We start from the raw sequence: 115,343 nt of genomic DNA on the forward strand, positions 1-115,343 counted from the left end.
AGTCAGCAGAGGAAATCAAATCGCAGTAACCGTTGACCTACAACCAGGAGAAGAAAAAATATTTACCTTACGCGAAGCAAATAACAAGGAGGCGCTTACGACCAAAAGTGCCCGTCTCAAAGGAAATGATGGCGTCTATGATATGGACGATCTTCTAAAGCTTGATCATGATCAAGAATCAGGGTTAAAAATGACTGAGAATGGTATAGAATCTCCATATGTAAAGATTAGCTGGCAAGCGGGTAAGGGAATCATTTCTTGGGTCGATAAGCAGACAGGAAATGATTTGCTTAGAGAAGATCGAGAACACGCCGCTTTCACCCCTGTATATGAGATTACTCCTGCTGATGGAGAAGAGCATATGGCTGAAGTTCGACGGAAAATGGGAAGGAATCGGAAGGGAATGAACGTTCAAAGAATAAGTGGGACGCTAAAAGGTGTAAAAGAGCTTTCGTGTGGACATGTGTATGGTGTTGTGGAGCTTTTGTATGAAACAGCTGGAATGGGCTATTACTCATTACTTTTAAAAGTCTATCACGATCAACCCAGAGTCGATGTATCGGTCCGGATGCATAAAGAGAGTGTATGGGATCCTGAAAATGTATATATATCTTTGCCGTTCTGTACCGGAGGTGAGCAGTCAAATGAGCTTTGGCTAGATAAGGCAGGTACATTCATTCGACCAGGTATAGATCAATTACCAGGAACGGGAATTGATTATTATTGTATTCAGGAAGGACTGGCTTATATATCGGATGAAAGTGGGTTGTTAATTGCGACGCCAGATACACCTTTAGTGCAGTTAGGACCTTTAGAATATGGGCAGAGACTTGTGCATGGACAACAAACAGGTAAAGAGCCAAATCACTTATATTCATGGGCGTTAACAAATTATTGGGAGACAAATTTCAAAGCCACACTTGGAGGGTTTTATGAGTTTCGCTATATTGTAAATTGGGGTCATCAAATTGATTCTGCTGATAAAGCCATTCAACTTTGTCAAAGCTTAAACGTAGGAACAACAGCATTTAGGATCAATCCCCACGGATAGCAGCATGAATTTCTATTTAAGGCCATATTTTATGATTGTTTTTAAATAATCTATAGAAGAATATAATAAAAACAGCAGGGGACCTGCTGTTTTTATGGTACTTTAATGTAGTATCAATGAGCTTCGACCAGTGAAGATAGAGGTATCCTCTGTTTAGCTAGACTTTTGCATAAGCTTTAATGGTTCCGATTGTTTTTTCTTTGGATTGTTCATAGGGGCGAGTGGTATAGTGTTTAACATGTTCGGGAATGACCTTCACCTTCTGACACTTTTTCTATTCGATTAATAAGATTGGTTGTTACCCAATTGGGAACAAAGTGAGGGACAACCCGGAAAGGTGGTTGATCATTTGTTTTAATCTTATATCTCGAAACGAGGTATATTGAACCTCATTCCTGAATCGAAACAGAAAAATGTAAGCGATTTATATCAAGCGGCTCTGAATGGGGACAAACAGGCACGGAAAGTTTTTACTACTTTTGGTCGGTTATTGGGGGAAGCTCTTCAAGCTTTTATTTGTTCATTTGAACCTGAAGTGATTGTGTTCGGAGGCCAAATTTCGAAAAGCTTCGATGAATTTAAGCTGACCTTTAGACAGGCGATAGACAATGAGGATGTCAAAATAGACATTTCAAATCAAGCTCTTAAGAGTACGTTTATTGGCGCCTATAGCTTAGTAAAGTAGAAGCAAAGCAGCTTCACAGCGACTAAATACAATCATTTTAATGGCATTTTGAGTTTATCCTAGGAGGTCTTCCTTTGAAAACAAAAATGAAAATCTATGTCATTCATCATTTCGCACACGGATATTGGTTATACGGAGAGACAGGAAAAGATTGAAAGATATCATGTCGATTTTATTCATCAAGCAATTGCCATTCTTAATCAAATCCACAAGGGAAATAAACCAGAGTGGAGCGGCTTCCGTTGGACATGTGAAAATATGTGGCAAGTTGAAAACTTTATAAAACAAGCCGATGAAGCGGCTATCAATGATTTTAAAAAGTATATTAAGACGGGTGAAATCGACATTTCTGGTAGCTATCTGAATATGACAGAGTTGATCGATTCGAGAGTGCTCTCAGAAAAAACCAAACAGGGTGTTGCACTTTGCAAGACCTTGGGTAAGGATATTGACAGTGCGATGACGGCAGATATTAATGGTTATGCTTGGGGCTATTCTGATGCGCTAGTCAATAATGGCATCACACATTTGTTTTCGTGTATCCATCCTCATCATGGTATGTTTCCTTTGAATAAAAAACAGACTCCTTTTTTCTGGGAAACGCCGAGCGGCCATAAAGTCTTAGTTTGGGTCGGGGACCATTATCATTTAGGCAATGAACTGATCATTTCGCCTAATGGGGGCACGACCTATACGATTCGCGATGAACTCGCAGGTCAAGTCCATACTCAGCAATTGGACGTCTCTGAAAAAAGAATCTATCGCTATGTCGAGAATTTAATAGAAGAAGGCTATTCGCTCAACTATTTACCGATTATGGTCTCGGGTGTGATCACAGATAATAGTCCCCCAAGTGGTCGGATTATGGAGTTCATTCAAAAATGGAATGAGAAGCATGGCGATGAAATTGAGCTCGAAATGAGTTCGCTCCATGATTTCTTTAAAGTCTTGCGAACAGATGAGGAAAACATTCCAACTTATAGCGGGGATTGGAATGACTGGTGGGCCGACGGTGTGGGCTCAACACCGGCTATCGTGAAGCATTTTAGAGAGGCACAGCGGAAATACCAACTCAGCCACAAATTGGATCCAAATGGTGCATTAGGAAAGAAAGAGTGGGTGGATCAGGCAAGGGACCATCTTATGATGTATGCGGAACACACTTGGGGGTATTCCTCTTCGGTGTCCGAGCCCTGGGCAACACTTGTCAATGATCTTGAGTTAAGAAAAGCAGGATATGCGATCAAGGCGCATGAAGCGATTTCCCGAAATCTTGATGAAGTTTTGAGCCAAAAGGGGGAAGTCTCTATTTCTCCAGAGAGAGAAAAGCGTTTTAAAGTCGTTAATCCTCATGAGACCAAGGTGAAGGACAGCGCTCTTATTTATTTAGAATACTGGGACTATGTCGATGGAGAGTATTATTCTGGAGATCATTTCGATGACTTTATTGAGGTGATAGATGAAGAGACTGGGGCCATTCTTCCCTCACAATCTACACCTATCGCGCGTGCTCGGGAAATTGAAGTGTTAGTCGAATTGAATCCACATGAGGAAAAAGTGATCAGAGTCCGCAGGAAAAATGATCACAGCTCTTTTACAGTTAAAAACTATGCCTATGTTGGAGCTGAAGGCGTCGAGGACATCATCGTTGTGAATGATCAGAGCCCTATCAAAACGAAGGATCATTATGTTGAGACCCCTTATTACAAAATAGAATTTGATGAACAGGTTGGCATAAAAACAATCCTGGATAAAACCGATGGAAAAGCCATTGTCAAAACCCATGGAGCTTATAGCCCGTTCCAGGGGATCTATGAAAGAACTGCGATTAAAACGACACCCAATGAGGAAAGAAGAAGAATGGGGAGAAATAGAAAGAGCCTATCCACTGAGCGATTCACAGCGCAATTAACGGATGTTCAAGTGAAGCGTCAAGGCCAAGTTTATTCTGTTGTCGAACTGAGTTACCAATTAGAAGGAACGAAAGCCTATATTGTTGAATTAAAGGTTTACCATGCGCTCCCTAAAATTTCCGTAGCGATAAAACTGCATAAGGAAAGCTATTGGGAACCCGAAAATCTCTATGTCGCCCTGCCTTTTACAACGGGAGAGGAAGAAACGTTATTTGTAGAAAAAACGGGCTGCATCATTCGCCCTGGTATCGATCAATTGCCTTACACGAACAAAGAATTTTATCTCCTGCAAAACGGCTTAGCCTATGTGAGTGAAAATAAAGGGATGGCCATTGCCTTAAAAGATACACCCCTTATTACCATGGGCGATCTCAAACATCACTTAATAGAACTATGCCCAGAAAATGATGTTGAACATAACCGGGCCCCCGTGTATTCATGGGTGATGAATAACTTCTGGGAAACCAATTTTAAAGTCGATCTCTCCGGCTTCTATCAATTTGAATACACGTTGTACACCTCAGCGGATCTAAATCATAAAGAAAAAGCCATTCAGCAGTGCCAACAGTTAAACGAAGGCCTCATCGCTTTTGGGACATAGGGACAGGAACCTTGTCCCAGTGGCTACTCCCTTAGCGGAGTGGGAATATAAATAAGCATCCACTCTTATGGTGAATGCTTATTTATAGTTGAGCTTTAAAGTCTTTTTATACTGAGGGGGTCTGGCCTGGGTCTGTTGAGTTGCTGCCTTCCCTTTTCTCTAATTTCCGTATACCAAATCCTCGTGTGAGAGGGGAAAGGAATGCATAGAGTGCTGAGAAGACGAATCCGCCTAAGTTGAAAATCGCCCAAGGGAGAAAGGTGAAATTGTCTACACCTAGGGTAGTCGCGATAAAAACGCCAGAGACGGTCCAAGGCATCAGCACTTCAGTAATCGTAACAGAGTCTTCCATGCTACGAGAGAGATTCACAGGATGTAAGCCTTTTGCTTTGTAAATATCCCCATAGATGTCTTTGATTAAGAAGAAGGTGACAAGAGCATTAGAGGTACAGCAAATGGTAGCGAATCCAGTCACCAGTGTGGCAAAGACAATACTTCCTGTTGATCTGAGATATTTAATGATGTGTTGCAAGACGGCCTTCAGCGAACCAGATACTTCTAAAGCAGATGCAAAGAAAAAGGCATAGAAGATAAAGGCTGTTGAATTATACATAGAGTAAAGACCGCCGCGATTAAGTAGGGAAGCGACATCGTCAGTAATAATACTCGGGTCTAAAGACGGGATTGTCTCTTTTAAAATATCGACATTAAACCCTTCGACTGTTGCGGTGAATAAGTTGCTCAATGAGACATGCTGAAAACATAAGGCAAGAATCATCGCGGCTAGAGACGATATAAAGAGCACGATCAAAGGTGACTTTTTCATGATTGAGCCAACAAGGACGATGACCGGTGGAATCAGTAGAAGAATATTCAGATTGAAAAGCTGATCCATGGTCGAAAGCATATCTTACACATGTTTTAGGTTCGTCGTATTCGTGTTAATGCCAAGTCCAACTGAGTAAAACACAATCATGGCGACGATTGATGATGGAATGGCGGTAAACAGCATGTGTTTTATATGCTCATAGATATTGGCTTCGGCAGCTAAAGAGCTCATATTCGTTGTATCCGAAAGAGGGGAGAGTTTATCGCCAAAATAGGATCCGGAAACGACAGCACCAGCTGTAATAGCTAAGGAAAGATCCATCGTTTGGGCAATGCCTATCAACGCAACACCGACAGTCCCTGCTGCCCCCCCAAGAAGTCCCTGTACAAGTTGAAACAATGGCTGTAACGATAAAGGCCATAAGGTAGAGATAGTTAGGGTCAATAATTTTGAGCCCATAATAGATAAAATAGGGGATGGTTCCTGAAATAATCCAGCTTCCTATAAGCAGGCCAATGCTTAAAAGGATCAGTATTGCTGGTAGGGCTTTTTTAATCTTAGAGCCCATCACAGTAATAATGGTATCCCATTTGTTTCCATTAATAATGGCGAAAAGGCTAAAGATGACACCAGAGAAAACGAGCATGATTTCTGCTGGATATTTAAGTATCCCAATCCCTACAATGAAGATGGCAACTGAAATGATGATAGGGATAAGAGCCAAACCGAGAGAGGGAAGTCTTACTTCTTGATTATGATTCATAATAAGTCATCATCCTTTCAATCTTTTATCGAAGCAATAACATAAAGCTTAGGCTTTTATTTTTCTAAAAGCTTGGTCAAGATCGGCAATCTGTGCTTCTGCCCCTTCAAGCCCGATAGATAGGCGAATGAGCCCTAAAGGAATCCCTTGTTCTTTTAATTGGGCCTCGTTGTCATTTTTAATGGGGCTATTCACGAGACTTTCAAATCCTCCCCAACTGACCCCGATTTTGAATAAACGGAGGGCATCAATAAACTTGGAAACCCCTTCAAAATGTGCCTGCCTCAACTCGAAACTGAGTAATCCAGAGTAGCCGAGCATTTGTGAGTTTACGATAGTTTGCATTTCACCAGATTCCACATACGGGTGATGAATGGCTGTGACATCCTCCTGTTGTTTGAGATACTCGATCACTTTAGACACATTTGCTTGGTGTTGTGCCATTCTTACCGGTAGTGTGCGCAGACCTCGTAGAATAAGATAGGCATCAAAAGGGCCTAGCACTGATCCGTTGAGCTGATGACCATATTCAAAAATGGTATCGATTAATTCGTGACTCCCAATTACCGCTCCTCCAACAACATCACTGTGACCGCCGAGATATTTTGTCAGAGAGTGAATGGAGAGATCGATGCCAAGCTCTATCGGTTTCTGGTAAAGAGGGGTAGCCCAAGTGTTATCAATAGCAGTTATAATGCCTCGACTTTTGGCTAATGTTGCTAATGCCTTTAAGTCCACAAATTTCATCAACATCGTCCCAGGGCTTTCAACATAGATGATTTTTGTATTGTCTTTAATGGCGCTTTCAACGTTCTTCATGTTGTGATCGACCACATCATGTTCAATATTGAATTTTTCTAGGTGTTTTAATAGCTGGGATGTCGGTCCATAGATATTGTTCACAAATAAAACGTGGTCACCACTCTGCAAAAGAGAGAGGAAGACAGCACTAATGGCGCCCATGCCAGAGCCAAAGCATTTGCATTGCTCACCTCTTTCCAATTGAGCTAATTTTTTTTCTAAAAGGTGGACTGTTGGATTAACCCCCCGTGAGTACACATATTTCTCTCTTTCTTGTTTTTGTGACTCGGTGAAGCTCTCAAACGACTTGAATGTAAATAAACTGGTTTGGAAAATGGGAGGTGATACCGCTCCGTGATATTGAGAGGCTCCTAAAGCTAAATCGGTACATATCTTTTCATCAGTCAGTGTCATAGGTGTGCGAATCTCCTTTGTCAAATGTAAAAACTATCTAAGATGACAGTAAATTATGATGTTGTCTATAGGTTAGCATACTTTCAGCCTGTATGAAAGCATAAATTATTCAGAAAAGTAAAGACTGAGTGACTATGTTATAATTTCTTTAGAATAAAAGAATGACGGATAATTATTTAAGTGACGTAGAGGTGTTGAGATGAAAGTACTCAAAAAGCAGCGTTTATCAGAACGCGTAGCTGGAGAAATAAAAAATTATATTAAGCAAAAGGATCTTAAAAAAGGCGATCGACTGCCACCGGCGGATACCCTAATAACAATGCTCGGTATAGGACGTTCATCGTTAAGAGAGGCCTTGCAGTTATTAGAAACACAGGGGTTTATCGAAGTTTTGAACGGAAAAGGGATCTTTGTAAAGGAGGTCAAACCGTTTTCGATACAAACCACGTTGGATATTGAGAATGAGAAGGAATTTCTGCTTGAAGCTCTAGACGTCAGAATGGCGATAGAAGGAAAGGCTGTCGATTTGGCCGTAGAGAAAGCCACTCAGAAGGATATTGATGAAATGGATTTTCATCTCCAAGAATATAGAAAGTATATTCAATCCGGTGAAAGAAGAAAGGCGAATAAGGCGGATGCTCAGTTCCATCATGCACTGTATAGGGCCGCAAAAAATGCCCTTTTACTAAGCATTATTGATTCTGTATCCGATACTTTTAACGAGTTTTTTAATGAACCTTTTGGTGTCCATGATATTTTCGACAAAAGCTTTCCTTATCATCAGACGCTTTTAACCGCTATAAAAAATAAAGATTTGAAAAGCGCACGCGAAGCCTTTACTAACCTCATGGCATCCGTGAAGACATCGATTATGGAGGTATAAGTGGGACATGGGGTCAGGTTCCTTGTCCCAGTAATGTGACAAGAGAAAAGGTGAAGTACTCAATATAAGGCTACCTCATTTGGAAATCAACCATATGGGGTAGCTTTTTTAAAAGATCAGATCATTTCTGGCCAGCAGAACGGTGTGGCTCACCGCTCCTATTAGTGTTGACGATGCCTTTTGGTAAAAAATATTTTAATGTCCAGCTAGATGGGGACCGGGCATGTGATTGGGACTCTCTTTTTTAAATGGTCTTCTTTTGGTTTGAAGGTTACAAGTGTGAGATAAACTTTATGCGTTGATAGGGAATGTACATTCCATATCTGTGCGCATCTATGATAAAATGAAGAAGCAACTAATATTGTTAGGGTGGTTGGTTGTCGCTCTTCTTTCAGATCTTTTTAGATCGGAAAGGAGGTGATAATCATGGACCTATTTCTTGAATGTCTAAGGGAAGTTTTGAAGGGGATAGTGCGTGAATTAAGTGCATATATCTTTCGGAAAAGCATTCTAGACAACAAGAAAACCACCCTACTCCGTCAAAAAGTAAAGGGTGGTTTTCAGCAAAAGACAAAATAATATTTGACAACCGCCACCCTGACGGTAGAGGTTGCATAGAGAAGTGTTCGCGCACTTCTCTTTTAATTATATGTCCATTATACAAAATATTATTCGAAATTTCTATAGGTAGCTGTACTTTGTAAATTGTGGGTGGATTCATATGAAAGTTAAATGTTTTAACACTGAATGGGTCATTATTTTTGTAAGCGCTCCAACACTGGCTCATTTTGTTATACACTATAAAGTAAAGAACGAAAGCAATGGAGTGGGATGAATATGATGCCGAAGGAGTTTCAAATATCACATAAAGGTCAACCACGAGCTGAAGAGGGATATCTTGTGATGGATTGGATGCTAGAACCGGAGAAACTTACGATTGATACTCCAATCCATTTGGCGGTCGAGAAGATGTTGCGTGCTCGGCACCCGAACCGAGATATTATTGTCACGGACCATGACGGCCAATATCTAGGGCTATTATCCCCTATTACGCTCATAAAATGGCTTCAATTGGGAGGCAAGCTCGAGGAACGCCTTTCACCTGATATTTTAATAGAAGGAAAGGTTTTAAATCTTTATGACGCGATTACGGAGATCCCACTTGGGGATGTTGAGGTTTTTCCTGTTGTTGATAACAGTGGGAAGGTCCAAGGCAGGCTCTCAAGCAATGCTCTGCTTCTGGCTTACCAACAGCTTTTAGATGAGAAAAATGCTGTTGCAGATGCTTGGGATATTGTTTTGGAGACGGCCTATGAAGGCATTGTGATGGTCAATAGCCAAGGGAAAATCATTAGAATTAATGAGGCGTATAAGAATTTTCTTGGTGTAAAGGAAGAGGACGTTTTATATAAACCCGTTGAAACGATTATTGATAACACTCGTCTTCATATCACAGTCAAGACAGGGACACCAGAGAGAGGAAAACTGCAAGTTATTCAAGGTCAAAACATGGTGGTCCATCGTCTGCCCATCTGGAGGAATAATAAAATCGTAGGGGCTATCGGGATGTTGATATTTGAAGGGGTCTCAGATATTTACCGGATCTTGGAGCAGGTGAACGAGGCGAAAAGAGTTCCTCATTCGCTTCAAGAGGGAAGTGTGCATCCCACTTTGGATCAGCCGAAGGTGACCTTCGAGGCGATTAAATCAAAAAGCCATGAATTAGCTTATTGTAAAAGTCTTGCAAGACGTTCCGCACGAACATCAGCGACTGTTCTAATTACTGGAGAAAGTGGAACCGGTAAGGAAATGTTTGCTCAAGCCATCCACCATTTGAGTCAGCAAAATAAGGGGGCGTTTGTTGCTGTGAACTGTGCGGCCATTCCTGAAGGCTTGCTTGAGTCAGAACTCTTTGGTTATGAGGAAGGGGCTTTTACTGGAGCCAAAAAAGGGGGGAGAAAGGGACGATTTGAACAAGCGGGTGGTGGCACGATCTTTTTAGATGAAATCGGAGATATGCCTCTCTTTATGCAGGCAAAAATATTAAGGGTGCTTCAGGAAAAAGAGATTCAGCCTGTAGGCAGTGAGCAGACTCGTACCTTTTCGGGGCGGGTGATTGCTGCAACCCATGTGGATTTAGAGGAGAAAGTGAAAAAAGGTGAGTTCAGAGAGGATCTCTATTATCGGTTGAATGTTATCCATTTGCAGATCCCGCCGTTAAGAGAGAGGAAGCAGGATATTCCTGTTCTCTTATCCCATTTTATCCAACACTTTTGTAGCTTGTACCATCTGCCTTATAAAACCTTTTCGAATACGGCCATTGAAGTTTTGATGAACTACGATTGGCCAGGGAATATTCGTGAGGTGATGAATCTTGTTGAGAGCTTGGTGACATTGGTGGATAGTGAAGACATCCAACAAACAGATTTACCTCCTAAAGTGATGAAAAAGGCCTTCTTTCATGAAGGGGACGTTCAAATGCCGATTGAAAAGCAGCAAGAGCAAGTAGCATTAGCGTCTTTGCCCTATCCGTTGAAGAAAAATCAATTGGCCCACGAGTGGCAAGAAATTCAAAATGTGATTCAGGCCTGTAACGGAAATAAAAGCGAGGCTGCGCGCCGCTTAGGGATTCACCGAACCACTCTTTATCAAAAAATAAACCGGATTAAAAAGGTCATCAAAAATATGTAGATTAAACACTACACTAAAACACTACACCTGTAGATAAGGTGTGGTGTTTTTTATATATTCTATCTAGAGTGATTATTGGATTTGTAAGTGTTTTCATTGTTGGCATGAAACTTGCATAATTATTAAGTGAAAACGTTCAGAAGGAGGATATACATCATGGTTGCATTTTCTGTAAGGATGCCAAGACATGTCCTTTATGGTCAACAGTCTTTTGATCAATTGGGTAAAGAAGCGGCAACATGTGGGTCTCAAGCCCTTATTATTAGTGATCGGATAATGGATGATTTGGGTTATGTTAAAGAAGGAACTGCTCTTTTAGAACAAGAAGGGTTATCGACCCACGTCTATCTCGGGATTGAGTCGGAGCCAACAGATCGCTATGTTGAAGAGGCCCTTGCTTTAGTGGAAGAACATCACATTGATGTTGTGATCGCTATTGGTGGTGGTAGTTGTATTGATACCGCTAAGGCTGTTGCTGTTTTAGCCACAAATGGTGGTGAAATTAGTGAGTATATGGGGAATAAGAGGGTCGCTAAAGGGGAGCCACTACCTTTAATTGCCATTCCAACCACGGCGGGAACGGGATCAGAGGCAACGGACGTTACCGTGATCACGAATACGTCCAATAATGTCAAGATGATGATTAAACAACCGGCCTTTTTGCCACGCGTGTCCATTGTCGATCCTAAGCTCTCTTCAACCTCGCCGAAAAGCATTACAGCAGCAACAGGTGTCGATGCTCTAACACATGCCATTGAGGCCTTTATCTCAAGACGCGCGCAACCTTTTACCGATAGTCTTGCATTAGAAGCCATTCAACTGATTGTCCCCGCACTTCGTCAGGCCTATAACAATGGGGAGGACTTAGAGGCTAGGGAAGATATGGCATATGCGGCCATGCTTGCAGGGGCTGCTTTTTCCAATGCTTCTGTTTGCTTGGTTCATGGCATGTCTCGTCCGATTGGTGCTGTTTTCCATGTTCCCCATGGAATATCCAACGCGATGCTATTACCCGCGATTCTCGAATATAGTAAAGCTTCTTGTGAAAAACGATTGGCGAAAATTAGTAGACTACTCTATCCCCAACAAAAGGAAAAAAGTGAGGCAGAAGCCATGGATTATCTCGTTTCGGAAATAAAACAGCTGTGCTCTGATTTAAATATTCCTAATTTAAAGGGTTGGGGTATAGAAGAGGCTCAATTTGAAAGCGTTCTCGATAAGATGGCCGATGATGCCTTGGAAAGCGGCAGTCCACAAAATAACCCACGGGTCCCAGACCACGAGGAAATCAAGGCACTTTATAGAACGTGTTTTAATTATCAATTCGTTAATAAGCATCCCGTAAATTAGCCAATGGAGGGTTAAAAATATGCTTAGTATGATTGGACTGATTCTTTCACTCGTTTTATTAATCTTTTTAACAATGAAAGGCATTAATATCATTATCTCAGCAGTCATTTGTTCCATTGTTGTTGCCGTGTTTAGTGGGATTAACTTAGCGGACGCTATGACAAAGGACTATATGGATGGCTTCACAGGTTATTTTGCTTCATGGTTTTTAATCTTTATGCTAGGAGCAATTTTGGCAAGGTGATGCAAGATACGGGGGCTGCCGATTCCATTGCGGAATTTGTCAGTCGAAAAATGGGGCCAAAACGCGTGGTTTTTGCCGTCGTTGCTGCATGTGCGATTATGACCTATGGCGGTGTCAGCCTCTTTGTTGTTGGTTTCTCGGTCTATCCCATTGCTGTCTCTCTTTTTAAGAAGGCCAATTTGCCCCATCGATTTATTCCAGCAGCCCTGGTCTTTGGGTCCATCTCTTTTACCATGACAGCCCCAGGGTCACCTGAAATACAGAATTTAATTCCAACAGATTACTTTCATACAACACCGACAGCAGGAGGATGGATTGGGTTTACAATGGCCTTACTGATTATGGTCTTAGGTGGGCTTTGGTTAGGAAGAATGGTCAATAAAGCCGTTCAAGAGGGAGAGACGTTTAGTCTCCCAGAGAACGCGGAAAAGAAGGAGCAGGGAGCACAAACTGAAGTTTCGGCAGCAGCCGAGACAGGAGAAAGAAGCCTTCCTTTTTGGTTGACCTCCATCCTGCCTCTTGTTGCAGTCATAGTCTTTTTAAATGTTCTATCTAAATTTTGGAGCTCGACAAGTGCAGCCCTGGTCTCTTTAACTATCGGGATTCTGTTAACCTGGTTATTAAACTATAAGTTTGTTAAACAAATATGGGAGTCTCTTGCTTCTGGTACTCAAAATGCCTTGGTTGCTGCAGCTAATACTTGTGCTGTTGTTGGGTTTGGAAGTGTCGCAGCAAAGGCGCCAGCTTTTCAATCCATTGTTAATTCATTTCAACACATGCCCGGATACTTAGGTTTGGCTGTTGGGGTCACTCTCATTTGTGCCATTACCGGTTCGGCTTCAGGTGGATTAGGCATTGCCCTCCCGATTCTTGCGCCCATCTATATGGCCAAGGGCTTGGATCCTGGGGCCATGCACCGTATTGCAGCCTTAGGTTCTGGTGGACTCGACTCCATGCCTCACAATGGCTATGTCGTCACCACCATCCGAACGATTTGTGGAGAAACCCATAAGCGCTCGTATAAACCCATCTTTATGCTCAGCGTCATATTACCCACAGCCGTCATGCTGTTAGCCGTTATCCTTTACTCACTCTTTTACTAGGGACAGGTTTCTTGTCCCACTCATTATTAAAATCACATTTGGAGGGAATTATCATGACAACAAAAACTGTACAAAGACTGAAGAACTATATCAACGGAGAATGGGTGGCTATTACAGGTACCGAAACAGAAATTGTTCCTAATCCTGCGACAGGAGAACCGATGGCAGAGGTCCCCCTTTCCTCTCGAGAAGATGTCGATCGGGCTGTTCAAGCTGCCACAACGGCCTTCGAATCATGGTCTAATGTGGCTGTGCCCAAACGTGCGCGTGTGCTCTTTAAATATCATCAACTCTTAATGGCGCACTATGAGGAGCTTGCTGAATTAATCACAAAGGAAAATGGGAAATCTATTGGAGAAGCACGCGGAGAGGTGCAACGTGGGATTGAGTGTGTTGAATTTGCAGCCGGTGCACCGACACTAATGATGGGGGATTCCCTACCGAGCATCGCAACTGATGTGGAATCGAGTATGTTTCGTTACCCCATTGGCGTTGTCGGCGGCATTACACCTTTTAATTTCCCGATGATGGTACCTTGTTGGATGTTCCCACTTGCTATTGCCTGCGGTAATACTTTTGTCTTAAAGCCATCAGAAAGAACGCCGTTACTTGCTCAAAGACTTGTCGAGTTGTTAACGGAAGCCGGACTACCAAAAGGTGTCATCAATATCGTTCATGGGGCTCATGATGCGGTGAATGGCTTGCTTGAGCATGAGAATATTAAGGCGATCTCTTTTGTGGGCTCGCAGCCTGTGGCCGAATACGTGTATAAAACAGCGGCTGCTCATGGCAAGCGTGTTCAAGCGTTAGCAGGTGCGAAAAATCATTCCATCGTTTTGGCCGATGCCGACATGGATAAAGCGATCCAAGGAATTATTGGCGCAGCCTTTGGAAGTGCAGGAGAACGCTGTATGGCTTGCTCAGTCGTTGCCGTAGAAGACGCTATTGCAGATGTTTTTGTTGAAAAACTTGTTGCAGCAGCAGATGAAATTAAAATGGGGAACGGTCTTGAAGAAGATGTCTTTCTTGGGCCACTCATTCGTGACAGTCATAAGAAGCGCGTGCTTGATTACATCGAAAAGGGGATCAGTGAACAAGCCACACTCATCCGTGACGGGCGAGAGGATGCTGAAAAGACAGACAAAGGCTACTTCCTTGGAGCCACTATCTTCGACCATGTAACAAAAGACATGACGATTTGGCAGGATGAAATTTTTGCGCCAGTACTCAGCATCGTTCGTGTGAAGGATTTAGATGAAGCGATCACATTAACGAATCAATCGAAATTTGCTAACGGCGGGGTCATTTATACACAAAGCGGAAAAGCCGCACGTGAATTTCGTGATAAGATTGATGCCGGCATGCTCGGTGTCAATGTCAACGTCCCAGCACCAGTCGCTTTCTTTCCTTTCTCTGGCTGGAAGAGCTCCTTCTACGGAGATCTGCACGTCAACGGCAAAGACGGCGTCCAATTCTACACTCGGAAAAAGGTTGTCACCACGCGTTGGTAGTGGGACAGAGGGTCAGGTTTACTGTCCCCGGCTAATAAACATCAACGAGAACAAGAAAACGAGCACCTCCAAGTGGGTGCTCGTTTTTTGAATCCTGGTTCTGGGCCATTATTGGAACAATTGATAAAAGGAGCCTGAGAAACAAGTGTCCGTATTTTTCGGAAAAACAGTTTAAAATAGGAAAACCGCCCTAATGATTCATTTTTCAATTTGCATGAATTTTTTCGATAGTCATTCCTTAAAACTGACTAATGCAAAGCATGAAGTTATTATATAATTAAGAAGAGGAGAGGCAATTCGATTAAGAAAGAGTTGCGGCTCTTCTAACTTCCCTATACAGAAAATGTATTATAAGTTTCACTGGCTACAAGTACAGGTAGAAGAAAAAAATAGAGTTCATTCAAAAGAGGTTGTGAAGGCACATGAAAAGTGGAGTGACAGCCAAAGATGTGGCAAAGATAGCGGGTGTTTCCCAATCTACCGTTTCGAGGGTGTTCACACAAGGCACTCTAGTTTCAGAGAAAACAAGAGAAAAAGTATTAGCAGCAGCGGAGGAATTGGGATATGGCCCGAACGAGTTCGCGCGAAGCCTTATTACAAATAAAACAAAAATCATTGGACTCGTGATGAAGGGGGTCAAAAACCCGTTCTATCCCCAAGTATTAAAGGCGTTTGCGACAGCCTTTAAAAAAGTAGGGTACAGTATTCTATTTGTTCATACAAATAATGATGAACTCCAAAAGGAGGATGTTGAAACCCTTCTTAATTATCGGGTGGCAGGGGTGATCATTACAGATGCGACACTTTCTTTAAAGGTGACGGAACGTTTTAGAAACAATGAGATTCCACTCGTCTTTTTTAACCGTAAGGTGGATATCACCGATTTCTTTACCGTATCGACCAACAATTTAGAAGCCGGTCGCCAGATTGCAGAATTTTTAACCCGAAAAGGCTGTGAAAATATGATATATATATCCGGAGACAGTAATACTTCGACAAGTAGGGATCGCGAGAGAGGCTTTTCAGAGGTCTTAAATAAGTATCACATCCCTTATAGCAAGTATACTTCAGATTACTCCTTTGAAGGCGGTTATCAAACAGCAAAGCTCATTATTTCAGAAAATAAGATTCCCTCTGCATTTTTTGTTGCCAACGATATTATGGCTTTAGGCGTCTTGGGCGCTCTTCGTGAGCATTCGATTGCGATACCTACGGATACTAAAATTGTTGGATTTGATAATATTGAAATGGCAGCATGGCCAACCCATAATTTAACGACTTGGGAACAACCGATTTCGCAAATGGTGGGAGAAACCGTAAAATATATCATGGACGAAATTGAAGCGTATACTGGAGTGTCAGGGAATAAAGAGTTAAGAGGGAGACTAATTGAAAGACAGACGACTTAAATGTCAATGCTTGACTTAACAAGGTGTGCCTTTGTTTAAGTGCACCTCTAACCTCTCAATAAAATTTAGATGTTATCAGAATACTAGGGACATTTTTATTGCATACGTATTCATAATATGATAGGATGTAAGCGTGTTCAGAAAACGGTGTGATAAGTCAATGCCTTTGTGCATACGTATTCATTATGAGGAGGAATTTATAATGAAAGTCATAAAGCCTGGAAAATCAAAAGAAGATGTCTCAAAAAAAGATTTTGAAGTATCACAGATAGTAGCTGATGCGATAAAAGACATTGAAACCCGTGGGGATACAGCCGTCCGCGAGTTCTCTGAGAAATTTGATAAGTGGTCACCGAAATCCTTTCGTTTATCTGAGGATGAAATACAAGAAATCATTGCTCAAGTTCCAAAAGATGTCGTTGAGGATATTAAATTTGCCCAAAAAAATATTCGTGAATTTGCTGAAGCCCAGCTCGCTTCACTTAATAATATTGAAGTTGAAAATATTCCGGGCGTCATTTTAGGTCATAAAAATATTCCTGTGAATAGTGTGGGATGTTATATCCCCGGTGGACGTTATCCAATGGTCGCATCGGCACATATGAGTGTGTTGACCGCGAAGGTTGCAGGAGTGAAACGTGTGATTGCTTGTACGCCACCTATTAATGGTGAAATCCCCCATGCAACCATTGCTGCGATGTCCTTTGCAGGGGCAGATGAAATTTATCTTCTCGGGGGCATTCAAGCGATGGCATCGATGGCGATAGGTACGGAAACCATCCAGCCCGTCGATATGATTGTCGGACCAGGGAATGCTTTTGTCGCGGAAGCAAAGCGGCAGTTATACGGTCGTGTAGGGATTGACCTCTTTGCAGGCCCAACCGAGACATTGGTTATTGCTGATGAGACGGCTGACGCAGAAATGATTGCTACGGATTTATTAGGACAAGGGGAGCATGGCCCTACATCACCTTGTGCATTAATAACGACTTCAGAAAAACTCGCTTATGAAACCCTTAAAGAGATTGATAGACAGCTTACTATCTTGCCAACGGCGGATGTTGCGAGTGTGTCATGGAGGGATTACGGTCAAGTCATATTAGTGGATAACCTTGAAGAAGCGGTTATTGAAGGTGACAGACTTGCCTTTGAGCACGTGGAAATATTGACCGAAAACCCTGATTATTTCTTAGAAAACATGACTAATTACGGCTGCCTGTTCCTTGGACCAGAAACAAATGTGGCTTACGGAGATAAGGTTATCGGTACGAACCACACACTTCCAACAAAAGGGGCAGCGCGTTACACTGGCGGACTTTGGGTTGGTAAGTTCATTAAGACAGTCACATATCAAAAAATAAAGACACCTGAAGCAAGTACCTATATTGGCGAATATGCCGCTCGTCTTTGCCAACTAGAGAATTTTGCAGGTCATGCAGAACAGGCCTTACTTCGTGTCCGTCGTTATGGGAAAAATAAATAGCATAATAGAGCATTGAGTAAATGATATTGTAGTCAGGGGTGTTTCACTTGGCTACAATATCCTTTTGAGTTTCGATTGCACATGTCCCATTCTTGATTTATAGCTCTCTCTTTCTTCATTCACGTAGCGATAATTGTAAACGCATTCAAAAATTGACAGCTCAATAGTTAAAAAAGTTTCTGTATTCATCAATAAAAGGAAGTGATGGAATGGTCTTAGGGTTTATTGGTTTACTAGGGGGGCTCGCCTTACTCATTTATTTAACAATGAGAGGCATGAACCTCTTTATTGTTGCACCACTTTCAGCTTTGTTTGTCGGTGTTTTAAGTGGCTTACCTTTATTTCCCCAACTTGCGGAGAAGGGAGATCCAGACTTTTTAACGAACTATATGTCTGGGTTTTCTGGTTTTATTAGTTCATGGTATTTAATGTTTTTAACAGGCGCTATCTTTGGGAAGGTGATGGAGGATAGTGGTGCTGCAGATAGTATTTCAAAATGGATTGTGACAAAGCTGGGCATGAAACGGGCTGCTTTAGCGATCGTTATTGCCTGTGCTGTATTAACATACGGTGGGGTCAGCTTGTTTGTCGTCGCATTTTCAGTCTATCCCATGGCTATCAGCTTGTTTAAAGAAGCAAATTTGCCGAGACGTTTTATTCCAGCAGCCCTTGGCTTTGGTTCCACGACATTTACAATGACTTCAGCGGGCTCACCAGAGATTCAAAACTGGATTCCCATAAAATACTTAGGGACGAATGCCTATGCAGGCTGGGAAGTGAGTTTAATTGTTGCCGTCTTTATGATGGTTTTCGGCTACTGGTGGTTAATGAGAGCGATCAAAAAGGCTGTGGGTAAAGGGGAACGATTTATAGAAAGAGAATCTGATCAGCAAAAGGTTCGCGAGCGTTTGCCGAACCCGCTTTTAAGCCTCATTCCGTTAGTGGTTGTCTTAGTCATTTCCTTTATCTTTCATAATTCCTTAGAAGAGTCCGCTTTAATTATTGCCTTAACAAGTGGGATTGTCGCGACTTACTTGATTAATCGTAAATATTTCTTAAATTTAGGCAAGGCCATTTCAGATGGAACCGTTGGAGCAATCATCGCTATTGCGAATACTTCAGCCGTTGTAGGCTTTGGGGGTGTTGTACAAGCAACACCGGCGTTTCACAAGGCAGTAGAAGTGATGACAAGTATCCCTGGAAGTCCACTTATTGGAGGGGCATTGGCCGTTGCCATCATCGCCGGTTTAACAGGCTCCTCCTCAGGTGGGCAATCCATTGCTTTACCGCTCCTTGCGCCACATTATTTACATTTAGGTGTCGATCCGAACGCCCTACATCGTACAGTATCCATTGCTTCTGGCTCTATTGATTCTTTACCTCAGGGAGGCTATGTTGTGACGACGATTCGCTCTATAGCTGGAGAAACGCATAAGGACGCCTACCCGATGTTTGGGGCCTTAACGGTTGTTGTCCCGGCTGTAGGTGTCGTTCTCGCCGTTATCCTTTTCTCACTGGGTCTATAGCAAGCCAAAACCCTAGCAAATGATCTTCAATTGTTGGGGTTTTGAACCTATTTTGGAGAGGTGGACAATATGGAAAATTTGGCAGTGATTGGCTGTGGGACAATGGGGCACTCCATTGGCCTAGCGGCGGCTTGGGCGGGGATGAATGTTAAAGTGTATGGTGTTGATGCCCAAGATATTAACCATGCGACTCATGGGTTAGATAATAAATTGAGAGTCATGGTTGCTAATGCATTATTTGATGAAGAAGAGGCAGAGGATATTCGCAGACGGATAACGTTTTTAACGTCTCTTGATGAGAGTGTTGAAGAAGCCACTTTTATTATTGAAGCTATCCCAGAAGCGTTAGAAATGAAACATGATTTATACCACACGCTTGAGCAGCGAGTAAGTGAGAATGTTGTGATTGCCAGTAATACATCGGGATTTACACCTACAGCACTGGCAGAAGATGCGGTCCATCCAGAGCGAATGATTGTCACTCATTTTTGGAATCCGGGGCATTTAATCCCGCTTGTTGAAGTGGTAAAAGGTGCTCAAACAGCTCAATCAACTGTTGACCGTGCGATGGCTTTAATGACCGCCATGAAAAAACACCCTATTTTAATTCACAAGGAAATCCCAGGCTTTATCGGCAATCGCCTGCAGTATGCATTGTTCCGTGAAGCGCAATTTCTTCTCGATGAGGGGGTAGCCTCGAAGGAAGATATTGATGCGGCGGTCACTTATAGTATTGGCCGGCGGTTACCGGTGACAGGTCCCTTAATGACAGCGGATATGGGCGGGCTGGATGTGTTTTCTGCCATCTCTGATTATTTGTTTAAGGATTTAAGCACGATGAAAAAGTCTGGAAAGATGTTATCCAAGTTCGTTGATGCCGGTCATTTTGGACAAAAATGTGGCAAAGGGTTTTATGTGTGGGATGACGCTTTTTCTGATGAAAAGAATACTGAGCGTGAGCAGATGCTCATTCAGTTTTTGAAGCGTGACGAAAAAATGAGAGATAGGAATAAGAACAATGACTAATTATTTTTCAGATCTTCAAAATAAAACGGTTATCGTCACAGGTGGTAGTAAGGGGATTGGAAAGCACATTGCCTGTTCATTTGCGCAGCTTGGTGCACATGTGGTGATTATTGGGAGAAGTGAGGAGGCCTTAGAGCGAACACTTTCTGAGCTAAAGGTCTTCCAAGGGCATCACAAGGCGATACAGATGGATGTGAATGACATTGCAACCATGAGAAAAAAAGTGGATGACATTGTAGACGAATATGGTCTTGTTGATGTACTAGTGAATAATGCCGGTGTGAATATTCCTCGACCCGCACTCGAAATAACAGAAGAGGACTGGGATAAAGTCCTTGATACAAATTTAAAATCATCTTTTTTCTTAAGCCAAGCTGTAGCCAAATATATGATCAAACAAAAAGCTGGTCGAATCATTAATATTGCATCTCAAATGGCCTTTGTTGGGTATGTTAAGAGAGCGGCCTACTGCTCGAGTAAAGGTGGAATGGTTCAACTGACAAAAGCATTAGCAGTCGAATGGGCACCCTATCATATTAACGTGAACGCAGTGGCTCCGACATTTGTTGAAACAGAGATGACCGCCGAGATGTTTAAAGATGAAGCCTTTCAAAAAGATGTAAAGAGTCGTATCCTTTTGGGAGACCTGCCGAAACCAAAGGATATCTCTGGTGCTGTATTATATTTAGCTTCAAACTTATCTGATTTTGTGACGGGCGAGACCCTTAAAGTAGATGGAGGATGGACTGCGATTTAGAAGGAAACTCAAGGTCCGTTGACAGCTCTCTGTCCCATCAGGGAATAATGCACATATAATCGAAAATAGATATACCAGCTTGAGGCGTCCCGGTTGAAATTACAACTTTATTGAAAGACATGTTAGAAAACAAGGAAACCACCACCCTGGGTTGTTGTAAGAAAAAAGGTGGCTTTCATCATCAAAAATAGTTTTTATGACAACCCACGGTGAGGTTACAAAGAGAGAGGTGTTTGCGCACTTCTCTCTTTTATTGTGCTCACTTCCAGTTTGAAATCGGCTTTTAAGTTAAAAAAGAAACAAAGATGAAAGAGATAATAGCCAGAACCCCATGTCTTTTATAGACAACAATCCTCATAAAGAGTGTCTTCCATATAAAAAACCACTTCTAAAGAAGTGGTTAGCACCCGAGAATATACGTTCGGTTTAAGGGACAATTTAATAAAAGTTGCTATAATTGCTTTTCATATTATTAGTATAAATGATTCTTAATTATAAGTCTATATCTTTTATTTAAAATGCTCTATAGTTTTTATACGGCTTGAAAACTTGTGGGCCAAATTGGTTGCGAAATGAGGAGTAGCATGAAAATACATTTATGGGATCACAATTTGAAAGTACGACTTTTGGGAGAGGGTTTGTTTAATTTATTATTTTGGATGTATTTTCCCTTTATCACTGTCTATTTCAGTGAGACGTTAGGTCAAAGTATGGCAGGTCTGCTAATGACCGTTCCTCCAATCTTTAGCTTGATTGGAAGCCTGCTGGGAGGTGCATTAACGGATCGGTTAGGGCGTCGACCTGTAATGCTAATAGGGGCCTCATTCCAGACCCTTATGTTTGTCTTATTTGCTTTATCATCATCTGCTTGGATTGATTATATAGCATTTATCGGCATTGGACTGGGGAAGGCCATCTATAGTCCAGCCAGTAATGCCATGGTGGCGGATCTTGTTCCGGAGCAAAATCGTCGGCAAGTCTTTGCCACCTTTACGACGGCCAATAATATTGGCGCGGTGTTAGGTCCAGCACTAGGCGCTGTTTTCTTTTTTCATTATAGGCAAGCACTACTATGGACCTGTGCCGTGATCCTGTTCCTTTATTTTGTAGCGATTTATTTTATTGTTCAGGAAACACTTCCACCTTCATCACAGCGCTTGAAGGACCGCTCCCTCATAACACGGGTATTTAAAGAACAATGGAAGGGATATGGTCTTATATTTCGTGACAAAGTGTTCCTTGTGTATATCTTAGCAGGGATTTTTGCTTTAATTCCTATCATGCAATTGGACTTATATTTGCCCGTATATGTGACGTCACATGTTCCTACACAGGCCTTATTCACTTGGCACGATGTTTCCTTTGTGCTTTCCAGCAAAGAAATATATGGATGGTTAGTAGGTTTTAATGGTCTATTGTTTGTTCTCTTTATCCTTCCTGTGACCCATTGGTTCCAACATTGGAAAGAGCGAAATGTATTCATCCTGTCAGCCCTATTATCCGGATTAGGGACATTTTTCGTTGGTCTAAACAACAATATATGGTTTTTATTTTTGGTTACAATCGTCTTTACCTTTGGTGAAATGGTGCGCTCTCCAGTTTCTCAAAGCTTTATAAGTAACTATGCTCCTGAACACGCTAGAGGCCAATACATGGGGGTTGATAGCATGCAATATACGATAGGGAAATTCTTGGCTCCATTGACTGTTTTCCTGTCCACCTGGGTTCCCCCTATGGGTATATTCAGTCTCATTTTGATCATGGCCGTCATCAGCATCGCATTGTACATGTGTTTATTTAAGCTTTATGTAAAGCAGCCAGGAGTTTAAGGGGAGATCAAAATCTGTGTTTAAACTGCCTTTTAATGATATTTAGATAATGGATAGAAAACAAAGTTTACTAGAGGATATGTAACCCCTCTGAAAATTGATATAAATATTAACCAAATGCACCACTATTCATAAGATGTTTGTTAAGTCTACAGTTGGTTTTCTATGAGTAGAAAGCTAATTTTTGGACTGGGGAATTGAGTCTTCACTAGAAATGAAAGAAAAAAGCTTAATTTGTAGGAGGGATCACGATTAAGTTTTTGCTGAATATTCGCAAAGGTGTTGACAGGGAATTCATTACCGCAGAGAATAGGATTATGGTCTTATTTTGGAAATTTTATTATATTCCTTATAACGTTTAATTTGTTTATTTTGTAAAAGGGTATTTTCATGAGGCGGGCATGAACTATAGTGCACAGATACGTGAAAGTGATCAACGAATGTAAACGATGAACTCCTCGACATTAAAGGATGAGAAAGATAGTCTGAGATTCCATCGATTCGGGAATAACAACAAAAACAAAATTGAATATATCGGTGTGAAAGAATTTATTGATATTGTGGGGCCGTGCCTTTTAAGTGCGAATGTAAAGTGAACATGTTTTGCTAGGGGGATTCGCACTAAATTCTCATTCATTTTATAACATATATTCCTATTTTTGTTATTCTTTTCTTTGGATAACACAGGGAATGGCCGATTTTCTAAAGAAAAATCCCATTTTTTATGAGATGTTAGCCGAAAATCGCTGTCGCACTCTTCATGAGTGCGTGGATTGAAATCTGTTTAAAGAAGTCAATGTGATGCCAGCTACAGGTCGCACTCTTCATGAGTGCGTGGATTGAAATGACAATTTACCTGGATTATTATCCATGCGACGACCGGTCGCACTCTTCATGAGTGCGTGGATTGAAATTCCCAGCACCTTGGACCATAACCGCGTTCAACGCGTCGCACTCTTCATGAGTGCGTGGATTGAAATCATCACAGATACACTAAAACGAGAATGCCCTTGATTGTCGCACTCTTCATGAGTGCGTGGATTGAAATTCCGGGATATTGATCTTTGGCCCGCTTTGAGTTGATCAAAACAAATAATTTATTGTTCAATTTGGAACGATCCTACTATTCTCGATAATTTTAAATTGAATGCGTTTACAAAAAGAGGTATAATAGTTTTATAGGATTTTACTTTTATAAAGTGATTTTCTATAAACAAGTACATAAGTAAAAACCTGTCCCAATAAAATATAGACAGGCTTTTGAACTTACCAATATAATAATAAATTTTTCAATCCGCGCCTTTAATAAAAGCGACAACTAACAAGCTAATTATAACATGAGTTTTTGGTTTTTTTAATTTTATAATTTTTACTTCATTTAATATTAAATTTGAATTGAGACTTATATTTTGAAAAAGATTGTAAAGATCAAGGAGCGTGAGGAAATCAAGAGGGAATGTCTTGAAATAAACTATAGTGGTCATCAAAAGCTCTCTATCCGACAAACACGGGTCAGTAGCTTATATGTATCAGAGTCAACGTTTTTGAAAGGTGAGAAGCCATAAATAAAATAATCTTTTATTTATGGTTACTATGCTTTCTCAACTCTTTCTAGTCTATTCCCTCTAGCAACTTAGAGCGATGTTTTATAATTTATGTAAAAATTTAATCGAAATATAAAAAAATTTGTATAATTATGTTACTATGGTAATAGGTATTTTTACATATTAATGGAGATGAGGATGATTATGGGTTCTGTGGCTCACATTCGACAATCGGATGGGAAGGTTCAAACTGTAGAGGAGCATTTAATAAGTGTTCAAAAATTAGCTTCTAGATATGGCCGGACAATTGGTGTTGAGCGTCTTGCAGGACTAGCAGGGGTATTACACGATGTTGGAAAATACAGCAATGAATTTAGAAATTATCTATTAGATGCTGTTAGTCATCCAGAACGTCCACCTAAGCGAGGAACCGTTGATCATTCAACAGCAGGGGGGAAAATGCTTTATGAAGGTTTTCACTCCAAGAATAACAGTGTCCCTGAAAAAATTATTTCAGAAATCGTTGGTAATGCGATTATTTCACATCATATGGGTCTTCAAGACTTTTTATCTCCTGAACTAGAATCTGATTACTTAAATAGGGTAAGTGAAAAACCAATTGATGATTTTCAAAATGTTGTAGAAGCCTTCTATCATCATATTTTGAGTCAGGAAGACTTTCAAGACTATGTCAAACAATGTGAAATCGAGTTAACCCACTTTTTTAAACAGAACATTGACAAACAAAATGGCCAAAAGCTTTTCCTCACACTTCTAACCAAATATATCTTTAGCTGCTTGATTGATGCAGATCGGACAGATACAAGATGCTTTGAAGAGAAGACATCACCGACTATAGATTCCCAGAATGATAACCTATTCGAAGCCTATTACAATAAATTGACTAACCATTTATCAGACTTGAATGCCAATCCTCATACACAAACCACCATAAACCAGTTAAGAGCAAAGATGTCTCAGGAATGTGATGCATTTGCTGAAAAACCCTCTGGTATTTATACTTTATCAATCCCTACTGGTGGTGGAAAAACGTTAGCTAGCCTTAGGTATGCGCTCAAGCATGCTGTAACTCACCAAAAAGAAAGAATCATCTATGTTGTTCCTTATACGACGATCATTGAGCAAAATGCTGAGGAGGTCAAACGTATACTGGAAGACCGTGACCATATTCTTGAGCATCATTCCAATGTTGTTGAGACGGAAAGTGACACATTAAACGATGTGAAAGATAAATCCTTAAAACTTGCAAAAGATAACTGGGATGCCCCTGTTATTTTTACAACTATGGTGCAATTTTTAAACGCTTTCTATTCGAAAGGGACAAGGAATGTTAGAAGGTTACATCATCTTGCTAATGCCGTTATTATTTTTGATGAAGTACAGTCAGTACCCATAAAATGTGTCTCCTTATTCAACGAGGCCTTGAACTTTTTAAAAGGTGCTGGGGGCTCAAGTATTCTTTTGTGTACAGCAACGCAACCCGCTTTGGACTTTGTACAACATAGTATTGAAAAGATTGATGGAGAGATTGTGCAGGATTTGGAACAGGTAACAGGGGCCTTCAAAAGAGTTGATATTATTGACAAAACGACGAATGAAGGCTGGGATACGGAGGCGTTATCTGACTTTGTTTTTGATCAACTCCAAGACGTATCTAGCGTTTTGGTGATATTAAATACCAAGACAGTGGTGAGAAGGTTATTTAGCCACATCAAAGAGACTGACCCCAATCTAAGAGTCTATCACTTAAGTACGTCGATGTGTGCGGCACATCGAAAGGACATTTTAGCCAAGGTAAATGAGGCGATTAATCATAAAGAAAAGGTCGTTTGTCTGAGTACGCAGTTGATTGAGGCGGGGGTCGACATTAGCTTTGAATGTGTCATTCGTTCCTTAGCTGGACTCGATTCAATTGCCCAAGCAGCCGGGCGCTGCAACCGTCATGGTGAGTTCGGGCATCGGAATGTTTATATCATTAATCATAAAGAAGAAAATTTGAAGCATTTACAAGAGATTGCTACTGGAGCTAGGATTACGAAGCAACTGCTTATTGATCGCCATCATGATCAAGGGATCAAAGATCTTCTATCCTCAGAGGCATTAACGCTTTATTTTCAATCCTATTATGAAGCGCTTAAAGAAGATCTTGATTATTTCATTCCAACAGTTCAGAAAAATATGTTTGAGCTGCTAAAGGGAAATGTAGGATATAGGGATGCTTATTGGAATAAGACCAAGAAGTCATTTAATTTGTTGCTTGATATGAGTATCAAAACGGCAGCCAATCATTTTAAAGTTATAGATAATCAAACGACCTCACTTCTTGTTCCTTATAAGGAGGGTCATGAGATCATTGCAGAATTTAATGGCGAGGTAACGATTGAGGATATGACAGCGCTACTAAAAAAGGCCCAGCACTACACGGTAAATGTCTATCAGCACGAAATTGACAGATTAAGTCAACAGGGAGATATCCAATCTTTACTCGAAGGCAAGCTCTTTTGTTTGCGTGAAAATGCTTACGATCTCAATTATGGTGTCAATATAGATGGAAATGGACTGATGGAGGAGCATTTTATATAAAAAGACGAGGGGGAAGAGGATGCGTAATTCAATAGAATTTGAAGTATATGGGAAATATGCTTTATTTACTGATCCGGTCACAAAATTAGGTGGAGAAAAACTATCTTACCAGGTACCGACATACCAGGCGCTGAAAGGCATTGTGGAATCCATATACTGGAAACCTACTATAGTATGGGTGATTGATAGGGTGAGAGTGATCAACGCTATCCGTATGGAGGCAAAAGGCATACGCCCTATCGAATACAAGGGAGGAAATACGCTGGCCAATTACACCTATTTAAAGGATGTGAGGTATCAAGTGCTTGCTCATTTTGAATTTAATGAGCATCGGGAGGATCTAGCCTTCGATCGTAACGAACATAAGCATCACAACATCGCTAAGCGCAGTGTGAAGGCCGGTGGAAGGAGAGATATTTACTTAGGAACGAGAGAGTGCCAGGGCTATGTGGAGCCATGTGAATTCGGCAGTGGGGAAGGGTTTTATGACAATTATGGAGGAACCATTCATTTCGGAACGATGGTTCATGGTATCAATTACCCTGATGAAACAGGAAAGGGCATGATGGAAGCACGGTTATGGGAATACGAGATGAAAGATGGCTATATCGACTTTATCCGCCCAGAAGACTGTGATAAGGTCCGTCCCTTGAGTGCGATGAAACCTAAACTCTTTTCAAAAGAAACGATTGAATCAGTTGATGCATTGTATCATGACTACTTTGGTGAGAGGGGGCATTAGATGAGCTGGTTATTAAGTCTTTATGAGACCTATGAGAAGAATAGTGATCAAATAGGCGCCATCCACAAAAGAAGAGAGGACGAAGCATACACGCTACTTCCCGTTTCACACTCTACCCAAAATGCACAGATTGAAGTGACTGTCGATCTTGAAGGGAATTTTTATGATGCAGTAGTGGTAGAGAAGAAAAATGCAACGACAGTTATTCCTTGCACTGAAGCTTCCTTTAGTAGAACAAGTAAAGCTGTCCCGCACCCTCTCCATGATAAATTGATGTATGTTGCCGGAGATTTTGAACACTATGGTGGGGTGGTAAAAAAGGGCTCGCCATTCAATGACTACATTGAGCAATTAAGAGAATGGTGCGACTCGTCACATGCTCATCCAAAGGTTATTGCCATCTATCATTATTTGAAAAAAGGAACTTTAATCAAAGATTTGGTAAACAAAGCGATTCTTCGTGTAGATGAAAAGCATCAGCTAATCAAAAAGTGGACAAAAAAGGAGGAAGAAAAATATGGTGATAAGCCTGATATTTTTAAGGTTATGAGTGAAACGCAGGACAAAGTGTTTGTGCGTTTTGACGTCCACGAGGTAGGTAAGGTGAATACAAGCGTTTGGAATGATACCTCCATATACGATGCCTTTGTTGCCTACTATAAAGGGAAATTGCAAGAGGATGACATGTGTTACATCACAGGGAAGATGGATGCTAAAACCGATCGGCATGCCTCCAAGATACGTCATGCCGCAGATATGGCGAAGTTGATTTCAGCAAATGATACGGACGGTTTTACGTTTAAAGGGCGCTTTATAAACGCTAATGATGTTGCCAATGTGAGCTTTGATGTTTCACAAAAAGCGCATAATGCATTGAAGTGGTTGATATTAAAACAAGGAAAAGTCGTTGATGGACGTGTGTTTTTAGTCTGGGGAAATGAGTCAACGGAAGTCCCTTCTCCGCAAGATGACTTGCATGATTGGCTTGTAGGTATCGGGTCCTTAGATGAAAGACAGCAGCAAGAAGCCGGTGATCGCACACATGAAGTGTTTGCTCGGGCCTTCAACAAAGCGATAGCAGGTTATAAAAGCAATTTATCCTATGAGTCAAAAGTGATGCTGCTAATTTTAGATGCAGCTACGCCAGGCCGACTTTCTGTGATGTATTACCGCAGCATGAACATCGAAGATTACTTCACCCGGATCGATAATTGGGCCAAGACTTGTAGCTGGCTGCATGCTTATAAGAGGGATGAGCAGAAACAAATCATTCGCTTTTATGGACCGCCTGCTCCAAGGGATATTGCACTGGCTGCTTATGGATCACATGCGAGTGACAAAGTGATTAAAGGACTGATGGAACGCATGTTAGCTTGCATTGTTGACGGGCAAAAAATTCCATTGGACGTCATTCGCAGTGCGCTGGCCAGAGCTTCTAACCCGGTTTCTATGGATGAGTGGGAATGGACCAAGACATTAAGTATCACTTGTGCTTTATTAAAAAAGCATTATGAAAAGGAGGAATATGACGTGGCATTAGATGTGAATTGTAAGGAGAGGGACTATTTGTTTGGGCGCTTGTTAGCCATTGCAGATGTTTTGGAAAAGCGGGCGTTGTATTCAGCTGATGAGAAGCGGGCAACGAATGCCATTCGCTATATGAACGCATTTTCGAGGCATCCTGCACGAACTTGGCAAGTAATTCAAGCAAATCTACAACCCTATCAGGCCAGATTAGGTGATCAAGTCTTTTCTTTCAACCGTTTGATTGATGAGGTGGCGAGTGATATCAATTTAAACGATTTTAATGATAAACCCTTGAGTGGTTTATATTTACTCGGGTTCTATAGTCAGCGCCATGAATTATTTAAAAGTAAAAAGCAAAAAGAAAAAGAGCAATTAGAGAATACTAATTTATAGGAGTGGATAGAGATGACGATTTTAGATCATAAAATTGATTTTGCGGTTATTTTTTCTGTGAGAAATGCGAATCCAAACGGGGATCCTTTGAATGGAAATCGGCCAAGGCAGAATTATGAAGGATATGGCGAGGTTTCTGACGTTTGCTTAAAACGGAAAATGCGCAATCGATTACAGGACGCAGGTGAGCCAATTTTTGTTCAATCAGATGAGAGGAAAAATGATGCCTTTAAAAGTTTAAAAGAACGTGCCGATGCAGAGGAAGATTTAAAGAAGGCCATGAAGGATAAAAATAGTGATTTATTTGCTGAACTTGCTTGTAAGAAATGGCTGGATGTAAGGAGCTTTGGTCAAGTCTTTGCCTTTAAAGGTGATGTATTATCTGTGGGTGTACGGGGGCCGGTATCTGTTCATCCTGCTGTCAGTCTTAGTCCCATCGATATCTCTAGTATTCAGATCACTAAAAGCGTCAATTCAACGACATCTGACCGCAAGGGCTCCGATACGATGGGAATGAAGCATCGCGTGGATTTTGGCAACTATGTTTTTTATGGCAGTATTAACACACAACTTGCTGAAAAAACGGGCTTTACTCATGAGGATGCAGAAAAATTTAAACAGGCACTCATCACCTTATTCGAGAACGATGCTTCCTCTGCACGTCCCGATGGGAGCATGGAGGTACAGAAGGTATATTGGTGGGAGCACAATTCAAAGTTAGGGCAGTATTCATCTGCAAAAGTCCACCGCTCTTTGAAAGTGGAAGAGGATAATGAAAAAAACGTAAAGATCACTTTAGAGGAATTAAACGGGCTGGCGGTACAAGTCTATGATGGACAGTAATGAAGACGACTATCTCATGCTTTCTGGCATCCAGCATTTCCAGTTTTGCAAGCGGCAATGGGCGTTGATTCATATTGAACAGCAATGGGCCGAAAATGTTAGGACTGTCGAGGGCCAACATCTTCATCGCAAAGCAGATCAACCGTTTATAAAAGAAAAACGAAGAAATAAGCTCATAGTCCGTGCCTTGCCAATAAAGTCAAAAGAGCTCGGGGCAACAGGGATCTGTGATGTGGTTGAATTTATTGAAGATGACGATGGGGTATCGGTTCTGAACTCCGATCAGTTATATATTCCGATCCCTGTGGAATATAAAAGAGGCAAGCCTAAAAAAGATCGTTCGGATACATTGCAATTAACGGCCCAAGCCATGTGCCTTGAGGAAATGCTTCTCTGCAGTGTTCCAACAGGGTACATTTTTTATAATGAAATCAAGCACCGTGAGGAAATCCCAATTACTGAGGAGAACAAGGAAAAGGTAAGAACGGTTTTTAAGGAAATGCATCATTATTTCAACAATCGTCACACGCCGAAGGTTAAGACAGGAGCCTTTTGTCGTAATTGCTCATTACAAGACATTTGCTTACCAGAGCTTATGCACAAACAATCTGTGGCGAGCTATATTGAAAGGATATTAGGGGAATGAGAAAGTTATTAAATAGCTTATTTATTACAAGCCCGGATGTTTATTTAACATTGAATGGTGAGAATATTGTCGTGAAAAAGGAAGAGGAGCGCATTGGTAGGGTGCCGCTTCATAATCTAGAGGCCATTTATACTTTTGGCTATAGCGGAGCGAGCCCTGCTTTAATGGGGGCGTGTGCGGAGAAAAATATTGCTCTCGTCTTTTTGACAAAGCATGGCAGATTTATAGCGCGAGTAATTGGGGAGAGTAGAGGCAATGTTGTCTTACGTAAAGCACAATATCGCGTGTCGGATAGTGAGGCGGCAAGTACAGCAATTGCCAAGCACTTTATCATTGGAAAAATCTATAATAATAAATGGATCTTAGAGCGCGCAACTCGTGACTACCCTTTAAGGATTGATACAAATCAATTTAAGGAAGTTTCAAACAAGTTATCAGACATTCTTACAGGGATTAAAAAAGTGACTGATTTAGAAGGGCTAAGAGGGTATGAAGGACAAGCAGCGATCCTTTACAATAAAGTTTTCGATCAGATGATCCTTCAACAAAAGGATGCGTTCTTTTTTAAAGGAAGAAATCGCAGGCCACCGCTGGATAATGTCAATACCATGCTTTCCTTTGCCTACACGTTGCTGGCCAGTGATGCCACTGCTGCTTTAGAAGCAATCGGCTTGGACGCTTTCGTCGGTTTTTTACATCGAGATCGCCCTGGCCGAGCTTCTTTGGCGTTGGACGTAATGGAAGAACTACGAGGAGTCTACGCCGACCGCTTTGTTCTATCACTGATTAATAAAAAGGTCGTTCATAAGGATGACTTTCTGACAAAAGAAAATGGCGCAGTCATCATGACAGATGAAGCACGCAAAAAGTTTTTAAAAGCATGGCAGGAAAGAAAACAAGATAAGATTAAGCACCCTTTTTTAGGCGAGCGTATTTCTTGGGGGTTGGTCCCTCATGCCCAAGCCATGCTATTAGCCAGATATCTAAGAGGTGATTTAGATGGGTATCCACCATTCTTATGGAAGTAGAGTGATTAGATGCTAGTTGTGATCACATATGATGTGAGTACCGTTGATGGCGCTGGCAAAAAGAGACTGCGAAGAGTATCAAAGCTTTGTCAAAACTATGGACAACGTGTTCAGAATTCTGTATTCGAATGTGTAGTAGATTCTACCCAACTCAAGCAGCTTAAGTATGAGTTGTTGGAAGTCATCAATAGTGAAAAAGATAGCTTGCGATTTTATCGATTAGGTGATAATTATAAAACCAAGGTAGAACATATCGGTGTAAAAGATTCCTTCGACGTAGAAGGGCCTTTATTTATCTAGTTAAGGTGCGAATGTGAAGCGCACATCAATTACTAAGGAGATTCGCACCAAAAAAGACGGTAATAATATACTTTTATTTGGAAGAATGGAATTAAACAGGTTTATTTAATGGTCTATTATGTTATAAATGTAAAAATATAGGGCAAATATTACCTGTTTCCGCTGTCGCACTCTTCGTGAGTGCGTGGATTGAAATTCCTTTTTTTGCTTAAAAAACTCGCTAAAATGATCGTCGCACTCTTCGTGAGTGCGTGGATTGAAATCTCACATTCCGGAATGGAATGGAAAAAGTATATTGTCGCACTCTTCGTGAGTGCGTGGATTGAAATTCTAGCATTCCGTTTATTGCGCCATGATCTATATGGTCGCACTCTTCGTGAGTGCGTGGATTGAAATCTCTGAGGAAAAGGCTGGAGCGAAATCAGCATCAGTCGCACTCTTCGTGAGTGCGTGGATTGAAATGTTTCAATATTGCCGCTCGCGATGTGGCGAACTAGTCGCACTCTTCGTGAGTGCGTGGATTGAAATCTTTATCTCTTGCGAGAATCATATAATTCCCGTCCGTCGCACTCTTCGTGAGTGCGTGGATTGAAATTTCAAGCAACGCAACCGTTACGGATAACGGAACTGTCGCACTCTTCGTGAGTGCGTGGATTGAAATATAACACTAGGATTTAGTTCGACTCTTCTAGACGTCGCACTCTTCGTGAGTGCGTGGATTGAAATCTCGATTACTACGGTCGGCGACATGTTTTGGTAAGTCGCACTCTTCGTGAGTGCGTGGATTGAAATGTTTTAAACTCGAATAGTAGCTGTGTTCCATCGGTGTCGCACTCTTCGTGAGTGCGTGGATTGAAATGGGGTGGGGAAGACACATCTTGAAATTGCTGCAGGTGTCGCACTCTTCGTGAGTGCGCGGATTGGAAACACGGGCAGCAAATCTGAAACTAAGCTTAAAGAAAAAAACTTCCTGTAGCGAAAACAGAAAGTTTTTGATGTCTTTCCATTACTTATCAAGCAGGTTATAGAGAAACTCCCATTTCTCAGTATCAAGCAAGTCCTTTTGAGAAATCTCGAGTCCGCCGCCTAGGAAGACCTTTTGATCTTGGATGGCGATGACCATAGCCTCAAAGGAAGAGGTAGGATCAACCTTCTTGTATACGTCACCTATGGTGGGCAAGAAGCCACTATTCACTCCGTTTTCTTCTAACTGAAGGGCATCGTCATTGATGTCACCTTCGCTTATTTCTTTATAATCAATGGGATGGCTATTTTCATCTCTACCTGGGACCATTAATAAATATTCGCTATGTTTTATGCCGTTAGATCGATTGGTAATAACCCCTTTGTTTTCTACTGTTTCAACGACTTCGATGGAGTTTAATGTATAATTATCTAGATAATCCGGACTTGGATTGGTAATTAAAATATAATCGCCTTCCTCAGCTTTTTTATCTTTACTGAGGGTATAGACTTTGTGATTAAATATAAAGCTATCCTGCGGTTGGATTTTGTATCTTTCTACGTTGACCGCTTTTGTTAGATGTTGTGTTAAATCTCTCATCCTAATGAGATGGACAGATTGTTTAAACATTGGCTTTACACCATAGACTTTGTGTAGTTCATTATTATAGTAAACAAATTGTCCTTTTCTGACCTGATATAACTTCAAAGGTCATGCCCCCTAAAAAAGTATTGATTTTCATGCAAAGAATAAAAGAACTTAAAAAGATACACGAACTATGCTAATGATTATTTCTTAAGATACCCTAAAATGAATAAATCATTAGAGTGATTTTGGCCAGATTTATTTTCAAGTTCGTCTTCTTATTAAAATATACAAAAGAGCAACAAATCCTTCAATCTCTAATCATACAATAAAATGGTAAGAGAAAGGGGGATGAAAATGGCGATTACAACATCTGTTTTCAACATGAAGGGTGGTGTTGGCAAAACCACTCTAACAGTTCAGTTAGCCTGGTACATGATGAGCGAAAAAGGCAAACGGGTATTAGTCGTGGATTTAGACCCTCAGGCCAATGCCAGTCATTATTTAATGGGAGCGAAAAAGTATAAAGATTATATTGAGCAACGGCGTCCGACCATGAAGGATTTGTTTGAGGAATATACTTCTTTATCCAGATTCCAGCTTCGAGATGAATTTATCTATGGCGTACGCACTGAACAAGATGCCAAGCTTGATTTAATCCCTTCTTCATTAAAACTTTCGAAAATCTTGAAGAATCCTCGGGGGAAGGAGCATGCCTTAAATAATTTTTTAGCGATGGTGAAAGACAATTATGATGTCATTTTTATCGATTGTCCACCGACAGAATCCATGTTCACTACGGCTTCTTATCGTGCGAGTCAATAGCTTTTAGTCCCTGTGAAACCTGAATTTTTATCTACCATTGGATTGCCATTGATTGTGGAATCAACAAACGAATTTCGCCGTGATTATAACCGTTCAGATTTGAAGGTGGCGGGAATTGTTTTTAACATTGTGACGAATAGTCGCGAGGCGATGGCATCTAAGCGTGAGATTAAGGCATTGGCTCGTCAATATGAATGGCCGTGGTTTGAAGAAGAAATTAGTTTTAGTGATTCTTATACAAGAAGTGTGCGTGAAATCAGTTCTATAATGGATACGCGTTATGCAAGAGCCAGTACGACAGATGAATTCCGGGCCTTTGCCGAAGCCTTTTCCAGGACGATAAGCTTATGAAGAGCAAACAATTAATGCTAGAACTGATGCTGTTAAATGAAAAATATTCAACAGAAGATATAAGAGCAGTCAGACACCTTCTCGAAGAAAAGCATACAGATGTTCTCAATTGTTTGCAAGCGTTACATAAACTAAGTCAAGGTGAACAGTCGGAATCAAGGGCAAAGCCTAAACAAGAGAAGAAACGGCCAACAAATTTAAAAAGCAGGCTAACAGAGTTAAAGAAAGAGAATACCTCGAAATATAACTGGATTAAACATACACAAGAATTGTTGGAAGATACACAAAACGTTAAACTCGAAGCCATTCGCAACTATGCTCGTGAGTTAAATCTTCCTTTAACAAAGGGAACGAAGCGTCCAGCGCTTATCCGCCAAATTATTATTGCTCTCATCGAAAGACCTACTGATAAAATGATCCCCTTTAAAGCAAATCCTAAACAAGTTCAAACGAATTCACTTGAAATCCTCTCACAAGCCATCATATCTAATGCTAAGACAAAGAACTCATAATGGGACTGAACTTTTGTTATTAAAGTATCACTTTTGACATATATCTTATTAGCAGATCCCAATTCCTCAAGGAAAGGGTGAAATAAATCAAGTAAAGGATCAGAGGATGATGTCAATCAATGTTGAACTGAATGACTGTAGTAGCGAGTTTTTACCCATTTTTCATTAAAGGGGGGCGTGGCATGCAGTGGTATTTGACAGTGTGGAAAAAATACGCCGTCTTTGAAGGACGATCTCGACGTCAAGAGTATTGGATGTTTGTGCTCATTAACCTTATTATAGGCATTATTTTTGGTATTATTGAATACTTCATTTCAGGATTTGTCGTTATTCAGTATCTTTATGAATTGGCGATCCTAATTCCTGGTCTTGCAGTGACCGCAAGACGTTTGCACGATACTAACCGTAGTGGATGGTGGCAGCTCATCGGACTAATTCCTTTAGTCGGATGGATTATCCTTCTCGTATTCTTGTGTCAGGATAGCGACGTGGATTCGAACCGATTTGGTTCAAATCCCAAATAAAGAAATCATGCTAAGACGGGTGATGAGACTTCTCTCGCACTCAGGACATGTTGGGTCCTGAGTGCCTTTTTAAGCAAGTTATTTTTTAAATTTATTAAAATATTATAAAATATTGAAAGGGCTTTCGTAAGACGGTTCATGATCTTGTATTTAAAAAGTTGGAGGAATAAAAATGGACGAGAGAATAGCCAGCCTGCCAGAAGTATTGGAGACGTTGGATGGTGAAAAAGTCACAAGTGCCGAGCAGTGGCAACAAAAACGGCGACCTGAAATTTTTAAGTGCTTTCGAGAGCATGTATTTGGAAGAGAACCCTGTCCGGATAGGTTAAGTTTTCACATGATATCTGAGGAGCAGCTTAAAGAAACAATAAAAAGCAAGAAAGTACGCTTGACGTATGTAGGACCAGGTGGAGAGGGGACGTTCAATGTTCACCTTTTAATCCCTTGTCAGTCGCGTCAACCTGTCCCTGCTTTTCTACTTATTAATCATCAGACGCCTGAATCCCCACTAAGCACCTCTTTTTGGCCAACAGATGAAATCGTCTCCCGAGGTTATGCAGCTATTGTTATTCATGTTCAAGAGATTGATCCGGATTTTGACGATGGCTTCAAGAATGGTGTCCATGCGCTCTTTGATGCTCCTGGGGAACCCCGTCCAAAAAATGCTTGGGGAACGCTTGCAGCATGGGCTTGGGGTGCGAGTCGGGTCATGGATTACTTGGAGACAGACCCTGATATCGATCAGCATCGTGTGGCGGTGGTCGGCCATTCAAGAGGTGGAAAAACAGCGCTATGGGCAGGTGCGGTAGATCAAAGGTTTAAAATGGTCGTCAGTAATAATTCAGGATGTACTGGGGCTGCTCTTTCTAGAGGAAAAAAGGGAGAAACCATTAAGGCCATAAATACTCGATTTCCGCATTGGTTCGCCGAAAATTATAAGGCTTTTAATGACAAGGAATACGACATGCCCTTTGATCAGCATATGCTCCTGTCTTTGATTGCCCCACGACTTTTATATGTGACGAGTGCGACTGAGGATGACTGGAGTGATCCTGAATCTGAATTTCTGTCCCTTTTATTGACCAGCCCCGTCTACCAACTTTTTGGACTCAAGGGATTAGGTGAGTCTCCCTATCCTTCTCCAGAAGAACCTATCATAGGCGAACATGTAGGCTACCATTTAAGAACAGGACAACATGATTTAGTCGAATACGATTGGAAATGTTTCCTGGATTTCGCCGATCGGTTTTTGTGAGGAGTAATAAAAAATGAGCAGTAGGACGACGGATAAAGATGGTTGGGATGACTCAGGATCAGATCAATACGTTGAGGAGTTTTTGTATCATTTAGAGGCAGATCCTTATGAACTCACAAACTTAATTCATGATCGATCCTATCAAAAGATTAAAGAAGATCTGCAGGAACGTTTGTTAAAGAGAATGGTGGAGGTTGGGGAAGCTAGGCCAACAATTATACAAGCTACTCGCGAGAGGTAAACACTTTTAAAATGTTTATTATTAAAGGGAGCCTGTCTGTTATATCCTGCATAAGGAGAGATTCTTTTGATGCTTTAATCGTGATATCCTTTAGAAGGCAACTACGGGTTCCCTTTCGTTTTCAACTGTCAAAATCAATAGAGTCGAAAAAAGAAACTAGTCTAGCAAGATTAGTTTCTTTTTCCTGGATTTCTAACGATTATCTATCTTTTCAGGATAGAGATCGTGGTTAAGCATACGATGTTCGGCCATTTTTTCATACTTTGTTCCGGGTTTTCCATAGTTGCAATAAGGGTCAATGGAAATCCCTCCTCGGGGTGTGAACTTTCCCCAAACTTCAATGTACCGGGGCTCCATGAGATGAATGAGATCGTTCATGATGATGTTTATACTGTCTTCATGGAAGTCACCGTGATTACGGAAACTAAATAAGTATAACTTCAGTGACTTGCTTTCCACCATTTTAAGATCAGGGATATAGCTAATATAAACCGTTCCAAAATCAGGTTGTCCTGTTTTCGGGCAGAGTGTAGTAAATTCTGGACAATTAAATTTTACGAAATAATCTCTGTTAGGGTGCTTATTGTCAAAGGTCTCAAGAACCTCGGGGGTGTAATCAAAAGCATAAGTCGTTTTTTCGCTCCCTAATAAACTGAGATCTTTAAGATCTGCATCATTTCTTCCTACCATATACATCCTCCTCAATATGATCAACAGTATAAAAAAAGCCATACCTCTAAGAGATATGGCTTTAACGTCATATATCCTTAGTTTTTTATAGAGGGTTTGGCTAAGAACCTCTATCATATATGAACAAGTAGCATTTATTTTAGCAGATTATCAGGAGACTGTCACGGGCTGGGACATAGGGACAGGTTTACTGTCCCGGAAATAAAAAGGTTGAAGAATAAAACTTCTCTGGAACCGAAGTCCCCCTTGCTCTCTTAAGTAAGTGGCATGACACGCTGTTGAAAATCACTTTGTTAAAATAACATTGCCGCATTGCCTTAGCAGCTTTAAAATAAAATAAAGCCCTTACATTTACTGATGTTTAAAAGGAGAGAGGTCAAATGGAGAGTCACATGATCCAAAGGTTAGAACCCCCAAAAGGGAAGGTTCGGGTGGTACTAGATACGGACACTTACAATGAAGTCGATGATCAATTTGCTGTTGTGTATGCTTTATTGTCCCAAGAAAAAATGAAAGTTGAGGCCATTTATGCGGCACCGTTTTTTAACGATAGATCTAAAAGTCCTGCTGATAGAATGGAAAAAAGTTTTAATGAAATAAATAAAATTCTTGGTCTTATGCCTATTTCGTACGACCATTTTGTATACAAAGGGTCGAGGGATTATTTGAAAGACTTAAATGAGCCTTATCATAGTGATGCAGCATTGGATTTGGTGAAGAGAGCCATGGCGTCGTCTGAAGATGATCCGCTCTATGTGGTTGCTATTGGTGCTATTACAAATGTCGTTTCTGCTCTATTAATTGAACCTGAGATCATGAATAAAATCGTTGTTGTGTGGCTTGGAGGTCATGCTTTATACTGGCCCGATACTAAGGAGTTTAATTTGTATCAAGATATCGTAGCGTCAAAATATATTTTTGATTGCAGTGTCCCTCTTATGACCATTCCTTGTATGGGTGTTTGTTCTCATTTACTGACCACTTTACCTGAACTTGAAGCGCATATTAAGGGAACGGGTGATATAGGGGATTATTTATTAGAGACCTTTAAAGGCTATCAGGCAGATCATTTCGCTTATTCAAAAGTCATTTGGGACATTTCAACGATCGCTTATTTAGTCAATCCTAATTGGGTAGAGACAAACATTGTGCATCGCCCGATTCTCACAGATCAATTAACATGGAGCTTTGACTTATCAAGACCGTCCATGCGGGTAGCAACCTGGTTAAATTGCGATGCTATTTATAAAGATCTTTTTAGGAAAATTCGCGGGGAAAAAGAGTGAAATGACACAAACCTCGTTCATTAAAACCCGCAAAAAGCAGTTGTTCCTTTAGAATAGAATACCGCAAGTTATAATGTCTAAATGTTTAAATTTGTCTGATTCCTAACGGTTCAGCTATAATTAGGCTTATGAAAAGACTAAAACGGTTGTTTATATTTTTGATTCCTTTAATTTTACTGCTTCTCTTTTGTCTTTTTGAGGCGGGACGCTATCTCGCGGTGTCGGAAAGGCCGCGGAATGCGGATGTCATCATTGTCTTAGGGGGTGGAGATGGTGAGCGGGCGCTAGAAGCGAGCAAGCTGTATAAAAAGGGATATGCCCCTTACGTCATGTTGTCTAATGGTGGGCTTCGCAATCACCCTTCGACGGTCGAAGCTGAAAAAGAAATGGGTTGGCTTAAAGAGGATGGTGTGCCAGAATCGGCGATTATACCTGAGCTTCAAGCGCAAAGTACTTACGGGAATGCTGTCTATTCCAAAAGGATGATGAAAAAACATCATTTCAAGTCAGCTATTGTTGTCTCCTCTTCCTTTCATATGAGACGCTCGCATTATATCTTTGAGAAAGTCTACGCAGGATCGGGGATTAAGCTAATATACCACGCCGCGCCTACCTCTTATTACAATCCTGACTGGTGGTGGACCACAAAACTCGGGTGGCAATTTACGATCAATGAATATATTAAACTCGTCGGGTATGTTGTCATTTACGGACTCGTTTAAAAATGAGGATACTTTTTCCTGGAACTATAAAGCTTGACAGCCAGTGGAGGTAAGCTATGCGGTAACGATGTTTAAGTCCCTCCCAGCGCGAAGGAAACGATAGTAAAAAAGTAGGTACACTTAAGGAGGCCAAGATGATGTATGGTTCTTCAGATGAGGATGTTGAACGCCTATATCAAAAAATAATTCAAGCATGGAATCACCGAGATGCTCAAGGAATGGCAAAACTCTTTACAGAGGATGGGGTGCAAATTGGCTTTGATGGGAGTATGCTTACGGGTCAAAAAGAAATTTTAGACCACCTCAATCCTATCTTTGAAAATCATCCTACAGCTCCTTTCATAGTGAAGGTGAAGGATATAAAAATGCTCGGGACTGATGTGGCGATTTTACGCGCTATTGCAGGGATGATTCCGCCTGGAAAGACAGAGATAGAGCCAACGGTCAACGCTCATCAAACGATGGTGGCTGTAAAGAAGGAGATAGGGTGGCGCATTCAACTGTTTCAAAATACACCAGCACAGTTTCATGGCAGACCAGAGTTAGTTGAGCAGATGACTAAAGAGCTAAGACAATCTCATTTAGGTACTTGAAAGGGCAGTGACAAAGCAACTGGATTTTTCTATTTGTGCTCCTTTAATGGGTCTTAGTCTTGCTTTTGAACGTCCTTTTTCAAATGCTCTCCTTCAATCTTCCTAAGAAGTATCGTAATATTGAGTGTAACAAAGGTAAAAGGGGTCCTTAAAATGGATACACAACAGACATGGAACTTATATGAAAAACTCATGAAAGATTACGATACCTCATTAGATGCTGATGGGGTTAGTGGGAAAAGACTCGCGCAGAGACTTTCCGCTTTATCGGAAATCGGCTTAACGGATGAACATGGGTCCTATCGGATCGGCTTCTCTCAGGAAGAGAAGCAAGCGAAACAATTAGTAAAACAATGGATGAATGAAGCAGGATTAGAAGTTTCAGAGGATGGTGCAGGCAATGTTTTTGGGCGCCTATCCGGAAGGAATCCACACAGGCCGGCTATTCTTTCGGGTTCTCACGTAGACAGTGTCCCTAATGGTGGACATTTTGATGGACCATTGGGTGTACTAGCCGCTCTCGAGGTAGTTGAGGCCTGGAAAGCCACAGGCTTTGTGCCAGAGTCACCTTATGAAGTCGTGATTTTTACTGATGAAGAAGGTTCGCGTTTTAATGGTGGGCTCACTGGGAGTCGGGCAATGACCGGTGAAATCGATAGGGAGGCTCAGCAGCAACTGGTTGATATCCATGGCGATCCTTTTGAAAAAGTGATTGAAAAGGTGGGACTCTCTGTTAATACGTTTGCAGCCTCCCAAAGAGAGATGTCCGATATAAAGGGCTATGTTGAGATCCATATTGAACAAGGAAAACGATTAGAAAAAGCAGGAGTTCCTGTGGGGATCGTCACGGGGATAGCCGGACCCTCTTGGTTAGAAATGACTTTCACTGGAGATGCTGGTCACGCAGGAAATACGCCAATGGATGATCGGAGAGACGCACTTCTTGCAGCCAGTCAATTTGTGGTAGCTGTTAATGCATTGCCTCAACAAGTCAGTTCAACGGCGGTGGCGACCGTTGGAAAGTTAGATGTCCATCCCAACGGAACAAATGTCATCGCTGGTCAAGTGACATTAACGGTAGATATTCGTGATATCGATGAAACACAACGAGATAGATTGATTGAGCTTATTATTCAATCAGCAACATCTATTTGTGAAGCACATCAGATTGACCTTGAATGGAAGGAAACACAGCACGTTAAACCTGTTCCTATAAAAGAGAGTATGCAAGAAAAATTAAGTTCGGCAATTCAAGCGAAGGGCATTGCTCCTGTCTATTTAACCAGTGGAGCGGCGCATGATGCCATGATTATGGGTCATCACGTCCCTGTGGCCATGATTTTTGTTCAAAGTAAAGATGGGGTCAGTCATAACCCTGCGGAATGGTCGTCGTTAAATGATTGTGTTCAATCTGCTCATGTATTGAAACAGTTTGTGGAAACGTATTAAGGAACGTTCTATAAGTATCATATTTCAGTAAATACTTCGTAAGGAAGGGTGAGGAATATGAAAGGCTTATTTTCAGCATTATTAGTCCCGTTCGATGAAAAAGGTCAGGTGTTAGAGAAGGGGTTGCGTGAACTCGTACGATACAATATTGAGGTCCAAAAGATTGATGGATTGTATGTTAACGGGAGCTCAGGTGAAAATTTCATGATGTCTAAAGAGCAAAAAAAGCAGGTCTTTAAGATCGTCAGTGAGGAAGTAAATGGTGAGGTGCCGCTCATTGCCCAAGTTGGGTCAATCAATATTGATGAAGCTATTGAACTAGGAAAATACGCTACAGAGTTAGGTTATGATAGTTTGTCAGCTGTCACACCTTTTTACTATAAATTTAGTTTCCAAGAGATTAAAGCTTATTATGAAAGTATTCTAAAGGAAACAGGCAATACGATGCTTATCTATGCAATCCCGTCACTCACAGGTGTGGCTATGTCTATGGAACAATTTGACGCTCTTTTCCAGAATGAAAAGATTATCGGGGTGAAATTCACAGATAGCAATTTCTTTTTATTAGAGCGCCTTCGTCGTCGTTTTCCTCATAAACTAATTTATTCGGGATTTGATGAAATGCTCATTTATGGTGTGGTTTCGGGTGTAGATGGCGCTATTGGCAGTACATATAATATCAATGGTCAGCGTGCCAAGCAGATTTTCGACTTATGTCATAAGGGGCAGTTAAAAGAGGCTTATGCCATTCAACACACGTGCAACGATCTTATTGAAAGGGTCTTAGACTTAGGGATCTTTGCAACGTTGAAGGAAATATTAAAGGTAAAAGGGGTCGAAGCAGGAACTGTTAAGAGTCCGATGCAAGCTCTTGATGAGAGCAAAAGATCCGAGATTGAGGCATTAGTGAGAACCTTTGATTTATAAAGGAATCAGATGAAAGGAGCCTTTCTTTATGACGGCGTGGCTCACCTCGCTTTCCTCATGCCCCAATCGGGGTCCCCGAAAAGTGTTCTTTACTTATTGGGGTGATATTGATGTGGGTAGGGTCAGCGTTCGACGCACAGGATGTGCTAGCTTCGACGTTGTCACGTTGACTGAGTGGCTGATGCTGCTTGCCTTTACCCAGCTGATGCCCGTTTTTCAGATTCTAAAGAAAAACGGTCACCAAGGCGCCTTTCTGATGCCCGTTTTTCAGATACTTAAGAAAAACGGTCACCAAGGCGCCTTTCTGATGCCCGTTTTTCAGATTCTTGAGAAAAACGGTCGCCAAGACACCTTTCTGATGCCCGTTTTTCAGATTCTAAAGAAAAACGGTCACCAAGGTGCCTTTCTGAAGCCCGTTTTTCAGATTCTTGAGAAAAACGGTCACCAAGACACCTCGCTGATGCCCGTTTTTAGTAGTGTCAGCGTATAATTTAATGCAAAATCTTATAAAAGCAACTTTAGCCTTCGTCATTAAGGCTTGGCGAGTGACAACTTTAGTGTGTGCAAAAGCACGAACATCAGGGCGTGCTTAGCGAAGCGCTCGAGGAGTATAAGTATGGTTTTTCTAAAAGGCGAACATTGCATTAAAAAGAGCCACACTTCAAAAAGGGCGAGGCGGCTCTTTCTTTTTCAATAGGACAACGCCTATCCTTTGGTACCTGATATCACGATACCTCTAATGAAATATTTCTGTGCAAAAAAGAATAAGATGAGTGGAGGCAGGATCGCGATAATAGATGCAGCCATGAGTAAGTTCCATGGGGTTTGTGCAAACGCTGCTGTAAAGTTGGCAAGTCCTAGAGCTAAAGGATATTTTTCAGGTGAACTTAAATAAATGAGCGGACCGATAAGATCGTTCCAGCGATACATAAACTCCATAATTGCGGCCGTAGCCAGCCCTGGCATAGATAGTGGCAAAAGGATTCGGAAAAAGATCGTAAAGTAGCCTCCGCCATCAATCTTAACGGCCTCATCCAGTTCCTTCGGTATCCCCATATAAAACTGCCGCAAAAGGAAAATCGTAAAGGCACTGCCACCGATTGTCGGGATGATAAGGGGCCAATAAGAATCTACTAATCCTAGCTTATTAAAAATGAGGTATTGCGGGATCATGGTAACCTGCGGTGGTAACATCATGGTGCTCAATACAATCCCAAAAAGTACGGTACGTCCTCGGGCACGCAAACGGGCGAAACCGAAGGCTGCAAAGGCAGAAAAGAAGGTGGTTGAAACGACGGTGACTATCGTGTACCAAATACTATTCCAAGTAAAACGACCAAAATTTACCTCCTTAAAAACATCCACAAAATTGTGCCATTGGAAGGACGGAATCCATTTTGGTGGGAAAGCTTGAGATTCTGGCAAGGTCTTGAGTGACGTGGACAACATCCAAATAACGGGAAGCAGGAAAAACGCTAACCCTAAAATGAGTAAAACATAGACAATAATTTTTCTGAACAGGCTATATTCACCATGTACATAATTTTTTTTAGTTTGTGTCGTCATGAACGGCCCTCCTGACGTTTCTTTTAACATCGTAAGCACTTTTAACAACTGAAAATAAGCATGATTAAATGACTTTATTTATTATCATACTCGTAATAAACTAACCGACGTGAGATCCATAGCGATAGCATTGTTAAAGCAAAAATGATGATAAAGAGAACCCAAGCTAGAGCTGAGGCATATCCCATACGATATTGTGAAAAAGCAGTGTCGAAGAGATAGTAAACATAGAAGTAGGAGTGCCAATCAGGACCCCCTTGTGTAATGACATACGCTTGAGTGAACACCTGGAAGGAGCTAATGATCGCGATAATGGTATTAAATAGAATGACAGGTGAGATCAGTGGAACGGTAATGTGAATAAATTTTGCCCATCCACGGGCGCCGTCCAACGAGGCGGCTTCATATAATTCTTTTGGTAATTGTTGCAGGCTGGCTAAGAAAATAACCATCGTTCCGCCGATAGCTGTTAATTGCATTAAAGCCATTGAGGGAATGACCCAATGCGTACTGTTGAACCAATTGGGACCGTCTATGCCAAAGACTTGTTTTAATAGTGAGTTGACGACACCAAAATCAGGATTTAACAGCCATGACCACAGAAAAGCAACTGAGACACCGGCAATGATGCTCGGGGCATAAAAGGCCGTGCGGAAGAAGGCCTGACCCTTGACTTTCTGATTGAGTAATATGGCTAATAAAAGTCCTAAAATAATCGTAAAGGGAACAGCAAGTAAGGCGTAATAGGCAGTGGCAGCCAATGATTTCATCACAAGAAAATCAGTGAATAAATTAATATAGTTACCAAGACCTACCCAAACCGGAGAAGACACGATATTATAATCGGTAAAACTTAAAAACAAAGAAGCTACGATGGGACCGCCAGTAAAACAGATCAGTCCGATCAACCAAGGGAGAATAAAAATCCAGAAGGCCCGTTCTTCTTGTCTTGCCTTAGGGCTTCTCTTGCTTTTCTTCTTTGTTGGAAGTGCTTTTTTAGTGTCAACTGAATGTTCAAGACTCAATGTCATCACCCCTAGAACCTAAAATTATTTTTTATTTCTTTACAGTGGTCCACGATTCAAGAAGTCTTTTTGTTTCATACATGGCATCGTCAAAGGATTTATTTCCTCCATAGTAGGCATTGATCGGTTGATTGATATACTGAATCAATGTTGCCCAATCTTTGACCATATGATTGGCGGCTTCTATTCCATTGTTGATAGCGCCTTCGTGTACTTCCTTCAATTTATCCGCGGGCATCCCTAATTTTTTGGATTCAAAATCAAGCCAGTAATCCATAAGGTTCTGATTGGCAGGAGGGCCTTGGGTTGTCTTGATATAGCTTTTTAAACCTTCTGTACTGTAAATGAACTTCATGAATTTCCAAGCTTCATTCGGGTGTTTAGAATCCTTCGAGATACTCATAATATCGATATACATGCGATCTTGGCGATTCGGAACGTAGGGCAGAGCGGCAACGCCCCATTTGAAGTCTTCAATATTTTGATAGCCCCATAATCCCCAGCCACCGTTAATAGTCATGGCGACTTTTCCAGAAACAAAGGGATCTCCAATTTGTGAAATCGCTGATAGTTGTGATGTGGAGGGTGATACTTTATATTTGAAAATTAAATCATGGTGGGCTTTAACAGCTTTGTGAACGACAGGGTCATCGACATTAGGTTGAAGTAAAACGCCTTTATTATAACTTTCATCAGAAATAAAACTACTTCCAAACATTTCGGCATCAACAGAAGGATCGTTGTTATCGAGGAGACCATAGATATTTTTTGAGGGGTCGGTTAATTTTTTCGCGTAGGACACCATTTTATCCCATGTCCAAGACTTATCATTCCAGTCGGTAGGGGGATCCGGTAACCCTGCTTTTTGAAATAGATCTTTATTGTAAAATAATAGACTGCCAAGAGTATTTAAAGGTAGCGCTTTCAATTCACCGTTTACTTTCCATAAATTAAGAGCCTTTGGTAGAACCCCATCAATGACATCTGGATCTTTCTTGACGTAGTCTGAAAGGTCAACGAGTTGATCAGCATAAGACATAAAGCCCCCATTGGCCCAGTTTGGTGCCACGATATCAGGTAGATTTTTCCCTGCAATCATGGTTCGCATTTTTTGGTCAATTTGGTTCTGAGGGACATCCACCAGCTTGATATCAATATTGGGATTCTGTTTTTCAAACTCTTTGATCATTTGATTTTCCCAGACTCTTTCATGTGGATCTGCACGAACCAACCAGCTTAGTTCCACTTTATCATTGCCATTAGAGGACAGGCTGCATCCACTAAGGGAAACGACTAGGGCAAAACTGATGATACTTACCAAGAAACCTTTACGAAGTCTGTGACTCATTCATTATCCTCCTCCCATTTTAGAAAACGCTTACATATGTTGGGTAGTTAACTTAAGGCAGCCAATTATTTCGCCTTAATAACTTATAGAAATTTTAACAAGAACTGTTGAAAATGTCACGGGGAAAATAGAGGGGGTCTTTAGTCCTGGTTAATGGTGCCTGTATATTTTGTGTTTGTCATAAAAAAGTCTCGTGAATAAGGCTTGTTCAGATATAAAAGGTGTCATTGCAGAAGGAGCTCGTTAAATAATAAGTTCCCTTGGGCTATAATACTTCAATAGTATAATTTTACAAAAGGGGGATAAATTAAGTTCAATTAAAATCACCGGGTGGTGTTACCTTGAGTCATCAGCAGGAATTATTATTAGATCAAATACGGAAGCTCAATCACCAGATAGCAGATTTGAATGCGCATTACTGGAAACTCTACAATAATGTAGATACGTGGCAATTTTGGCTCAACGCTGTTTTTCTTATTGTTCCATTAATTGTTTTACTTATTTATATAGACCGGAAAAGGGTCTTTCAAATTCTCTTTTTTGGTTACACCATTCATGTCCTAATGAATGATTTAGACATTGTATCTGTGCTCAAAGGATTAGTTTATCATCCCTATTCGCTGATTCCCATTCCACAAGTGCATTTGGCGATAGATACGTCATTTATTCCGGTGTTCTTTATGCTCGTTTATCAGTATAGCTTGAATCATAAGAAAAACGTGTACGTATTAGGCATCCTCGCAAGTGCTTGTACAGGCTTCCTATTAGGCTTCTTTACAGAAAAAACGAATCTTCTCCAAATGTACCAATGGATGCATCTTTGGGTTCTTTTCTTGGTCAATATTTTAGAGTTTTTCATCGCACATTGGCTCACTCATTTCTTTCTGCTTTTTTATCGAAGGGGGAATAGGACCACTACAATGAGTTAGCTGGTTGAACTTAATTAAAATTGAAGGACATCAAGTGAACCCGTAAATAAACGAGGGCTAAATGAGTTTTACGGGTTCGTAGGTATGGGGAAGTGTTCAGTTTCAAGCATTAGCACATAAAGATTATTTATTACCTTGCTTCTTGATAATATCTAATGTCATTTGTTTTGCATCTAATATATGCTTCTCAACTTCCTCCTTAGCTTTCGGATTTTTCATTATGATGGCATCAATGATGATCTTATGCTTTTCAAAAAACTCAATAGCGTAGTTTTTTGAGTACTCTGTAGTTGTATTAACTGATAAAAAGGAATGAATGGTAGAGGATAAATTGTCCCAGGCCTGCATGATTGGACGATTGCCTGCTGCTATAAAAAGGCCTCTATGAAATTGGATGTCGATATCATAAAGATCTTGTAGGTTTAAATGGTTCAAATCATTCGCCACTCTATCTAAGGCACTTACTAATTGACTATAACTCACCATTTTTTTGCTTAATAAAATCTCTGTAGCTTTTAATTCCAAATATAAACGTAAGTCATACATGTCAGAAGCTATTTCTTCATTAAATCCAACGACCACTGTAGCACCATTATCAAGGGATTCTATAATGCCTTCCTGTTCCAACACTTTAAAGACATCCCTAATTCTCCCTCGGCTTACTTGATAATCTTTTGCCAAAGTGTTCTCAATTAATCTTGTTCCTGGAGAATATTTGCCAAGAATGATATCAATCCTTAATTTATTCAATACATCAGTTGTAGCTTTCGACCTTTCGAATTTGGCCTTTAGTGGTTTATTCATAAAAACATCACCTTATTAACGAGTGTAATTGTGATAAAAAGTACCTGTTTACATCTTTTGGATATACAACTTGTTTTATAATAAGTATAAGTTCAAAAAGGTTTATTTTAATTGCCTTAACCCATCAGCTGCACTTTGTTTTATCATTCCCAGTTCACTGCTCCAACTAAAAAATTTCATTCCGATCTCTTTCGATTGGCTTAATAGTTTTTTATTTGAGCTAATGACTCCTGACCATTTATTATACTTAATCGCTGTTTGACTTACTAGTTGAATAGCATCCTTGATGTGTTGATTGTCATAATCACCAGGGATACCTAAATCTACAGAAAGGTCATTTGGTCCGACAATAATTCCGTCTATAAATGGATGGCTAGCAAGCTCGTTAATATGATTTAGTCCTTCCCTTGTTTCAATTTGGATGAGTAGGCTTATAGTCTTGTTGGCCATTTCCATATATTCTGGCAAGTGAATCCTTTTATAATTTGTATGTGATCGCAATGTGGATACGCCTCTCTTTCCAATTGGAGGATACATTGAATAATCAACAATCAATTTCAACTCATCTAAGCTACTCACCATAGGAATTAAAAGGGCATCCGCACCCATATCTAAAAATTTTAAAATACATTCTCTATCTATTTTAGGGATTCTAACAATCACTACTAAATTTAATAGTTTTGAAACCGTAATTAGACTAGCTACTTCATTATAGTTAAAATAACCGTGTTCACAGTCAATAATATAAAAGTCAAAGCCAACTTCTTTAAAGATCCTTGGGATATTCACATTATTGACTTCCGATAACATTGTTCCATAAACGGATGATGAATCCTTCAAATTTTTTAATATACTCATCACTATTCCTCCTCGTTTAAAAGCTTTTAGATCTTTTCAATCGCGATCAAGCAATCATCCATTCAAGTGACAAAAGTGCATGAATAATCAAATTGGGTACAAATAAATGAATAAATTAGCTAAAAGATGATGTCACTTTTTATACCATTGATTTTTTAGTTCTTATTAACTCAAGAAGACCAGCGAAGACTTCATGACTGGTCGTGCTTATTTCAAATTTTAAACCGATAAAATCTGAAATGATTTTGGAAAGATAACCGTTCTTTTTAGCGACTCCTCCTGAAAAGATTATTTTATCTATTTGCTTAGACTGATTGACTAATTTATCGTAACTGTGCTTATATTTTTCTCCAAAGTCATCATAGGTGGCTGCTAATAAATTTTCTAATACAAGATTATCTTTTGTAATCCGGCTGATACTTCCAGACCCTACATTCTTCACATTGAAAAAATCCGTATCCACTTTTAAGGAGCCTGTCTTTGAAAGCTTCTTGTTTAATAGCTTTTCCCAGATAAAATCGTTTGTGACCTTTTTACCAAACAATTCAGAGCCAATATTCCTTAAAAAGTTGATTATTACATCTAAATTTCTGCCACTAGGCATTCCTGAAATTGTGTTTAAATATCTGTTGCCAAAATAAGGACGTAATTCTCCAGCGTTTCTTGTAAATTTTTCGGTGATGATAGAAATCTGCCCAGCAGTACCTATATTAATATTTAAATGATTGTCTTGAACTTTACTTCCGAATATAGAAGCTTGTTGATCACCGATATCAGGATATATTGGAATCTGATAATCCTTATAATTATAGTAGCCGCAGATATCAATGTTACTCACAATGGTGGGCATATGTAGGTTTTTGCATTTAATCTTTTCTAATAAGTCTTTCTTCCAAATCCTCCTTGTAATATCCGCCAATCCAGTCGCGGCTGCATTTGTTAAATGACAGACATTATGACCTGTTAAATTAAAAATAATTGCTGAACCTAAAGTGCAAAAATGATCACTGTCTCTGATTTCGAACCCTTCTTCAATCATTGTGTATAAGTTACTTAGAGCCAAAGAGGGCTTTAAATCAATGCCTGTGTTAGATAATTCTTCTTTTGTTATAAAAGTCGACAAGTGATCTAAATAGGATATGTCTTTGGCAGCCATTTTCCTTAAACAACGTTCATCTTGCCAAGAAATATAGTTGGTTACGGGTTTACCTGTTTCATCTGTAATTGCGAAACCGTGCATTTGGGTTGAAAAAATTATCCCATTGATGTTGCCTTGATAATCATATAAGCACTTATCAATAATGCTATTTACAGACTTGAGAATTTCTTTTAAGTCAACCTCATAATTTCCATTTTCTGTGGAAATGTTATCGGTGGATTTTATTTGGCTAACTTTACTTATTTTCCCTTCTTCTAAATCCATAACGGCCCATTTAATAAAGGTACTTCCAATATCTATACCCAGTATTTCCAATGAAAATATAGCCTCCTTTGAATCAAAATGTAAATGAAATAGGCATTCCCCCTTGTTAGAAGAGTAAAAGGGGATTGGTAACAATCACTTACAGAATACTATAGTTTTTCAGAATAATATTGTCAACAATTCATTTGAGATGTTAACAATTTGTTGCGCGGGTTTTCTAGTCTGAGAGTTAATCGCTATTTATCTATTTAAAATGCTAGTGGAGTTTAGAGGTTTCAAGGTGGATACGACTTTTTTGCAGGTTTACGAATGGCCATAGGGGAGTATGGATGGGCAATCAAGTTTTATGACCAAAAATCCCCTGTTCGTGCGTCTACTCGTATGGCTTCGTAGTATGTTTCCTCGGAACAAAATAGAGGTGTATTTGTGAAGTCACGCTGGCCCCGTCCCTGAAGGACTCTCGTTTAGGTATCCGTGAGTCAGCGGTGCTGAGGAACACACTCTGAATAAGAGTTCCGAATCTCGCGTCTTCCGCTCCACCCACTTGCTACTTACTGACAGTACATCTTGGTGTAAAAAACCTTTTCATTGCTTTAATAAGGACCGGACTCTTGCCCGGTTTTTCTCATACAGCTACGGCCTATGGTATAGTAAGAAGAGATTAAAAATAAGGAGAGACATGAATGCCTGCAAAAATTCGTTTGCTAGCCTTGGATATGGATGGCACAACACTTAATGCTTCTAATGAAGTTAGCCAGGAAAATCGGAAATGGATTCAGAAGGCGGTGGATGCGGGAATCTTAGTAATGTTTGCAACGGGACGTCCGCAACGAGAAATCCTTTCCTTTAAAAAGGAATTGGGTTTGGATTCTCCGATGGTTTTACTTAATGGCAGTGAGGTTTGGAATGCGTCCGGAGAGTGTATTGAGCGTCATTTTTTAAATCAGGAAGATCTCCAACAATTACATCAGTTCGCAGTGAAATATGAGACTTGGTTTTGGGGATACACGTCAGATGGGCCTGTGAATAAAGAAAACTGGCAAGAGAAGTATCTTTCATCAAAATGGATGAAGTTTGGCTTTCATTCTGACAATCTTAATATAATCAAAGACATTAGAGAACTTCTTAAAGGATGGGCACTTGAAGTAACAAGTTCGGGATCGCATAACATTGAAGTGAATCCTAAGGGCGTGACAAAAGCAAGTGGCGTTCGCAGAATTGGTGAATTGGTCGGCATCGAAATGAGTGAAGTGATGGCGATAGGGGACAGTTTAAATGATTACCCCTTATTCGTTGAGGCTGGTCTCAGTATTGCCATGGGGAATGGCCGTGAAGATTTAAAACAGATTGCCGATGGGGTAACAGACACCAATGTGAATGATGGGGTGGCGAAAGCGATACAAAACTATTTGTTTTAACGTGTTGACTGAGCGTTTTTAGGCGCTCAGTCTTTATATAGGGCGCGCACCACAAAAAAGATAGGAATATATATTCTTGTTTCAGCTAGTCAAGGCATACAATTCGTGTTAAACTTTCAATAGGCTCAATAGTGGCAATAAATAAGTTGTATTCATCACTCATCCTCGACATTGATTGGCTCGTCTACACTCTTACTCTCGCTTTCCTCAGTACATACTATTCTTTTAAACTCTAGGTGGTTTTGGATATGAAATTAATTCTAGCGGAGAAACCGTCTGTCTCAAAAAACATTGCAGATGCGCTTAAGATAAAGAATAAACAAGAAGGTTATTATGAAGGAAATGGTTATATTGTGACATGGGCCTATGGCCATTTATTACAACTCTACGATGCTAAGGATTATGATACACGGCTATCCACGTGGAAGATGGACAACTTCCCGTTTATTCCTACGACGTTTAAATACAAGGTTAAAAGTGATCCTAGGCATCGTGAGAAACCTGATCGCAACGCTCAAAAACAATTAAAACTTATTCACCAATTGATGAGGAGAAGTGATGTTGAAGCGATCATCTCAGCCTGTGATTTTGATCGGGAAGGGCAAGTGATTGGCGATAGTATTATTTATCAGCAGAACACCCATAAGCAAGTTTTTCGACTGCTCTTAAATGAATGGACACCTGACGAAGTGCAGCGAGGGTTACAGAATATTAGGCCCAATACAGCATTGAGGCCTCTCCAAGATGCAGGGGTGAGTCGGCAATGGGCAGATTGGCTGATCGGTATTAACCTCACATCAGTAGCGACATTAAAATATCAAAAGGGTAAAGGCAAAGCCTTGAACATTGGTAGAGTGCTTTTACCAACATTGAAGATTATTTATGACCGAGATAAGGAAATTGAACAGTTTGTTCCTGAAAACTATTATAAACTTCAAGCCGATTTCCAAACAAAGGATGATCACGTTTATCATGCCACTTACATGGAAGGAAAAGAGGATAAATTTAAACAGAAGGCGACGCTAGAAGCGATTCAGGAGGCTTTAAAAGAGAAGTCAGCCGTAGTCAGCGATAAGCAAGTACAGCGGAAGAAAGAATACCCACCACTTCTTTTTAATTTGTCTAACCTGCAAGGGCACATCACGAATAAGTATAAGGGCTGGACCTCGGATAAGGTTCTAAAAGTCGCTCAACGCCTCTATGAAAAAAAGTTTATTACTTATCCTCGTACCGCAAGCATGGCTTTAGAAGAAAGTCTCGTTGGGAAAGCCGCTAAGGTCTTGGAGCGCGTCGTACAGGATCTTTCCTACAAGGACGAGATCAAGTTTGCAAAAATTAAACGAGTGTTTAATAATGCTCAAGTTGAGAGCCATAGTGCGATTACCCCAACCTACGTTTTACCTAAAAAACTATCGGCTGAGGAAACCATTGTCTATGAGGCTATTAAAAATCGCTTCATTATGCAATTCATGCCTATTGCTGAATATGAGGAGACAAGGCTTGCAACTAAAATGCTAGAGGCGAATTTGAAGGGGGCTTTTGTTTCCAAAGGTAAAGTACAGCTCGTTGAGGGTTGGAAAAAAGTCGAGAAAGTGCAATCGAAAGACGTTCTTTTGCCCTTGGTTGACATTCAAGACCCTGTGACCTTAATGAAGCATGACATTAAAACTGAAGTCACTAAGCCCCCTCAACACCATACGGAGAAAACCTTATTAAAGGTCATGGAGACGTGCGGCAAGAAAAAAGGGCGCGAAAATGATCATAGCGATGAAAATGACGGCGAATTCATGGCGATCCTATCGGGTTTCAGCATTGGGACACCGGCAACGCGGGCAGAAACGATTAAAAAGTTAAAAGATGTCGGTTATATCTCAGCCGAAAACAAATCCTTGATCTGTACAGCCTTGGGGAGAGATTTGGTGGAGACCTTTCCGATTAAGGATCTTTTTGACTTAGAGTTTACAGGACGCTTGGAGAAGGCTTTATTTGATATTGAGAAAGAGGCCTTCAGTAAAGAGGATTTTCTACAGTTTATCTATCAATTTACAAAAACATCCGTGGACAAGATTAAGGATGAAAAAGAGACGGTCATTCTCGAAGTCAAAAGACAAAAAAGAACCAATGAAGTCATGGGGAAGTGCCCCTTGTGCGGTCATGCCGTTATCGAAGGACAAAAAGGGTTTGGTTGTAGTAATTGGAAAAATGGATGCAAGTTCGTTATTTGGAAAAATGATAAGTACTTAGCAGCGATGAAGAAGAAGCCCACGAAAACGATGGTCAAAGCACTATTGAAAAATGGTCAAGCGACCGTGAAAGGACTAACGAGTAAAAAGGGGAATACATTTACAGCTAAACTCAAGTATGAAAAAAATGCTGATAATGACTATTTCAGCTGGAAAATGCTGTTTGATAAATAGAATTTGGCATCAAACCACTGTGTTTGTGGTCAAACAAGAAAGAGGTTGGGAAGGAAGTATTTCACTCATAGAAAAATCCAAACATTCTATTTGAATGGACGGATTTTTCTTTATTCTTAGCACGAGGCGATACGCTCCGTCAAAAGACTTCGCTTTCCACGGGCACGGCCTCAGCTAACTTTGGAGTAGATCTTTTAGTGCTCCAAAGTGGATCTTCGGACGTGTGCTGTTCCCGCTGGAGTCTCCGCATTTTGACTACGCTCTCCGTTTCCTACTGAATCTTTGAACTTGCATTGTTCGGTATTTGTATTCATTATTTTGTTTTGTCCCAGCCTCTTTTCCATAAAAGTTGAGTAGAACAAAAGAAGGGGTTACTTGAAGTGCTTCATGACCTCTTGCAACTCTTCCTCGTTAAGAACGATTTGCGAATTATTGTTTTGGAGGATGTCATCATATAATGATTCGGATTGCCCTTCTAATTGATAATACTTCACGTCCTGATCAGGATTGACGTCTTTTAACGCTAGTCCTAAGCTGACTATGTCTGTTTTGGACATATTAGAAGCGATTAAGAAATCAGAAATAGTGGAAGCAAGTTTAGGTAATTTTGTGAGATGGCTAGGTTGTACAGCTGATTTCGCAATACCGATTAAGACTTTTTCTTGCAGTAGTTGGCGATCAAAATCCACGCGTTTTAAAGAATAGCGTTCATGGACCAATTCAGTTGTCATTTCGCCATCTAGAGTTTGCGTTCCTTTTTTGATCACCTTATCTTTATTTTCCTTATACCAGGGATGTGTGAGCTCCACATCAAAAGGCACATCTACGTCAATGGTTCCAAGCGCGTCGACCATAGATTGGAGTCCTTCATAATTGGTTTCAACGTAATAATTAATAGGGACACCTGTTAATTGGCTTACGGCATTAACAGCAGCTTCGATCCCAATCTTTGCCCCGCTTGTTGCTTGTTTAATATATTGGACACTGGTGAGTTTTGTATAGCCGTATCCATCTAAATGAACACGTGTATCTCTAGGGATGCTTACGGTATTATACTGATGGTTATTGAGATCGATATGAACGAGAATCATTGAATCAGAATGACCCAAATTCTTTCCTTTTCTTTCATCTGAACCAATGAGTAAGATATTCAGGACATTCTCCTTAAGTTTTGGAATATCTTTTAGTTGATCGGTACTGTTTTCCTCTGTAGATGAAGTCCTTGTGGATTGACTGGTAGTGGGGGCACTGATGGTTGGAGCATTTTTAAAATGATTTTTAGGCTGTAATTTCTGAAATTCGTAAAAGCCAAAACCGAAGAGAACGATGAGTACAACAAGTGAACTCATTAATATCGCCTTCCAACGCCTTTTGAATAAATGTCTCATATATCCTCCGCTAACCCCTATTGTGTATATTGGTTTAATATTCTAATTTTACTATCAATAATTTTATTATATTACAAAAATAGACTTTATTCTACAAGAATGGAAGAGCTGGGCGTGAAGAGTATTAAATGGTAAAAAGGAAAATGGCAGTAAGGGTATTGAGACATCAACTTACTGCCCATTTGATTTTTCTAAGGCCATTTTCTAAAGAGATTGCTGATTAACTTAAGTAAATAAACTTTAATAGTTATTCCTGTATAACATAATATTGTGAGACTAGAAACAAATAATAAATGCCCTTTAGGAAGAGGTGGGGATTTTTTTATGTACACTTATTAATCCCAGAGTCGAAAATGTTTTTGCCTCTGATCATCTTCCTGTTATTGCCGAAGTTGACGTATGAATATATAATGTGTGAAAGGGCTTTCTTAAAAATGAAATTGAGGAGGATTTTATGAAAATCAAAGGTGTTGCTCACCGCGGATATCCTGTGAAATATCCAGAGAACACGCTATCTTCTTATCAAGCGGCTGTAGATTTGGGATTTGAAATCTTGGAGTTGGATGCTCATCTCACTAAGGATGGTGTCCCTGTGCTCATGCATGATCCTAAACTTGATCGCACCACGAATGGGACGGGGCAAATTAAAGATTATACCTTAAAAGAGCTCAAGCAATTACAAGTGGGAGAATACGAGACGATACCCACCCTAGAAGAGGCTCTTCAAGCAATGAAGGGGAAAATTAAGGTAAATGTTGAAATCAAACAAAAAGGGAATCTTTATCCGGGAATAGAGTCAATTGTCCTAGAAACCATTAAAAAAGCGGACATGATGGATCAGGTTTACGCGAGCAGTTTTGATCATTATGCGATGATGAGGTTACGCAAGCTCTCTCCAGATATTGATATTAGTTTAATATTAAGTGGAGCAACTCCTCCGAGCTTACCATTAATGAAAGAAATCCGGGCAAAATACATAGCTTTTGGCGTCGGCTATATTACGGATGAGGTCGTTGAAGATTGTGAAAGACATGAGGTCACACCGGTTGCTTGGACGGTCAATTCAGAGGCACAGATACGGAGCATGTTGCAATATCCATCAGTCCTTTGTACGACAGATCAATGTGAAAGATTTAAGGCGATTTATGAGGAAGTTAGAGGATAGCTTGGGTTAATGTGCTTCTGACCACGCCTCTTTGTCATCTTTTACTCTTTATAATGGCTTCGATTTCACTTTGATGCCTTAGACTATACGCCTACTAGAACTGTGGATTATTCCGGGGTTTTTAGTGGGTGTTTTTTTTCTTTAAAGTGGGAGAGGAGGTAGGGGGAGGGGAGTGTCAATTCCTTATGAGTTATAAAGTGAATTAAAACTGAATACCTTGACAAGTGCGGTGAGTTAATAATACCATTAATTATCAAAAAAATAGCAGTAATCAGAAATAAAGGGGAAGAAAGGGAGTGTTTGTATGGCACAACAGTCAGCTATAGAGAAGCTTGGTTACAAACAGGAATTGAAACGAAGTCTCTCTTTTTGGGATCTCTTAATCTATGGATTAATCTTCATGGTTCCTATTGCCCCGTTTGGGATTTATGGTGATGTGGTCACTACCTCAAAAGGGATGGTGGCATTAGCTTATCTCATTGGAATGGTCGGAATGATCTTCACAGCACTCAGTTATGCGAGGATGTCAGAGGCTTTTCCTATTGCGGGATCTGTATATGCTTACGCGGGTAAAGGCATCAATCAATATGTTGGTTTTGTAGCGGGGTGGTCCATTTTACTCGATTATATCTTAGTTCCTGCTCTGTTATATGTGGTCAGTGCCCAAGCCCTTACAGGTATGGTGCCAGGAGTGCCAAGTTGGGTATGGCTTGTGGTCTTTATAGTCATTAATACAATCATTAATTACTTTGGTATTGAATTTACGGCGAAGGCTAATATTGTTATCTTGATTTTTGAATTAATTGTTCTCGCCCTGTTCATCGTTATCGGTATTGTAGCAATAGCCAAAGGTGTTAACGGAGCAGAGTTTTCCTTTAAGCCTTTATATGATCCAGACTATTTTAGCATGCATCTTGTCATGAGTGCTGTCTCTATTGCGGTATTGAGTTTTCTTGGATTTGACGCGATTTCGACATTGTCCGAGGAAACAAAGGGAGGCGTTAAATCGATTGGGCGTGCGACGATTGCTTCTCTCCTTATTGTTGGTGTCCTATTTATGGTGCAAACATGGATTGCAGCACTAGTCTTCCCGGATTTTAATAGTTTTGATGATATTGGGACAGCATTCTATCAGGTGGCGGATATTGCCGGGGGAGGATGGTTAGGGAATCTCACCGCGATAGCTATAGCCATTGCTTGGGGAATTGCAGATGCTTTAGTGGCACAAGCCGCCATTTCCCGTGTCCTTTACAGTATGGCGAGAGACCGCAAACTACCGAGGTTCCTAGCAAAGGTTCACCCCAAATATAAAACGCCATATATCAGTACGGTCATTGTAGCGATTATTTCACTGATTGTCGGGATTGCTTTTATCTCGAATGTCGATGTTTTATCTTCCTTTGTTAATTTTGGGGCGTTAACAGCCTTTCTGTTTTTACATGTGAGTGTGTTTATCCACTATATTATTAAAAACAAGAGTAGAGATTACTGGAATCACTTTGTTTTGCCACTCATTGGCTTTGTGATCATTGGTTATGTGTGGATCAGTTTAGCCACTCAAGCGAAAATCCTTGGTCTAAGCTGGTTGGCTATCGGCATTATTATTGCGATCATTTTTGCGGTCCAAAAGAAAGACACTTCATTGGATTTACATTAAAGCTTAAGGAGCGATGAGTAATGACTATTCATAAACACCAGCATATACACCATACGATTCATGATATGAAATCCCACATGCATTATGGCTGGGATCGTGATCGAAAGCCTATCTTAGAGATTGATCCTGGTCAGTCGGTGGGCTTTGAGATTTTGGAGTGCTCAGGTGGTCAGCTTACAAGAAACGCAAAGGCAGAGGCTTTAACCCAGTTAGACTTTGAAACGCTTAACCCTGTGTCGGGACCGATATATGTAAAAGGAGCTGAACTGGGAGATACGCTAGAAGTTGAAATCTTAGACTTTAATTCCTTAGAATGGGGCTGGACTGGGGTTATCCCAGGGTTTGGTCTATTAGCGGAGGACTTTAAAGAGCCTCTGTTGAAAACCTATGACTTGAGCCATCGTCATAAAACAGAGTTCTTACCCGGAATAGAATTATTTATTAAGCCATTTCCAGGGACAATTGGTGTTGCGCTTCCGGAACCTGGTCACTTTAGTGTGGTCCCTCCTCGCAAAAATGGTGGGAATCTTGATATTCGTCATTTGACGGCCGGAACAAAACTGTATTTGCCAGTATGGGTGGAGGGGGCTCTCTTTTCTGTTGGTGACACACATGCTGCTCAAGGGGATGGTGAGGTGTGTGGCACTGCTATTGAGGCTTCTATGGAAATCAATGTCCGCTTTAAGCTTCATAAAGGGAAGAGGATTGCTGAACCCCGTTATGAAATTCCAGGGCCACCGACTCCTGAAGCAGATAGTCGAGGCTATTATGTTACAACAGGGCATGGTGAAGACCTTTTTAAGGCCTCGCAGAACGCCATTCGCTATATGATCGAACATCTCGTTGACACCTATGGTCTCACCCCGGGTGATGCCTACATGTTATGTAGTGTTGCGGTGGATCTAAGAATTAACGAAATTGTAGATGCCCCGAATTGGCTTGTTTCAGCTTTTTTACCGAATGCCATATTTAAATGATTCAACATGGCGAGAGTGATGCTAAATAGCTACATTGAAACATGAAACAGATTGAGGATTGCGGAATAATTTAATTTGTGTTAAAATTTATTCAACTTAAACGAACGGAGGCTTTGACTGATGGCAGATTTCTTGAAATTTCGATTGGAACCTTTGACTCACTAATTGAATAGTGCTCAAAGACTCTGCGTGTGTGGAGTAATCGGGATTGGTCTGCCTTTTTAAGAAAAAGCCTATAGTAAGGGATAGATAGGGCCTGGTGGTATATGGAAGCTTTAGTGGAACGCCATCCTTGTCTTGTTTTACCTCGTTATAGTTATAAATGGACTTAAAAAAGAGGAGCGAATCTGCCCTCTTTTTTGTATGCAGAAAATAAGGGATCAAACGTGAACTCAGGTTTTTTCTTGGACCCTTCCGTTACTCTCCGCAGATATCAGGCGATAAAACGGAGGGATAAATGTATGGAATCAAAACAAAGATCGATTATCGTTGGAGTGAAGCGTCAACAACAAAATGATTTTGATTATCTAATGAAAGAATTAAAACAGCTCTCGATCGCGTGTGATATGGAGGTTGTAGGAGAATTAACACAGTCACTGCAGCGGGTGAATACCTTTCATTATATTGGAAAGGGGAAACTGAAGGAATTAAAGCTCTTACTTGAGGAAACGGGCTCAAGTTTAGCGATCTTTAATGATGAATTGTCAGCTTCACAGATCCGTAATCTTGAGTCGGAGTTGAATTGTACTGTTTATGATCGGACGATGCTTATTCTCGATATCTTTGCGAGGCGCGCCAAGACCCGTGAGGCTAAACTTCAGGTTGAGGTGGCTCAGCTTCAATATCAGCTTCCGCGCTTAATTGGCAAGCGAGAGTCCTTAGGGCGGCAAGGTGGGGGAGCAGGTCTTAAAAACAGAGGATCGGGTGAAACCAAATTAGAGCTCGATCGCCGGAAAATTGAAGGAAGGATTGCAGCCTTGAATAAGGAATTGGAGCGTCTTGTTTCAGAGCGGCACACCCAGCGGAGTCAGCGACAAAAGAACCAAGTGCCTGTTGTGTCATTAGTAGGGTATACTAATGCGGGTAAATCTACTATCATGAATGCGATGGTTGACCGCTTCAACCGGGGCAAGAATAAGCAAGTCTTTGAGAAAGATATGCTGTTTGCGACATTAGAAACAGCGGTGAGACAGATACATTTACCTGATAACAAGACGTTCCTTTTATCGGATACGGTAGGCTTTGTTAGTGGCTTACCTCATGAGCTTGTTAAGGCGTTCCGTTCCACTTTTGAAGAGGTTATTGAAGCCGATGTGCTTATCCATGTCGTTGATTATTCTAATCCAAAATTCGAACAGCATATTGAAGTGACACAAGCGACATTAAACGCTATGGGGGCTACCGACATCCCGGTAGTATATGCCTACAATAAAGCGGATTTAAAGGCCATTGATATTCCAAAAGTTGATGGCAAGAGTGTGTTTCTCTCAGCGAAGCAGAACATCGGCATTGACGCGTTAATTGAAGAGATTCGCGCCTACCTCTTTAAAGATTTTGTGCAGTGTGAAATGCTAGTGCCCTTTGATCAAGGTCAATTAGTTTCCTATTTTAATGAAACGGCCAATGTTCTTTCAACACGTTATGAACAAGAAGGGACGATCCTTAGGCTGGAATGTCATCAACAAGATTTTGATAAGTATCAGGAGTTTGTCATTTGATATCTCGAGTTAACCCCCTCAGGAATTGCGAGACTTTTAATTTCAGATCGAGAATTCAATGCATCCATGATGCTTAATTATTCAAAGAGTTCCTATTTTTGTAGGAGCTCTTTTTATTTTTGCTTGGAGAGTAACGGTGGACCTCATTAAAGGGTCTACTAATAGGAGAAAAGACTCTTGAATTCCAAATGAATTCGAGAGTCTTTTTTTCTTCTCCTACTTTTGGCTTAGGGATATAGAAAGAGGATGAATCACTAAATAAATATAATTCGTCAAGTTTTACCTATAATTTGTTCCTTTTTCCGCAAAGGTCTTATGATTAAAATAGAGATGTAGAAAGAACTTGAAGCAAAAAAGAAACCGCTTTCCGATGAAGGGGGGGATAGGAAATGCGAGTTTTGAGAGATTTTTGGAAGAATAAGGCCTTTCTATTGATGGTATTGCCGGGAGCATTGTGGCTCATTCTATTCTTTTATGTCCCTGTAACCGGAAATATTGTGGCCTTTAAGAATTTCAAATATTCCGATGGCGGATTCTTTAAAAGTTTGATGGATAGCCCATGGGTAGGATTTGATAATTTCAAATTCTTATTTACCTCTAACAATGCTTATTTGATTACAAGAAACACAGTGCTTTACAATTTTGCATTCATTGTTTTGGGGACTATCTTTGCTGTCTTTATTGCGATTGTTCTGAGTGAAATACGTTCGAGGAAAATGAAAAAAATCTACCAGACCTCGATGTTATTCCCTTACTTTTTATCATGGGTTATTATAAGCTATTTTGTTTACGCTTTTTTAAGCCCGGACAAAGGATTGCTGAATAGCATCATTGGAGCCTTCGGTGGGGAAAATGTGAATTGGTATAACGAACCAAAGTATTGGCCGTTTATCCTTATTTTCTTAGGAATATGGAAGGGTGTCGGCTATAACAGTATCATTTACTTTGCAAGTATTTTGGGTATCAATTCGACATATTATGAGGCGGCAATGGTGGATGGAGCCTCAAAATGGCAACAGATTAAAAATGTGACCATTCCGCAACTGGTTCCACTTATTTCAATTCTATCGATCTTAGCTGTCGGCAACATCTTCAGGGCGGATTTCGGTTTGTTTTATCAGATCCCAAGAAATTCGGGGGCTTTATACGAAGTCACCAGCGTTCTAGATACTTATATTTATAATGGATTAACGAGTACAGGAGATATTGGAATGACAGCTGCTGCAGGTCTCTATCAATCGGTAGTCGGATGTATTTTAGTTGTCGGTGTCAATTTATTCATGCGAAAGTTTGATGAGGAATCAGCGCTATTCTAATGAAGGGGGGAGAAAAGCAAATGAGTAAAAAGAAAATCAGCCAGGTACGTGTGCAATCTTTTGGTAAAAAGTCAGATATTATTTTCAACATTTTAGTTGCCTTGCTTGCCTTTTCATGTATCTTCCCATTCATTTTTGTCATTATCATCTCCTTTACAAGTGAGCAATCACTTTTAGTACATGGTTATGCATTGTTTCCAAAGGAATGGAGTTTAAAAGGGTATACTTATTTAGCAGATTTAAAGGGTCAAATCTTGCAATCCCTTTTTATCACAGTATTTGTGACTGTCATTGGGACATTAATTAATGTGACGTTTACATCGACGTATGCTTATGCCATTGCAAGACCGAATTTTAAATACAGACGGTTTTTTACGATCTTTGCGTTGATCACGATGCTGTTTAGTCCTGGAATGGTTCCAAGTTATATCGTCATGACTACATTACTTCATTTGAAAGATACGGTATGGGCACTGATCCTTCCGATGGCATTAAGTCCTTTCAACATTATTGTGATGCGGACGTTTTTTAAACGGACAGTCCCTGAATCGATCATTGAGTCGGCACGTATAGATGGGGCTAGTGAGTTTAGGACGTTTACAAAAATTGTTTTGCCACTTGCGGTTCCTGGGATTGCAACGATCAGCTTGTTTGCTGCACTGGGGTATTGGAATGATTGGTTTAATGCGTTGCTCTATATCCAGAGTGATAATCTCGTTCCCTTGCAGTTCCTGTTGATGAAGATTCAAAGTAATATAGATTATATGACTCAAAATGCAAGTTTAAGTGCTAATTTATCTGGAGGAATGGCTTCGATTCCGAAAGAAGCAACGAGAATGGCTATGGTTGTTATTTCCACATTGCCGATAGCTTGTAGTTATCCGTTCTTCCAAAGGTATTTTGTAAGCGGATTGACTATTGGTGGTGTAAAAGAATAATTTTTCTTTGTATAAAAGGAGGCGTTTCAACATGAGACGTTTGAAGAAATTAACGATTGGTCTTGTTGGGATTTTAGTATTAAGTCTCTTGATGGCAGGGTGTGGCAGTCTATCAGGAAATGCAAGTAAAAATACCGATTCAAAAAAAGGCGTTACTACTTTACTCATGTACCAAATTGGCGATAAGCCAGAAAACTATGATCAATTGATGGATGCTGCCAACAAGATTGTAGAGAAAAAAATTGGGGCACGCATTAATTTGCAGTACATTGGCTGGGGCGATTATGATAAGAAGATGTCTGTTATCGTTTCCTCAGGAGAGAACTATGATATTGCCTACGCAAATAACTATGTTGCCAATGCACAAAAAGGGGCTTATGCAGATTTAACAGATCTCGCACCAAAATATGCTAAAGAAGCTTATGATATGTTAGATCCTGCTTATATCGAAGGAAACAAAATCAAAGGTAAGTTATATGCTTTCCCTGTAAATGGAAACGTATACGCTCAACAAATGCTCACATTCAATAAACAATATCTTGATAAATACCATTTAGACATTTCAAACGTTAATTCTTATGCTGATCTTGAGCCACTATTGAAGGTCATTAAAAAGAATGAAAAAACAGTGATGCCTATTGCGGCGGGTCAAGGCTTCCATGTAGAATCTGATATGGATTACCCACTCAGCAATGGCATGCCATTTGCTGTTGATCTCAAGGGTGATCATACAAAGATCATCAATCAATATGACAATGAAAGAATGAAGCAAGATTTAAGAACGATGCACAAGTACTACCAAGAAGGTTATATTGCTAAGGATGCAGCAACAAGCAACACAGATTATCCACTTGATGGAAACACTTGGTTTGTACGTCAGGAAACACAAGGACCTTATGACTACGGTGATACACTTCTCACCACCACTGCTGGACAACCTTTAGTGTCACGTCCGTTAACAGATGCTTACAAGACTACAGGGCAAGCGCAAATGGCTAACTTTGTCGTATCAAGTAACTCAAAACATAAGGAAAAGGCAGTCGAATTTTTAGGATTGTTAAACTCTGATCCAGATTTATTGAACGGTCTAATCTATGGTGAAGAAGGTAAAGCTTGGAAGAAAGTCGGGGATAATAAGGTCAAGCTTCTCGATGGCTATAAAGCCAATAACCATATGGCTGCTTGGAACACTGGAAACAACAAGATTGTCTATGTCCAAGATTCGATTACCGATCAACAAATCAAGGAAAGAGACGAAAATATTAAAAATGCTAAGCAATCCCCAATCCTAGGGTTTAACTTTAATACGGATTCTGTTAAGACAGAGATCACTAATATTTCTAATGTGATGAGCCAATATTTAGACGGACTTAACACAGGGACATTAGATCCAGATAAAGCTATCCCAGAGATGGATGCGAAACTTAAAAAAGCCGGGTACGATAAAGTTTTAAAAGAAATGCAAAAACAATTCGATGAATTCCGGGCTTCAAAAGAATAGAGAAAAGGGAAAGGTGCGTTAGCTTAGGCTGACGTGCCTTTTGTCCAAAAAAAAAAGAAAAAAGACCGACGAGGAAAATAGGTCTTTCTTAGATAGGGCTTTGGTGGAAGTGATCTTTTTTTAGTCAGTCAATAAAGTTTTCGAAGCAATAAACGGATTGGTAGAAAAACGCGTCTTCATTAATGAGGACTTGGTGTAAGCCACGTTTTTCTTAATTGCATTATAATGAGGTGGGATCATCATGCTAGGAAAGTTTTTAGAGGGATTGTTTCATAGGGTCTATACGTTATTAAAGCTCAATTTATATTTTTGGCTGTTAACTTTAATGGGGGCTTTTGTTTTGGGGATAGGACCTGCCTTTTTAACCGTGGCGCAATTGTTCATTCGTTATAAATGGGAGTATAAAGAAATAAACTGGAAGACTGTGATGACGACTTATAAGGAAAGTATGAAAAGAGGGAACCTCTTTTTTTATTGTTCGAGTCTCATTATGTTGATATTTGTGTTAAATTTATATTACTCTATTCAACTGAAACATATGGTGTTTTTAATGATAGACTTCTTGCTCATTTTCGCGATGGTAATTACGTTCGTGACTTATATCTATGCGCTATTTATTGAGTCTAAATACGAAACATCTATTAAAAATATATGGCAGCTTTCCTTTATGATGTTTTTCATGGATTTCTGGACATTGGTTAAATTCTGTATCGTGGTCTGTGGGATTGGGTGGTTAACCTATCATAGCCCTGCTCTTATATTATTTGGGAGTTTTTCTTTGCTGATTGCACTCTTACATTTTTTCTCAAAGAAAGTGTTTGAAAAACTAGAACAAAGGCTTGAATTCGTAGCATAAGGATGAGGTAAATTGGGCAGTAAATATTTTATTAATTCGTTGATCAAGGTGTATTCAATGATTCTTATTATCGCTGTGACGGTTTTTGCGATATTAATAAGTTATTTCACCTATCAAGAAAATCAACGCACTTCTTTAGAAACTGTCCGGTTATCTGCCAATAGGATGGAGAATATTCTAGTGGAACATGAGAAGACACTAGATCAGGCAGTGACAAATTTAACCTCTAGCCAGACCATTATTAATAATCTTTATCAATATTTTGACCTGGATATAGCGGATTATTTGCAAAAAAGTTTAAGCGCTCAAAAGGAAAATGAGCCTTTTATTTATTTACCGAAACTTATAACTGAAATGTATTATATGGACAGTGATATTGATTCCATTGGAGTGGCATTGGATAACTATAAACAAGTTTATTATTCTGATCGGAAAAATAAGGCGGGAAAGAAGTTTAAACAATATCCACGTGAAGACAATAAAGTGATTTTCACGAAGCCGTTGATCGATTCGAATTCATTAAGACAAATTGGAACACTGTCGATGACCTTTAATAACAAAGAGTTACAAAAAGTGGTTGATAACTATGGTGACCATTCTTCACTGCAAGTGTTTGTGATTTCTAGTACGAAAAAGCAGATTTATCATGATCAGAAGGCATCAGATAAAGCCACTTTACAAAGGCAGATTCAAGATGATCTTATTGAGGATTCACACCTTAATCTGTCACAGTTAAAGAAAGACTATTATGTAAAAAGTGTCCAAACAAAAAATGATTTTCAGATCCTTTCGCTCATAAGCAAGCGTGATGTCTTAGTGAAATCGATTAAACGTTTGTTGCTGTTTTTGCTTGCGAGTATGGTTCTTGATGCCATATTGCTATTTACACTACGAAAAACATTCAAGCGGTATACCGTTCAAGTGGAAGATATCCAGAAGGTGACAAGTCAAGTTTCAGTTGGTAATAAGGACCTCCGCATTAATGAAAAAACAAAACAAGGAGAGCTTAAAGAGATATCGATCAGTATTAATCAAATGTTAGACGGGATTAATCGTTATATCAAGGATATTTATGAATTGGAAATTAAGCAAAAGGATGCACATATGCGGGCTTTACAGTCGCAAATTAATCCTCATTTTCTGTACAACACACTTGAATATATTCGTATGTACGCTGTGAGTGAAGGGGCAGATGAATTGTCCAATGTGGTTTACGTTTTTGCAAGTCTCTTAAGGAATAATATTTCGCATGAGAAAACCGTGTCTATAAGGCATGAACTTGAGTTTTGTGAAAAGTATGCCTATCTCTATCAAATGCGCTATCGTGACCGCATTGCTTATAGTTTTAAAATTTCAGGAGACCTTGGTGAGCGTTCCATTCCTAAGTTTACTTTGCAACCGCTTGTTGAGAATTTCTTCGTCCATGGTATTGACCATACAAGGATTGATAATGTTATCAGTGTGAAGGTTTTTGAGGAAGACAATCTTAACCATATTATCATTCAAGATAACGGTACGGGGATTGAGGAAGAGAAATTAGCTCAAATTAATCAATTGCTCGCGGGTTCCAGTGAAGAGACTGTACTCGGAGATTCCATAGGGATTCAAAATGTGAATGAGAGATTACGTGCGTTTTTTGGAGAAGATTATGCTATGTCATTTAGGAATAATGATTTGGGTGGCCTCACCATTGAAATAATATTTGGAGAGGAGGAATAACGATGTATCAGGTGCTTCTCGTAGACGATGAATATATGATTTTAAAAGGATTACAAAAGTTGATTTCATGGAATGATTTAGGGTTTGAAATTGCTGCTGTAAAAAAGAATGGGAAAGAAGCTTTGGAATTTGTCAGAACGCACGATGTTGATATTGTCATTACGGATGTGACCATGCCCATTCTTTCTGGTATTGATTTTATTAAGCAGGCGCAACAAGAGGGCCTTTACTTTAGATTTATTGTCCTTTCAGGCTATGAAGAATTTAACTATGTGAAGGAAAGCTTACGATTAGGGGCAGAAAATTACTTAATAAAACCTATAGATAAAGATCAGCTTATTGAATCGTTAAAAAAGTGCGTCAAGGAGTTTGAGGAAGAGAAAGTCAGAATGCAAGGTGAAGTTTTTCTATTTGAGCATCTGTTAAGACGGTGGGTTAATGATGATATTGATTACATGGATTTAAAAAGATTGTCTTCTAACCTGGGAAAGCCAATTAAAGGCGAGCATTATAATGCGATTGTCTTTCAGAACCATAAGCCCTTACACGAACAAATCCGATCATTATTGGATGAAAGAACGGACATTTATTATTTTCATGATTATGATGAAAATAAATGGGTTGTGTTGTATTATGGAAATCTTGAAGGTCTTGATCATTTCCTTCATATGATCAAGGATGTTTTCAATTCTGAGGATATATGTCTTGGTGTTGGGGAAACCGTCGATAATATTTCTGATGTGTATCTGAGTTATGAGCATGCTGTAAATAGTATTCATCTTCATTCTTTTTATCGGATGACAGGAAATCATCAGCAGATGGACTCGAGTGGAAAAATTCCTAATCTTTCTTTTGTCGGCTTTAATGAGGCACTGGTGATCAGAGATATAGATACGATAAAAGAGGAAATTGACCATCTTCTTGCCAACTTAAAAGAGTCTCCAGCGCCTCCTGACTATACGAGACACATTATTTTCCTTATTTTTATGGACATCTATAGGCAGTTTGATATTCTCGATGAAGCCTTCTATCAGCATACGGTAGAGAAGATTACGAAGGCAGCGTCTTTTGAAACATTGCGCGCGTTGCTAGAGGATGTCTTGAGTGAAATTGTCAATAAAAAGGGAAGTCGGATCTACAGTCCTAATATCCAAAAGGCTTTAAAGATCATTCATGAAGAGTATCAACAAGACCTATCATTAAAGTATGTCGCGGATCAATTGCACTTAAACGTGATGTATCTGGGGCAATTGTTTAAAAAGGAAACAAAGAAAAGCTTCTCACAATATCTCAATCATTTTCGCATTAAACTCGCACAGGAGCTTCTGTTAAACTCAGGATATAATGTTAATGAAATTACTGAGAAAATTGGGTATACAAGTTCGGGGTATTTCTATAAGAATTTCAAAAAAATTTGTGGCCTTTCGCCTAAAGAATTCCGAGAGGTATATAAGCCGATGTATAATCCTGTTGATTCATAAAAAGCGTCACATCGAGGTTTCTACGATGTGACGCTTTTTGTATTTGTTAAGGAAAGTACTACCTTCAACCATTCCTAAAAGGGTCACTTAGCGCTTTGTCACTGAATTAAGGGGAGCTGTTGAACGTTTTTCAGAGAGAGAAAATGGGCGTTCGTCGTTTGAGTAAGATTGATGTTCTGGAACAAGCCCTAAATCGAATTGAATCTCGGCCCCTTCTTTTAAGAGTTCATGAGTGAAGAAGAGTTTAGAGTATGGCTGATGATTGACCGTCACTTGATGAACAAAGTTAAATTGTGGTTCATTATGGGAGGTCTGAATGGTAACCACTTTTTGATTTGGCAGATGGATGTTTACAGTATCAAACAGTGGAATGCCGAGAACGTACTCGCCACTGCCTGGACATACAGGATAAAAGCCCATGCTGCTAAAAATATACCAACCGGACATACTGCCATTATCCTCATCACCGGGATAACCTGTCGAGCTACTATCAAAGAGCTGCGTCATTAACTGTTTTAAAAGCACTTGAGAGGAGCTAGGATCATCAACATAATTAAACAAATAAGGGAGATGAAAGCTTGGTTGGTTTGACAAAGCGAGTTGACCAAAGTCGACGGCTGCCATTTCGCTCATTTCATGAATCTCAAACCCGTAGCCTTTGACATCAAACGTAGGCTCTTGGTTGCATAAGTCTGCCAGTTTTTTACGGAACACTTCTTTGCCACCATGGGCCTTGATTAAACCCGCAATATCATGGAACACTGCAAAACTACTTTGCCAGGCGCTACCTTCTGCATAATCCAATCCCCAGCTAGTGTCTTTAAAGTTCTCTCTAAAGATGCCGTCCTTGTCTTTTGCTCTCATAAAGCCCGTCTCTGGATCGAAGAGATTAAGATAATGATAAGCACGTTTTTCATAAGTATGGGCGAGTTCTTCTTGGTTAAGGTGCTGAGCAACCCGACTGATGCAAAAATCACTGTAAGCATAATCTAAAGTGTGGTTAACACTTTCATGGTGATCGCTCGGAATATAACCGTATTTCAGGTAATCTTCAGTCCCTTGACGTCCATATTTTGAATTAGAACTTTGCGTCGTCGCGGTTCTGTTCATCGCCTCGAGGAACTCTGGCATTAACGCCTGACCAATCCCTTTATTGGCAGCGTCAGCAATGACAGCGTCGATAAGTGTGCCTGGCATGATCCCACGTTCATCAGGGGAAAGCCATTTTGGCAAATAGCCTGTTTCCCGATAGCTATTTAAAAAGCCTTGAAGCATCTCTTCATATTCCTCGGGAATGATTAAGGAGAAGAGAGGGTAGACCGAGCGATAGGTGTCCCAAAAACCATTATTAGTATACATGACGCCAGGCTTGATCTGTCTACTGGTTGTATCATAATGCATCGGTTCTCCAGCTTCGTTGTTTTCATAGAACTTTTGTGGAAATAAAAATAACCGATACATACAATGGTAGAACGTTTTGATGAGCGACATGTCACGATGAGAAACCTCAATTTTATTTAAATAATATTCCCATTGGGAGGCTGAAGTCGCTTTGAGTTGGTTAAAATCGTAGGGCACGAGTTCACGATTCAAATTTAATTGCGCTTGTCCTCCATGGATAAAAGAAGTGGCTAATTTCGTCTCCAAAGTCTTTGTATGATCTAATGAAAAACGCAATAAAAGGGTCTTGTCCTCACCTTGACAATCGATCGCGTTTTCAAAGGTTCCATCTGTTAAAAAGAACCCTGTCTGTTCACGATCAATGGGTTGGTTAAATTGTATCATGAAGTACATTTTAAATTCAGGGTCCTCACAGCCAGAGAAGTTAGAGAGAAAGCCGCTGACTTGTTGTTTTTGCGGGTCTATAGAAACTTCTGAAAGACCCGGAAAGTGTAAAAACATCCCTGGCAAGGTGTCCTGTTGATAATGGGAGCGGATGATAGCACCATAAGTTGTAGGTACAAGTTCATTCGTAATTTGATAACGCCATTGTTTAATTTGTAAATAATGAGGTTTAAATATAGCACTCTCTGGACGATAGGAGCTTTGATAATGAAAAAGGTCACTGTTTGAAAAATGTCCGGAGACTGGTGTCATGAGAAAATGGGAAAAATCCCCCATCCAAGGGCTCGGTTGATGGGTTAAACGAAAACCTTGAAACACACGATCCCGTGGGTTAAAGAACCAGCTTCCCTGGTCGTTTTTTGTTTGGGGAACAAAGAAATTCATTCCAAAGGGAACGCCAGTGTAGGGCAAAGTATTTCCATTTGAATAGCTATGTTGATTATCGGTGCCTTGACGTGTATCTATAAGGTCTAACATTTTCTTCTTCCTTTCTTTACTTAGTGGACTCCCGTGCAATAAGCTCGACCGGGACAACAATGGTATTTCCTTCACTTTGAGTATTTTCGATGAGATGAACCAGTTGTTGGGCGGCTTGATAGCCGATGTCCTCAAAATTTTGAGAGATAGTCGTTAATGCAGGATCTATTAAACTCGCGGCCTGAATATTATCAAAGCCAATAATAGAGAAGTCTTGAGGGACTTGATACCCCATTTTCTTTAATTCCTTCATTAAATAAATAGCAATAATATCATTCTCTACCACAATTCCAGTGACGTTTTTCTCCTTTAACTGCTTGATGATCGGGCCATAATTGTGAGGGTCAAATTCAATTTCCTGTGAATGAAACGATAAGTGAGCCTCATGAATCGCTTTGAGATAGCCAAGATAGCGATCGCGAATGGTAGAGCTTACATTATTACTTTGACTTGAAAAAAAGGTAATCCTTTGGTGCCCGTGCTGGATTAAATAATGCGTTGCGAGATAACCCCCTTGAGTGTTATCTGATGTCACTGAAGTAAAAGGAATCCCTTCAACTTTTTTATCAAGAATTACGGTCGGAAACCTTTCGAGATAAAGTGAGTAGAGAATATCCAAATGCGAGGTTCCAATTTCAGGATAAAGAATGAACCCCGCAAATTGTGACAAAATCGTTTTGGGATCTAATTTATCCAAAAAAGCATTCGGTTGAATTTGAATCGTATAAGGCGTTTGCTCAATATAACGACTAATGCCCAGTGTGTAATCGCCTAATCCAGGATTATCAGGAAAAGGCAGAATAAAAAGAATCACATTGGACTCTTTTGGTAGACTCTCTGCAACGAAACTCCCCTTTCCTTGAATTCTTTCAATTAAATGCTGATTTTCAAGTTCGGTTAAGGCACGTTTTGAAGTGATACGACTCACATCGTATTGCTTCGAGAGTTCTAGCTCGGTCGGAACCTGATCACCTGGTTTTAAGTCCCGAGAGCGAATTTTTGATGTTATATCATCGACAATTTTTTGATAGAGAGGTTGTTTTCCCATAGTTATGCTCCTAAAATGATATATCATATTTATTTTAACATAAATTACCGGACAGTAAATATGTTTTAATAAAAAACGCTAGACAAATGGTGTTATAAAACTTAAAATGAGTATAAATGATATATCGAATTTATTTTGGAGGATTAAAAATGGCATATCAAAAAGAAGTTTCACAAGTAGTTACTGAATTTATGAGTATGATGACCCAAAAGTGCGGGGAGGACCATGCAGACTGGGCGGTCAACTTTAATGCCTGTTTTGCTAATACATTGGAGACCACAGTTGAGCGTTTGGAAGATCAAACCACCTTTTTGCTAACGGGAGATATACCCGCAATGTGGCTCCGCGATTCAACAGCGCAAGTGAGACCTTATTTAGTACTTGCCGAAAAAGATCCTGCTATTGCTGATATGATCGCCGGTCTTATTGAGCGTCAATGTCAGTTTATTTGTTTGGATCCCTATGCAAACGCTTTTAACAAAGAGGCCAATGGTGCAGGTCACCAATCTGATTTAACGGAAATGAACCCATGGATATGGGAGAGGAAATATGAGATTGATTCCTTGTGCTATCCGATGCAATTAAGTTATTTATTTTGGAAGGCTACCGGGCGTACGGATCATTTTAATGAGACCTTTCGGGCAGCAGTGAAAAAAGTCATTGAGGTTTGGGTAGTGGAACAAGATCATTCCCAATCCCCTTATACATTTGAAAGAGAGACAGATAGAAAGGAAGATACGTTAACACGTCAGGGGCGAGGTCCAGAAATTGTGCCAACGGGGATGACCTGGTCGGGCTTTCGTCCAAGTGATGATGCATGTATATATGGGTACTTAGTGCCGTCTAATATGTTTGCTGTTGTGGTCTTACGTTATTTAAGTGAAATTTATCATGTGGTTTTCCACGAAGAAGATCGTGTAAAAGCGTTTGAAAAGTTAAAGCAAGAGATTCAGAGTGGCCTTGAAGCCCATGCGATTGTTCAGAATAAAGAAGGGCAAAGGGTTTATGCTTATGAAGTGGATGGAAAAGGGAATTACAACATTATGGATGATTCCAATGTGCCCAATTTATTATCGGCGCCTTATCTCGGTTATCTTGACGCTTCAGATGAAGTTTATCAAGCCACACGTCGCACGATTTTAAGTTCGGAAAATCCGTACTTCTATGAAGGTCAATATGCTAGAGGCATTGGGAGCTCGCATACCCCTGAAAACTATATTTGGCCGATCGCCTTGGCGATGGAGGGATTAACAGCCACTGATAAAAAGGAAAAGGAACGGATCTTAGATTTGTTAGTGGCTTGTGATGCTGGTACACATTTAATGCATGAGGGATTCGATGTTGATAATCCTAATAACTATACCCGTGAATGGTTTTCCTGGGCTAATATGATGTTCTGCGAACTCGTCATGGATTACTTTGATATTCGGGTGAAGAAATAATAACCTGCCTATTCATAAAGGAGTGTAAGGATGAAAAAAGTTTATATAATTTCGCATAGTCATTGGGATAGAGAATGGTATCTTCCTTATGAGCAACACCATATGCGCTTAGTCCAACTCATGGATGATTTACTTGAACTCTTTGAAAAGGATCCTGAGTTTAATAGCTTTCATTTGGATGGGCAAACCATTATTTTGGATGATTATTTACAAGTGCGTCCGGAAAAAAGGGAGGCCGTTCAAAAATATATTCATGAAGGTAAACTAAAAATTGGTCCATTTTATATCCTGCAGGATGATTTCTTAATAAGTAGTGAGTCCAATGTGAGGAACATGTTAATTGGCCATAAAGAAAGTCTAAAATGGGGAAGTCCGGTTAAGATTGGCTATTTTCCAGATACTTTCGGAAATATGGGGCAAGCACCACAGCTCATGCAGCAGGCGGGAATTGAAGCCGCTACATTTGGCCGCGGGGTGAAGCCGACAGGATTTAATAATGTCGTGATCAATGATGAAAAATATACCTCACAATTCTCAGAGATGTGGTGGGAAGGCGCTGATCATTCCAAGATTCTCGGTATTTTGTTTGCCAATTGGTACAGTAATGGTAATGAAATTCCAGTAGAGAAAGAAGCGGCGAAAAGATTTTGGGATCAAAAGCTCAAGGATGCCACCCAGTTTGCTTCAACTGATCATCTGTTAATGATGAACGGCTGTGATCACCAACCGGTTCAGAAAGACGTCACTCAAGCCATTAGAGTGGCTAATGAATTATATCCGGATATTGAGTTTATCCATAGTAATTTTGAAGATTACTTAGAGGCGGTCAAACAGGATTTACCAGAAGAATTAAGTACAGTTGAAGGTGAATTGACGAGTCAAGAGACGGATGGATGGTACACGTTGGCGAATACGGCCTCATCTCGAATTTACCTCAAACAGGAGAATACAGAGGTGAGCCGCCTGCTCGAAAATATTACTGAGCCGCTTGCGACCATGGCCTATTCTAAAAATGGGGACTACCCACATGACACACTAGATTATGCTTGGAAGTTATTATTACAAAACCACCCGCATGATAGTATTTGTGGATGTAGTATTGATGCGGTTCATCGCGAAATGATGACGCGTTTTGAGAAGGCAAAAGAGGTAGGGAAATTTATTAAGGATGAAGCGGCAGAAGCACTCGCGCAGCACATTGATACTTCGGCGTTTCCAGAACAGAGTCGTCCGTTTATTGTCTTTAATACCTCTGGAAGCCCGAAAACGGGAATTGTTGAAGTAGAAATAGAGTGGAAGCGTCTTGCCTTTTCAAGTGGGCGACCTGATCAGCTTTATAAAGCATTAAAGGAGGAACCGCTTCCTGCTTTAAAGGTTATTAATGCACAGGGACAGGAGATTCCGGCTCATATCAGTGATAAGGATGTTCGTTTCCATTATGATTTGCCTAAAGACCGTTTTCGCCAACCCTTTATGGCGATGTATGTGACAGTTCAACTCCATATGCAGGATATGTTGCCTCTTTCTTGGCATAGTTTTGCCCTTGTAGAAGGAAGGACTCAGTTGGCTAAGTCTTCACCTATTGTCCAGGCGGGTGGGCGTACTTTAGAGAATGATCAATTAAAGGTTCAAATCGAAGATACTGGGACGTTAACCGTCACGCATAAAGCGACTCAAGAAACCTATTCTAATCTGTTAGTGTTTGAAGACGTTGGCGACATTGGTAATGAATATATTTTTAAACAACCTAACGGGGATGAAGCGATTTTATCTACTGATGGCAAAACAGAGGTCACTGTTGTTGAAAACCATGAGCTTTATGGCGAAGTGTTACTCACACAACAGCTTCAAATTCCTGTTTCTGCGGATGAAACCCTAGAAGAGGAACAAAAAGCGGTCATCGAGTTTCGTCAACGCCAGGCCGGAAGAGCAAAGCAAATGAAGACGTTGGAATTAAAGACAGCGATCAAGCTCGACCGTTACGGTCAGCAGCTTCAATTTGAAACCTCATTTGATAATCAAATGAAGGATCATCGACTACGGGTACTCTTTCAAACGGGGATCCAGGCGGATGAGCATGAGGCCGATAGCATCTATGAAGTGGTGAAAAGACCTAATCAGGTCAATGAAACTTGGCAAAATCCAACCAATCCTCAGCATCAACATGCTTTTGTTAATCTCAATGACGGCAGGCATGGTGTAACGGTGGCTAATTATGGCTTGAATGAATATGAAGTGATTGGAGATACAATTGCGTTAACCTTACTACGTGCGGTCGGTGAGTTGGGCGATTGGGGGTATTTTCCGACCCCAGAGGCCCAGTGTCAGGGTGAACATAAAGTCCAATACGCTATTGGTTTTCACGGTGAAACCGATAAATTGGCTTCCTATCATGAGGCGATAAATTTTCAGATTCCGTTTACCAGTCAACCCACCGATCGACACGCGGGAGAATACGAGGCGGACCATCAGTTTGTCGAGCTAGAAGGAGAAGCTTTTAGACTCACTGCCTTTAAGAGAAAGGAAAAGGGCAACCATACGATCTTGCGAGGGTATAATTTAACTACTGAAAGGCGTCCTGTCTCGGTAAGGTTGAAGGGGAATCAACCGAAGCGTTGTAATTTACTAGAAGAGGTTCAGACTGAATCTCTTGAACCTGAATTAAGGCCTGCTGAAATCGTGACCTATATTTGGGAAGACTAATTTAGGGCGCCATCACCCCGTTCTTTCCATCAGTTGTGTGGAAGGGGCGGGGATTATTTGATTTAATTGAACTTACTGCAAATGAAGTTCAATTGACCTTTATTTATGTGTAACTTTCCAACAAGGGGATAGTGTTGCAGGAAAAAGGGAATGAGGGAGTTATCCTAAAAATCCATTATTTTTTTCAGAAAGTCCTCAATAAATAGAGAATATTATTATATAATCAAAAGGATAGAAACTTTTCGAAAACGGGGTGAGTAGATGAGTAAAAAGTTGAAAGTAGCTGTTGTCGGTTTAGGGACAATGGGTAAAGTTCACGCAGATGCTTGGGCTCATATAGAACATGCCGAATTAGTCGGTGTGTGTGATTTGGATCGGGTAAAAGCGGAGACGATTGCTGAAAGCTACGATGCAACACCATATCAAGATCTTAGCGAAATGCTGGAACAGTCTAATGTAGATGTTATCGATGTCTGTTTACCGACATACCTACATAAAGAAAATGTGGCGTTGGCGGCTCAAGCAGGCAAACATGTCGTCTGTGAAAAACCTTTGGGATTGAATGTACAAGACGCTCAGGACATCATTTCTGTCTGTGAAGACCATGGGGTTCAGTTGTTTGTTGCCCAAGTCGTTCGCTTCTTCCCAGAATATGCCCAAGCCTCAGCAAAAGTCAAAAGTGGAGGCATAGGGAAACCAGGGGTTGTCCGGTTGACACGGGGAGGAGGATTTCCTCGCGCGTGGGAGGATTGGTATGCGGATGAAGCTAAGAGTGGGCGACTCATACTCGATTCCATGATCCACGATTTTGACTGGTTAAGATGGACCTTTGGTGATGTTGAAAGAGTCATGACACGTCGAGTATCGCGTTCAGATGAAGATCGCCCTTTGGAATATGCGCTAGTAACTTTACGTATGGAAGATGGGACGATAGCACATGTTGAAGGAACTTGGGCCCATGCCACTTTCCATACTTCATTTGAGCTCACAGGTGACAAAGGGATGGTGGTCCATGATAGTGCGGTGAGTGCCCCGTTATCTGTAAGTCTTCATCATAATGAAGGAGATGCGAGCAAGAACGGCGTTGCAGTGCCCGAGAGCCCTCTTAATGAAAATCCATATTTACGCGAGTTGAAGCATTTTGCTCATTGTATTTTGACAGGAAGTGAGCCGATTGTCACGGCCTACGATGCGTTAAAAGCCGTTGAGATTTCTCAAGCAGCCTTAGAGTCAGCCAAAACAGGTCAACCGGTCGTACTTGCAAAAATGGGAGGTGGTGTGAGATGAAAGTTGGAATCATGAGTTTTGCGCATATGCACGCTTTTACTTATGCCGGACTATTATTAGCACATCCGGATGTGGAATTAACAGCGATTTGGGATGATGACTTTGAAAGAGGAGACAACGCAGCTGAAAGATTTAAGAGTACTTTCTATGCTGATCGAGAGGAATTTTTGGCGCTTGATCTGGATGCCGTTGTCATTTGCTCGGAAAATAGTAGGCATCGTGACCTAGTAGTACAAGCAGCAGAGGCTGGGAAACATATATTATGCGAAAAACCTATTGCAACGGAAATTGAAGATGCGCGAGAAATGATCGCTGCCTGCAAAAGAAATGGTGTTATCCTACAAATTGCTTTTCCTGTTCGGTTTGCGCCTTCTATCAGCAGGGCAAGAACCATTATTCAATCGGGTCAATTAGGGGATATTCTTGCTGTTAAAGCAACGAATCATGGGCAAATGCCAGGCGGATGGTTTGTAGAAGAGCCTCTATCCGGTGGCGGTGCAGCCACGGATCATATTGTTCACGTCATGGATATCATTCGCTGGACCTTACAAACAGAAGTTAAGGATGTCTATGCTGAACTAGACACCCGTTTTTATGATATTGATGTAGAAGACTGTGGGACGGTTTCCTTAGCGCTTGAGTCTGGGGCCATCGCAACCATCGATCCCAGCTGGTCTCGACCTAAAACATTCCCAATGTGGGGAGACGTCACGTTAGAGTTTGTAGGAACAAAGGGAACATTGTCTGTAGATGCTTTAAAACAATCCAGCACTTACTTTAATGATCAAGAGAGTAAGGTTCAAAATCTGGGCTGGGGAGACGATATGGATCAAGGTCTGATTGATGACTTTGTTCAATGTGTCAAAATTAAAAGGGAACCTTCCATTACAGGAGAAGATGGATTGAGAACATTGGAAGTTGTTAAAGCAGCTTATCAATCGAGCACTGCTAAGCGAACCGTTCCTCTAGAAAGAGTGCACGTTTAATTCTGGTGACGCGTCTCAACACACCTCTTAGTGATAGGAATCACTGAGAGGTGTGTTTTACATTATGAATTATAAAATCATCATTATTGACGTAGGAGGAGTAGCATGCAAACCACTTTATTAGATGACTTTATAAAAAGGGTTGAGAAATTGCAACTCAATGTCCATGGCATCATGGTGACTCAATTCGGAAAAACGTGGGGTGAACACTATTGGACTGCCGATGAACCACATGTTCTTCATTCGCTAAGTAAAAGCTTTACATCCTGCGCAGTGGGTATGGCCGTCTCGGAAGGAAGGTTATCATTAGGGGATAAGGTTATTGATTTTTTTCAAAAGCACACTTTACTCACTGCTGATGAAAAAATCAAGGCACTCACGGTTCGACATCTGTTGACCATGGCCCATGGACGTCACCAACCAATCATGATGTCTGATCAACGTGAGAAAATAAAGGAGCGAGATTGGGTACATTATTTTCTTAACTATCCGCTTGATCGAATGCCAGGAGAGACTTTTGTCTATGATACAGGGTCAACCTATATGCTTTCAGCTATTATTCAGGAGATAACAGGGCAGACACTGAGAGATTATTTAGTGCCGAGACTCTTTCAACCTCTGGGCATTGAAAATCCGCGATGGGATACCTGTCCGAGGGGACGATCACTGGGAGGGGCAGGACTATATCTGAGAGTGTCCGACATCTCCAGGTTCGGCAATATGCTATTAAATAATGGGGTTTGGGAAGGGAAACAATGGGTACCGGAAGATTATTTACAGGAAGCGACTTCTAAACAAATCTCTAGTGGGAATGGAGAAAATGGACCAGATTGGTTGCAGGGTTACGGCTACCAATTCTGGATGTGTCGGTACGGTGCTTATCGTGGTGATGGTTCGAATGGTCAGTTTTGCATTGTTATGCCTGATTTATCAGCGGTGATAGCTATAAACTCACAAGAAGAAAAGATGCAGTCCATATTAGAGGGTGTCTGGGAATGCATTGTGCCCCACCTATAATTTTAAGCCGCCAAAGGAATAACGGGGATGAGTAGAAAAACTTTGATGAGGACTTGGTGGCTAAGGAGCATTTGACTTTCACTCTTTTCTAGGATAAAATGACCTCAATTCAAAAAAATGAGGGCAATGCTTTGTCTTTGACAACAACCCCGGGTGCGCTTTTGCATCCGGGGTTTATTTTATTTATAGGAGTGTTGAATGTGTTAAAAGAAGCGATTTATCATCGACCCAAAAATAATTATGCCTATGCTTACAATTCGAGTACGCTGCATATTCGGCTGCGCACCAAAAAGGACGATGTCGATGCGGTAAAGGTTATTTTTGGCGATCCCTATACTTGGGAAAAGGATATCTGGCAATATTCGAAAAGCCTTATGCTCAAAGAGGGCTCAGATGATTTATTCGATTATTGGTTAATCGAGGTAGAACCTGAATTTCGTCGATTGCGTTATGGGTTTGAATTAACAGATGGTAAGGAGACGCTTTTTTATACCGAACGTGGTTTTTATAAAGATGTCCCTAAGCATACGGGTTATTATTTTTGCTTTCCGTTTTTAAATGGTATTGATGTGTTTACTGCTCCTGATTGGGTCAAGGATACAGTTTGGTATCAGATCTTCCCAGAAAGATTTGGTAATGGGGATGCGAGTAATGATCCAAGTGGGGTTCTACCATGGGGAAGCGAAGCTCCACAACCGACAAGCCAGTTTGGCGGTGACTTGCAAGGTGTCATTGATCATCTCGATCATTTAAGTGATTTAGGGATTAATGGGATTTATTTCACGCCTATTTTTACCGCAACGTCCAACCATAAATATGATACAGTGGATTATTTTCACATCGATCCGCAATTTGGCGATGAGAAGGTCTTAAAACAGTTGATCAATGAATGTCACAAAAGGGGCATCAAAATTATGCTAGATGCGGTCTTTAATCACTGTGGCTATTATTTTGAACCCTTTCAAGATGTTCTGAAAAAGGGAAAAGACTCTAAATACTGGGATTGGTTTCATATCAAAGATTGGCCAATCCAGACGGACCCGAAACCAAATTATGATACCTTTGCGTTTACACCGTTTATGCCTAAATTTAATACTGAAAATCAAGAAGTTAAAGAGTATCTACTCAAAGTGGGGACTTATTGGGTAGAGGAGTTTGATATTGACGGTTGGCGTTTAGATGTGGCAAATGAGGTGGATCATTCTTTTTGGCGTTCCTTCCGATCTGAAGTCAAACGGATCAAGCCCGATCTGTATATCTTAGGTGAAATATGGCATGATTCCATGCCTTGGCTCCAAGGTGATCAGTTTGATGCGGTGATGAACTACCGCTTTACAACGGCTGCTCTTGATTTTATAGCTAAAGACAAGATCGATAAACAGGATTTTAAAGATGAAGTGATGAATGTCCTTTCTTCTTATCCTCACTCTGTTAATGAGGTTGCCTTTAATCTATTAGGGAGCCATGATACGCCACGAGTATTAACGGAATGTGGAGGTCATAAAGAGAAGCTTAAACTTCTGTACGCTCTGCAAATGACTTTTCCGGGCTCACCCTGTGTTTATTATGGTGATGAAATTGGGATGGAAGGTGACAATGATCCTGGCTGTCGTGCTTGCATGGTATGGGAGAAAGATAAGCAGGATTTAGATTTAATGCATGGATTAAAGAAGCTTATTAACTTACGTCATCGCAACACGACTTTAGGTTCAAATGGTCGGGTCGTTTTTGAAGATTCACCTAATAAACACGTGCTGAGATACAAAAAAGTAGGGTCTCGAGAACAATTTTTAGTCGTTTTAAATGTATCGGATCAATCTGCTGTTGAAAAAGTACCCGAAGGCTATGATGTTTGGAATGATAAGGTGCTTGCTGAACAACATCTATCATTACAACCATGGGAATTTTGTATTTTAAAATTGAAGTAGGCATTCATAGATTTATAGGTTATTTTTAAAACATAGTTGTGGGAGCAAGGGTTTTAGCAATGCCGATGTAGAGCGTTCTCTCTTGGAGGCATCTAAGCTTTGCTCCTAGAAGTTTTGACATTAGATCGTTGCGTTTCAAACAATATGAATAAGGCATAAGAGCCTACTATTAGTTTTTTAAATTTTACATCTTTTTATTAGGTTATTGAAATTCAAGAAAGGGGATGCTATGATAACGCTTGAGCAAACGTTTGCAAAACGAGAAACTTTTTTGACCTTAGTGTAAACGCTTGATTTTTTTAAACTAATTTGTGCAATCGTTTTCCTTAATAAGGTGTTAAAAGACCATTAAGTGAATCATCAAGGAAATCATTAGTTTTAAAGAATTGATACATTAAGGTTATTTTTATGTCTAGTTTATCTAAAAGAGGAGAGGGTTTGTATGAGTCGTAAAGGGCGATTGATGGGCCTGATAATGGTGTTGATTTTAAGTATTGGCTCTGTATTAGTGGGGTGTAGTTCAGATAAAGATACAAGTAGCAAGAGTGGGAAATCCAAGTCTGGAGTACCAACAGGACAAACGATTACACTTTGGGTTTGGAAAGGTGAACCTTGGCTCGGTACTGTAAAAACGATTGCACAAAAGTGGGCAAAAGAGCATAACGATACTGTGAAGATTGTTGACCAAAGTAAGCAACCCAATGGTTTTCAGTTCTATGCAACGGCAGCTCGAACAGGAAAAGGACCGGATGTTGTTCTTGGGATTCCTCATGATAATCTAGGTCTCTTCCATCAAGAAGGGCTTATTTCAGAGGTTCCAAGTGATATCGATTTGAATGCTTACAATGATTCAGTACAAAGAGCTGTGCTAGTTGACGGCAAGCCTTATGCTGTTCCGACTACTGTTGAGACCACTGCCATTGTTTATAACAAGAAGCTTGTAAAAGAAGCACCAAAGACATGGGATGAATTTAAAGCAGCGGCTGACAAAAATGGGTTTATGTATGATCAAGCCAACCTATTTAATAATTATACATTTATTGGTGGGCTTGGTGGCTATGTATTCAAAGATAACAATGGAACGTATGATCCAAAAGATATAGGTTTGGGAAATGAAGGGGCTATTAAAGCTTATCAGTTAATGTACGATATGGATAATACTTATCACTGGATGACGCCTAGCGTCGATGATAATGTTGCAAAATCAAAATTCACTTCGGGAGCCATTGGAATGTATGCGACAGGTCCGTGGGCTATTGCCGATCTAGATAAATCAAAGGTTGATTATAGTTTTGCGCCATTTCCAACACTCTCTAATGGCAAGGCAGCAACACCATTTGAGACCGTTCAAACAACGATTGTAAATGCAAGAAGTAAACACCAAGAGGCAGCATGGAGTTTAGTACAAGCTTTAAATACTAAGGAAGCTCAAATGAAGTACTACTCAGAGGATAAACAAATCCCAGCATTAAAAGAGGCTCAAGAGGATTCCACTGTACAAAGTAACGAAAATATAAAACCTTTTATCGAGCAATTAAAGACAGCTGTTCCACAGCCTAATATCCCTGAGATGCAAGCAGCCTATAGTGCGATGTCAGTCATGAAAAATATCATTTCAGGTAAGGTAACACCGGAAAAAGGTGCGAAAAGTTTTGTGGACAATATTAAAAAGGGCATTAAAGTCCAAAATCAATAAATGAGGTTGACTTAGACTTGTTCCCGGTTTTAAGCAGAAATTCCTCTTCCCAATCCAAAAGGAGAGGAATTTCTGCATTATAGAATGAGTGAAGGATTGAAAGGGAGGTCATTAGGATGTCGTTACAGTTTGCGAGTAAAAGGAAAAAGACATTAAAGAAGCCTAAGGCCAAAACACAATGGTCTGCCTATGGATACTTGGCTCCAGCCATCGTAACCATTTCTCTATTAAGTATTGCCCCGATTATCTATACCATTTATATCGCCTTTACAAATTTTAATGCGAATCATTTTTTAGACTACCAATTCGTAGGATTTGATAATTTTATAAAATTATTTACGCCTGGAAGTCCTCTAGCGAGCGTCTTTCTTCCAACTTTATTATGGACCTTTCTCTATGCCATTCTCGCGACCTTTATTAACTATGGTGCTGGTTTATTCCTAGCGGTTGTTTTGAATAATAAAGGCATGAAGGAATCTGCCATTTATCGGACTTTACTCATCATTCCTTGGGCAGTCCCTGGATTAATCAGTATGTTAATATGGAAAGGTTTATTAAATACGAGCTTTGGACAAATCAATGGTTTATTGCATTCCCTTTTTGGGATGGATCCGATTCCATGGTTAGATAGTCCGATGTGGGCTCATGTCTCTATCCTTTTAGTCAGTTTATGGGCGGGCTTCCCCTATATGATGAGTGTTTGCTTGGGGGCCTTACAATCTGTTCCAACAGAGCAATATGAAGCCGCAAGTATTGATGGAGCAACATGGTTTCAGAAGTTTAGAAGTATTACGATGGCTTCCGTTTGGAAAATTAGTCTACCTCTTCTGATTCCGACCTTTGCATTTAATTTTAATAATTTTAATGCTGTGTATCTATTAACTGGTGGTGATCCGGCGAGAACGGACAACCAATTTGCCGGAAGTACAGATATTCTTGCATCAGCGGCTTATAAAATGACATTACAATTTAACCGCTACGATTGGGCAGCTGCCATTTCTATTTTTCTATTTGCACTAGTTGCTATCTTGAGCTTAATTAACATGAAATTCACGCGTGCTTTTGAGGAGGTTGATTAATGTGGAAACTTCGACATCGAATCGGAATAATGCTCTGAGAAAGAGAAGAAAGAGTGTACGACCAGGGGAAAAAATGGTGTTGTGGGTATCCCGTGTCTTCATTTGGTGCGTTATTATCGTAACATTAATCCCTCTTTGGTTTGTTGTGATCGCGGCATTAAATCCTACGAATTCTTATTTCTCAACTTCGTTTTGGCCAACGAATGTTTCATTTGCAAATTTCCATAAATTATTTACGGAAACGACATTCTTAACAGGGTTGCGTGTGAGTGCAATGGTTTCAGTTTGTGTGGCAATAGGTCAGGTATTATTAACCGCGACAGGGGCTTTTGCCTTTTCAAAATTACGTTTTTGGGGTCGTAAATATGGATTAATGACCTTGCTCATTATTCAAATGTTTCCTAACTTTTTAGCCATCGCGGCAATCTATGCTGCGTTATCAAAGCTAGGCTTGGTCGACCAAATTTGGGCGTATATTATAGTCCTTTTAGGGGGAAGCGCCTATCAAATGTGGTTAATGAAAGGGTATTTTGATTCCATTCCGAAAGAATTAGACGAAGCTGCTTTAATAGATGGTGCTTCATCATGGCAACGGTTTTGGAAAATTATCTTACCACTTTCTGTCCCAATGCTCACGGTCATTATCTTTTTCCAGTTGATTTCAAGTTTTGATGAATACATTCTGGCGGGGACCATCCTTCAATCACCAGAAAAGGCTAACCTTGGTGTTGTGATGTATGGCTTAATTAGCGATAATCAGGGTCAAGAATGGGGAGTATTTGCAGCAGCAGCTCTTCTTACAGCAACGCCTTTGGCTATTGTGTTTGGATTGTTACAGAAATGGATATCAACAGGTCTAACTGCTGGGGCAACAAAGGGCTAAGAGAGCATTTTTATTCGCTATACAATTCTAATTAAAAATATGCTAGATTATTGATAGAGGTTGTACAAAAAGATACCCAATGTGAATGTTGCAAATAGGCTATGCATTTGTCACCTTTAATGAACATGCACTTATAAGGGATCTCTCTTATTTGGTTTATGGTGCTCTTGTCGGCATTATCACGATATAAAATTTTCTTAAATGACCTTTTTTGGGGGTCAGTTGTCTATACTAAAGGGTAGAACGATTAGCCAAATGCGCCATAAGAGAGCAGAAAAAGATAAAGAGTGTAGAAGGTGAAGTAACATGGCAATTACAATTAAGGATGTGGCCAAACAAGCAGGCGTTGCGCCTTCAACGGTTTCCCGGGTCATTTCGGATAGTCCAAGAATAAGTATGAAAACCAAGCGGAAAGTTCGAAAAGTTATGGAAGAGTTGGGATTTCATATTAATCATAATGCAAGGAACTTAGTGCAACAAAAGACGAGGAATATTGGAATCGTGATGAAGAACTCTTCAAGTGAATCATTGCATGATCCCTTCTTTCCAGAGGTTTTAAGAGGGATTAGTGCATGGTGCAATAAAGAGGATTTTAGTATTAGCCTGACGACAGGTGAAACCGAGGAAACCATTTTTAAGGACGTTGTTAAAATGGTTCAAGGGAAACAGGTTGATGGAATCATTGTTTTGTATTCTAAAAAGGACGATAAGGTGGTGCCTTATCTCAGTAAAAGTGGCATTCCCTTCGTTGTGATTGGAAGGCCTTTTGACACAGGTTACGAAATGATGTATGTGGATAATGATAATGTACTTGCTGCGAAAAGTGCCACAGAATATTTAATAAAACTAGGTCATAAAAATATTGGTTATATAGGTGGAGAGTTGGACTTTGAGGTTGCTAAGTTCCGACTACAAGGCTTTAAGGAAGCGATGCTTCTTCATCATCTCAGCATATCAGAAAGCAAAATTAAGAATCCTGAAATGTCACGAATGGATGAGGCAGTAAAAGAACTTATGGATTCAGATTCGCCGCCTACAGCATTATTGGTTATCGATGATTTGAGCGCGCTCAGTGTCCTCAGTGTTTTAAAGGAAAGAAATATCAAGGTTCCTGAAGAAGTAAGTATTGTGAGCTTTAATAATACTATTATTTCGAAGATTACAAGCCCTGCTTTAACCTCAGTGGATACGCAAATCTTTCAATTAGGCTTTGAGTCAGCAAGATGTTTGATAGAAGAAATCAATGAACCGTCTCAGATTAAGAAAAGTGTTATTATACCCACCATATTTGTAGAAAGAGAATCGACTAAGCCTATTTATATTGAGAAGGGTGCTGAGGATTAATTTTTTTGAACATTAATGCAAACGATTGCCCTTTGCTGGAAGTTTAACTTTCTATCTGCATTCGGCATGATAGGTGATATGAAAATCGGATAAAGCAATGGAGTATTGAATCTAGAAAAAGTAAAAGTAAATTCTCTCGTGACTTAACTCCTTATGGAGAGATCTTACGAATAGAGAATCCTTAAATGTGAATCTTTCGTGCGGCCAAAAAGAGTTGGAGCACAATGCCTTTTCACTTTTACAACAAGGAGGAGACATAATGCAGCAAGCATGGTGGAAGGAAGCGGTCGCTTATCAAATCTATCCCCGCAGTTTCATGGATTCGAACGGAGATGGGATTGGTGATCTCCAAGGCATCATTTCTAAGTTGGACTATTTAAAAACACTAGGTATAGATGTGATTTGGATTTGTCCGATTTACAGTTCTCCAAATGACGATAACGGTTATGATATCAGTGATTACAAAGGGATTATGGATGAATTTGGTACGATGGTTGATTTTGATCAACTTTTATCTGAAGTCCATAATCGGGGCATGAAACTGATCATGGATTTGGTGATCAACCATACGTCTGATGAACATCCATGGTTTATCGAATCACGCTCGTCTAAAGATAATTCCTATCGAGACTACTATATCTGGCAACCGGGGCAAAAGGAGAAAGAGCCTAATAACTGGGAGTCAATTTTTGGTGGATCCGCATGGGAATATGATGAAAAGACAAAGGAATACTTTATGCATGTCTTTTCCAGAAAACAACCTGACTTGAATTGGGAGAATCCCAATGTTCGTCATGCTTTATACGACATGGTCAACTGGTGGTTAGATAAGGGAATTGATGGCTTCCGCATTGATGCGATTTCTCACATTAAAAAGGTACCCGGATTTCCTGATTTGCCTAACCCTAATAATAAAAAATATGTTCCTTCGTTTGCAGGACATATGAACCGTGACGGAATTCAGGTGTTTTTAGAGGAGCTCAAGAGGGAAACCTTTGATCACTATGATATTATGACTGTCGGTGAGGCCAACGGCGTTTCGGTAGAGGAAGCTGACCAATGGGTAGGAGCAGCAGAAGGTAAATTCAATATGATCTTTCAATTTGAACATTTGGATCTTTGGGGGAAAAGTGCTTCTGGGGGACTCGATATTAATGCTTTAAAGAAGACGTTAACAAAATGGCAAAAAGGGCTTGAAGGTATCGGCTGGAATGCGTTATTCTTGGAAAATCATGATCAACCGCGTTCAGTTTCCACTTGGGGCAATGATACTGACTTAAGGGAAAAGTCGGCTAAGGCCTTGGCGACTCTTTATTTTCTAATGCAAGGCACGCCTTTTATTTACCAAGGGCAGGAAATCGGAATGACGAATGTCACTTTTGACTCTATTGATGATTATAATGATGTCGCGATTAAAAATATGTACCAAAGTGAAAGAGCTGAAGGGAAGTCACATGAAGAGATCATGGCAGTCATTTGGAAAAATGGCCGTGATAATTCAAGAACACCAATGCAGTGGAGTGATGAACCTCATGCAGGTTTTACAACCGGAAATCCATGGCTGAAGGTGAATCCCAATTACGCTAACATTAACGTCAGGGCCGCTCTTGAAAATCCTGATTCTATTTATCACTATTATAAGAGACTCATTGAACTCCGGAAGGGAAATGAGATTTTAATCTATGGGAAGTATGACCTTATCTTAGCAGAGGATGATAAGGTGTATGCTTATACGAGAAGTTTAGATCATGAGACAGTGTGCATTATTGTTAATCTTTTTGGAGAAGAAACGACAAGTATATTGCCTGATTTCAAAGGCAAATCACTTCAGTTATTAATCAGTAATTACGAGGTTGACCCGGGAGAGACCATTGATTCATTGACATTAAGACCCTATGAAGCAAGAGTATATGTTATAAAATAGAAAATAAGTATTGAAGGATGAAGCTGGGACATAACGAACTAAGCCAAGTCCAAAGACGAACACTCATATTTATAAATATGAGTAAGTGTCATGACGCAAATAAAAAGTTTAGTCAAAATACGTAGACTCAAAAAAATCGTAAGAACCACGATTTTTTCTGCGAAGATGATTCTCCTAGTCGCTTTCCTTAGTCCTGCGGGAATAGCACGAGCTGAAGATCCTCTTGGGATAACATATGTCAATCCCGAGTGAGCTAAGGCCGTGTTCAGGGAAAGCGAAGTGTTTTGACGGAGCGACCTTACGTACAAAGGGAAAAACCGAACGACTTTCAAAATCGTTCGGTTTTTCCTTTGGCTTATATACTTTTATCTCCGCCTCATCTTTTATCATAACTTTTCGAAAGACCTTATAAGGGCAGCTTTTGCTTTCACCATTACGGTACGATGACATTCTTAATATATGAAGGAGAATGCTGGAACATCAGGCTGTGTCTAGCGAAGCGGTGAAGCATAGCCGTAGTTCTGTAATGATGTAATGGCGACTACCACTGATCCTTTTTATTAAGAAGCTGTTTTGTAATCTTCTTCTGTGGTTTGGTCTCCTCCATTTTCCATCCCCATGGCTCGAAAGATGAAGGTTAGGATGACTGTTACGATAAAGTTAACGATGACAGCAAAGATCGCCGCATATCCGGGAATGGTTGCTCCGAAAATATGTAACGGATAAGTGGAGGCCATGTTTTGAGAAAACGCCATCCATGTACCTGTTGCCATGCCAACAAACCACCCGATAACTAGTGCCCATTTATTAAACCAGTTTGTATAAAGACCAACGATGATGGCAGGGAAGGTTTGGAGAATCCAGATCCCGCCAAGAAGTTGAAGGTTGATCGCATATGTTTTCGGAAAGAACAGGATAAAGACAAGGGCGCCAACTTTAACTATCAGTGAAATCAGTTTTGCTATTTTGGACTCTTGTTCCGGTGTACAATTTGGATTGATGTATTCTCTATAAATATTACGCGAGAACAGGTTAGCGGATGCAATTGACATAATGGCGGCAGGGACAAGTGCACCAATAGCAATAGCGGCAAAAGCAAAGCCGTTAAACCAATCTGGTAACATTTTTAAAAATAACGCTGGAATAGCATCATTCCCTTGTACCTTAATCCCAGCAGCCAAGGCCATAAACCCAAGTAATGTGATGAAACCAAGCACGAGAGAATAGGCTGGGAGAATCGCAGCATTTTTCCTGATCGTATTGCGATGATTGGAACTGAGTACCCCTGTTAGAGAGTGAGGATACAAGAATAAAGCCAGTGCCGATCCCAAGGCTAGTGACCCATAGGCGAAAAAGCTTTTGGAATCAAGAATGAAGGAGCCAGGTGGGTTCTTCGCGGCTAAGGCTTCTTTAGCTGCATCGAACATATGACCCAATCCACCGAGTTTTATCGGGATCACAATCATGGCGACAATGATCGTAATATAAATCATAATATCTTTAACAATCGCAATAGAGGCAGGGGCGCGTAAACCACTCGAATAAGTATAAATAGCTAAGATAACAAAAGCAATGATGAGTGGAAGTTCACCAGAAAGACCACTATGGCCGAAGCCCATCGCACTAATAACTGCCTGCATACCGACTAATTGTAGGGCAATATAAGGCATTGTGGCAAGAATACCTGTAATCGCAACGGCTAAAGCTAAGGAACTACTATTAAAACGACCGCGGACAAAATCTGAAGCCGTTACATAGCCATGCTTGCGAGAGACTGACCAAAGACGTGGCATCACAACAAAAATAAATGGATAGATAAGAATTGTATAAGGAACAGCATAGAAACCCATAGCGCCAGACCCGTACATCAGAGCGGGAACGGCAATAAAGGTATAAGCGGTATAAAGATCGCCGCCGAGTAAGAACCAAGTGACTAACGTACCGAATTTGCGTCCACCAAGACCCCATTCATCAAGTTGTGTTAAATCTCCGCGGCGCCAGCGAGCAGCATAAAAGCCTAAAACGGTTACGAAAACAAAGAATATTACGAAAACGATAAGCGCAGACCAGTTCAAGGGACTTGCCCTCCTTTTCTTAATAAGGTTTATTCAGTGTCCTTTACTTTGATATAGACGATGGCTGTAAAAATAGCAGTGATGATTACCATGGCGAGCTGATACCAATAAAAAAATGGAATGCCGAAGAGTCGTGGATGATCAAACGCATATAATCCCGGCCAGAGTGTTGTGATAAAAGGAATAATTAAAAGAATGTACCAGTAGTTAAACTTCTTCTTAGTTTTATTCTTTGCTTCCATACCAGTGTTCACCTCCTCTAATAGGTGGTCAAATTTTCTCACAATTCAACCTTCCAGTCAATAGAAAAGTATGATGATTTTGTCTATTCTCATCCATTTGAGTTGTCTGTTCTTTCCGGAAATCCATAAGGCATTTTCTAGGAGGATTTTGGTAGTGTTCAAGGTCTGAATTCTGTGTGATCCATACATGAAAAATGCTTGAACAGCAATATTAATAGAGAAAGTCGTTATGTGAAGGACTCTTTATCTACTTATGTTTCTCCATATGAAAAGAGTAGGATAATATGGGGTGGAATCTGTCGATCAATGTTCAAGTGTTTCAGATGAAAATTAAGGGAAGGTTTGATATAGTTAAAAGATCTTTAATTTAAACACTTTGTGACGCCTGAATCTTTTAATAATTTATTCTCGGGAGAGGGGGCCACTATGGAAATTCATAGTTCCATTAGTTCTTTAGTTATTGTGTTGCTCGCGGCTTTTTTAACACCCATTATTCTAAAAAAGCTTCGCTTAAATATTATTCCGGTGGTTGTTGCTGAAATTATTGTGGGTCTCATCATTGGACACAGTGGGTTTGACCTGATCCATCCAGGGGATTGGATTAATATTCTCTCGACTTTAGGGTTTATTTTTCTCATGTTTTTAAGCGGTCTAGAGATTGACTTCTCTGTCTTTTTTAACTCTGAAAAAGGGGGGCGCACAAATGAAAGCAAGGAGCCTAACCGCTTCTTGATTGCTCTCCTTGTTTTTGGATTGATTTTAGTTGTTTCTTATATTATTTCTATTTCATTGGTAGCCGGCCATTTTACGGACAATGCTTTCTTTATGACGCTCGTGATCTCCACCATTTCATTAGGTATTGTTGTGCCGACGTTAAAGGAATCCAATGTGATGCGCTCCGGTATTGGTCAAACGATTCTGATTATCGCGGTGATTGCTGACTTGGTGACCATGATCCTCTTAGCTATCTTCGTTTCCTTTTATGAGGGGGGAGGCAATACGTGGCTGCTTCTTATTTTATTTGGAGCGGGTATTGTGTTGTATTTCATAGCGAAATTTTTGCGTCACCGTTCATTGTTTGAATCCTTATCTGCAGGCACTGTACAAATTGGGACCCGAGCCATTTTTACACTAATTATTTTGCTTGTTGCGCTATCAGAAAGCGTTGGGGCGGAAAATATTCTAGGTGCTTTTTTGGCAGGAGTACTCGTTTCTTTACTTTCACCCAATAAGGAGATGGTCAAACAACTTGACTCCTTTGGTTATGGATTTTTGATTCCTATCTTCTTTGTTATGGTCGGGGTGGATCTCAATTTGCGTGAGATGTTTCACAATAAGAGTATTTTTCTCTTGATTCCCATTTTGTTTGTGGGCTTGCTTTTATCTAAACTCATCCCTGTCCTCGTGCTCAAAAAATGGTATGATTGGCGAACAGTGTTAGGATCAGGTTTCTTACTCACTTCTACCTTGTCCCTTGTAGTCGCAGCTTCCAAGGTAGGGGAACGGATTCATGTGATTTCAAGTGAAGTGGCATCAGCTCTTATTTTACTCGCGATTATTACCTGTATTATTACACCGATTCTGTTTAAAAAAGTTTTTCCTTTCCATGCCCTAGAAAGCAAGCGGAAAAAGGTGGTTATTCTTGGGGCCAATCAAATTACCTTACCACTGGCATCGGAATTGGATCAGAATATGTATGAGAGTCATATCTATCATACGAATAAAGAGATGCGCCCGAAGCAGGATTATTCGAACATGCATTATATAAAGGACTTTTCAATTGAGACCTTAGAAAAAGAGGAAATCTTCTCTGCCGATACTATCGTGACCTCAACCAGTAATGATAGTCAAAATGCATTGATTGCGGAATGTGCGCAACAACGCGATGTCAAAGGGATTGTGGCTAGAGTAGAGTCACCGCAAAAAGCCGAGGAATTGAAAAATCGTGGGATTCATGTCGTTTCTTCTTTCTTCTCAACCATGTCAATGATGAAGGCGATGATTGAATCACCGAATATTGCCAGCCTGTTCACAACAAAAGAGGATGGCTTACATCAAATTATCCTTATAAATCCGCGCTATTCACAAACGCTGGTTCGAGATCTTGATGTTCTTGAAGATGCGATTATTGTTCGGATATACAGAGACAAAAATTCGTTAATCCCTCATGGGAATACAAGGCTTTTAAAAGGCGATCGGTTAATTCTAACGGGAAAAGATGCGACCATTCAGAAACTGCGACAGGAATTTAAATAGAATAAAAGGAACGTTCAACCCCAGAATCCAAAATGGATATCTGGGGGTTATTTTTTGTTTAAGAAATAGTTAATGGCATTCAATAAGACAATGATAGTCGAAGGAGTTTCGCGTCTTTCGCTCCAAGCCACTGAAACTGCCTCATATATCCTTGGTGGGGAAAAATATACATTCATTTGATGCTTCTGAATTCGGCAAGGGGCTTTGCAAGGTGCAACTGGGGAACACCCTGTGGTTCAGGATTGGTGGGCCACCATTTTAAAGGATTTTGCTGTGCCAAATGTTCATGTGTTCAATGTTTTGGTTCCCTGGGGAGAATTTTTCGTGGGATTGGGTTTGATTCTAGGAGGCGTCACAACGTTCGCTGCCTTGATGGGAATGGTGATGAATTATGCTTACCTTTTCTCTGGGACTATAAGTACAAATCCACAATTAATTTTACTTACGATATTTATTGTCGTGGCAGGCTATAATGCTGGCAAGATAGGATTAGATTTTTGGCTAAGCAAAATAGTCGCCATCAGAAGATAACCGGATTTCACCATAAACATGATCGACTAAGAGAACACCATTTGTGACATAAATCATGAAAAGCCCATGCATTTTTTAAAAAATATGTGGGCTTTTTACGTACATTTTATTATTAATCTGTGATAAATGACTGAATAGTGTCCTTTAATCGTAAGGCGGACTGCTGAAAGCTCTGTCGTTCCTTATCGTTAAGAGATAGCTCTATGACTTCGCGAATGCCATTACGATTGATAACAGCAGGTGTTCCAATAAAAAGATCATTCATCCCGTATTCTCCATTTAATAAGGTGGATAGAGTGAGAATGGCGTGCTCGTTATTGAGGATCGCCTTCGTCAATCGAACAAGAGAAAGGGCGATAGCGTAATAGGTAGCGCCTTTTAAGTTGATAATTTCATAAGCGGCATCTCGTACTTTGATGAAGATATTATCAAGTTCCTCCCAAGTGTGAGTATCATCTGCGCGAATAATATTTGATAAGGCACGCGTGCCGATGTGGACATGACTCCAAACGGGAAATTCGCTATCACCGTGCTCCCCCATAATATAGGCATGAATATTTCGAGGATCCACTTTGAAAGATTCTCCAAGGAGATAACGGAACCGCGAAGTGTCCAAAAGAGTTCCCGAGCCGATCACCCTTTCTTTTGGTAAGCCTGATAATTTCCAAGTCGCGTAAGACAAAATGTCGACAGGATTTGTCGCGACAATAATGATGCCATCAAAGCCACTTTCCATAATGCTTCCGACAATATGCTTAAAGATCTTTAAATTCTTTTCGACTAAATCGAGTCGCGTTTCACCTGGGGCTTGATTGGCGCCAGCAGTAATCACGATGATATCGGCTTCGCGACAATCCCCATAATCTCCAGCCCATATTTTCATTGGAGAACCAAAAGACATTCCGTGCGATAAATCGAGGACATCGCCTTTTGCTTTCTTTTTATTCATATCAATTAATACAAGTTCATCGCAGAGGTGCTGGTTGAGTAGAGCGAAGGCATAACTCGAACCGACAAATCCAGTGCCAACGACGGCAATGCGTGTTAAATGATTGTGCTTCATATGACCAACTCCTTCTTTCAGTAAAACCTACATGTACATCATGCAACGATGGATAAAAAAAGAATGTGATATTCCTCACATTGAGCTGTAATCTTTGAGTTATAAATAAGAAATCAATACAGGCTTTTAACCAGCTAAGCATTCTTTAACTATTATTCCAAATTGAGGTGGTGTTATTTTTATTTTATTGTTTTTGAAGAGAAGGGTATTTGGCTAGTCCACTTTAACCTGTAATTCTATCATTTTATTATAGATACTCTCGTCCTCATGAAATAGCGAAAAGTATTTTCGTAAATGCTGAAACGCTTCTTTTTCCTTCCCTTCTTGCAGCCACCAATCCGCCATCCCTAAGGCGAGCTGTATAAGATTCTCTTCGATTTGATTTACAATCTGGATGAACCAGTCATCATAAAGCGTTGGGGCTAAGGGAAGTGCTAGGTTATTGAGAAGTTTTTGACTTGCTTCAAATTTTATTTTAGGGTCATTTTCATTTGAAATGCTTCTCAGTTGATTTAATGTTTCCGATATATCACTTGAAAACTGAGCAGTGAGATGGATATGTTCACGGTCTGTTGAGAGTAAGGGTTGAGTTGTCTTTTTTGTCATGAGCAGCTTTTTTAAATAGGAAAGATAGACCGTTAAGTTCTTCTTAGATTGACGAATGGGTAACTGTGGCCATAAAGCCTCACAAAGCTGTTCTCTAGTCGTTGAACGATGTAGAATCAAGTAGGTCAAAATAGATTTAGCAAAACGCTGGTTCCAGCCTTCCAAAATTTCTTCTTGATTAAGATAAACCTGAAAGGAATGAAGGACTCCTACATAAAGGTTTTCTAAACCTATATTCTGCCCTTTTGTTTTCCTCTCCACGAGTGAAGTATAATCTTGAATTTCTTCATACATGGAGGTGACAAAAGGATCAATTGATGGCTCGGGGTTATGATGTCTTTCAATAAAATCAAGCATAAGTACAGCGGTGATCTTAGGATTATCAAGAACGATAAAACTTGCAGCCCCAAGGATAGACATATAATGACAGTGTGAAAGTTGACTTACTTGTGAGACTAAATAGCCTTGAGGAAAAAGGATATCTTCTTCCCCTGAAAGGATAAGGGTTGGCGTATTGAATACTTTTAAATCCTCAAGAGGGTAACCGCTAATCGATAAATCCATGATGTTAGCATAGAGCTCCGGGCTTGTCCTTTTTACTATTTTAATCCAATGTTTAATGAGTGGATGGTCATGTGGAAGGACGGTTCCCATTTTAAGAATGTAGTCGATGGGAATGGTTTGTCCAGAATGACTCAGTTGCTTTCGATGCTTCCTCACTTTTTCAATAGTATGAGGGGGATTACAAGCCATAGACAACAGAATAAGTTTATCCACTTGCTTGTTGTATTGAGCGGTGTATTTGGCGGCGACTAATGCGCTGAATCCCATCCCGACTAAATGAAAATGTTTAATACGTAAGCTCTTAACAAGGAAGTGAAGGTCTTCTATGTAGAGAGAATAAGATAATGCTTGTTCTCCTCTTTCGCTTAATCCAAACCCTCTTAAGTCATATCTTACAATGGTGTATGCTTTATTCAAATAGGGGACGATTTCATCGAATAACGTGTGATCAGTAATGTTATTATGAAGTAAAATGAGTATCTCTGCCTCTTGTTTTTTTTTGGCTGGTTCAATAACATAATAAATTTTGTTTTTTCCATGCTGAAGAAACGGCATCTTTTGTCCTCCTGTTTGTCTTTCTATACAAATGTAGCGATAGTGTAGTCCGCGATCGTGTATGATAGTCGAAAACTTACATTCAGATTCTTTAAATTAGGAAACGCTTAAGCCGAGTCTTTGCACTAAATGGGGAAGGGGTGACGATATGAATAAGAGGAAGTACCTTGAGCAAGAGTGGATTGATCTGATGATGACAGCAAAAGCCTTAGGGTTATCTGTTGAGGAGGTTCAAAACTTTATCAGGAAGAAAAAAGTAAGGTCAATCCCCACAATCCATCGGCGTACTAGAACAGGGCAAGGCCGTCTTACGCTTAAGTAGAAACATTATCTAAAATTTTTAGAAGTTTCGGAATCATATTATAAAAATTATAACATACTTTACTTGGATTAATCTTTACAAAAAAGACCTTTACCATTTAATAGGAAAAGGTCTTTTTCTTTGGTAAAAGGGTTATTTTAGAATAACCTCTTTTAGTGACTTAATCGTATACTTCCCTAGATCCCTTCAGGAAGAGAGGCATAGGATTAGCCCTAAATTGTACAAACTTTATGCTTTTGAATGTGCAGAATTGTGGGTCCCTCTAGATTGACGAATGACCGTCAGCATAAGGGCAATACCGCTACAAAATAAAAGAGCACTCGTGAGATAAAATACCGTCGAAATACTGTATAAACCAGCAACCCAGCCGCCGATAGTTGGGCCGATGATATTCCCTAAAAATCTTACACTAGTATTATAGCCGAGCACTTCACCTTGGATGGCAAGAGGCGTCACTTGACGGATGAAAGCTGTACGAAGAGGGATAATACCTCCAATCGCCATACCCAGTAGGAAACGGACAATGACTAATTCCCAGATATTTGTTACAAATGCACCAGGGAGATAGACGATGGCTGATAAAAACAGTAAGATAACAAGAATTTTTTCATAACCTACACGATCGGCAATCTTGCCCCAATTACGCGCCATTAACAAATTTCCAAGGCCTGCGGCGGAAAACGCTAACCCTGAGAAAAAAGCAAGATTTGCTGGTCCGTGTAACAGGCTAACATAGAGTGCAAGTATCGGTTGAATACTGAAATTGGCCACTTGTACAAACAGGGAAACAATCATGATCATGAGAAGCATTGGATTAAGAAAAATATGTTTAAGCACCTCAAGAGATGAATAGCGTTCCTTTGTTTGTTCAGTTTTTTCAATTCTAACCTCTTTAACACCAAAGAGGACAAAACATGCAGCCAGAAGGAGTGTGATACTTGTCAGATGAAAAGTGGTTGAAAAGCCAACGGAATCAGCCAATAAACCACCGAACATAGGCCCAAGTAAGCTTCCCGTCACATTCCCGGTTTGTAGAGTTCCCAGCACACGACCGGCCAGGTGTTTCGGTGTCTGCGTTGATATGAGCGCTTGAGACATAGAAATAAAGCCTGTGAAAATACCCATAAATAATCGAAGAATGAAAAGTTGTAAAACTGAAGTGACAAATCCCATGAGTAAAACAGAAATAGCCATACCAAAGGCAGCAATGACTAAGATTTTCTTTCGACCATGGCGATCTCCAAATCGGCCCCAAATGGGGGAAACAATGAAAGCCATGAGAAAGGTAATGGCGAATACCCAACCGGACCATTGTTGAACATACTTATCAGAATGGTTTCCTAAGCCCTCTATATATAAGGACAAGAAAGGTACCACCATGGTCATACTGCCGCCCATGAAAAAGTTGGCAAACCACATGATCCAAAGGTTTCGCTTTGCTGCTTTTTCTTGATCTAAAATACCTAATCCCTTCTTTTTTATTTAATATTATTTCGGATTTCAAAATATATTTTATACCTATTGTGCTTCTAATGGAAATCAAATGCTTTACTATTGTGTTCGAACCTCAAAGGGTCTTTTTGTAAGTTGCAAGGAAAGTGGATATGAGTAAACGGAAAAGAAAGTGAGGGGTAAACACTGAATGGCGTGTATTTATAAATTGTGATTGACTCTTGAAACAGTGGGGGCATTTATTCCTCTTAACATATTCTCCAGATTCGAAAACCATAATAATCAAACGATTTGGGTGTCCGTTTTCCAGGGTCCTTTCCAAAAGGGTTTTAATCTTCGATGCCTGTTTATTCCTTGTTCTCATTATTAAGTAAGAACCTCATAAAATCGCGCATTTGTTTTTTCTTGTCTTCGGGTGCATTTAAATAGCCTTTAAAAAAACTTTCAGTTTCGGGGTCATTCATCAAGTGTTCTTTTATCTCTCCGCTTAAGGGGCTTTGCGTTTGAACTGTATAGTCGTATTGATTCTCAAGATAGCCTGCCTTTTCCATTAATTGTTCATAAGAATAGTTATAAGCTTTTGCCAATTTCTTTAGTGTCTCGGGAGAGGGGTTAAGGGGTTTATGTGTTGCACGTCTATAGCCTTTTTCAATATCGGCTATGTAGGAATGGGACAGACCGGTGCTTTCAGCTACTGCTCTTAAGGAACGTTCTCCGCGTAATGCTTTTAAAAGCTCACCTAATTCATTCATTTTCTTAACTCCCTTATTGACTTCTTAATCCTAGTGTAATACAAAGTGGACAAACATGAAATAAAAATAAAGACAAATGTCGAACGGAGTTGACAGGAACGGATGTTCGTTTTATACTTGATGTAAGCTTTGTACGACTTAAAGGGGGATGTGTTTTTATGTTTGATCAATCCTTTGTAAAAGATTTAACAAAGTTTTTCTACAATAGGGAAGGGCGAGTAACAGAGTCAAATACCTATTACTACGAGATTGAAAAGTTCTTGGCCGGTAAAATAAGTCGTGACGATTTCTTAGAATTGGAGGTGATGATTAATAATTTATCATCGGAAGGACAATTTCAAAGTTTTAAGAAGGGATTCCAAGATGGGATGAAAATGATGGCATTCATGGAATGTCAATTATAATTAGTAAATTTTTCTGATATAGGCCCTGGGTATACATCTTATCCTCTTAAGCACGATAAAAGGATGGGATAAGAAAAAACACAAGCCGTAATACCCGTGTAAGGGTATGCAATCAACAACGTATAAAAACCGGGAAGAAAATCCGAGGCCGTTGAAAAAGTCTCCTTTAAAACAAGATGTTGTTTGAGAGGTTGATTTACGCTACAGGTCGCTCGCTTTCCTCATGCCCACAGGATGTGGGTAGGATCGGTGTTGTCACAGGACGTGACGATTTTAACCGATCGTCCTTAGTGGCCTCAGCTCACTTGGGAATGGGATATTTGTTTTCCCAAGCGGATCTTCTCATATTTTATTGAGGGTTTCTGCCTTTTTAATTAATAATAAAAGTCACTAAGCGAAGCGAGTGGTTATGGTGATTTCCAAACAACAGTCATTAAAGTTAAATTCCTATATGGACCTCTGAAAATCCCGGTTTGCTTTTCAAAAAGAAATATAGACTGCCGAAGTCTGAAAAGACTTCGGCAGAAACATTTAAAGCATTATTCATATTTCTTTAAGACAATACTCGCGTTGTGGCCACCAAATCCAAATGAGTTGGAAAGTCCAATGGTGACATCGGCCTCTCGAGCGACGTTTGGCACGTAATCAAGATCACAGCCTTCATCAGGTTGGTCAAGATTAATAGTAGGTGGAATGATGCCTTCTTGCAAGGTTTTGATTAAGGCGATGGCTTCAGCGCCACCCCCAGCACCAAACATATGGCCTAGCATTGACTTGTTTGCGGTGACGGGGATGTTGTAGGCATCCTCTCCAAAGAGGCGTTTAATCGCCATTGTTTCAGAAAAGTCACCAGCAATAGTACTTGTCGCATGTGCACTAATCACATCAATATCTTTGGTTGTGATGTTGGCTCTTTGGAGTGCACGCTTCATTGCAAGATAAGCCCCAGTGCCTTCTGGATGAGGCGCTACGACGTGGTGAGCATCTGAGCTTGCTCCGTATCCAATAATCTCTCCATAAATAGGAGCCTCTCGTTTCAAGGCGTGCTCGAGGGATTCTAAAATTAAAACCCCAGCCCCTTCACCCATGACAAAACCATCACGATTGGCATCAAAAGGACGACTAGCCCGTGTGGGATCATCATTTCGAGAAGAGAGTGCTGTTGAATTAGTGAAACTTGCGAGCGAGATCGGCGTAATAGCGGCTTCAGCTCCACCTGCAATCATCACATCAGCATCTCCGTGGATAATTGTATTAAAGCTTTCACCAATCGACGTATTTCCGATTGAACATGCTGTGACCGGTGACATGGATGGACCTTGGGCCCCGAAGCGAATACTAATTTGAGCAGGAGCCATGTTAGCAATCATCATAGGGACTAAACTTGGGCTTACTCTTTTAGGTCCGCGCTTATTGAGTAATTCGACGTTTTCTAAAAGCGTTTGAATACCGCCGATCCCCGATCCTACATAAACACCTACCCGCTCTGGATCCGTGTTCTCTATTTTTAAACCAGAATCTTCAACGGCAATCTCAGCAGCCGCCATGGCATATTGAACAAAACGATCGTATTTTCGAGCCTCTCTTCGTCCCCAGCGACCGACGGGGTCGAAGTCCCGCACTAAACCTGCAATTTTCACCTTTGATTCTGAAACATCAAAAGTATCTATAGTTGAAATGCCGGAGTGTCCAGCAACGAGGCGATCCCAAAAGACATCTACTTCATGGCCAAGTGGAGAGATAACTCCCATTCCGGTTATTACCACTCGTTTCATAACATTACCCCTAACTTTTTTTCTCTAGTTTATCAAAATTATATCCTATTACAAGTTGTCCTTTATCCTAGTATTTATTACACTATAATAAAAGGAAGAGATCAATTAAAAAGCCCTTTGGAGTATTAATAAGGATGGAATATGTTCCTTTTGAAGGAATTTTAATGATAAAAGGCGTAAAAGAAGGGAGAGGGCGAACATCGAACGTGAAGAAAGGCTAGAAGCCCTTGCGGCATTTTTAAAGGGAAAACGGGCAAAGATACATCCCCATATGGTAGGTCTTCCAGAAGGCACGCGGAGACGGACGCCAGGATTACGGCGAGAGGAGGTTGCTCAGCTTGCGAATGTTAGTACAACCTGGTATACCTGGTTAGAACAGGGCCGAGAGATAAAAGTGTCTGATACTGTCTTAGATTCTGTGTCTAATGCTTTGCAATTAAATACGGATGAGAGAAATTATCTTTATGCCTTGGCGGTGGACAATGGCTCTAGAAGCTTGTCAATACAACAAAAGGAAATTACAATACCCCCATCTTTAAACAAGATTCTTCAAGAACTTCAATTTTGTCCAACCATCGTAACGGACAGGCGCTGTAATATTGTTGGTTGGAACAAAGCGGCTTCCCATGTGTTCGTTGAGTTTGAACACATCCCATCTGAGGAACGCAATCTTATTGAAGTTGTGTTTGCTCGAAAAGAATTAAGGGCCTTAGCCACAAATTGGGAGCATTTTGTCAAAGGGTTCCTCGCTATCTTTCGGACTTACTATGGTCATTATGTGGCAGACCCGTGGTATGCTCGATTTATTAAAAAGATGGAGAGAACTTATCCCGATTTCATACGATTATGGAACCAAAGTGAAGTTCATTCTGCTCCAGAATTGCAGATAGAGTTTCGGCATTCGAAAGCAGGTAAAATGTTCTTTAATTTGACATCATTGCAAGTTCATGGTGAAGATGATCTCAGATGCAGTGTTTATACTCCAATAGAGGATACAGACACTGAGACAAAAATCAAGCGTTTATTTGACCTTTGATGGTGTCTTTCCATGGTCCTCTGAAGCCGTTCTTTTGTTATTTTTATAGATGAAATTAATCATTTTTTTGGTTTCGATACCTTGTTTCATAATCACGATGGTATAAATGGTGGTTAAGAGTAATCCAGAAATGGCAATCCAAAATAAAGTGGTGATTTTCATTTCCTTACTAGGCATAAAAAGTGTCCTCCTTTATTCATGGGTAGGTAATTTTAAGAGTATGTGTTAGCTTGACACAATTGTTTTGAAATATTCATTTTAATTAGCTTAAATGATAAATTTAGATGAATATCTAAGGTCCTAATAAGTTTTAAAAATAAGACTGAGCCTTGTCGTGTTTTTATCGTTTGGTGTGATTCTATATAAATAAGAGGAGAGGGAAGAGCAATGGAACTCAAAGTAATGACATTTAATTTGCGCGTCGATGTTAAAGAGGATGGCATAAATGGATGGCCGAATCGGGTAGACAAGGTTGCACAGGTGATCAGTCAATCAAAACCAACCGTGGTAGGAACCCAGGAGGCCCTGCCTCATATGTTAACTGCTCTCGATTCCCAATTATCGGAGTACCATTGGTTTGGAAAATGTAGACAGGACGATGATGAGGCCAATGCCGTTTTTTATGATGCCTCTCAAGTTAACCTCCTTAAAGAAGAAACATTTTGGCTTTCGGAAACACCTGATGTGCCTGGAAGTAATGACTGGGGCAGTTTACCGAGGATATGTACATGGGCCCTTTTTGCCTCGAGGGTGGATGAAACACAACGCTTCTTAATGTTTAATACACATCTCGACCATATAAGTGAACAAGCGAGAACGAGAGGCATGCATCTCGTTTGGAAGAAAATTAAAGCGATTACTTCTGAATATCCATTTCCCTATATTTTAACGGGTGACTTTAATGCCGAGCCAAGTTCAGAAACGATTGCTTTTGCAAGAGGAGAGCGGGTCATTGAAGGTGACTATGCTGTACTTCGCGACAGTTATTCCTTCCTGGAAAATCCGATAGAAGGCGAAATAGGGTGTACCTTTCATGGATTTAAAGGAGAGAGCCAAGGTCAGCCCATTGACTATATTTTTACAAGTCCTGATATTGATATTAAGTATTCCCGTATTCTTCGGGGCCAGCAAAATGAAAGGTTTCCGTCCGATCATTACCCTGTTGAAGCCGTTGTTCACATCGGGTAAACGAGAAGCGCCTTGCCTAGAAAAAGCCACTTCCGTTTTGGAACGTGGCTTCTTTCCTGTGATGAAAATAAGATAATGATTTCCGGGTGACTTTAGCGACTAAAATATCACTGGCCAAATAGTAATTGAATGCCAACACCAATGAGAATAATAGAAAGGAGCTTAATAATCCATTTTCCAGAAAGTTTGTCTGACAGTAATGAGCCTAATTGCCCGCCGATAAATACGCCAATGCCTCCCCATAATACAATCCACCAGTCAACATTCCCGTAAGCGATTTGCGTAATGACCCCGATAGCTGAGTATAGACAAAGGGAGAATAAGGAAGTGGCTGTCGCACGGTGAGTGGCAATCTGAAAGCCATAAATTAAGATGGGAACGAGCAGCCAGCCGCCTCCAATACCTAAGTACCCTGAGGCAATACCCAATCCTAATCCAACTGCTAATAAGGCAATTATTTTTAAAGAGTGTCTCTTCTGAAGGTACTCATTCTCAGGTGCCTCTAGAGTCGCAGCAACCTCAGCATGTTTTTTCTCTTTTTTCTTGGATGGATTCCTACTGAGTAATAAGAAGAATCCCAAGAGCAGGACGATAATAGCAAAAACCATATAAAAGGTATTTGAGGATCCGATATGGTTAAGCCAAATACCTAAAAAGGTCCCTGGCGTTGCCCCGATAGCTAATAGAATGCCCATCTTATAATCAATTTTCTTTTGCCGAGCATAGCCCATAATCCCAGATAAGGAATTAATCATGACAATAACGATTCCTGTACCTGCTGCGATTTCCGTAGGAATATTGAAAAAGATAAGTAGAATAGGGACAAAAATAAACCCGCCACCGGCACCAATAAGAACCCCGTAGGCGCCACATAAAAGAGCAATGATTAATAATAGAAAATAATGAAGCAAAAGCCGTTCCCCCTAATGATGTTATACATTAAACGTAGCACTGAATGGGCAAAGGGTAAATTCACTATAATTCATAGGGTATAAGCAATCGTTATAAGCTCCTTTTTCTTCTTCTTGTGGAAATGTATATAATGAGGTTAGGAATACATATGGAATTTGGAGATGTCACACATGAATATTGAGAGTTTTAAAATCTTTTGTTTGGTGGTGGATGAAGGGAGTATTAGTCAGGCTGCCCGGTTAGCCTTTATTTCACAGCCCGCTGTCACGAAGCAAATTCATCAATTAGAAGATTATTATGGCACATTACTTTTTGATCGAACGAAAGGGGGGAAACTGGCGGTTACTGAATTTGGCCGGCGGCTATATCCCTATGCAAGTTCAATCGTCAATGAATTCTCTCATTCGAAAGAAGCGATCAAGCAGCTTCTAAATCATCAAAAGACCCATCTTAGGGTTGGTGCTTCTTTAACGATAGGGGAATATTTGCTTCCAAGACTTTTAGGTGACTTTAGAAAAAAGGTCCCTGAAGTTAATGTGTCTTTAAGTATAGGCAATACCCCGCGGATTATTGAGGAGTTGGAAAACAACGTAATTGATCTGGCGCTCGTTGAGGGTGGCATTGAAAATAAGGAGCTCTCCATTGAGCAGTTCGGCGAGGATGAGTTGATTTTAATTTATCCCCCGCATTATTCATGGAAGTCGCAAGCGGAAATTTCAATTGAAAATTTAATAGACGAGAAGATGATCTGGCGTGAGCCGACATCTGGGACCCGCATTATAATAGAGAACACCTTAAAGGCAGCCGGTGTGGCCGGTAAAATTCAAAATTTTATGGAACTAGGGAGTACGCAAGCCATTAAGGGTGCTGTTGAGGCGGGGCTGGGGATCAGCATTTTGTCTCGGTTAGCCGTTGCCCGCGAACTACAACAAGGTTTGCTAAGGGAAGTTAAGATCAAAGGCATTGAATTCAAACGTGAACTGTGGATGGTTAAAAAGCCAAAACGTTTTTATCAGCACGAGATGAATCAGTTTATTGAGTTTGTTAGTCGTGTCTCCACTCATTGACTATAACAAATGTAGCCACAAAAAGTCCTGAACTGTTCAGTAATGCGCATCCGAAAGTTACCGTTTTTGTTTATGGGGAGGCTCCGTCAAGACACTTTGCTTTCCTAAGTTGCGCTTTTCATGAAAAAAGAGTGCCTATCTCTGTCATATGTCCATCCATCATAAAGGCCTTGGGAGACTTCGTTGTTAAACGTTTAAACATTCGTGAGAAGTATGAGGCATCATAGTAGCCCAGATAGTTTGCAATCGCGGCAATGGTCATGTCCGAATGGAGCAATAGGTTACAAGCTTCGATGATTCTTAATTGATGGATATATTGGATGGGCGCTTTACCTGTGACCTCCTTGAACACTGAGATTGTATAGTTGGGTGAACGGTGAATGAGCTTTGCCAATTGCTCAATTTCAATGGTTTCGCGATAATTGTCTAATAGATATTGTTTCATAATTTGGGCATAGCGTAACTTCATGGGAGTGACAGTAGGATGATCTTTTTCCCGTGCGAGCATTCCGATTAATTCTTGAAGAATGCCCTTGCAAATATATGAACGGTGTTCTTTATTCCCTCTTAATTCTGCATAAAGTCGCTCGCAGCGATGTTTAACATACTCAAAATGGCGTGTTTTCAACTTGAAGAACTGATTTCTTCTAAGGAATGAGATTTCCTCGTTATCTTCCTGGTCATGGTTAAACAAAACTGTATATTTTTGATGTGGCCTCGCTTCATAATTTTCACCTGCGCGTTTTGTAGTCTGTGGAATGAACAGCACGTCACCACTCTCTGCAACAATTTGTTTTCCATTTACGGTATACAGTGCTTTTCCTTGGACGATAAGAACAAGGACATTAAAGTTGATGATTTCCATATGAGTCCGCCAGTTTGGGATAAAATTATCGAAGTTAACAGAATTAAATGATAGCACCCGCATAGCCCCCTTAATTACCCTTTTATATTCCTTTTTATAAAATTCAATACATGCAGATTTTCTATTCAATCGAAATAAGTTAAATTATACATTAAATCGTAGAATCGTACATGGAACGGACAGTACAGTTCACCTATAATTATGAAAGAAGATAGGATTAAGGATTGCTATATTACATATTTAAAGCGATGTCATTGTATCACTTGATTTTGACAAAGGAGAGAAATACATTGCGAGTACTTTTTTTAGATTTAGATTCGACAAGTGCTGAACATTTGGGATGTTATGGTTATCACCGAAATACTTCACCTAATATTGACCGCATAGCAGAGGAAGGGGTGCGTTTTACAAATTATTATACTTCGGATGCCCCTTGCTTTCCATCACGAACAGCATTAATGACAGGTCAATTTGGGATCCATAATGGTGTTGTGGGGCATGGGGGAACGGCTGGAGATGTGCGTCATGAGGGCATTCATCGTGATTTCCGTGACCGATTAGCGAGTGAAAGTTTTCCCGCTTTATTCCGTTCAGCTGGGATGAAGACAGCTCTCGTCAGTCCTTTTGGCGAAAGACACTCGGCGTGGACCTTCTATGCGGGCTTTAATGAAATCTATAATACGGGTAAAGGCGGTATGGAGTCCGCCGAAGAAGTGACACCAACCGTTCTTAATTGGATCGAGAATAATGGCAATCAAGATGATTGGTTATTATATGTGAATTATTGGGATCCCCACACGCCATATAGAGCGCCAGAGGATTTAGGTAATCCCTTTGCGGATGATCCCCTACCGGCATGGTTAACAGATGAGGTGCTTGAGGAGCATAAGAAAAAAGTGGGGCCTCATAGTGTTCATGAAATTAATATGTATGATAATGGGACGAATCCTCAATTTCCACGTTTTCCAGGTGAAATTAAGGATCGTCGGGATTTAAGGAAAATGATTGATGGATATGATACAGGAATTCGTCATATGGATCATCATATTGGCCAACTGTTTGAACAGTTAGAGAAGCAAGGGCTTATGGAAGATCTCGTTATTATTATAACGGCGGATCATGGTGAAAATGTCGGTGAATTAGGAATCTACGGAGAGCATGGCACAGCGGATCAAGGGACCTGTCGCATTCCCATGATTATTCGTTGGCCTGGGGCAGTACATGGTCATGTTGATGAAGGGTTCCATTACCATCTTGATTTACCCCCAACCATCGCTGAAATGCTCGGAAAAGAACCTGCTCCATCATGGGATGGTCAAAGCTATGCCCCTGTGCTTCAAAAGGGAGAAGACGCTGGGCGTGAGTTTCTTGTTGTTTCTCAATGTGCTCATGTATGTCAGAGAAGTGTGCGATTCGGAGATTGGCTTTATATTCGTACTTATCATGATGGCTATCATCTTTTTAATAAAGAAATGCTCTTTAACATTAAAGATGATGTTTACGAGCAACATGATCTGGCGAAGGAAAGACCGGATCTTTGCCGCGAGGCGGTTTATTATCTCAATGAGTGGCATGATGATATGATGCAAACGATGACCTTCGATATCGATCCTTTATGGACAGTCATTCAAGAAGGTGGGCCATATCACGCGAAGGGGAATCTCAAACGCTATGTGAAACGGCTAGAAGAAACAGGAAGAGGTCGCTTTGTGCCGGAGCTTATGAAGCGTCATCCACGGGAATTTGAGTAACCTTAACTAAAAGAGAATCCGATGAGGGGGAGTTTCCCTTATCGGATTCTTCTTACTTTTGTTACAATAATAATATAGAGTACAAGTTAAGGAGGTTAGGCATGGGGACAAGTGAAAATAAAGTCATAGATCAAAAAGTAACATCATGTTGTTGTAGTGTCCAAAGGCCCACTGAGTCTAAACAGTCGAATGCTAAAAAAATGGATGAACAGGCAACGCATCAAAAGGTTCAAGAGACAAAAGAAGGGATGGTTTATATTCCAGGAGGGGACTTTATGATGGGGACGAACAGTGGTGAAGGCTTTCCCGCTGATGGAGAAGGGCCGATGCGGAAGGTCACTGTTAAGCCTTTTTATATTGATGCCTGTACGGTGACGAATGCCCAATTTAAAGCCTTTGTTGAGGCAACGGGGTATCAAACAGAGGCCGAGGTCTTTGGTGATTCTTTTGTTTTTTATCATTTTATTTCAAAAGAAACCTTAGAGAAATATGCTCAACCGGTTCCTGGGATTCCATGGTGGCGAGCAGTTAAGGGTGCTTATTGGCGTCAACCTGAAGGACCAGATTCTAATATTGAAGAGCGTCTAGATCATCCTGTCATCCATGTTTCTTGGAATGATGCCTTAGCTTATTGTCGGTGGTCAGGTAAGCGGTTACCGACTGAAGCGGAGTGGGAATATGCAGCACGGGGAGGGCTTGAGCAAAAACGGTATCCTTGGGGGGATGAACTTACCCCTAATGGTGAACATTATTGCAATATATGGCAAGGAGAGTTTCCGAGGCTTAATACTGAAGATGACGGTTATGCGGGGACAGCGCCTGCAAAATCTTTTCATCCCAATGGCTTTGGACTTTATAATGTTTCCGGGAATGTGTGGGAGTGGTGTTCTGACTGGTTTAGTCGAAGCATTCATCGCCGCGGGGGACGTGAGAATCCTCAGGGACCTGAAACCGGTTCAGCAAGAGTGATGAGGGGTGGCTCTTATCTTTGTCATCATTCCTATTGTAATCGTTATCGAGTAGCCGCCCGTAGTTCTAATACACCGGATAGTTCAACGGGAAATATAGGTTTCCGGTGTGTAAGTGATGTTTAAGAGCAGAGATTGATCGCATCGCGAACAAGATATAAAAATAAATAAGAGGCAGGCACACCCTCTATTTTTTAGAAGCTTCTAAAATAAGAGGAATGATGCCTGTCTCTTTTATTCTTTGGTGGAATTGAGATTTAGGATAGTGTTTCGGCTAGATTCGGAATGTGAATATCGACCTCATGTCCTTCTTGAGAAGAACGAAGAATACCATCAATAATTGCTTGGTTGACAAGAATTTGTTCTGCTGGAATAGGAGCTTCTTTCCCCTCTTTGACGGCGACCACAAAATCTCTCACTTTTTCATAGAAAATATCAAGAGAATGAGATTGGACAGGAATAGAGGTGTCAACGTGTTTACCATTGATATCATGGAAGAGATCGATGGTACCAATCCCTCCATCCCACACGCCGCTCCATGGTCCTTTACCTGCAGGTGTAAGTTTCAATCCAGCTTCTGTTCCTAGGAATAAGGTTGGACCAAGAGAGTCCATGTGCATAGCCCAAGAAATTTTGAAATTAAGCACTTTACCACCTTCAAGTCTGACAAGGGCCACACCAAAATCCTCAACTTCAAATTTTTCAGCTTCTGGATGGTAGGTTGGGTTTGTCCCAAAGTGATTAGAAGTATAGGCTGAAACCGTTAAAGGCTTTGGATAATCTAAGGCATTGAGCGCTAAATCTAAGGAATAACAGCCAATATCAGCCATTGCGCCTGCACCGGCTAAATCTTTATTAATAAATGTACCTCCAGGCATGCCGCGACGTCGGCCACCGCCAGTTTGGATGTAATAGACATTTCCAAGCTGAGTTTGAACAAGTTCTTTAATGGCTTTCATATTTGGATCATAGCGAGGTTGGAATCCAACAGTGAGTATTTTTCCAGAGGCTTTTGCGGCCTGAACCATTTCGACCCCTTGGTTAAGGGTGATCGCCAAAGGCTTCTCAACCAGTACATGCTTACCCGCCATCAGTGCATCAATACTCGTACGATGATGGGCTATGTTAGGTGTGCACACACTGACACCGTCGAGATCGAGTGACAGTAACTCCTGATGATCCTCGTACCCTTTAGCATGAGGCAGTTCGAGTTGTTTAATAAAAGCATCCGCTTTACCTGGCACAATATCAGCGACTGCAACAATGTCAACATCTGACATTTTTTTATATGCCCGGGCATGTGCAGCAGCAATGCCACCGCTTCCAATTATACCAATTCTAATCTTGCTATCCATTTTGTAAAACCTCCACTTTTTATTTCTGTATATACTAAACTATTCTCTATGACTCTCTTAATGTCCTTTTTCTTAAGCGAAAGCGTTTTTATTTTTTTAAAAACCCTTCTCAATGTTTAAAGAGGATCGAGCGTTTTTTAATAACTTAAGGGTTACTTCTTTGGCTTTCACTATTAAGGTTTGATGGCAAGCTAAATTCTCTAATCATCAAGCTGTATATGCTCCATGTAATAGTCAAGAGCCTTTTGATTGTGTTGCTTTATTAGCTGTTCCGCTTCCTTAATGTCTCCCTTTTCAATCGCAGTTACAATGGCGATATGTTCGTTCTGTGATTGGGCATGGCGATGCATGAGCAGCTCGCTAAAGAAATAATTGCGGATACGCTCCCACTTATCAAGTACTCTTAATAACATTTCTTCCAATAAAGGCATATCGGCAATATCGGTAATGAGCATGTGGAATTCTGTATTTAAGTGTCCCCAAAGCTTATAATTTTCTGTTCTTATCAGCTCATTCATTTTCTCCAGCTGCCCCTTCAACTTTTCAAGTGCATCGGCAGTTACTTTTTGAATGGCGACTTTAATAGAAACGACTTCTAAAGCTTCTTTTAACATAAAGGTTTCCACTATAGACTCTGGAGAAATGGGGGAAACTACAGCACCAGTATGTGCGTTGTATTCGACGAGGTCTTCTGAATGTAAGAGTCTTAGAGCTTCACGCACGGGAATGGCACTAACAGACAAGAGGTCAGCGATTTCTTTAATGATTAATTTCTGACCGGGATTCAGCTCGCACTTCATAATAGCCCCTCGTAATACTTGGTAGACATAGTCTTGCTTACTTTTATAAGCACGAGGGCTTGGTATTGAGAATTCAAGCAATTGATTCACACCTTGAACATTTTCTATTATAGTATAACGATAAAGGATGATTGTAAAGTGGAGGTCATAGGAGGCACTAGAAGCTGTCAGAGTAGTGGGGACTAGAATTTTCAATGTAAATTTTCTGATTAGTGTTGACGTTTCAGATAGATTGCTTTATCTTAGTGAAGGATACGATGAGGTGTTAGTTTTCTTATTACATAGATAGAAGGAAAATAAAGGGGAAGAGAGTTAGTAGAACTAGAAAGTGATCGATGACTTCATTATGACTTAAGGAGCATGAAATTATGAGCGAACCTGTATTAGTATTGGAATTCCGTGGTGACATTCTAGAAAATGAGCATCATGGTGTGATCTGTGGTGTCAATGAGAAAAAAGAAGTGATCTTCCAGCAAGGAGACATTGAACATGCGACGTTTTATCGATCAGCAATGAAGCCAATACAGGCCATTCCTGTATTTAAAACAAATGTGATTGAAAAGTATGGTCTTACTTCTGAGGAAGCGGCTCTCTTTGCTGCATCGCAAAGGGGAGAAAGCTACCATCAAGAGGCCTTACAGTCGCTTTTGGACAAGCTAAATCTTTCGGAATCGCAGCTGATCTGTGAGGCATCTTATCCGTTAAATGATCAGCCAAAATTTGAACATCTTTGGAATCAGGGTGGAAAGCGCAAAATTTTTCATAATTGTTTCGGCAAGCATCTTGGACTTATGGCTGCAGCAAGAGAATCTGGCTGGGAACTGGGTCATTATTACGAGCCTGAGCATCCATTGCAACAAGAAATTCTTGATTATGTCGCTGAGTTTACTGAGGTCAATAAAGAGGATATTGGTAGGGGAACAGATGGATGTGGTGTGCCTGTTTATGCGGTACCCCTCTATAATATGGCTTTATCTTATTTAAAATTCGTTTGCCCTGAAATGATTCCGGACGAAAGGACAAGGTCCGCTGTTCAAAAGATTGGACAGGTCATGAATGAAAATCCACGGATTATTGCTTCTCATCACTTTATTTGCACGGCTTTATTAGAGGATCCTAATATTATCGCTAAAGGCGGTGCTCAGGGCGTTTATTGTTTTGCTTTAAGAAAAGAGAAATTGAGTTTTGCCTTAAAGGTATTGACTGGTTCTGAACTCGTGTGGCCGATACTGATTGCGGGCATTCTTGAGGAAATTGATTATGAAAATAAGGCGACCATTGAGCGTCTATATGAACTTCGGCCTCGCGAACTGACCAATGATAACGGAAAGACTGTTGGCTATACACTTGTCAATTTGTAAGAAAGTCATAAAGATCAAGGGAGGAAGCTGTAATGGAGGAGGCCTTTATTCAATGGGTCAACGCTGAAAATAAGGGGGGAGATCATCTTTTTAAGCAAGGTGACGCTTTTCAATATGGAGTAATGACACTTGTACACGAGCGCCCTAACCTGTTTCTTTACGTCGGGATGGAAAAGTCACTATTAACTATAGAAGATATAAGAAATATTGCTGGCGAAGTCAACAAATTTCTTCGAGGTAGGGGGGTTATACAAGCCTCTTTTTTGGCGGAGGACTTAAGTAGAGTATGTCCCGAGTGGTCAATGTCTGTACTATTTTCTGCGTTTTATGAAGGCTGGTTTCTGAGTCAGTATCAATTTAATAAATATAAGAGTAAAAAAACAAATACTTCAATTCAACTTACAATTGAAGGTGAACCGACAGAAGAATATAAACGCCTGGCATTGCATCGGAGTGAGGCTGTGAATGCTGCGCGGGACCTATGTAATGAACCTCCTAATGCGCTTAATCCTGATACTTATGATAGTCATGTTAAAGCGCTATTCAATGACACATCAGTGAATGTGACGATTTACGAAAAGGAAGATCTAAAGGATTTGCAGTTAAATGGTATTCTAGCCGTTGCGAGGGGGAGTGCCCATGCTCCAAAATTTATCCAACTTTCTTATCGCACTTTAGAGACTGCTCCGCATATTGCTCTAGTTGGAAAAGGTGTGACCTTTGACACAGGGGGAATTAATGCTAAAACGGGTGACTTTACTGATATGAAAATGGATATGGGGGGGTCAGCGGCTGTCATTGGGGCGATGAAACTTTTGAGTAACGTGAAAGCCAAGGTGAATGTCACGGCACTTATTCCTGTCGTCGATAATGTCCCGGATGCTTCAGCATTGCTTCCTTCGGAGATTATTCAATATAAAAATGGGGTTTCAGTACAGGTAGCGAATACAGATGCGGAAGGTCGTTTGATTCTTGCTGATGCCTTATTATTCGCCCAAGAATTGGGGGCGGAAATTATCTTAGATATTGCTACCTTAACGGGCTCTATTGGACATGCCTTAGGATTAAAGGTGGCTGGAGTGATGAGTGACGATGAGGCACTTTCCGAGCGATTGAAACGTATTGGTACAGAGAATGGTGATTTAATTTGGCCGCTTCCTCTGATTAAGGAATATGATGAGGAACTAAATAATCCATATGCTGATATCGCCAATGTAGGAAAATCACCTTATGGAGGAGCGATTATGGCGGCTGTCTTTTTAAATCGTTTTATTCAAAGGACGACAAGGTGGGCCCATATTGATATGGCCAATACAGTGCAGGCTTACAAGGATTTTGGCTATTATCCTCCTGGGGCTTCAGGATATGGTGTGAGGTTGTTAGCGGATTTTGTACTAGGAGAAAGTCTTATATGATAATAGAAGTGATTGTTCAAAACAGTGAGGATGCCAAGAGAGCGGAACAAGCGGGGGCGAGGCGCTTAGAATTAGTTTCAGCCATAAGTGAAGGGGGGCTGACGCCCAGCTATGGTGCCATTAAGCAAGTCATCGAAGCAGTGAACATTCCTGTTTATGTGATGTTGCGGCCACATAGCGACCACTTTTGTTATCGTTCAAGTGATTGGGCCATTATTGAAGAAGACGTTATGGTCATTCGGGATTTAGGGGCTAGCGGAATAGTGTTTGGCTGTTTGAATCCATATCAAGAAATAGATGAGCCGGGGTTGTCTCATGTTATTGATTTGGCGGGAGAATTAGGCATCACCTTTCATCGAGCCTTTGATGAAGTGGAAAATCAGGTAAAAGCTTTTGAGACCCTTTGTCATTACTCAGAATCTATTGAACGGGTGTTGACTTCTGG

At 40.4% G+C, this 115,343-nt stretch carries 91 protein-coding genes, 4 pseudogenes, 2 CRISPR repeat arrays and 1 riboswitch (1 of these 98 running past the window's edge); of the genes and pseudogenes, 70 read left to right on the forward strand and 25 right to left on the reverse strand.

From position 1 onward, the window contains the following. The 3 genes and pseudogenes from IEV91_RS07525 to IEV91_RS07535 all read left to right on the forward strand — a co-directional run. Positions 1-1,051 (forward strand): annotated as a pseudogene (locus tag IEV91_RS07525) (glycoside hydrolase family 38 N-terminal domain-containing protein); the annotation flags it as partial. Positions 1,052-1,415: 364 nt separating this feature from the next. Beyond that, positions 1,416-1,736, forward strand: a complete 321-nt coding sequence (locus IEV91_RS07530; protein WP_268236364.1) for an ROK family protein — start codon at positions 1,416-1,418, stop codon at positions 1,734-1,736. A 96-nt stretch (positions 1,737-1,832) separates the two neighbouring features. Continuing rightward, a complete protein-coding gene (locus IEV91_RS07535) occupies positions 1,833-4,250 on the forward strand; it encodes a glycoside hydrolase family 38 N-terminal domain-containing protein (protein ID WP_229745464.1) in 2,418 nt (805 codons plus the stop codon). 106 nt (positions 4,251-4,356) lie between these two features. Here the strand turns inward: IEV91_RS07535 and IEV91_RS21645 are convergent. Next, positions 4,357-5,538 (reverse strand): annotated as a pseudogene (locus IEV91_RS21645) (Na+/H+ antiporter NhaC family protein). Between the two features lie 352 nt (positions 5,539-5,890). Continuing rightward, positions 5,891-7,057 carry a trans-sulfuration enzyme family protein gene (locus IEV91_RS07545; protein WP_188496817.1) on the reverse strand — a complete coding sequence of 389 codons (1,167 nt, stop codon included), beginning with the start codon at positions 7,055-7,057 and terminating at the stop codon, positions 5,891-5,893. A gap of 199 nt (positions 7,058-7,256) precedes the next feature. Here IEV91_RS07545 and IEV91_RS07550 point away from each other — a divergent pair, with 199 nt between their 5' ends. From IEV91_RS07550 to cas2, 19 genes and pseudogenes are all read left to right on the forward strand, one after another. Further along, positions 7,257-7,940 (forward strand): FadR/GntR family transcriptional regulator, encoded by a 684-nt coding sequence (locus IEV91_RS07550; protein ID WP_188496818.1) that lies wholly within the window; start codon positions 7,257-7,259, stop codon positions 7,938-7,940. 426 nt (positions 7,941-8,366) lie between these two features. After that, positions 8,367-8,519: a hypothetical protein gene (locus tag IEV91_RS07555; protein ID WP_188496819.1), complete on the forward strand. Its 153-nt coding sequence runs from the start codon at positions 8,367-8,369 to the stop codon at positions 8,517-8,519. Positions 8,520-8,843: 324 nt separating this feature from the next. Beyond that, complete coding sequence (locus tag IEV91_RS07560; RefSeq protein WP_229745469.1) at positions 8,844-10,631, forward strand: sigma 54-interacting transcriptional regulator; 1,788 nt, start codon at positions 8,844-8,846, stop codon at positions 10,629-10,631. A gap of 156 nt (positions 10,632-10,787) precedes the next feature. Continuing rightward, positions 10,788-11,981 carry an iron-containing alcohol dehydrogenase gene (locus IEV91_RS07565; RefSeq protein ID WP_188496821.1) on the forward strand — a complete coding sequence of 398 codons (1,194 nt, stop codon included), beginning with the start codon at positions 10,788-10,790 and terminating at the stop codon, positions 11,979-11,981. A gap of 19 nt (positions 11,982-12,000) precedes the next feature. Further along, positions 12,001-13,328 (forward strand): annotated as a pseudogene (locus IEV91_RS07570) (GntP family permease). A gap of 53 nt (positions 13,329-13,381) precedes the next feature. Next, the gene (locus IEV91_RS07575; protein ID WP_188496822.1) at positions 13,382-14,839 is read left to right on the forward strand and encodes a CoA-acylating methylmalonate-semialdehyde dehydrogenase; all 1,458 of its coding nucleotides are present in this window, start codon (positions 13,382-13,384) and stop codon (positions 14,837-14,839) included. Positions 14,840-15,261: 422 nt separating this feature from the next. Continuing rightward, entirely contained in the window at positions 15,262-16,248 is a 987-nt protein-coding gene (locus IEV91_RS07580; protein ID WP_188496823.1) for a LacI family DNA-binding transcriptional regulator, read from the forward strand. A 199-nt stretch (positions 16,249-16,447) separates the two neighbouring features. Further along, the gene (hisD, locus tag IEV91_RS07585; RefSeq protein WP_188496902.1) at positions 16,448-17,731 is read left to right on the forward strand and encodes a histidinol dehydrogenase; all 1,284 of its coding nucleotides are present in this window, start codon (positions 16,448-16,450) and stop codon (positions 17,729-17,731) included. A 209-nt stretch (positions 17,732-17,940) separates the two neighbouring features. After that, positions 17,941-19,257, forward strand: a complete 1,317-nt coding sequence (locus IEV91_RS07590; RefSeq protein ID WP_188496824.1) for a GntP family permease — start codon at positions 17,941-17,943, stop codon at positions 19,255-19,257. A gap of 69 nt (positions 19,258-19,326) precedes the next feature. Further along, entirely contained in the window at positions 19,327-20,283 is a 957-nt protein-coding gene (locus IEV91_RS07595) for a 3-hydroxyacyl-CoA dehydrogenase family protein (RefSeq protein ID WP_188496825.1), read from the forward strand. Next, positions 20,276-21,040: an SDR family NAD(P)-dependent oxidoreductase gene (locus tag IEV91_RS07600; RefSeq protein ID WP_188496826.1), complete on the forward strand. Its 765-nt coding sequence runs from the start codon at positions 20,276-20,278 to the stop codon at positions 21,038-21,040. The genes IEV91_RS07595 and IEV91_RS07600 overlap by 8 nt, the downstream gene beginning before the upstream one ends. A gap of 584 nt (positions 21,041-21,624) precedes the next feature. Next, positions 21,625-22,869 carry an MDR family MFS transporter gene (locus tag IEV91_RS07605; RefSeq protein ID WP_188496827.1) on the forward strand — a complete coding sequence of 415 codons (1,245 nt, stop codon included), beginning with the start codon at positions 21,625-21,627 and terminating at the stop codon, positions 22,867-22,869. A 748-nt stretch (positions 22,870-23,617) separates the two neighbouring features. After that, positions 23,618-23,917: a CRISPR direct-repeat array (repeat unit 32 nt; unit sequence GTCGCACTCTTCATGAGTGCGTGGATTGAAAT). Between the two features lie 700 nt (positions 23,918-24,617). Then, the gene (gene cas3, locus IEV91_RS07610; RefSeq protein WP_188496828.1) at positions 24,618-27,017 is read left to right on the forward strand and encodes a CRISPR-associated helicase Cas3'; all 2,400 of its coding nucleotides are present in this window, start codon (positions 24,618-24,620) and stop codon (positions 27,015-27,017) included. Positions 27,018-27,036: 19 nt separating this feature from the next. Next, positions 27,037-27,759, forward strand: coding sequence for a type I-C CRISPR-associated protein Cas5c (cas5c, locus tag IEV91_RS07615; protein ID WP_188496829.1), 723 nt, complete (start codon positions 27,037-27,039; stop codon positions 27,757-27,759). After that, complete coding sequence (cas8c, locus tag IEV91_RS07620) at positions 27,760-29,679, forward strand: type I-C CRISPR-associated protein Cas8c/Csd1 (RefSeq protein WP_188496830.1); 1,920 nt, start codon at positions 27,760-27,762, stop codon at positions 29,677-29,679. Positions 29,680-29,691: 12 nt separating this feature from the next. Further along, the gene (cas7c, locus tag IEV91_RS07625; RefSeq protein WP_188496831.1) at positions 29,692-30,522 is read left to right on the forward strand and encodes a type I-C CRISPR-associated protein Cas7/Csd2; all 831 of its coding nucleotides are present in this window, start codon (positions 29,692-29,694) and stop codon (positions 30,520-30,522) included. After that, positions 30,509-31,168, forward strand: coding sequence for a CRISPR-associated protein Cas4 (gene cas4 / locus IEV91_RS07630; protein WP_188496832.1), 660 nt, complete (start codon positions 30,509-30,511; stop codon positions 31,166-31,168). Before cas7c ends, cas4 begins: the two co-directional genes overlap by 14 nt. Next, positions 31,165-32,196: a type I-C CRISPR-associated endonuclease Cas1c gene (gene cas1c, locus IEV91_RS07635; protein ID WP_188496833.1), complete on the forward strand. Its 1,032-nt coding sequence runs from the start codon at positions 31,165-31,167 to the stop codon at positions 32,194-32,196. The genes cas4 and cas1c overlap by 4 nt, the downstream gene beginning before the upstream one ends. Before the next feature lie 9 nt (positions 32,197-32,205). After that, entirely contained in the window at positions 32,206-32,496 is a 291-nt protein-coding gene (gene cas2, locus IEV91_RS07640; RefSeq protein ID WP_188496834.1) for a CRISPR-associated endonuclease Cas2, read from the forward strand. A gap of 164 nt (positions 32,497-32,660) precedes the next feature. After that, positions 32,661-33,423: a CRISPR direct-repeat array (repeat unit 32 nt; unit sequence GTCGCACTCTTCGTGAGTGCGTGGATTGAAAT). Positions 33,424-33,502: 79 nt separating this feature from the next. Here the strand turns inward: cas2 and IEV91_RS07645 are convergent. Next, positions 33,503-34,168 (reverse strand): hypothetical protein, encoded by a 666-nt coding sequence (locus IEV91_RS07645; RefSeq protein WP_188496835.1) that lies wholly within the window; start codon positions 34,166-34,168, stop codon positions 33,503-33,505. A 234-nt stretch (positions 34,169-34,402) separates the two neighbouring features. Between IEV91_RS07645 and IEV91_RS07650 the strand changes: the two genes are divergently transcribed. The 6 genes from IEV91_RS07650 to IEV91_RS07675 all read left to right on the forward strand — a co-directional run bounded on the left by IEV91_RS07650 (position 34,403) and on the right by IEV91_RS07675 (position 37,753). Further along, the gene (locus IEV91_RS07650; RefSeq protein ID WP_188496836.1) at positions 34,403-34,870 is read left to right on the forward strand and encodes a ParA family protein; all 468 of its coding nucleotides are present in this window, start codon (positions 34,403-34,405) and stop codon (positions 34,868-34,870) included. Positions 34,871-34,924: 54 nt separating this feature from the next. Continuing rightward, positions 34,925-35,221 (forward strand): hypothetical protein, encoded by a 297-nt coding sequence (locus tag IEV91_RS07655; protein WP_188496837.1) that lies wholly within the window; start codon positions 34,925-34,927, stop codon positions 35,219-35,221. Further along, a complete protein-coding gene (locus tag IEV91_RS07660; RefSeq protein ID WP_188496838.1) occupies positions 35,218-35,733 on the forward strand; it encodes a hypothetical protein in 516 nt (171 codons plus the stop codon). The genes IEV91_RS07655 and IEV91_RS07660 overlap by 4 nt, the downstream gene beginning before the upstream one ends. Before the next feature lie 182 nt (positions 35,734-35,915). Further along, a complete protein-coding gene (locus IEV91_RS07665) occupies positions 35,916-36,257 on the forward strand; it encodes a DUF805 domain-containing protein (RefSeq protein ID WP_188496839.1) in 342 nt (113 codons plus the stop codon). 172 nt (positions 36,258-36,429) lie between these two features. After that, positions 36,430-37,512: an alpha/beta hydrolase family protein gene (locus IEV91_RS07670; RefSeq protein WP_188496840.1), complete on the forward strand. Its 1,083-nt coding sequence runs from the start codon at positions 36,430-36,432 to the stop codon at positions 37,510-37,512. 13 nt (positions 37,513-37,525) lie between these two features. Beyond that, complete coding sequence (locus IEV91_RS07675; RefSeq protein WP_188496841.1) at positions 37,526-37,753, forward strand: hypothetical protein; 228 nt, start codon at positions 37,526-37,528, stop codon at positions 37,751-37,753. 192 nt (positions 37,754-37,945) lie between these two features. Here the strand turns inward: IEV91_RS07675 and queF are convergent, their stop codons facing one another. Continuing rightward, positions 37,946-38,443, reverse strand: a complete 498-nt coding sequence (queF, locus tag IEV91_RS07680; protein WP_188496842.1) for a preQ(1) synthase — start codon at positions 38,441-38,443, stop codon at positions 37,946-37,948. 71 nt (positions 38,444-38,514) lie between these two features. Beyond that, positions 38,515-38,560: riboswitch (PreQ1 riboswitch) on the reverse strand. Between the two features lie 263 nt (positions 38,561-38,823). On the opposite strand from queF, the gene IEV91_RS07685 reads away from it, so the two are divergent. The 6 genes from IEV91_RS07685 (at position 38,824) to IEV91_RS07710 (ending at position 43,910) form a co-directional block, all read left to right on the forward strand. Beyond that, entirely contained in the window at positions 38,824-39,729 is a 906-nt protein-coding gene (locus IEV91_RS07685) for a nucleoside hydrolase (protein ID WP_188496843.1), read from the forward strand. Positions 39,730-39,947: 218 nt separating this feature from the next. Beyond that, a complete protein-coding gene (locus IEV91_RS07690) occupies positions 39,948-40,451 on the forward strand; it encodes a YdcF family protein (protein ID WP_188496844.1) in 504 nt (167 codons plus the stop codon). Between the two features lie 137 nt (positions 40,452-40,588). Then, complete coding sequence (locus tag IEV91_RS07695) at positions 40,589-41,044, forward strand: SgcJ/EcaC family oxidoreductase (protein WP_188496903.1); 456 nt, start codon at positions 40,589-40,591, stop codon at positions 41,042-41,044. A gap of 153 nt (positions 41,045-41,197) precedes the next feature. Next, on the forward strand, positions 41,198-42,493 hold the full coding sequence (locus tag IEV91_RS07700; protein ID WP_188496845.1) for a M20 family metallo-hydrolase: 1,296 nt from the start codon (positions 41,198-41,200) through the stop codon (positions 42,491-42,493). Positions 42,494-42,550: 57 nt separating this feature from the next. Beyond that, the gene (locus tag IEV91_RS07705) at positions 42,551-43,420 is read left to right on the forward strand and encodes an N-acetylneuraminate lyase (protein ID WP_188496846.1); all 870 of its coding nucleotides are present in this window, start codon (positions 42,551-42,553) and stop codon (positions 43,418-43,420) included. A gap of 28 nt (positions 43,421-43,448) precedes the next feature. After that, positions 43,449-43,910 carry a hypothetical protein gene (locus IEV91_RS07710; protein WP_188496847.1) on the forward strand — a complete coding sequence of 154 codons (462 nt, stop codon included), beginning with the start codon at positions 43,449-43,451 and terminating at the stop codon, positions 43,908-43,910. Positions 43,911-44,125: 215 nt separating this feature from the next. Here IEV91_RS07710 and IEV91_RS07715 read toward each other — a convergent pair whose 3' ends face one another. The 3 genes from IEV91_RS07715 to IEV91_RS07725 form a co-directional block, all read right to left on the reverse strand. Then, positions 44,126-44,986, reverse strand: coding sequence for a carbohydrate ABC transporter permease (locus IEV91_RS07715; protein ID WP_188496848.1), 861 nt, complete (start codon positions 44,984-44,986; stop codon positions 44,126-44,128). Positions 44,987-45,060: 74 nt separating this feature from the next. Beyond that, complete coding sequence (locus IEV91_RS07720) at positions 45,061-46,011, reverse strand: carbohydrate ABC transporter permease (RefSeq protein WP_229745466.1); 951 nt, start codon at positions 46,009-46,011, stop codon at positions 45,061-45,063. A 31-nt stretch (positions 46,012-46,042) separates the two neighbouring features. After that, positions 46,043-47,359: an ABC transporter substrate-binding protein gene (locus IEV91_RS07725; protein WP_188496850.1), complete on the reverse strand. Its 1,317-nt coding sequence runs from the start codon at positions 47,357-47,359 to the stop codon at positions 46,043-46,045. 341 nt (positions 47,360-47,700) lie between these two features. Between IEV91_RS07725 and IEV91_RS07730 the strand changes: the two genes are divergently transcribed. After that, positions 47,701-48,288, forward strand: coding sequence for a hypothetical protein (locus IEV91_RS07730; RefSeq protein WP_188496851.1), 588 nt, complete (start codon positions 47,701-47,703; stop codon positions 48,286-48,288). Positions 48,289-48,411: 123 nt separating this feature from the next. Here the strand turns inward: IEV91_RS07730 and IEV91_RS07735 are convergent, their stop codons facing one another. From IEV91_RS07735 to IEV91_RS07745, 3 genes are all read right to left on the reverse strand, one after another. After that, on the reverse strand, positions 48,412-49,092 hold the full coding sequence (locus tag IEV91_RS07735; RefSeq protein ID WP_188496852.1) for a GntR family transcriptional regulator: 681 nt from the start codon (positions 49,090-49,092) through the stop codon (positions 48,412-48,414). A gap of 102 nt (positions 49,093-49,194) precedes the next feature. Then, positions 49,195-49,950: an HpcH/HpaI aldolase family protein gene (locus IEV91_RS07740; protein ID WP_188496853.1), complete on the reverse strand. Its 756-nt coding sequence runs from the start codon at positions 49,948-49,950 to the stop codon at positions 49,195-49,197. A 139-nt stretch (positions 49,951-50,089) separates the two neighbouring features. Then, a complete protein-coding gene (locus IEV91_RS07745) occupies positions 50,090-51,424 on the reverse strand; it encodes a sedoheptulokinase (protein ID WP_188496854.1) in 1,335 nt (444 codons plus the stop codon). Positions 51,425-52,056: 632 nt separating this feature from the next. Here IEV91_RS07745 and IEV91_RS07750 point away from each other — a divergent pair. Both IEV91_RS07750 and IEV91_RS07755 read left to right on the forward strand, forming a co-directional pair. Continuing rightward, positions 52,057-52,791, forward strand: a complete 735-nt coding sequence (locus IEV91_RS07750; protein WP_188496855.1) for a Cof-type HAD-IIB family hydrolase — start codon at positions 52,057-52,059, stop codon at positions 52,789-52,791. Between the two features lie 248 nt (positions 52,792-53,039). Continuing rightward, positions 53,040-55,208 (forward strand): type IA DNA topoisomerase, encoded by a 2,169-nt coding sequence (locus IEV91_RS07755; protein ID WP_188496856.1) that lies wholly within the window; start codon positions 53,040-53,042, stop codon positions 55,206-55,208. Between the two features lie 371 nt (positions 55,209-55,579). On the opposite strand, the gene IEV91_RS07760 is transcribed toward IEV91_RS07755, so the two are convergent. Next, positions 55,580-56,557: an LCP family protein gene (locus IEV91_RS07760; protein WP_229745467.1), complete on the reverse strand. Its 978-nt coding sequence runs from the start codon at positions 56,555-56,557 to the stop codon at positions 55,580-55,582. 493 nt (positions 56,558-57,050) lie between these two features. On the opposite strand from IEV91_RS07760, the gene IEV91_RS07765 reads away from it, so the two are divergent. The 10 genes from IEV91_RS07765 to IEV91_RS07810 all read left to right on the forward strand — a co-directional run bounded on the left by IEV91_RS07765 (position 57,051) and on the right by IEV91_RS07810 (position 69,924). Further along, on the forward strand, positions 57,051-57,761 hold the full coding sequence (locus IEV91_RS07765; protein ID WP_188496858.1) for a glycerophosphodiester phosphodiesterase: 711 nt from the start codon (positions 57,051-57,053) through the stop codon (positions 57,759-57,761). 304 nt (positions 57,762-58,065) lie between these two features. Continuing rightward, positions 58,066-59,418 (forward strand): APC family permease, encoded by a 1,353-nt coding sequence (locus IEV91_RS07770; RefSeq protein WP_188496859.1) that lies wholly within the window; start codon positions 58,066-58,068, stop codon positions 59,416-59,418. A gap of 20 nt (positions 59,419-59,438) precedes the next feature. Then, positions 59,439-60,395: an acetamidase/formamidase family protein gene (locus IEV91_RS07775; RefSeq protein ID WP_188496860.1), complete on the forward strand. Its 957-nt coding sequence runs from the start codon at positions 59,439-59,441 to the stop codon at positions 60,393-60,395. Positions 60,396-60,856: 461 nt separating this feature from the next. After that, positions 60,857-62,113 carry a GTPase HflX gene (hflX, locus tag IEV91_RS07780; RefSeq protein WP_188496861.1) on the forward strand — a complete coding sequence of 419 codons (1,257 nt, stop codon included), beginning with the start codon at positions 60,857-60,859 and terminating at the stop codon, positions 62,111-62,113. A 389-nt stretch (positions 62,114-62,502) separates the two neighbouring features. Next, a complete protein-coding gene (locus IEV91_RS07785) occupies positions 62,503-63,429 on the forward strand; it encodes an ABC transporter permease (protein ID WP_188496862.1) in 927 nt (308 codons plus the stop codon). A gap of 20 nt (positions 63,430-63,449) precedes the next feature. Next, positions 63,450-64,367: a carbohydrate ABC transporter permease gene (locus IEV91_RS07790; RefSeq protein ID WP_188496863.1), complete on the forward strand. Its 918-nt coding sequence runs from the start codon at positions 63,450-63,452 to the stop codon at positions 64,365-64,367. 31 nt (positions 64,368-64,398) lie between these two features. Continuing rightward, entirely contained in the window at positions 64,399-65,868 is a 1,470-nt protein-coding gene (locus tag IEV91_RS07795) for an ABC transporter substrate-binding protein (RefSeq protein WP_188496864.1), read from the forward strand. A gap of 241 nt (positions 65,869-66,109) precedes the next feature. After that, complete coding sequence (locus IEV91_RS07800) at positions 66,110-66,724, forward strand: YesL family protein (RefSeq protein ID WP_188496865.1); 615 nt, start codon at positions 66,110-66,112, stop codon at positions 66,722-66,724. Between the two features lie 12 nt (positions 66,725-66,736). After that, positions 66,737-68,443, forward strand: coding sequence for a sensor histidine kinase (locus tag IEV91_RS07805; RefSeq protein WP_188496866.1), 1,707 nt, complete (start codon positions 66,737-66,739; stop codon positions 68,441-68,443). A 2-nt stretch (positions 68,444-68,445) separates the two neighbouring features. Then, positions 68,446-69,924: a response regulator transcription factor gene (locus IEV91_RS07810; protein ID WP_188496867.1), complete on the forward strand. Its 1,479-nt coding sequence runs from the start codon at positions 68,446-68,448 to the stop codon at positions 69,922-69,924. Positions 69,925-70,011: 87 nt separating this feature from the next. Here IEV91_RS07810 and IEV91_RS07815 read toward each other — a convergent pair whose 3' ends face one another. Continuing rightward, positions 70,012-72,246: a GH92 family glycosyl hydrolase gene (locus IEV91_RS07815; RefSeq protein WP_188496868.1), complete on the reverse strand. Its 2,235-nt coding sequence runs from the start codon at positions 72,244-72,246 to the stop codon at positions 70,012-70,014. Positions 72,247-72,262: 16 nt separating this feature from the next. Beyond that, positions 72,263-73,294, reverse strand: coding sequence for a GntR family transcriptional regulator (locus IEV91_RS07820; protein ID WP_188496869.1), 1,032 nt, complete (start codon positions 73,292-73,294; stop codon positions 72,263-72,265). Between the two features lie 149 nt (positions 73,295-73,443). Between IEV91_RS07820 and IEV91_RS07825 the strand changes: the two genes are divergently transcribed. The 11 genes from IEV91_RS07825 to IEV91_RS07875 all read left to right on the forward strand — a co-directional run bounded on the left by IEV91_RS07825 (position 73,444) and on the right by IEV91_RS07875 (position 89,583). Next, positions 73,444-74,736, forward strand: coding sequence for a glycoside hydrolase family 125 protein (locus tag IEV91_RS07825; protein WP_188496870.1), 1,293 nt, complete (start codon positions 73,444-73,446; stop codon positions 74,734-74,736). Between the two features lie 30 nt (positions 74,737-74,766). Then, the gene (locus IEV91_RS07830; RefSeq protein WP_188496871.1) at positions 74,767-77,439 is read left to right on the forward strand and encodes an alpha-mannosidase; all 2,673 of its coding nucleotides are present in this window, start codon (positions 74,767-74,769) and stop codon (positions 77,437-77,439) included. A 261-nt stretch (positions 77,440-77,700) separates the two neighbouring features. Then, positions 77,701-78,726: a Gfo/Idh/MocA family protein gene (locus IEV91_RS07835; protein WP_188496872.1), complete on the forward strand. Its 1,026-nt coding sequence runs from the start codon at positions 77,701-77,703 to the stop codon at positions 78,724-78,726. Further along, positions 78,723-79,712 carry a Gfo/Idh/MocA family protein gene (locus tag IEV91_RS07840; RefSeq protein WP_188496873.1) on the forward strand — a complete coding sequence of 330 codons (990 nt, stop codon included), beginning with the start codon at positions 78,723-78,725 and terminating at the stop codon, positions 79,710-79,712. Before IEV91_RS07835 ends, IEV91_RS07840 begins: the two co-directional genes overlap by 4 nt. Before the next feature lie 105 nt (positions 79,713-79,817). Further along, on the forward strand, positions 79,818-80,729 hold the full coding sequence (locus IEV91_RS07845; protein WP_188496874.1) for a serine hydrolase domain-containing protein: 912 nt from the start codon (positions 79,818-79,820) through the stop codon (positions 80,727-80,729). Positions 80,730-80,929: 200 nt separating this feature from the next. Then, positions 80,930-82,657 carry a glycoside hydrolase family 13 protein gene (locus tag IEV91_RS07850; protein ID WP_188496904.1) on the forward strand — a complete coding sequence of 576 codons (1,728 nt, stop codon included), beginning with the start codon at positions 80,930-80,932 and terminating at the stop codon, positions 82,655-82,657. Positions 82,658-83,099: 442 nt separating this feature from the next. Then, a complete protein-coding gene (locus IEV91_RS07855; RefSeq protein WP_188496875.1) occupies positions 83,100-84,353 on the forward strand; it encodes a sugar ABC transporter substrate-binding protein in 1,254 nt (417 codons plus the stop codon). A gap of 116 nt (positions 84,354-84,469) precedes the next feature. Then, complete coding sequence (locus IEV91_RS07860; RefSeq protein WP_188496876.1) at positions 84,470-85,432, forward strand: carbohydrate ABC transporter permease; 963 nt, start codon at positions 84,470-84,472, stop codon at positions 85,430-85,432. A gap of 1 nt (position 85,433) precedes the next feature. Further along, a complete protein-coding gene (locus tag IEV91_RS07865) occupies positions 85,434-86,315 on the forward strand; it encodes a sugar ABC transporter permease (RefSeq protein WP_229745468.1) in 882 nt (293 codons plus the stop codon). Between the two features lie 306 nt (positions 86,316-86,621). After that, a complete protein-coding gene (locus tag IEV91_RS07870; protein WP_188496877.1) occupies positions 86,622-87,659 on the forward strand; it encodes a LacI family DNA-binding transcriptional regulator in 1,038 nt (345 codons plus the stop codon). A 259-nt stretch (positions 87,660-87,918) separates the two neighbouring features. Beyond that, positions 87,919-89,583, forward strand: coding sequence for a glycoside hydrolase family 13 protein (locus IEV91_RS07875; protein WP_188496878.1), 1,665 nt, complete (start codon positions 87,919-87,921; stop codon positions 89,581-89,583). A 560-nt stretch (positions 89,584-90,143) separates the two neighbouring features. Here the strand turns inward: IEV91_RS07875 and mctP are convergent. Both mctP and IEV91_RS07885 read right to left on the reverse strand, forming a co-directional pair. Next, positions 90,144-91,658 (reverse strand): monocarboxylate uptake permease MctP, encoded by a 1,515-nt coding sequence (gene mctP, locus IEV91_RS07880; protein WP_188496879.1) that lies wholly within the window; start codon positions 91,656-91,658, stop codon positions 90,144-90,146. Between the two features lie 29 nt (positions 91,659-91,687). Further along, positions 91,688-91,900 (reverse strand): DUF3311 domain-containing protein, encoded by a 213-nt coding sequence (locus IEV91_RS07885; RefSeq protein WP_188496880.1) that lies wholly within the window; start codon positions 91,898-91,900, stop codon positions 91,688-91,690. Positions 91,901-92,326: 426 nt separating this feature from the next. Between IEV91_RS07885 and IEV91_RS07890 the strand changes: the two genes are divergently transcribed. After that, positions 92,327-94,156 (forward strand): monovalent cation:proton antiporter family protein, encoded by a 1,830-nt coding sequence (locus IEV91_RS07890; protein ID WP_188496881.1) that lies wholly within the window; start codon positions 92,327-92,329, stop codon positions 94,154-94,156. Between the two features lie 160 nt (positions 94,157-94,316). After that, positions 94,317-94,687, forward strand: a pseudogene (locus IEV91_RS07895) (Crp/Fnr family transcriptional regulator); the annotation flags it as partial. A 112-nt stretch (positions 94,688-94,799) separates the two neighbouring features. On the opposite strand, the gene IEV91_RS07900 reads toward IEV91_RS07895, so the two are convergent. Next, positions 94,800-95,750 carry an L-lactate dehydrogenase gene (locus tag IEV91_RS07900; RefSeq protein WP_188496882.1) on the reverse strand — a complete coding sequence of 317 codons (951 nt, stop codon included), beginning with the start codon at positions 95,748-95,750 and terminating at the stop codon, positions 94,800-94,802. Positions 95,751-95,963: 213 nt separating this feature from the next. Next, positions 95,964-97,475 (reverse strand): alpha/beta hydrolase, encoded by a 1,512-nt coding sequence (locus IEV91_RS07905; protein ID WP_188496883.1) that lies wholly within the window; start codon positions 97,473-97,475, stop codon positions 95,964-95,966. A 148-nt stretch (positions 97,476-97,623) separates the two neighbouring features. On the opposite strand from IEV91_RS07905, the gene IEV91_RS07910 reads away from it, so the two are divergent. After that, complete coding sequence (locus IEV91_RS07910) at positions 97,624-97,797, forward strand: anti-repressor SinI family protein (protein WP_188496884.1); 174 nt, start codon at positions 97,624-97,626, stop codon at positions 97,795-97,797. A gap of 228 nt (positions 97,798-98,025) precedes the next feature. Here the strand turns inward: IEV91_RS07910 and IEV91_RS07915 are convergent, their stop codons facing one another. Together IEV91_RS07915 and IEV91_RS07920 are read right to left on the reverse strand one after the other, a co-directional pair. Beyond that, a complete protein-coding gene (locus IEV91_RS07915; protein ID WP_188496885.1) occupies positions 98,026-99,216 on the reverse strand; it encodes an MFS transporter in 1,191 nt (396 codons plus the stop codon). Positions 99,217-99,596: 380 nt separating this feature from the next. Continuing rightward, a complete protein-coding gene (locus IEV91_RS07920; RefSeq protein ID WP_188496886.1) occupies positions 99,597-100,001 on the reverse strand; it encodes a helix-turn-helix domain-containing protein in 405 nt (134 codons plus the stop codon). Between the two features lie 158 nt (positions 100,002-100,159). On the opposite strand from IEV91_RS07920, the gene IEV91_RS07925 reads away from it, so the two are divergent. Next, complete coding sequence (locus IEV91_RS07925) at positions 100,160-100,405, forward strand: hypothetical protein (RefSeq protein ID WP_188496887.1); 246 nt, start codon at positions 100,160-100,162, stop codon at positions 100,403-100,405. A gap of 539 nt (positions 100,406-100,944) precedes the next feature. On the opposite strand, the gene fabF is transcribed toward IEV91_RS07925, so the two are convergent. After that, a complete protein-coding gene (gene fabF / locus IEV91_RS07930) occupies positions 100,945-102,180 on the reverse strand; it encodes a beta-ketoacyl-ACP synthase II (RefSeq protein WP_188496888.1) in 1,236 nt (411 codons plus the stop codon). A 199-nt stretch (positions 102,181-102,379) separates the two neighbouring features. On the opposite strand from fabF, the gene IEV91_RS07935 reads away from it, so the two are divergent. Then, entirely contained in the window at positions 102,380-103,216 is an 837-nt protein-coding gene (locus IEV91_RS07935; RefSeq protein ID WP_188496907.1) for a helix-turn-helix transcriptional regulator, read from the forward strand. Here the strand turns inward: IEV91_RS07935 and IEV91_RS07940 are convergent. Continuing rightward, entirely contained in the window at positions 103,202-103,393 is a 192-nt protein-coding gene (locus IEV91_RS07940) for a hypothetical protein (protein WP_188496889.1), read from the reverse strand. The two genes, IEV91_RS07935 and IEV91_RS07940, sit on opposite strands and share 15 nt — an antisense overlap. A 210-nt stretch (positions 103,394-103,603) precedes the next feature. Here IEV91_RS07940 and IEV91_RS07945 point away from each other — a divergent pair, with 210 nt between their 5' ends. Next, positions 103,604-104,404 carry an endonuclease/exonuclease/phosphatase family protein gene (locus IEV91_RS07945; protein WP_188496890.1) on the forward strand — a complete coding sequence of 267 codons (801 nt, stop codon included), beginning with the start codon at positions 103,604-103,606 and terminating at the stop codon, positions 104,402-104,404. Between the two features lie 107 nt (positions 104,405-104,511). Here IEV91_RS07945 and IEV91_RS07950 read toward each other — a convergent pair whose 3' ends face one another. Then, complete coding sequence (locus tag IEV91_RS07950) at positions 104,512-105,315, reverse strand: sulfite exporter TauE/SafE family protein (protein WP_188496891.1); 804 nt, start codon at positions 105,313-105,315, stop codon at positions 104,512-104,514. A gap of 171 nt (positions 105,316-105,486) precedes the next feature. On the opposite strand from IEV91_RS07950, the gene IEV91_RS07955 reads away from it, so the two are divergent. After that, positions 105,487-106,383 (forward strand): LysR family transcriptional regulator, encoded by an 897-nt coding sequence (locus tag IEV91_RS07955; protein WP_188496892.1) that lies wholly within the window; start codon positions 105,487-105,489, stop codon positions 106,381-106,383. A 118-nt stretch (positions 106,384-106,501) separates the two neighbouring features. On the opposite strand, the gene IEV91_RS07960 is transcribed toward IEV91_RS07955, so the two are convergent. Further along, positions 106,502-107,305, reverse strand: coding sequence for a helix-turn-helix domain-containing protein (locus IEV91_RS07960; RefSeq protein WP_188496893.1), 804 nt, complete (start codon positions 107,303-107,305; stop codon positions 106,502-106,504). A gap of 233 nt (positions 107,306-107,538) precedes the next feature. Between IEV91_RS07960 and IEV91_RS07965 the strand changes: the two genes are divergently transcribed. Then, positions 107,539-108,999 carry a sulfatase family protein gene (locus tag IEV91_RS07965; RefSeq protein WP_188496894.1) on the forward strand — a complete coding sequence of 487 codons (1,461 nt, stop codon included), beginning with the start codon at positions 107,539-107,541 and terminating at the stop codon, positions 108,997-108,999. A gap of 101 nt (positions 109,000-109,100) precedes the next feature. Further along, entirely contained in the window at positions 109,101-110,093 is a 993-nt protein-coding gene (locus IEV91_RS07970; RefSeq protein WP_373284409.1) for a formylglycine-generating enzyme family protein, read from the forward strand. Between the two features lie 131 nt (positions 110,094-110,224). Here the strand turns inward: IEV91_RS07970 and IEV91_RS07975 are convergent, their stop codons facing one another. Together IEV91_RS07975 and IEV91_RS07980 are read right to left on the reverse strand one after the other, a co-directional pair. Beyond that, on the reverse strand, positions 110,225-111,322 hold the full coding sequence (locus IEV91_RS07975) for a Gfo/Idh/MocA family protein (protein WP_188496895.1): 1,098 nt from the start codon (positions 111,320-111,322) through the stop codon (positions 110,225-110,227). A 200-nt stretch (positions 111,323-111,522) separates the two neighbouring features. Next, positions 111,523-112,317, reverse strand: a complete 795-nt coding sequence (locus IEV91_RS07980) for a GntR family transcriptional regulator (RefSeq protein WP_188496896.1) — start codon at positions 112,315-112,317, stop codon at positions 111,523-111,525. Between the two features lie 173 nt (positions 112,318-112,490). On the opposite strand from IEV91_RS07980, the gene IEV91_RS07985 reads away from it, so the two are divergent. The 3 genes in view from IEV91_RS07985 to IEV91_RS07995 are tightly spaced (at most 32 nt apart) and all read left to right on the forward strand, a layout consistent with a single transcriptional unit that may run on beyond the window. Next, positions 112,491-113,483, forward strand: coding sequence for an asparaginase (locus tag IEV91_RS07985; protein ID WP_188496897.1), 993 nt, complete (start codon positions 112,491-112,493; stop codon positions 113,481-113,483). A 32-nt stretch (positions 113,484-113,515) separates the two neighbouring features. Then, a complete protein-coding gene (locus IEV91_RS07990) occupies positions 113,516-114,898 on the forward strand; it encodes a leucyl aminopeptidase family protein (protein WP_188496898.1) in 1,383 nt (460 codons plus the stop codon). Continuing rightward, positions 114,895-115,343 carry the 5' portion of a copper homeostasis protein CutC gene (locus IEV91_RS07995; RefSeq protein WP_188496899.1) on the forward strand. Its footprint extends 265 nt past the window's final position, so only the first 449 of its 714 coding nucleotides appear in the window; its start codon is at positions 114,895-114,897; its stop codon lies off the right edge, out of view. Before IEV91_RS07990 ends, IEV91_RS07995 begins: the two co-directional genes overlap by 4 nt.

This window comes from Pullulanibacillus pueri (assembly GCF_014639255.1).
In the GTDB taxonomy this organism is placed as follows: Bacteria; Bacillota; Bacilli; order Bacillales; family Sporolactobacillaceae; genus Pullulanibacillus; species Pullulanibacillus pueri.

What these genes read in the sequence shown, in the direction of transcription:
- IEV91_RS07595 (WP_188496825.1), top strand. Translation starts at nt 19,327, where the DNA reads ATGGAAAATTTGGCAGTGATTGGCTGTGGGACAATGGGGCACTCCATT.
- IEV91_RS07700 (WP_188496845.1), top strand. Translation starts at nt 41,198, where the DNA reads ATGGATACACAACAGACATGGAACTTATATGAAAAACTCATGAAAGAT.
- IEV91_RS07600 (WP_188496826.1), top strand. Translation starts at nt 20,276, where the DNA reads ATGACTAATTATTTTTCAGATCTTCAAAATAAAACGGTTATCGTCACA.
- IEV91_RS07560 (WP_229745469.1), top strand. Translation starts at nt 8,844, where the DNA reads ATGGATTGGATGCTAGAACCGGAGAAACTTACGATTGATACTCCAATC.
- IEV91_RS07705 (WP_188496846.1), top strand. Translation starts at nt 42,551, where the DNA reads ATGAAAGGCTTATTTTCAGCATTATTAGTCCCGTTCGATGAAAAAGGT.
- queF (WP_188496842.1), bottom strand. Translation starts at nt 38,443, where the DNA reads ATGGTAGGAAGAAATGATGCAGATCTTAAAGATCTCAGTTTATTAGGG.
- IEV91_RS07715 (WP_188496848.1), bottom strand. Translation starts at nt 44,986, where the DNA reads ATGACGACACAAACTAAAAAAAATTATGTACATGGTGAATATAGCCTG.
- IEV91_RS07875 (WP_188496878.1), top strand. Translation starts at nt 87,919, where the DNA reads ATGCAGCAAGCATGGTGGAAGGAAGCGGTCGCTTATCAAATCTATCCC.
- cas3 (WP_188496828.1), top strand. Translation starts at nt 24,618, where the DNA reads ATGGGTTCTGTGGCTCACATTCGACAATCGGATGGGAAGGTTCAAACT.
- IEV91_RS07970 (WP_373284409.1), top strand. Translation starts at nt 109,101, where the DNA reads ATGGGGACAAGTGAAAATAAAGTCATAGATCAAAAAGTAACATCATGT.
- IEV91_RS07945 (WP_188496890.1), top strand. Translation starts at nt 103,604, where the DNA reads ATGGAACTCAAAGTAATGACATTTAATTTGCGCGTCGATGTTAAAGAG.
- IEV91_RS07605 (WP_188496827.1), top strand. Translation starts at nt 21,625, where the DNA reads ATGAAAATACATTTATGGGATCACAATTTGAAAGTACGACTTTTGGGA.
- IEV91_RS07815 (WP_188496868.1), bottom strand. Translation starts at nt 72,246, where the DNA reads ATGTTAGACCTTATAGATACACGTCAAGGCACCGATAATCAACATAGC.
- IEV91_RS07765 (WP_188496858.1), top strand. Translation starts at nt 57,051, where the DNA reads ATGAAAATCAAAGGTGTTGCTCACCGCGGATATCCTGTGAAATATCCA.
- IEV91_RS07830 (WP_188496871.1), top strand. Translation starts at nt 74,767, where the DNA reads ATGAAAAAAGTTTATATAATTTCGCATAGTCATTGGGATAGAGAATGG.
- cas2 (WP_188496834.1), top strand. Translation starts at nt 32,206, where the DNA reads ATGCTAGTTGTGATCACATATGATGTGAGTACCGTTGATGGCGCTGGC.
- IEV91_RS07925 (WP_188496887.1), top strand. Translation starts at nt 100,160, where the DNA reads ATGTTTGATCAATCCTTTGTAAAAGATTTAACAAAGTTTTTCTACAAT.
- IEV91_RS07845 (WP_188496874.1), top strand. Translation starts at nt 79,818, where the DNA reads ATGCAAACCACTTTATTAGATGACTTTATAAAAAGGGTTGAGAAATTG.
- IEV91_RS07955 (WP_188496892.1), top strand. Translation starts at nt 105,487, where the DNA reads ATGAATATTGAGAGTTTTAAAATCTTTTGTTTGGTGGTGGATGAAGGG.
- IEV91_RS07750 (WP_188496855.1), top strand. Translation starts at nt 52,057, where the DNA reads ATGCCTGCAAAAATTCGTTTGCTAGCCTTGGATATGGATGGCACAACA.
- cas7c (WP_188496831.1), top strand. Translation starts at nt 29,692, where the DNA reads ATGACGATTTTAGATCATAAAATTGATTTTGCGGTTATTTTTTCTGTG.
- cas5c (WP_188496829.1), top strand. Translation starts at nt 27,037, where the DNA reads ATGCGTAATTCAATAGAATTTGAAGTATATGGGAAATATGCTTTATTT.
- IEV91_RS07800 (WP_188496865.1), top strand. Translation starts at nt 66,110, where the DNA reads ATGCTAGGAAAGTTTTTAGAGGGATTGTTTCATAGGGTCTATACGTTA.
- IEV91_RS07755 (WP_188496856.1), top strand. Translation starts at nt 53,040, where the DNA reads ATGAAATTAATTCTAGCGGAGAAACCGTCTGTCTCAAAAAACATTGCA.
- IEV91_RS07985 (WP_188496897.1), top strand. Translation starts at nt 112,491, where the DNA reads ATGAGCGAACCTGTATTAGTATTGGAATTCCGTGGTGACATTCTAGAA.
- IEV91_RS07735 (WP_188496852.1), bottom strand. Translation starts at nt 49,092, where the DNA reads ATGAATAAACCACTAAAGGCCAAATTCGAAAGGTCGAAAGCTACAACT.
- IEV91_RS07835 (WP_188496872.1), top strand. Translation starts at nt 77,701, where the DNA reads ATGAGTAAAAAGTTGAAAGTAGCTGTTGTCGGTTTAGGGACAATGGGT.
- IEV91_RS07695 (WP_188496903.1), top strand. Translation starts at nt 40,589, where the DNA reads ATGTATGGTTCTTCAGATGAGGATGTTGAACGCCTATATCAAAAAATA.
- IEV91_RS07760 (WP_229745467.1), bottom strand. Translation starts at nt 56,557, where the DNA reads ATGAGTTCACTTGTTGTACTCATCGTTCTCTTCGGTTTTGGCTTTTAC.
- IEV91_RS07575 (WP_188496822.1), top strand. Translation starts at nt 13,382, where the DNA reads ATGACAACAAAAACTGTACAAAGACTGAAGAACTATATCAACGGAGAA.
- hflX (WP_188496861.1), top strand. Translation starts at nt 60,857, where the DNA reads ATGGAATCAAAACAAAGATCGATTATCGTTGGAGTGAAGCGTCAACAA.
- IEV91_RS07990 (WP_188496898.1), top strand. Translation starts at nt 113,516, where the DNA reads ATGGAGGAGGCCTTTATTCAATGGGTCAACGCTGAAAATAAGGGGGGA.
- cas4 (WP_188496832.1), top strand. Translation starts at nt 30,509, where the DNA reads ATGATGGACAGTAATGAAGACGACTATCTCATGCTTTCTGGCATCCAG.
- IEV91_RS07580 (WP_188496823.1), top strand. Translation starts at nt 15,262, where the DNA reads ATGAAAAGTGGAGTGACAGCCAAAGATGTGGCAAAGATAGCGGGTGTT.
- fabF (WP_188496888.1), bottom strand. Translation starts at nt 102,180, where the DNA reads ATGAAACGAGTGGTAATAACCGGAATGGGAGTTATCTCTCCACTTGGC.
- IEV91_RS07545 (WP_188496817.1), bottom strand. Translation starts at nt 7,057, where the DNA reads ATGACACTGACTGATGAAAAGATATGTACCGATTTAGCTTTAGGAGCC.
- IEV91_RS07910 (WP_188496884.1), top strand. Translation starts at nt 97,624, where the DNA reads ATGAATAAGAGGAAGTACCTTGAGCAAGAGTGGATTGATCTGATGATG.
- IEV91_RS07810 (WP_188496867.1), top strand. Translation starts at nt 68,446, where the DNA reads ATGTATCAGGTGCTTCTCGTAGACGATGAATATATGATTTTAAAAGGA.
- IEV91_RS07870 (WP_188496877.1), top strand. Translation starts at nt 86,622, where the DNA reads ATGGCAATTACAATTAAGGATGTGGCCAAACAAGCAGGCGTTGCGCCT.
- IEV91_RS07885 (WP_188496880.1), bottom strand. Translation starts at nt 91,900, where the DNA reads ATGGAAGCAAAGAATAAAACTAAGAAGAAGTTTAACTACTGGTACATT.
- IEV91_RS07975 (WP_188496895.1), bottom strand. Translation starts at nt 111,322, where the DNA reads ATGGATAGCAAGATTAGAATTGGTATAATTGGAAGCGGTGGCATTGCT.
- IEV91_RS07855 (WP_188496875.1), top strand. Translation starts at nt 83,100, where the DNA reads ATGAGTCGTAAAGGGCGATTGATGGGCCTGATAATGGTGTTGATTTTA.
- IEV91_RS07740 (WP_188496853.1), bottom strand. Translation starts at nt 49,950, where the DNA reads ATGAGTATATTAAAAAATTTGAAGGATTCATCATCCGTTTATGGAACA.
- IEV91_RS07770 (WP_188496859.1), top strand. Translation starts at nt 58,066, where the DNA reads ATGGCACAACAGTCAGCTATAGAGAAGCTTGGTTACAAACAGGAATTG.
- IEV91_RS07890 (WP_188496881.1), top strand. Translation starts at nt 92,327, where the DNA reads ATGGAAATTCATAGTTCCATTAGTTCTTTAGTTATTGTGTTGCTCGCG.
- IEV91_RS07785 (WP_188496862.1), top strand. Translation starts at nt 62,503, where the DNA reads ATGCGAGTTTTGAGAGATTTTTGGAAGAATAAGGCCTTTCTATTGATG.
- IEV91_RS07555 (WP_188496819.1), top strand. Translation starts at nt 8,367, where the DNA reads ATGGACCTATTTCTTGAATGTCTAAGGGAAGTTTTGAAGGGGATAGTG.
- IEV91_RS07840 (WP_188496873.1), top strand. Translation starts at nt 78,723, where the DNA reads ATGAAAGTTGGAATCATGAGTTTTGCGCATATGCACGCTTTTACTTAT.
- IEV91_RS07725 (WP_188496850.1), bottom strand. Translation starts at nt 47,359, where the DNA reads ATGAGTCACAGACTTCGTAAAGGTTTCTTGGTAAGTATCATCAGTTTT.
- IEV91_RS07905 (WP_188496883.1), bottom strand. Translation starts at nt 97,475, where the DNA reads ATGCCGTTTCTTCAGCATGGAAAAAACAAAATTTATTATGTTATTGAA.
- IEV91_RS07685 (WP_188496843.1), top strand. Translation starts at nt 38,824, where the DNA reads ATGGAGAGTCACATGATCCAAAGGTTAGAACCCCCAAAAGGGAAGGTT.
- IEV91_RS07550 (WP_188496818.1), top strand. Translation starts at nt 7,257, where the DNA reads ATGAAAGTACTCAAAAAGCAGCGTTTATCAGAACGCGTAGCTGGAGAA.
- IEV91_RS07900 (WP_188496882.1), bottom strand. Translation starts at nt 95,750, where the DNA reads ATGAAGCACAATCATTTAACACGCATTGCCGTCGTTGGCACTGGATTT.
- IEV91_RS07940 (WP_188496889.1), bottom strand. Translation starts at nt 103,393, where the DNA reads ATGCCTAGTAAGGAAATGAAAATCACCACTTTATTTTGGATTGCCATT.
- IEV91_RS07660 (WP_188496838.1), top strand. Translation starts at nt 35,218, where the DNA reads ATGAAGAGCAAACAATTAATGCTAGAACTGATGCTGTTAAATGAAAAA.
- IEV91_RS07915 (WP_188496885.1), bottom strand. Translation starts at nt 99,216, where the DNA reads ATGTGGTTTGCCAACTTTTTCATGGGCGGCAGTATGACCATGGTGGTA.
- IEV91_RS07825 (WP_188496870.1), top strand. Translation starts at nt 73,444, where the DNA reads ATGGCATATCAAAAAGAAGTTTCACAAGTAGTTACTGAATTTATGAGT.
- IEV91_RS07790 (WP_188496863.1), top strand. Translation starts at nt 63,450, where the DNA reads ATGAGTAAAAAGAAAATCAGCCAGGTACGTGTGCAATCTTTTGGTAAA.
- IEV91_RS07565 (WP_188496821.1), top strand. Translation starts at nt 10,788, where the DNA reads ATGGTTGCATTTTCTGTAAGGATGCCAAGACATGTCCTTTATGGTCAA.
- IEV91_RS07775 (WP_188496860.1), top strand. Translation starts at nt 59,439, where the DNA reads ATGACTATTCATAAACACCAGCATATACACCATACGATTCATGATATG.
- IEV91_RS07650 (WP_188496836.1), top strand. Translation starts at nt 34,403, where the DNA reads ATGGCGATTACAACATCTGTTTTCAACATGAAGGGTGGTGTTGGCAAA.
- IEV91_RS07860 (WP_188496876.1), top strand. Translation starts at nt 84,470, where the DNA reads ATGTCGTTACAGTTTGCGAGTAAAAGGAAAAAGACATTAAAGAAGCCT.
- IEV91_RS07675 (WP_188496841.1), top strand. Translation starts at nt 37,526, where the DNA reads ATGAGCAGTAGGACGACGGATAAAGATGGTTGGGATGACTCAGGATCA.
- IEV91_RS07535 (WP_229745464.1), top strand. Translation starts at nt 1,833, where the DNA reads ATGTCATTCATCATTTCGCACACGGATATTGGTTATACGGAGAGACAG.
- IEV91_RS07670 (WP_188496840.1), top strand. Translation starts at nt 36,430, where the DNA reads ATGGACGAGAGAATAGCCAGCCTGCCAGAAGTATTGGAGACGTTGGAT.
- IEV91_RS07710 (WP_188496847.1), top strand. Translation starts at nt 43,449, where the DNA reads ATGACGGCGTGGCTCACCTCGCTTTCCTCATGCCCCAATCGGGGTCCC.
- IEV91_RS07820 (WP_188496869.1), bottom strand. Translation starts at nt 73,294, where the DNA reads ATGGGAAAACAACCTCTCTATCAAAAAATTGTCGATGATATAACATCA.
- IEV91_RS07665 (WP_188496839.1), top strand. Translation starts at nt 35,916, where the DNA reads ATGCAGTGGTATTTGACAGTGTGGAAAAAATACGCCGTCTTTGAAGGA.
- IEV91_RS07920 (WP_188496886.1), bottom strand. Translation starts at nt 100,001, where the DNA reads ATGAATGAATTAGGTGAGCTTTTAAAAGCATTACGCGGAGAACGTTCC.
- IEV91_RS07590 (WP_188496824.1), top strand. Translation starts at nt 17,941, where the DNA reads ATGGTCTTAGGGTTTATTGGTTTACTAGGGGGGCTCGCCTTACTCATT.
- IEV91_RS07795 (WP_188496864.1), top strand. Translation starts at nt 64,399, where the DNA reads ATGAGACGTTTGAAGAAATTAACGATTGGTCTTGTTGGGATTTTAGTA.
- cas1c (WP_188496833.1), top strand. Translation starts at nt 31,165, where the DNA reads ATGAGAAAGTTATTAAATAGCTTATTTATTACAAGCCCGGATGTTTAT.
- cas8c (WP_188496830.1), top strand. Translation starts at nt 27,760, where the DNA reads ATGAGCTGGTTATTAAGTCTTTATGAGACCTATGAGAAGAATAGTGAT.